This window comes from Pseudomonas sp. S8, assembly GCF_050473925.1.
Lineage (GTDB): Bacteria > Pseudomonadota > Gammaproteobacteria > Pseudomonadales > Pseudomonadaceae > Aquipseudomonas > Aquipseudomonas parakoreensis.
The window spans coordinates 1-115343 of record NZ_JBFDVZ010000016.1 but is presented as its reverse complement, the minus strand read 5'-3'; the positions used below and the strand labels follow the sequence as shown (position 1 = coordinate 115343).

Below are 115343 nucleotides of genomic sequence, written 5' to 3'. Positions count from 1 at the left end.
CATGCCGCCGACGTTGTACGCCGGGCTGTCCGGCTCCATCTGCCAGAGGAACCACATGCGCTGTTGCGAGTACGACAACGGCACCGCTTGGCTGCGATCGACTTTGGCAATCGGCGGCTGTTGGTTGGTCTGGCCGCTGGCCTGGATCAGGCGGATCTGCTCGGCAAAATCGCCGAGTTCGCTGTGTTCGAACAAGGCGCGCAACGGTAGCTCGACGTCACAGGCCTGACGGCTGCGCGAGATGATTTGTGTAGCCAGCAACGAGTGTCCGCCGAGGGCGAAGAAGTCGTCGCGCAGACCGATCCGTGGCAGACCCAGCACTTCACGCCAGATCGCGGCGATCTGTTGTTCCAGCTCGGTGGCCGGTTCGACGTGCTCACGCACTTGCCACTGTGGCTCCGGCAAGGCGCGACGGTCGAGCTTGCCGCTCGGGCTCAGGGGCATCGCGTCCAGGCGCATCAGTTGCGCCGGGACCATGTATTCCGGCAGTTCGCCGGCCAGTGCGGTTTTCAGGCGGGCGATCTGTGCGTCCTGATCTTCGCTGGCGTCGACAGCGGTGAAGTAGCCGATCAATTGCGCGCCGGCCGCGGTTTCGCGCACCAGCACCACGGCCTGGGCGACGCCGTTTTGCGCCAGCAGGCGCGCTTCGATTTCTTCCGGTTCAACGCGGAAACCACGCAGTTTGACCTGCTGATCGAGACGCCCGAGGTATTCGATCACGCCGTCCGAGGTCCAGCGTGCACGGTCACCGGTGCGGTACAGACGCGCGCCCTGCTCGCCCAACGGGTCGACCACAAAGCGCTCGGCCGTCAGTGCCGGACGACCAAGGTAACCCCGGGCCAGACCGATGCCACTGATGCACAGTTCACCCGGTACACCGGCCGGCACAGGATTGAGCTCGGCGTCGAGCACGCGGCAGATCACGTTGCCCAGCGGCCGGCCAATCGGCGAGCGCTCGCCATCGGCCGTGGTGCAGTGCCAGTGAGTGACGTTGATGGCGGTTTCGGTCGGGCCGTAACGGTTGTGCAGTTGCACCGCCGGCAGTTGCGCCAGTACGCGGTTGCGCAGTTCCGCCGGCAGCGCTTCGCCGCCGGAGAATAACCGGCGCAGGCTGGTGCATTCGGCGCTCAGCGGTTCATCGATGAACAGCGAAAGCAGCGGCGGTACGAAGTGCAGCGTGGTCACACCGTATTCCTGCACCAGTTGCGCGATGCGATGCGGATCGCGATGCTCGCCCGGCGCGGCAATCAGCAAACGCGCGCCAGTGATCAGCGGCCAGAAGCATTCCCACACCGACACGTCGAAACTGATCGGCGCCTTTTGCATCAGCACATCGCTGTCGTTCAGGCGATAGCTGTTCTGCATCCACTGCAGCCGTTCGGCCAATGCGGCGTGGGTGTTGCCGACGCCTTTCGGTTGCCCGGTGGAACCGGAGGTGTAAATCACATAGGCGAGGTTGTCGCCGTGCAGGTGCAGACCGGGCGCCTGGCTCGGCCAGTTTTCCAGGTGCAACGCGTCCATGGCGATGACGCTGACGCCGTCACTGGCAGGTAGACGCTCGAGCAAAGCAGTCTGGGTCAGCAGCAGTTCGACGCCGCTGTCGCTGAGCATGTAGGCCAGACGTTCGGCCGGGTAATCCGGATCCAGCGGCACGTAAGCGCCACCGGCCTTGATGATCGCCAGCAGGCCGATCAGCAGTTGCGGCGAACGCTCGGCAGCGATTGCCACGCACACATCCGGTCCCACACCTTTGTCGCGCAGATAGTGCGCGAGGCGGTTGGCCTGGGCGTGCAATTCGGCGAAGTCGAGGCTACCTCCGTCCCACACCAGCGCGGTGCGTTCCGGCGTCTGCCGCGCCTGTTCGTTGAGCAGTTCCGGCAGCCATTGCTGCGCCGGGGTGCACGGGGCGACGCTCCATGCCTTTTGCTGTTCGTGCTCACACGGAGTCAGCAGTTGCAGGTCGCCGATCGCCTGTTGCGGTTGTTCGCAGACAGCGCGCAGCAGATTGCTGAAGTGTTCGGCCAGACGCTCGATGGTCGCCGCGTCAAACAGTTCATCGGCGTAGTCGAAGGACAAGGTCAGGCGTCCGTTGCGATCTTCTTCGCTGTGCAGTTGCAGGTCGAACTTGGCCTCGCGGCTGTGCCACGGCAACTCTTCGGCGAGCAGGCCCGGCAGGCGTTTGAGCGCACTCAAGTCGCGTTGCTGGTGGTTGAACATGACCTGAAACAGTCCCTGTTCGCGAGCCTGCGGGAACGCTTCGAGCAGTTGTTCGAACGGCAGATCCTGATGGGCCTGAGCCCCCAGCGCAGCCTCGCGGGTCTGCGCCAGCAACTCGACAAACGACTGCCGCGAATCAACCTCGGCCCGCAGTACCTGGGTGTTGATGAAGAAGCCGATCAGGCCCTGGGTTTCCAGGCGCGGACGGTTGGCATTGGGGATGCCGATGCGGATATCGCGTTGACCGCTGTAGCGATGCAGCAGACTCTGGAACGCCGAGAGCAACAGCATGAATGGCGTCGATTGATGCGCCTGCGCAGTCTGCTTGATCGCGTCGCTGAGGCTGACGCCGAGGCGCACGCTGTGGCGCGCGGCGCTGTGCAATTGTCTGGCCGAGCGCGGGTGATCGGTGGCCAGTTCCAGCACCGGATGGTCGTCGCCCAGCCGGGCTTTCCAGTACGCCAGTTGCCGCTCGCCCTCGCCTTGCGCCAGCCATTGGCGCTGCCAGCTGCCGTAGTCGGCGTAGTGGGTGGGCAGCGGGGCGAGTTCGGCGCGCTGGCCTTGGGATGCCGCAGCGTACAGGCGCGAGAATTCATCGATCAGCACGTTCAGCGACCAGCCGTCGGCGATGATGTGGTGCAACGTCACCAGTAACTGGTGATCTTCGTCGTCGAGGCGCACCAGCGTCACCCACAGCAGCGGGCCTTTTTCCAAATCGAATTGTGTGCGTGCTTCGTCTTCGCGGATCTGTTGCGCGCGGGCTTCACGCTCGTGCACTGGCAAGTCGCTGAGGTCAATCAGTTGCAGATTGAATTCAGGCGCCGCCTCGACCTGTTGCAGCGCCACACCGTCACGCTCGAAAAAGCGCGTGCGCAGCGATTCGTGGCGTTCGATCAGTTGCTGGAAGCTGGCGCGCAGCGCATCTTCATCCAGCTCGCCACGCAGACGCAGGGCGCCGGGAATGTTGTAGGCGCCGCTGTGCGGATCGAGTTGCCAGGTGATCCACAGACGGTTTTGCGCCAGCGATTGCTGCAGTGCTTCAGTGCGCGACAACGGGGTGATTTCGCCTTGGGCGCTGCCGCCGTCCTGTTGCTGTTGCGCCACGGCAGCGGCGAATGCGGACAGGGTCGGCGCCTCGAACAGCAGACGCAGGTTCAGCTCCAGGCCCAGTTCTTCGCGCACCTTGGCGATCACTTGAGTTGCTGCAATCGAGTTGCCGCCGAGCAGGAAGAAGTGGTCGTCGGCGTTGACCTGTTTGAGATTGAGTTGCTCGGCCCAGAGCTTGCCAATCAAGGCTTCCAGCTCGGAAGCCGCCAGGGTCGATTCGGTATTTTGCACTTCGGCGGACGGGAACACCGCGTAGCTGTCGAGGCTGCCATCGGCCAGACGCGTGCGGCACGCCGAGCGTTGCAGCTTGCCGCTGGACGTCTTCGGCAGCGCGCCCGGGTTGAGCAGCACCACCACGCTTGGTGCTTCCTGACAAGCCTCGGCCACTGCCTGGCGAATGGCTTTGATCAGTGCTTCGGGCGGCAGGATTTTTTGCACGCTGCGGCTGATTTCCGCCGCGATGCCAATGCCTTCTTCACCGTCCTGATTGACCGCGAATGCCGCGACGCGACCTTTGCGTACCACTTCCACTTCACGCTCGACGGTTTGCTCGATGTCCTGCGGATAGAGGTTGTGACCGCGCACGATCAGCATGTCTTTCAGGCGCCCGGTGATGAACAGTTCACCGTCGCGGATGAAGCCCAGGTCACCCGTGCGCAGCCAGGTGCGACCGGCGTGCTGGACGAAGGTCTTGGCGCTGGCCTCGGGATTGCGCCAGTAGCCGTGGGCGATGCTCGGGCCGGCGGCCCAGACTTCACCGACGAGGTTGTCAGCTCGTTCTTTGAGCGTGACCGGGTCGGCAATCAGCACCGCGTGATCGGGCTGGCTGATGCCACAACTCATGATCGCACTGCCGTCGCCCGGCTCGGCACGATTTTGCGCCAGCGCTTGATCGTCCACGCGTAATGCAGGAATACCGGTGCCGCGCGGTGTGCCGGCAACGAACAGGGTCGCTTCGGCCAAACCATAGGATGCCATGAAGCTGTCTTCGCTGAAGCCGCACGCGGTGAACTTCTCGGCGAAGCGCTCGAGGGTATCGAGACGGATCGGTTCGGAACCGGAATAGGCCACGCGCCAGCGGCTCAGGTCGAGTCGCTCCAGCGCCGATTCGCTGACCCGCTCGCTGCACAAGCGATAGGCGAAATCCGGCCCGCCGCTGATGGTGCCGCCGTATTGGCTAATCGCTTCAAGCCAGCGCAACGGACGACCGAGGAAGTACGCCGGCGACATCAGGATGCACGGCACGCCGCTGAAAATCGGCTGCAGTAATCCGCCGATCAGGCCCATGTCGTGGTACAGCGGCAGCCAGCTGACGATCACGTCGTCGGGGTTCACGTCAATGCCGAAACCGTGGCGAATCAGCAGCTCGTTGGCCACCAGATTGCCGTGGCTGACCTGCACGCCTTTGGGCAGCGCGGTAGAACCGGAGGTGTATTGCAGAAAGGCGATGTGGTCCTGCGGCAGGGTCGGCTCAATCCAGGACTCGGCCAGCGTGTTGTCAAGCGTATCGACGCACAGCAACGGCGGCGCGCCTTCGATGTGTTGCAAGGCATCGCGCAGGTCGGCGCTGGTCAGCAGCAAACGCGGTTCGGCATCGGCAATGATCGACAGCAGGCGTTCCTGATGATGACGACGGGCGGACTCCGGCGGATAAGCCGGCACCGCGATCACCCCGGCGTACAGGCAACCGAAAAACGCCGCGACGTAATCCGCGCCGCTGGGGAACAGCAGCACCGCGCGATCACCGAACTCAGCCTGGGCCTGCAATGCGGCAGCAATGGTGCGCGCGCGTTGATCCAGTTCGCGGTAACTGAGCACCACGCCCTGCTCCTCGGTTTCGGCGAGAAAGCGCAGGGCCAGGCGCTCCGGCGTGTGTGCCGCACGGCGCTGGAGGGCTTGGACCAGAGTGCTGGGGAGTTCGAACGCGTCGGTCATGAGGTTTCCTGCCTGAATTCGGCTTGCTAGTGGAATCGAGGTGCTGCGTCACGCCGGTCGAGGGCGTGCAGGGCGTGGTCTGTGCCGACCGCGCAAGGCTTGCGGAATGCTGTCTGGCCGGGGCTGTGCGCCCGAAGCCATTCACCAATGAGAACGGATGACGTCTGCAAATAATTAGTCAGCGGGCAGGATCGCCAACGGGGGCCGGGGTGTGGCGGTGTGTCGCAGTTCTCGATTCGCACCTTTACGGAGCATTAGTTCTCTTTCTCAATTGACAATCATTATCATTCAACATAATTTGTCGCTCGATGTGTAGGACGGCCTCGTCCCCCGGCGTCCCACTAACCTATTGGCAGCAAGGTGATTTCCATGACGGAACAAGTATCCACAAGCAGGTGCGATTCACCGCTACTTCAGGCCTTCGTCGACAATCGACTGATTCTGGTCAAGATCGCAGCGCGCATTACCGGTTGCCGTTCGCGCGCCGAAGACGTGGTGCAGGATGCGTTCTTCCGCTTGCAATCGGCGCCGCCGATCACCTCGTCGATCAAGGCGCAATTGAGTTACCTGTTCCAGATCGTGCGCAACCTCGCCATCGATCACTACCGCAAACAGGCGCTGGAACAGAAATACTCGGGCCCCGAAGAGGAAGGGTTGAATGTGGTCATTCAGGGCGCTTCGCCGGAAACCTCGCACATCAATTTCTCGACGCTGGAGCACATCGCCGACGCGCTGACCGAACTGCCCAGCCGCACCCGTTACGCCTTCGAGATGTACCGCCTGCACGGCGTGCCGCAAAAGGACATCGCCAAGGAACTCGGCGTCTCGCCGACCTTGGTCAACTTCATGATCCGCGATGCACTGGTGCACTGCCGCAAGGTGTCGGGCAGCCGTGGGGATGCGGCCTCGATGGGTCGGCGCTAAGTCCGGTTCATCGCAGAAAAAAGATCGCAGCCTTCAGCAGTTCCTACAGAGGAATACCTTTCATGTAGGAGCTGCCGAAGGCTGCGATCTTTTGCTTTTACGCCAGCTTGCACCGATCAAAAAACCGCTCACGCCCCAGAATCATCAAAGCCGCGCGCTTGTGCGGAAAGTCGAACTCCTTCTCGCAGTGGAAGCACTGGTTGTGCATGTGGCCGATCATCTTCGCGTTATCGGCACGCGGTTCAGCGACCACACGCTGGGTCCGCGGATCATCCAGAAACAGGTAGTGCACCAGCGCCGACAACCAGCTCGCGACCTTGTGCGGGCCACGGTGGTTTTCCTCTCCCACCAGCATATGAATGCCACGGTCGTAATTGTCGGCGTCGTAGAACGGCGCGATACGGTCTTCCTTGGCCCAGTAGGCCTCGAAATAGGCAAACGGTTGATCATCAAAACAGCCGATCAGCGTCAGGGTGTGCGGATCGGCATCGAGCTTGCTCAGGTACTCGCGATGCTGATCGAGACTGCCCTCCTCCTGCCAGAAACTGGCGACTCGCGGGCTGTTCTGCCAGCGATTGAACCGCGCCAGATCCTGCTCGATCTCCACCGTACGCAGGGAAATCCACGCACCGAGACGCGCATCGAAACGCCGATAGACCTCGCCACGCGGCTTCGCCGAGCGCAGCGGATGGCGCTTGCCGTGACTGATCACCATTTGTTGCGGGTAGCTGCCGGTCAGCGACGTGCCCAGCCAGGGTTGCGGCAACTGCCAGAACAGGGTGCGTTCGCAGCGGTATTCGCCAGCCACTTCGGTGCTGACCAGCAAACCGCTGAGCAACGCTTCAGTGGGTGGTTGATCGAGTTGCCAGAGCAGTTGCTGACAGTCCGGATCGCGTGCGAACAACCAGTAACAGGCCGCCCACAGCGCCTGCCCCACAGGCAGTGCATAACGCTCGTCGAGCTGGATCGGGCCTTTGGCCAGGCGATCCAGGCGCAGGCGAATCAGCGGTTGCCCGTCCAGGCTCAGGCTCAGACGGCTTTCAGTGGCATCGGCTACCAGTTGGCTGCCCGAAGGCAGGGCCAGGGCAGTCAGGTCATTCAGATTGGACATGGGTCGGGCTCACGATAATCGTCGACAGTTCAACGATGGGACGTGAGCCGAGAGGAGAAATTTAGCCGCCTGGATGAAAATCGGTCAGGGATGAGCCACCGGCACCACGGCAATCTTGTAAGGATCGAAGATCTTCAGCATCTGGCCATTGTTGCGCAAACCCTGCAGCAACTTGCCGAACGCCTCGCCAGTGATCGGTGCCGTCGGACGCAGAATGGCGTAATGGTGGTAGACCTGATCGATGCGTTGCGACACCAGCAATTCGTCACGCACTTTTTCGTTGCGCAGCAGATAATCGAACAGGTACGAGCGCGTGACCAGAGCGATGTCGGCGCGCCCGCGCAGCACCATCAGCAGGTTGCTGTCGTGGGAATAGGTCAGCGTCGCGTTGAAGGTATCGGCGAGGTACTTGGGATCGGCGTTGAAGTTGGCGAACTCATAGTGATAACCGCTGTACAGCGCCAGGCGTTTGCCCTTGAGGTCGGCGAAATAGTTCTGCTGGCGACCGTCTTCACGTTGCGCGACGAAAATCTCGGCATCTTCCAGGCCCATATCGACGTCGGTATGAGGAATCTCCTTCCAGCCCCAATCGGGGTTCTCGAAGATCGCCATGTCGATCCGGCCCTGCTTGAAATCACCGAAACGCCGAGGAATCGAAGTCGGTACCAGTACGAACTGATAGTCCGCCTGCAGTGCATTGAGCGCCTCGACCAGTTGCGGCAGCAAGCCAGTGTCGGCACCACTTTCCGGACGCACGGTGTAAGGCGGAAAATGCGCCGCGCCCACCCGAACCAGTTGCGCTGCCTGTGCGGGTAGCACCCAAAATACCGCCAGCGCTACGAGCAAAAGCCCTGCGGTCGTCCGAATTGGCGAAGACTTCAAAACACCCCACTCCCCGAAAAAATGGCAATCAATGCATTCAAGCTAGGCGGTTTCGCCCAGTTAGCCAGTTTCCCGGCCTGTTAGAAAGTGGACTGGCGCTCTTCGAGCACCAGAATCAGCGCTTCATCGGCCAACTGATCAAGGCTCAGGCTGCCGCCGGCACGGAACCAGGTGGTGGTCCAGGACAGTGCGCCGGTGAGGAAACGACGGGTAATGAAAACATCGCCACGGATAAACCCGGCGTCCTTGGCTTCGCCCAGCACTTGCAACCAGATCTCTTCATAGACGTCACGCAGGGCCAGCACCCGGGCCTGCCCCTCCTCGGACAACGAACGCCACTCGTAGACCAGCACCGCCATCGCTTCGCCGCTGCCGCCCATGATCGACTGCAACTCGCAACGAATCAGCGCCAGCACCCGCTCCCGCACACTGGCGGCTTCGGCCAGCGCGGCGCGCATCAACGCGGTGTTGTAGACGATGGTCTCTTCCATCACCGCACGAAGGATTTCATCCTTGCTTTTGAAGTGATGAAAAATGCTCCCGGACTGAATCCCCACCGCCCCGGCCAGATCGCGCACGGTGGTGCGTTCATAGCCTTTGTTGCGGAACAGGTGGGCGGCCACTTGCAGCAGTTTGCCGCGAGCGCTGTCAGGGTCGGTCAGTTGGCCTTGGTCGACCAGTTCGCGCATGACCCTCAGGGCTTTTTGCTCGTCCACCCGTTCTCTCCTACAGTCGATCAGTCTGTTGCCCCCTGAACACGCAGGGTTGCGCGCAATTTAAGCCGCAGGCGGCAACCAAGCAAGCGCTTGGGCAGAAGATATTTCAGCTGTTTACAAACCAAGCGCTTGCTTGGTAGCCTCCAGACACTTCTGTCGCAGGTTCCTGAGTCGGAGATCACCATGCCCACGACCGTTCGCATCGGATGCGCCAGCGCATTCTGGGGTGACACCAGCACCGCCGCCGCCCAGCTCGTGGCAGGCGGGCGCCTGGATTATCTGGTGTTCGATTACCTGGCCGAGATCACGATGTCGATCATGGCCGGCGCCCGCATGAAGGACCCACAGGCCGGGTTCGCCGGGGATTTTGTCGAGGTGCTCGCGCCGCTGCTGCCGCAACTGGTCGAACAGAAGATTCGCGTGATCAGCAACGCTGGCGGGATCAATCCGAAAGCCTGTGCCGCCGCCCTGCAGGCCGCCTGCGACAAGGCCGGGGTCAGTCTGAAAATCGCCGTGCTGCTCGGCGACGACCTGCAACCGCAATTCAAGCAACTCGCCACTCAAGGCATCCACGAAATGTTCAACGGCGCACCGCTGCCGCCGATGTGCGTATCGACCAACGCCTACCTCGGCGCGCCGGGCATCGTCGAGGCTCTGCGCCTGGGCGCCGACATCGTCATCACCGGGCGCGTGGTCGACAGCGCGGTGGTCAGCGCGGCGCTGGTGCATGAGTTCGGCTGGGCGTGGCACGACTACGACAAACTCGCTCAGGCGGCGTTGGCCGGGCACATCATCGAGTGCGGCGCACAATGTACCGGGGGCAATTTCACCGACTGGCGCGATGTGCCGGATTACGAACACATCGGCTTTCCCATCGTCGACGTCAGCGCCGACGGCCAGTTCATCGTCAGCAAACCCGAGGGCTCCGGCGGGTTGGTGACGCCACTGACGGTTGGCGAGCAGATGCTCTATGAAATCGGTGATCCGCAGGCGTATCTGTTGCCGGATGTGGTCTGCGATTTCACTCAGGTGAAACTGCAGCAACAGGGCAAAAACGCCGTGCATGTGCACGGTGCCAAAGGCTTGCCACCCAGCGATAAATACAAGGTCAGCGCCACTTACCCGGACGGCTTTCGCTGCACCGCCAGTTGCCTGATCGCCGGCATCGATGCGGTGTCCAAGGCCCGGCGCGTGAGCCAGGCGATCATCGACAAAACCTCGGAAATGTTCAGCCAGCGCGGCTGGCCGCCCTACAGCGAAGTCGATATCGAACTGCTCGGCAGTGAAGCCACTTACGGCCCTCACGGTCAGCGCCGTGACAGCCGCGAGGTGGTGATCAAACTCGCGGTGCGCCATCCACTGAAACCGGCGCTGATCCTGTTCTCCCGGGAAATCGCCCAGGCCGCGACCGGCATGGCGCCCGGACTGACCGGCATCGTCGGCGGACGGCCGACGGTCTATCCGCTGATCCGGCTGTTCTCGTTCCTGATCGACAAAAACGCCTGCACCCTGCAAATCGACATGGCCGGTGAGCAATATCCCTGCGCCCTGCCCGCGCAGACACCACTCGACAGCCACGCTCTGCCAACCCCCGAACAGCCACCCAAACCCCAGGGCCGCGCCGACGCCAGCGTGGCGTTGGTAAAACTGGCGGTGGCGCGCTCCGGTGACAAGGGCAACCACAGCAACATCGGCGTCCTGCCGCGTCGACCGGAATACCTGCCTTGGATCGCCGAAGCGCTGACGCCAGCGGTGATCGTCGACTGGATGCGCCACGTGTTCGACCCGATTCACGGCCGGGTCGAACGCTGGTACCTGCCCGGCACCCACAGCCTGAATTTCCTGCTGGAAAACGCCCTCGGTGGCGGTGGTGTGGCAAGTCTGCGCATCGATCCCCAGGGCAAGGCCTTCGCCCAGCAACTGCTGGAAATCCAGATCCCGGTGCCGCAGAGCATCGCCGAACAACTCGACTAGAGGTTGGGCTTCATGGCTTACGCATCGATTTTCAAAGCCGATCTGTTCAGCGGCCAGACCCTCATCGTCACCGGTGGCGGCAGTGGCATCGGCCGTTGCACCGCCCATGAACTGGCAGCGCTCGGAGCCAGAGTGCTGCTGGTCGGGCGCAAGCCGGAAAAACTGCAGAAAGTCGCCGCCGAAATCGCCGAAGACGGTGGCCGCGCCCATTGGCACGCCTGCGACATCCGTGACGAAGACGCGGTAAAACAACTGGTCACTGAGCTGATCGCCGAACACGGGCCGATCCACGGTCTGGTCAACAATGCCGGCGGCCAATACCCGTCGCCACTGGCCGCGATCAATCAGAAAGGCTTCGAAACCGTGCTGCGCACCAATCTGGTCGGCGGCTTCCTGATGGCCCGGGAAGTGTTCAACCAGTCGATGAGCAAACACGGCGGCAGCATCGTCAACATGCTCGCCGACATGTGGGGCGGCATGCCCGGCATGGGCCATTCCGGCGCGGCACGCTCGGGGATGGACAACTTCACCAAGACCGCCGCATTCGAGTGGGGTTACGCCGGGGTGCGGGTCAATGCGGTGGCGCCGGGGTGGATCGCGTCCAGCGGCATGGACACGTATGAAGGCGCGTTCAAAGCGGTGATCCCGACCTTGCGCGAACACGTACCGCTCAAGCGCATCGGCACCGAATCGGAAGTCAGTGCGGCGATTGTTTTCCTGCTCAGTCCGGCGGCGGCGTTCATCAGTGGCAGCACCTTGAAAATCGATGGCGCAGCCAGCCTCGGCAGCCGTGCATGGCCGCTGCACAAGGCGAGCCACAGCGAGTCGTTCAACGGGTTCCATCGGGCGTACCTGCCGGACGTCCTCAAGGACAAGGAGTAAGCCATGCCGCAGATCCAGTCCCAACTCGATCCGCACAGTGATGCTTTCGCCCGCAACCGCGCGGCAATGCTCGCGGCCATCGAGCAAGTCCAGCAACTGGAACAGAACCTGCTGAACAAGGCTGCCGAAGCCAAGGGCAAATTCGACAAGCGCGGGCAATTGCTGCCCCGCGAACGCCTGAACCTGTTGCTCGACCCCGGCGCACCGTTCCTCGAACTGGCGAGCCTGGCCGGCTACAAGCTGCACGACGACAAGGACGGCAGCGCCGCCGGCGGTGGCCTGATTGCCGGCATCGGTTACGTGTCCGGCATACGGGCGATGGTGGTGGCCAATAACAGCGCGATCAAGGGCGGCACCATTTCCCCCACCGGCCTGAAGAAATCCCTGCGTCTGCAACAGATCGCCCAAGAGAACAAACTGCCGGTGATTACCCTCGCCGAAAGCGGCGGCGCCAACCTCAATTATGCGGCGGAGATATTCGTCGAGGGCGCACGCAGTTTTGCCAATCAGGCGCGGATGTCGGCCATGGGTCTGCCGCAGATCACCGTAGTGCATGGCTCGGCTACGGCCGGTGGCGCCTATCAACCGGGGCTGTCGGATTACGTGGTGGTGGTGCGCGGCAAGGCCAAGCTGTTTCTTGCCGGGCCGCCGCTGCTCAAGGCCGCGACCGGTGAAGTAGCCACCGATGAAGAACTGGGTGGCGCCGAAATGCACGCACAGGTTGCCGGCACCGCCGAATACCTGGCCGAGAACGATGCCGATGGCGTGCGCCTGGTGCGCGAGATCCTGCGCATGCTGCCGTGGAACGAACAACTGCCGTGGCTGCCGGAACCGCAATTCAAGGACCCGCTGTACCCGATCGACGAGTTGCTCGGGCTGATTCCCGACGACCCGAAGAAGCCCTACGACGTGCGCGAAATCATTGCGCGGATTGCCGATGAATCGGAGTTTCTCGAATTCAAAGGCGAGTTCGATCAGCAGACCATCTGCGGTCAGTTGAAAATCCAGGGCCGTGCCTGCGGCCTGATCGGCAACAACGGCCCGATCACCCCCGCCGGGGCGAGCAAGGCCGCGCAGTTCATTCAACTGTGCGATCAGAGCCAGACGCCGCTGCTGTTCTTCCACAACACCACCGGGTTCATGGTCGGCACCGAGTCCGAGCAGCAAGGCGTGATCAAACACGGTTCGAAACTGATTCAAGCGGTGGCCAATGCCCGAGTGCCTAAACTGACGATTGTCGTCGGTGGCTCCTACGGCGCCGGCAACTATGCGATGTGCGGGCGCGGTCTCGATCCACGCTTCATCTTCGCCTGGCCCAACAGCCGCACCGCGGTGATGGGCGGCGCGCAGGCCGGCAAGGTGCTGCGCATCGTCACCGAGGCCAAACAGCTCAAGGAAGGCCTGGTGCCGGATCCGAAAATGCTCGACATGCTCGAACAGGTCACCGCGCAGAAACTCGACAGCCAGTCCACCGCGCTTTACGGCAGCGCCAACCTGTGGGACGACGGCCTCATTGACCCGCGCGATACGCGCACCTTGCTCGGTTACCTGCTGGATATCTGCCACGAAGCCGACATCCGCACGTTGCAACCCAACAGCTTCGGCGTCAGCCGCTTCTGACTGCCACGGATCCCAAGGAGAACAATAAAAATGATCTTCACCCCGGAACACGAAGCACTGCGTCGCACCGTCCGCCAATTCGTCGAACACGAGATCAATCCACACGTCGATGAATGGGAAAAGGCCGGACGCTTTCCGATCCACGAGATTTTCCGCAAGGCCGGCGACCTTGGTCTGCTGGGGATTTCCAAACCGGAAAAATTCGGCGGCATGGGCCTCGACTACAGCTATTCGATTGTCGCCGCCGAAGAGTTCGGCACCATTCATTGCGGCGGCATTCCGATGTCGATCGGCGTGCAGACCGACATGTGCACCCCGGCGCTGGCCCGCTTCGGCTCCGATGAATTGCGCGACGAATTCCTCCGCCCCGCGATTACCGGCGAGCAGGTCGGTTGCATCGGCGTCTCGGAAGTCGGTGCCGGTTCCGATGTCGCGGGTCTAAAGACCAGCGCGCGCAAGGACGGCGACGATTACGTGATCAATGGCAGCAAAATGTGGATCACCAATTCACCGAGTGCCGATTTCATCTGCCTGCTGGCCAACACCTCGGACGACAAGCCGCACATCAACAAGTCGCTGATCATGGTGCCGATGAACAGCCCGGGCATCAGCCTCAGCTCGCACCTGGACAAGCTCGGCATGCGCAGTTCGGAGACCGCCCAGGTGTTTTTCGACAACGTGCGTGTGCCGCAGCGCAACCGCATCGGCCACGAAGGCGCCGGGTTCATGATGCAGATGCTGCAGTTTCAGGAAGAACGTCTGTTCGGCGCGGCCAACATGATCAAGGGTCTGGAATATTGCGTCGACAGCACCATCGAGTACTGCAAGGAGCGCAAGACCTTCGGCAACGCGCTGATCGACAATCAGGTGATCCACTTCCGCCTCGCCGAATTGCAGACCGAAATCGAATGCCTGCGGGCGCTGGTCTATCAGGCCACCGAGCAATATGTGAAGGGTCAGGACGTCACGCGTCTGGCCTCGATGGCCAAGCTCAAGGCCGGGCGCCTCGGTCGTGAAGTCAGCGACAGTTGCCTGCAATATTGGGGCGGCATGGGCTTCATGTGGGACAACCCGGTGGCCCGCGCCTATCGCGATGTGCGGCTGGTGTCGATCGGCGGCGGCGCCGACGAAATCATGCTGGGGATCATCTGCAAACTGATGGGCATTCTGCCGGGGAAAAAGAAATGAGCCCCCTGCCGGAATGCCAGACACTGCTGCTGGAGCGGCATGGCGGCGTATTGCACATCACCCTCAATCGACCGGACAGCCGTAATGCGATGAGCCTGCACATGGTCGCCGAACTGCGTGCGGTACTGGCGGCGGTGCGCGATGACGGCGGGGTTCGCGCTCTGGTCCTCAGCGGTGCCGGTGGGCATTTCTGTGCGGGGGGCGACATCAAGGACATGGCCAATGCCCGTGCCCAAGGGGCCGACGCTTACCGCGTGTTGAACCGCGCCTTTGGAGCTCTGCTGCAAGAAGCTCAGGACGCACCACAAGTGCTGATCACCGTTTTACAGGGCGCAGTGCTCGGTGGTGGTTTCGGGCTGGCATGTGTCAGCGATATCGCTATGGCCGATCATCAGGCGCAGTTCGGTCTGCCGGAAACCAGCCTCGGTCTGCTGCCGGCGCAGATCGCGCCGTTCGTGGTGCAACGCATCGGCCTGACCGAAACCCGTCGGCTGGCACTGACGGCCGCGCGTTTCGATGGCCAACAGGCGCGACGCCTTGGGCTGGTGCATTTTGTCGAGCAGGATCCGCAGGCATTGGCCGAACGCCTCGACGAAGTACTCGACCATGTTCTGTGCTGCGCACCGGACGCGAATGCGATGACCAAAAAGCTGTTGCTGGCCAGCGCCGGACAGCCATCGAATGAGCTGCTGGATGACGCAGCGCAATGGTTCAGTGAAGCGGTGACTGGTGTCGAAGGGATCGAGGGCACGATGGCTTTCGTGCAAAAGCGTAAACCGCGATGGGCCAACTGAAAGCTTCGCGAGCAGGCCCGCTCTCACAGGTTTTGTGAACGATGCAAATTCCTTGTGGGAGCGAGCCTGCTCGCGAAGAGGCCAGCCAACCCACCGCCAAATACTCAGGAAGATCACCATGCCCGCCCTCCACAAAATCCTGATCGCCAACCGCGGTGAAATCGCCTGCCGCATTCAGCGCACCGCCCAGGCCCTCGGCTATCGCACCGTCGCCGTATTCAGCGATGCCGACGCCGATGCCCTGCACGTGCAGATGGCCGATCAAGCGGTGAACATCGGCGCCGCACCTGTACACCAGTCCTACCTGAACATCCCGGCGATCCTCGATGCCGCGCGCCGCAGCGGCGCCGACGCGATCCACCCCGGCTACGGCTTTCTCTCGGAAAACCCAGGATTCGCCCGTGCCTGCGCAGAGGCCGGCCTGACCTTCATCGGCCCCAGCACCGACGCCATCGAGCTGATGGGCAGCAAGCGCCTGTCGAAAATCGCCATGCTCGACGCCGGCGTTCCCTGCATCGCCGGCTATCAAGGCGCCGCGCAGGACGACGCTACCTTGCTGCGCGAAGCCGAACGCATCGGCTACCCGCTGATGATCAAGGCCAGCGCCGGCGGCGGTGGACGCGGCATGCGCCTGGTGCACAGCAGCGACGAGTTGCCGGCGCAATTGCGCACCGCGCGCTCCGAGGCACTGAATGGTTTTGGCAGTGACGAACTGATCCTCGAGCAGGCACTGATCGAACCACGGCACGTCGAGGTGCAACTGTTCGGCGACTGCCACGGCAATCTGATCTACCTCGGTGAGCGCGATTGCTCGGTGCAGCGTCGCCATCAGAAAGTCATCGAGGAAGCACCCTGCCCGGTGATGACCGTTGAGTTGCGCCAGGCCATGGGCGAAGCAGCATTGAAGGCTGGCCGGGCGGTGAATTACGTCGGTGCCGGCACCGTCGAGTTTCTGCTCGATGCCCGTGGGCAATTCTACTTTCTGGAAATGAACACCCGTCTGCAGGTCGAGCATCCGGTGACCGAACTGATCACCGGACAGGATCTGGTCGCCTGGCAATTGGCCGTTGCCGAGGGGCAGCCGCTGCCGTTGACACAGGATCAGGTCGGACTGAACGGCCACGCCATGGAGGTGCGATTGTATGCCGAAGATCCGACGCAGAATTTCCTGCCGCAGACCGGTCGCGTGCAGGCATGGGAACCGGCCTTGAATCCCGGCGCGCGAATCGATCACGGCTTGCGCGAAGGTCAGTTGATCAGCCCGTTCTATGACCCGATGCTCGGCAAGCTGATCGCCCACGGCGCCACCCGCGAAGAGGCACGCCGCAAGCTGCTGCGCGCAGTGCAGGACAGCGTACTGCTCGGTGTACAGAGCAATCAGCGTTTGCTGGTCAGCCTGCTGCTGCATCCGCAGTTCATCAACGGCGAGTTCAGCACCGCGTTCATTGCCCAGCATTTCACTGACCACCCGTGCCTGCACACTTACGCCCCCTCCGCCGAGGAACTGGCCATCGCCGCCGTGCTGTTTTATCAGTCTGTCGCGCAGGCGCATCGCGCGCCGCTCAAGGGTTGGCGCAACAATGTCGGCGCGCCGCTCGATTACCGCCTCGGGCTGGAACAGCAGGACTGGAGCTTGCAACTGCTTGCGAACGGCGCTGGCCGCTTCACCGTGAACGTGATGCAGCGCGCACTGGCGCTGACCGTCATTGAGTGCAACGAACGCTCGGTGACGCTGGAAGTCGACGGCCTGCGCCAGCGTCATGCGTATCGGATCGCCGGCGAAGAACTCTGGCTGTTCACCCACCCCGGCAACCTGCGCCTGGAGGATCGAACTCATGCGCTGATCAGCAGTCAGAGCAGCGTCAGCTCCGGCACACTGAAAGCGCCGATGGACGGTGCCATCGTCGACGTGCTGGTCAGCGAAGGCAGTCGGGTCAGCAAGGGTCAGTTGCTGGTGGTGCTGGAGGCAATGAAAATGGAGCATCCGCTAAAGGCCGGCATCGACGGCGTGCTCAAGCGGGTGCAGGTCAAGGTCGGCGATCAGGTAAAAAATCGTCAGGTTCTGTTGCAGGTCGAGTGAGTCGCCAGGCGCAAACGCAAGGTTTGACTACGCTCTGATCTATCAGGACGCGTAAATCAGGAAACCTGCGATGCCCCATTGGCTGGTCATTGATCTGGAAGCCACCACAGATGAAGGTGGCTGGCCGGTTACGGAAATGGAAATCATCGAAATCGGCGCGACGCTGGTCGACCGTGCCGGTCGCGAGCAGGATCACTTTCAGCGGTTCGTCAAACCGACCCGGCGGCCGTTATTGACGGCATTTTGTCGTGAACTCACGCACATCACCCAGGCCAATATCGATGCCGCGCAGCCGTTGAGCGAGGTCTGGCCAGCCTTTGAGCGCTGGCTCGGGCAACACCAGACACGCCTCGAGGGCTGGGCCAGTTGGGGCGATTACGACCGCAAGCAGTTACTTCAGGAATGGCAGCGCCTGCAGCTCGACAGCGTGCTGGGCCGAGTGCCGCACATGAATCTCAAACAACGCTTTGCCAAAGCCCGCCGCCTGGAACGACCGTTGGGCCTGAACGGTGCGCTGCAACTGGCCGGCATGCAGTTCAGCGGTCAGCAGCATCGGGCCCTGGAAGATGCGCGCAATACCGCGCGGTTGCTGCCGTTGGTCTTGCCACTCTGAAGTCGGGGCGAGAACTCGTCGGACACGCCCCGGGCAGGTGACGGCGCCGGGAGCGTTGTGCATACTGGCCAGCCTTTTTTAACCCTTTTTTGCCCTTTTCGAGAGGAATCGCCCATGTTCAAAGTCAACGAGTACTTCGACGGCACCGTCAAGTCGATCGCTTTTGGCACCGCTGAAGGTCCGGCGACCATCGGCGTCATGGCCCCGGGCGAATACGAATTCGGCACCGCTCAGCGCGAGATCATGCACGTGGTTTCTGGTGCGCTGACCGTCAAACTGCCGGACAGCAGCGACTGGGAAACCTTCGCCGCCGGCAGCCAGTTCAACGTTCCGGCCAACAGCAAGTTCCAACTGAAAGTCGCCGTTGATACTGCTTACCTGTGCGAATACCGCGGCTAAGCCCACGGCTTTTCCCGGTGCAAAAAAATGCCCGTGTCCATGGACACGGGCATTTTTCATTTCCGGCCTCGGTTATTCGAGGATTTCTACCGACATACCGACTTCCAGCCGACCATTGCTGTCGTTGACCAGATTCTGCCCGAACATCGCGCCATCAGCCTGGGCACGGTACTTCTGCAAGGTCGCCAGCGGTTCGCGATCGGCACTGCGCTCGCCAGTCTGCGGATCGATCGTGGTCAGGATGCAACGCGAGCAAGGCTTGACCACGCGGAACTCGACATCGCCGATGCGGATGCGCTTCCAGCCATCTTCGGCAAATGCCGTACTGCCTTCGATCACCAGATTCGGCCGAAAACGCAGCATCTCCAGCGGCCGTCCGACCTTGTGCACCAGATCGTCAAGCGACGCCTGGCCAATCAACAACAGCGGGAAACCGTCGGCGAACGCGACCTGATCGTCGTCGCGGCCATACCCGGCCTGCGTCATACGCGCGCGATCAAGTGGCACCTGCACCAGACGGGTCGGTTTGCCGATGAAATCGCTGACCCAGCGGGCCGCTGCATCACCGGCATCCGGAACGCGCAGGGTGTCGCGCCAGATGGTCACACCGCGCAACTCGGCATCGTCCTGCGGTAACTCAATATCCAGCGCGGCATGATCGGGCGCACTGAGGGTCAGCCCGCCCTGCGCATTCCACAATGCCGACAGCTGGCTCATTTTCGCCTCGGCCCTTTGGGTCAGGAAGCGGCCGCTGGCCTCGTCCACCAGCATCCAGCGTCGGTCCCCTTCAAGGCCCAGTTTATCCAGGCCAATCGATTGCAGAATCTCGGGCTTGCCGGATTTCAACGGGTAACGATAAAGCGCACTCAGACGCAGCATGTCCAGCTTCCTGATGGGCAAAAAAGCCACCCTATACGAGCTTTATCTGTGAATCAAAGCCTGATGCACGCGCCTGCAAAGATAGTTTGTGGCGAGGGGATTAATCCCCGATGGGGCGCGAAGCAGCCCCACTTGAATCAAGAAAGCGGGACTGCTGTGCAGTCCATCGGGGATAAATCCCCTCGCTACAGGATTTCCTCAGACCGGCACTTCATCCAGCATCAGACGCTGACGCACGACATCGACCAGTTTGTCCGGCTGGAACTTGGAGAGGAAGTTGTCGCAGCCGACCTTCTTCACCATCGAATCGTTGAAGCTGCCGGACAGCGAGGTGTGCAGCACCACATACAGACCGCGCAGGCGCGGGTCGTTGCGGATCTCGGTGGTCAGGCGATAGCCGTCCATTTCCGGCATTTCCGCGTCGGTGAACACCATCAGCAGTTTGTCGGTCATGTTCACGCCGGTATCGGCCCAGGCCTTGAGCATGTTCAGCGCCTTCAGGCCATCACTGGCGATGTGCATTTTCACCCCGAGCTGGCCGAGGGTGTCACGCAATTGCGAAAGCGCCACGTTGGAGTCGTCCACCAGCAGCACTTCGCGGCCGCGGGCACGCTCCAGCACCGGATCGTCGAGTTTGTCGCGCGAAACCTTGGCGTTGTACGGAACGATTTCGGCGAGCACTTTCTCGACGTCGATGATTTCCACCAGTTGATCGTCGACCTTGCTGATCGCGGTCAGGTAATGCTGGCGTCCGGCGCTGGTTGGCGGCGGCAGGATGGCTTCCCAGTTCATGTTGACGATGCGATCCACGCCACCGACAAGGAACGCCTGCACCGAACGGTTGTACTCGGTGACGATGATGGTGCTGTTCGGGCCCGGCACCAGCGGGCGCATGCCGATCGCCTGGGACAAATCGATCACCGGCAGTGTCTGGCCACGCAGGTTGACCACACCGCAAACAAACGGGTGACGTTGTGGCATCAGGGTCAGCTTCGGCAATTGCAGAACTTCCTGAACCTTGAACACGTTGATCGCGAACAACTGGCGTCCGGCCAGTCGAAACATGAGAATTTCCAGGCGATTCTCACCCACCAGTTGCGTGCGTTGGTCTACCGTGTCGAGAATGCCGGCCATCAATGACTCCTGGGCTTGTTCTGATGAATTCACTACTAAGTGGGGTTATCGGCTGTTTATGGCGATTCTTGATCCCCACACAATCACCATCAAAATGCCACACGCAGGCATTGATGTCACATTAACATCATGGTTTACTGGCCCGGCGTTTTCATCTGCTACATTCTCTTCTGGCGCGACCACAGTTTGCGCCACAGGTTCCCGCGTGTAAGGGAATCCCCTAGTAACAATCAGGCCCAACCTGATGTTCGCAATATCCAATAGCCATTAATGTGACGCCATTCTCATTGCATGAACGGAGTCAGGCTATTGTGTGCGATCGCAGGTCAGTGGAAACCCACCCTCTGGAAAACCTCAGCCAGTGCACTTGCACGGCGGGGCGCGATCTCCCGACGGTTCATGATCGTCGACACACACGGCATTCCCTCATCAGACATGACGCTGTGGAGATAAGCATGCCAATCGACCGTAAAGACTGGGCACAACGCTTTCCCGAATTTCTCGTCGAAGCGGAAACACTCCTGGCCAAGTCGGAAGAATGCCTGAGCCACCTGCAATTGATCAGCAACGACAAGGATGCGATCGACTGCATGCGCAGCACCCTGCTCAAGCTGGCGAGCCGTGCAGAAGCGTTGGCACTGGAAGCGATTTCCGAGTTTTCCCTGCACATTCACAGCTTGCTCGATCATGCCCCGGACTCTATCGATCTGCACGCTCAGGCACTGAATGCGCTTCAGGACTGTTTCACCCTGATGGCCTGGCAGATTGAACTGGTCGATCACAATACCGGGCAACTGAGCCTGGATAGCAGCGAGCAAACCTCGCTGATCGAAGCCTTCGCGTTCCAGGTCGGTCAACACCAGTTTCAGCCTTCGCTTTCGCCCCGGCCAATCCCGCTCTTGTCTTATTCCGAGCGCCAGGCCTGATTCGCAGCGGTTAATGCGCACATCGCGGCTGTAGAGCCGAATCGCTGAATGTCGCAAATGAATAGTTCATGCCCGCCAGCGACAATTCGAATTAAATAATCACACCTGACACCCGCAGAAATTTTCCCGCGCCTCAGGGTTTGCCTGTGTCCGTGTAACGATCAACTTCAAGCGACACGGGATATCTATCCAGCATAATAAGGTGACTTTTTTCCATTATGGAACTCACGTCCAACATGGCGACTTTCCTGACCCTTTGGACATATATGGCAAACGCGACCAACGGTATCTTAAGTGGTATTATGCCGCCCGTTAGTTGCTATCAATTAATGGCAAAGTGATTCAGTGACAGTCCTCCCCAACGAAGTTGGCGGTCAAACATCGTTCACTGAACCTCGTTCAAATCAATAACATAATTGACAGCATTTTCAGACAGAGACCCGCCAGCCAACGGCCGGTCTGCCCGCAGCGAATATCCATTGGCTCCATCCGATATGTACGCCAGCCTCAAGTCAATCACCACATGGCCACCGTCCCGGGAAAATGCACGCCGGTTCACACTCATATTGTGTGTCACTGCCACCGCCGGCTGCCTGCTGACCTACGGTTTGTCTGCACCGCTTTCGCTGGGACTGCTGCTGTTGAACATGGCCGCCACTGCTTGTGTCTGGGTGCAATATCGGCTGTCGCGCAAATCGATCAAGTTCCAGCCCCAGGAACTCGCCGATCGCTTGCTGGAAGTCCAGGAAAACGAACGCCACCGCCTCAGCCGTGAACTGCATGACGACATCGGTCAGTTACTGACAGCAGCCAAACTGCAAAGTGAATGGCTGAAAAGACGTTTGCCAACCGACTTGCAAGAGCAATGCTCGACACTCTGCGACACCCTCGAAGAAACCCTCAACAAGGTGCGCGACGTCTCAGCCATTCTCAACCCGCGCCAGTTGACCAGCCTCGGACTGGAAGCCAGCCTGCGTGCGCACTTGCTCAAGACTCTGGCCAACACATCGGTGCACTGGAGCCTCGATTGCCAGCAGCGACTCAACGGCATTCCGGAAGAAATGGCGGTCGCCGCCTTTCGCATCACCCAGGAAGCGGTGACCAACATTCTGCGTCACGCGCAGGCCAGCAACCTGTTGATCCGTGTGCAGCGCCTGCCACAAGGGCTGACGTTGTTGATCAGCGACGATGGCCAAGGCTTTGCGCCTGCTGCGGATCCGGGTCGGGAAGGACAACGTGGAATGGCCGGGATGGCCGAGAGGATCGAACAATTGGGCGGCACGCTGAACGTCATCAGCGAGCCGGGCAAAGGCACTCAAATCGAAGCACTATTCCCCTGGGCGCCCCGTGCACTCGAGCGGGCCAGTACGAATAAGGTTATGCGTTGACTTGTAACTTACTTCTGGTGGATGACCACTCGCTGATCAGAGCCGGCGTGCGCGCTCTGGTGCTCGACATTCCCGGTTACGCCGTCGTTGGCGAAGCCAGCGATGGCTCGCAGTTGCTTGAAATGGTCGAGCAACTGGCCCCCGATATCGTCTTGCTGGATATCTCGATGAAGGAAACCGGTGGCCTTGAAGCCCTGCAACGGCTCAAGCGGGTGCGGCCCCAAAGCAAAGTATTGATTTTGTCGATGCACACCGATCCGGCGCTGATCATGCAGGCACTGGAATCCGGAGCGCATGGTTATTTGCTCAAGGACACCACGGCCACCGAACTTGAACATGCCCTCGAAGCCCTGCGTAACAACGAACGCTACCTGAGCCCGGCGATCGCCCACACCGTGATCAACCAGGCCCTGACCCGCACGCAGAAAAACCCGCCGGAAGTCGCCGATTCGCACAACCTGACAGCCCGTCAACTGGAAATCCTGCGGTTGATCGTGCGCGGCAAATCCACTCGGGAGATCGCCAACGGCTTGGGCCTGAGCATCAAGACCGTCGAAACCCACCGCTCGCAGATCATGAAACGCCTGCAGATCTACGACGTGGCGGGTCTGGTCCTGTTTGCCGTGCGCGAACAGATCATCAGTCTTGACGACTGATCGACCCGGCACCGCCCAATAGCGGCGAATGCTCGGGCAAATGCACCCGCAAGGCCGCAGGGCGCGCCTCGAAGCGCAGGCTGTCGCCTTCAAGCGGCTCACCGTCAAGATTGATGCTCAAGCCCTCGGCGACCTTGATTTCGACCCAGGGCAGGCGGGCTCTTACAAACATATTGTCGATGCCGAAGCCGTCACTGAGCAGGGTCTTCAGCGTACCGACCAACTCCTGCGGTGCCGGCAAAATGCTGATGTCCAACAGGCCATCATCCGCCAGTGCCTGTGGACACAATTCATGCCCGCCCCCCGCCTGACGGCCGTTGCCGATTCCCAGCGCCAGCAGTTCGCCACTCCAGTGAAAGTCCGGGCCCTGCAGTTCGCCGTAGGCCGCGTGCAACTCACTGAAGCGCGATAAACCGGTGAACAGATAGGCGGCCCCGCCGAGTACTTTTTTCAAATCCTCGGATGTATTGGCTGTAACCTGACTACCGAAACCACCGGTCGCCATGTTGAGGAAAATCTGCTCGCCGACTGCGCCCAGGTCAATGTCGCGCGGCGGTACATCGAGAAGCTCAAGCGCCTCGGCCGGCTCCAGCGGAATCCCCGCCGCACGGGAAAAGTCGTTGGCCGTGCCCAGCGGCAACAGCACCAGACTGGCCTTGTGCGGATGCCTGGCAAGGGCTTCAGCGATATCGCGCAATGTCCCATCCCCGCCTCCCGCAATGATCTGCGAGTAGCCGCCCGCCAAAGCTTCTTCCACCAGACGCTGAGCGTCACCGGCCTCCCAGGTCAGGCGTACTGCCAACTCCCAGCCCTGCTTGCGCTTTGCTTCGACAGCGGCGCGAACCGCCTCATTGAGTGCCTGCTTGCCATGCAGAATCAACAGCGCCCTGCGTTCACTCATAACGGTCACTCCCCATAATTGAATCGGTATGAAACATCTTGACCACCGGCACAGGCAAAAAAGCCATCGGAGCACCATTTAATTCAAGTGCCCGGCTTGTCACGTCCTACACAGCGGTATTTTTTCTTACAACAGGTAAGGAATCGGCTCAATTGACCGGACTCGATCCTTGATACACCTTGTGCAGGCAGTATCAATTTTCGTTTTTTTAACAACACAAGGATGTGCAGGGAATGAGTGGATACCCCCTCGGAGCTGGTGACAGTTCGAATGACGGAAAGGCCAGCGCGCTGACACTGAAAACAGCCGACGGATATTTCCATGTCCAGCCATGAAGCCAGAGTTTCAACCCGTCCGATTGCCCCTCTCAACGAAAGTCGCAGCAGTCACAAATCCGATTTCAAAAAGAGCGCCAGAACCGCTGGAGAAGCACAAATGGAACCGCGCGTGACCGAACTGGAAACCCACCTCAGATACATACGCCGGGATATGGATGAAGTGCGCGCAGATGTAAGAACAATCAAGCACCGACTCGCCTATTCGGCAGGTGCAACGGCAGTGATAATGGGACTGTTGGGTTGGGTTGCCAACAGTCGCTTCGATCAGTTGGTCACGCTGATGAGCAATTGACCCGGGAGAATGCAGGATCGACGCTTTCAGGCGTCGAGCCTGCACTTGCAAGGTCAGGCTCAGCGAGGATCAGAGTCAGTCGAGCAGGTCGCTCAGGGGAATGAACCCGACTTCATCACCTTCTACGAGCGTGTGGCCCTCCAGCACTTCTACCAGGCCATCCGCCCAGGCAGCGCTGCGCAACACACCAGAGCTTTGATTGCGATAAATGATGGCCCGTCCTTGCTCGAGTCGACCACGCAGATATTCACGCCGATGGCCGGCCACAGGCCAGACGAAACCTGCTGGCACCGTAAACTTCAGCGGCACAACGTCTCTTACACCTTGACGCCGCAGCAAGTAAGGTCGCGTCAGCAAGGCAAACGTCACCAGCGTCGAAGCGGGGTTTCCGGGCAGGCCAATGACTGGCACGTTGCGAAAATGGCCGAACGTCAGCGGCTTGCCTGGCTTGATTGCCAGTTTCCACAATGCCAGCTCGCCCTCTTCCCTCAATGCAACACCCAGAAAATCTGCTTCCCCGACCGAAACCCCGCCGGTTGAAAGAATCAGGTCGACATCCTGCAAGTCGCCCAGACGCGCTCGGGTGGTGTCCAGATCGTCCGGCAGAATGCCCGCATCGATCACCTCACAGCCCAATCGCTGCAACCAACTGCACAACACCACCCGATTACTGTTGTAAATCTGCCCCGGCCCCAGCGGCTGGCCCGGCTCAACCAGTTCATCGCCGGTGGACAGCACCGCCACTCGGACCTTGCGCACCACATTCAGCCCGTCACATCCCAGCGATGCCGCGAGACCTTGTTCGATCGGTCCCAGCCTTGTGCCTGCCGCCAGGATCAACTCACCCACGGTGGTTTCCTGGCCTTGTGGACGAATGTTCTGGCCGAGGCTCATGATTTCAACGAAGCGCACACTGCCGTCGGCTTGGACTTCGGCGTTCTCCTGCATTTCCACACAGTCGGCACCAGCAGGCACCGGCGCACCGGTGAAGATCCGCGCGCAGGTGCCGGGCTTCAAGGGGGCAGGCGCTTGCCCGGCGAAAACCTTCTGGCTGACCGGCAGCGGTGCGCCGGTCCAATCCGCCAGCCTCAAGGCATAACCATCCATGGCGCTGTTTGGCCAAGGCGGCAGGTCCAGCGTTGAAACCAGGTCTTCGGCAAGCACTCGCCCCTCGACCTGCGCCAATGGCAGAAACTCGCGCTCGACAATCGGCGTGGCCTCGGCCATTTGCAGCAGGCGAGCCAGCGCTTCCTCGACGGGCATCAGGCTGCCGGTCTTGCCCGGCTTACCCACGGGATTCACAAGGCGCCGCCTGTTTCAGGTGAGGAACGAAGTTGCATGGCCGATGCCGCGAATCCAGCTGTTCGGCGAGAATGCCGTCCCACCCGGTGCGCACCGCATTGGTCGAACCTGGCAGGCAACATACCAGCGTGCCATTGGCCAGACCGGCCAGTGCCCGCGATTGCACGGTTGACGTACCGATATCAGCCACCGAAATCTGTCGGAACAACTCACCAAACCCGTCAACCTGCTTGTCGAGCAGACAAGCCACGGCTTCAGGCGTGCTGTCACGCCCGGTAAAACCGGTGCCGCCGGTAATCAATACAACCTGTACCACGTCCTCGGCAATCCAGTGGGCAACTTGTGCGCGGATCTTGTACAGGTCATCTTTGAGCAGGACCCGTTCGGCCAGACGGTGGCCGGCAGCAGTCAGGCGGTCGACAAAGACTTGGCCTGAGGTGTCGGTTTCCAGGGTTCGGGTATCGCTGACAGTCAGCACCGCAATATTCAGCGGTGCGAAAGGTACATCGGCCTTGGCTTTCATTAGGCTCGTCCAGTTGTAGGAGAAACAGCCCGGTGTTATATCACAGCGCCTGAATTTTTCGCCGCCCTGCTGGAGAGCTGCCATGACCCCGAATACGCCATTGCCCCCCTGCTCCATTCTGCTCTTGGCAGGCGGACGCGGCCAGCGCATGGGCGGCCAGGACAAAGGGCTGGTCGAATGGCAGGGTGAAGCGCTGATTGCGCATTTGCAGCGCAAGGTGCGACCGCTGACTGACGATCTGATCATCTCCTGCAATCGCAATCGCGAGCGTTATGCTGCCTACGCCGACCAACTGGTGAGTGATGAAGAAGAGGACTTTCCAGGCCCCTTGGCCGGCATCCTCGCGGGGCTCAAGGCTGCGCGCTTGTCCCATCTGCTGGTCTTGCCCTGCGATGTGCCGCGCATCGACGCAGCGCTGCTGCACGACATGCGCGCAACTGCCGGCCAGTTTCCTGACAAACCTTTAATGTTGCGCCATGACGACCATTGGGAGCCCCTGCTGTGCGTGATTCCGGTAACCCTGTTGCCCGCGTTCGAAACCGCCTGGAACGCCGGAGAACGCAGCCCCGGCAGGGTCATGCGCAACCTCGGCGCAACGGCCCTGCAATGCCCGGACAACGACCCGCGACTGGCCAACCTGAATACCCCCGAACTGTTAAAAGCGCATAACACTGTGTCAGACTGACAGCATTCAAGGAACTCTCACGCCTTGTATACGTCTCAAGCTCAGTAACCAAAAGTATTCCCATTCGGAGACACACTCATGACTCAACGGACCCTCGCCACTTTCATGCTCGCACTGGGCCTGGCAACGCTCGCTGGTTGCTCGTCGCCAACAGTGATCACCTTGAATGACGGTCGCGAAATCCAGGCCGTCGACACCCCGAAATATGACGAAGATTCGGGCTTCTACGAGTTCAAGCAGCTGGACGGCAAAGAGACCCGCATCAACAAGGATCAGGTTCGTACCGTTAAAGAGCTGTAAGCTTTACGTCGACACCGGATACAGAAAAGCCCGCATTGATGCGGGCTTTTTCATGGGTACGTAAAAGTAAATGGTGTCACCACTGCAGGGTGATCTGGCTCTCGAACTCGCGCGTCTCACCGGTGACAGGGTCGACAAACCGCAGCCCTTGCGCCAGCAGTTTGAGCGGATTGGCGTAGTCATCCTCAACGTCTTTCAACACCTGCGGATAAAACGGATCGTTGCAGATACTTGCGCCCAGCGCAGTCATGTGCACCCGCAACTGATGCTTCTTGCCGGTCACCGGATACAGACCGTAGCGCCACAGATCACCGTTCTTTTCCCGGACCTCCACCGCCGTTTCAGTGTTCGCCAGACCCGGGCCTTCCTGCATGCGGAAGAACGGTTCGCCGTCGATCAAGCGACTTTTGTGCACCAGGGGAAACTCCAGCTCCGGCAGCGCACGGGCAATCGCCTCATAGCGTTTATCGATCTGCCGGGTCGGAAACAGCGACTGATAAGCCGAGCGGGTTTGTGGGTTGGCCGAGAAGATCACCAGCCCGGCGGTGTGCCGGTCGATGCGGTGCAGTGGCACCAGATGGGGGTTATCGAGGCGACGGATCAGGCGGCGCAGCAACGTCTGCTCGACATACTCACCGGCGGGCGTGACTGGCAGAAAATGCGGTTTGTCCGCCACTACCAGATGCTCGTCCGCATACAGGATCGACTCGACCACTGGAATTGGCTTTTCATCCGGCACTTCACGGAAGTAGTGAATGCGCAGCCCTTCCTTGTACGGCAGATCCAGCGCAATCGGCTGACCCTGACCGTCCAGCACCCGCCCCCGGACAATCCGGTCCAGCCATTGCTCGCGACTGATCGCGCTGAAATGCTCACACAGGCAATCAAGGACGGTCGCCCAGGACCCCGGAGGAAGGTAAAGGGTGCTGGCCTGATTCTGCGCAGCAGAAAACGTTGGTGTGGACATACGGAAATTCGAACCCTCAATGCAGGCTGGCATTATCCAACACTGAGCGAAACGAACCTAGTGCGGATTCCGCGGCCCGCTTCAGGCCGGAATCGACTTGAGTGCCGCCGCTTCAGTGAACTCCTTGAGCCAGCGCAACACATCGACCGCCTCCCAGCGTCCCGGGTCATACAAGGCGTACAACAATCCCTGATAACCGACCACATCCAGTTGCTTGTGATAACCGGCACGCTGGAACAGCGCTTCGATCTCGGCAAAGCAGGTGTTGAAATGCAGTTTGTTGAACGGCGTCTTGCCCTCCGTGACCAGCCCGTCCAGGCGCAACTCGAGGACCGCCTCGCGCACCACGTCAACCGACATCCGGTTCACGCTGTTCTTCAACTGTTCGACATTGACCACGGTTCGTCCCTCTGACTGCCGGATTCACCTGCTCAAGACTTCACAAGCAGCAGGCCAACCCAATTACTGTATGCGCATACAGTAAACGAATAATCCGCAGAGTGCCAACGGGAGGATGGTCGCTCGCGACCAGCGGATGACAAATCGCTCAGCGCAGGAACGCCACCACCTGATCGGCACTGAACGGCCAATTCAGTTCTGCGCCAGTATCCACTCGGCGCAATACAGGGATCCGCAGGCTGTAAGCCTCAAACCAGGATTCATCCTCTGCAATATCCACCAGCTCCACCAGCAGACCGTGCTCGACAAACGGCATCAACTCGGCTTCTGCCACCTCGCACAGATGGCATCCCAAGGTGCCGAACAACTGACATTCAGGAAGCATGATCGCTCAACCGAAAAAATGAGCGTTCATTCTAGGCCCGCCTCGAAAACCCGTCGAGCCGGCGCAGCCAGATGGCCGGAGCACCGCAGCAAACAAGCAAAACCCTGATGCAAATCAGTCCACGGAAAAGCCAATCAGGCGATGCTTCCGCGCTTTTTGCCTCTACGCTTGAGAAGCCTGAGCCTGACATCGGAGTGTCTTGTGTTTGCCAACCTGTTGATCATCCTCGCCTCCTCCCTGGTGATGATTGCCCTGTTCCGCCGCCTGCGCTTGCCGCCGGTGCTGGGTTATCTCTGCGTGGGCCTGATGGTGGGACCGACCGCTTTCAATTGGGTCAACGAGAGCGAACATCTCCCAGATGTCGCCGAACTGGGGGTGGTGTTTCTGCTGTTCTCGCTGGGCCTGGAGTTTTCCCTGTCGAAGATGATCGCGCTGCGCCAGGTGGTGTTCCGCCTGGGCAGCCAGCAGGTATTGCTCAGCACCGGATTGCTCGGGCTGGTGCTGCTCCTCTTGGGCATGCCGCTGGCCCCGGCCCTGCTGCTCGGCGCCGGGCTGTCGTTGTCGTCGACGGCGATTGTCACCAAGGAGTTGGGCAGCCTGGGCGAAGTCTTCAGCAGTCACGGACAGAACGCGGTCGGGGTCTTGCTGTTTCAGGACGTGGTGGCGGTGTTGCTACTGACCCTGGTGCCAGTGTTCGCCGGAAGCAGCGCGCAAGCCTGGTACTGGGCCTTGCCGCTGACATTGGTGAAGACCGTGGTGCTGTTTTTCGGTCTGTTGCTGGCCAGCCGCTGGTTGCTGCCACGGCTGTTTCATGAAGTGGCGGCCTCGCGTTCGGCGGAATTGTTCGTGCTGCTGGCGCTGGTGATTGTGCTGTTGACCGCATGGCTGACGCACCTGCTCGGCCTGTCCCCTGCCCTTGGCGCATTTCTGGCCGGGATGCTGCTCGGCGAAAGCCACTACCGTCATCAGATCGAAGCTGACATCCGGCCGTTTCGCGACATTCTGCTCGGGGTGTTTTTCGTCAGCATCGGCATGCTGATCGACCTGCAACTGTTCGTCAGTCACAGTGTGTTGATTCTCGGCCTGACCCTCGGCCTGATGCTGATCAAGGGCACGGTCGTCGCGCTCTTGGTGAAATGGCGCGGCAGTGATCACGAAACCGCCTGGCGCAGCGGCCTGGCCCTGGCGCAGGGTGGGGAATTCTGCTTCGCGTTAATGGCGCAAATGCAGCAAAACCAGATGCTGCCTGCCGAGCTGGGCGCCCTGCTGCTGGCGGCAACCTTCTGCTCGATGCTGCTGACGCCTCTGCTATTGCGCGCCGCGCCGCAAATGGCCGCGCGCCTGCACCGCAAGCCGAACCAGGAGGCGCAAATCGAGGAAATCAGCGCCCTCAATGCCGGGCTGGATCAACATGTGGTGATCTGCGGTTACGGCCGTGTCGGTCAATCCATCGGCCGCTTCATGCGCAATGCCAATCAGCCTTATATCGCGCTGGATAACGATCCGGTGCGTGTGCAGGAAGCCACAGCCGGCGAAAGCGAGGTGCATTACGGCGATTCTGCGCGCGGCGACCTGCTGACCGCCGTCGGACTGTTGCGCGCCCGGCTGCTGGTGATCGCCGTGGATCAGAGCGATGTCAGCCTGCAAATTCTCAAGGAAGCGCGCCGGCTCAATGCGCGGATACCGATTCTGGTGCGCACCCGCGACGACAGCCAATGGGCTGAACTCAAAGCCGCCGGCGCCAGCGAAGTGGTGCCGGAGCTATTGGAATCGAGCCTGATGCTCGCCTCCCACGCCTTGGTCATGCTTGGCCTGCCAGCGCATAAGGTGCAGGAGCAAATCGATCAGGTGCGCATTGATCGCTATCGTCTGCTGCACGGCTTCTATCCCGGCGCGGAAGACGAGGAAGCCTAGTCCTGGCTCACCGCGCCGATCTTGTGCAGCGACAGGTCGGCGCCGTAATACTCTTGTTCCTGACTCAGGCGCAGGCCGTGCAAGGCCTTGATCACGCCGTAGACGGCGAATCCGCCGATCAGGGCGACCAGCACACCCAGCGCGCTGCCGATCAACTGACTGATCAGGCTGACGCCGCCAAGCCCCCCCAGCGCAGTCTGGCCGAAGATGCCGCAGGCGATCCCGCCCCACACGCCGCACAGACCGTGCAACGGCCATACGCCGAGCACGTCGTCGATGCGCCATTTGACTTGTGCGGCGGTAAAGCACCAGACGAACAAGGCACCGGCCAGTGCGCCAGTTACCAGCGCGCCTACCGGATGCATCAGGTCGGAACCGGCGCAGACGGCTACCAGCCCGGCCAGCGGGCCGTTGTGCAGGAAGCCTGGGTCATTGCGCCCGGCGATCAGTGCCGCCACGGTGCCGCCGACCATGGCCATCAACGAGTTGACCGCCACCAGACCGCTGACGCCCTGCAAGGTCTGCGCGCTCATCACGTTGAAGCCGAACCAGCCGACGATGAGAATCCACGAACCCAGCGCCAGAAACGGAATGCTCGACGGCGCGAACGCCACCAGGCGCCCATCGCGATAACGCCCGTTGCGCGGACCGAGCAGCAAAACCGCTGCCAGTGCCAGCCAGCCGCCCATGGCGTGCACCACCACGGAACCGGCGAAGTCATGGAACGCCGCGCCAAAGCGTGCCGTCAGCAAAGCTTGCAGACCGTAGTTGCCGTTCCAGATCATGCCCTCGAAAAACGGGTAGATGAACGCCACGATCAGCGCTGTCGCACACAACTGCGGAACGAATCGCGCACGCTCGGCAATCCCGCCGGAGATGATCGCCGGAATCGCCGCGGCAAAGGTCAGCAGGAAGAAAAACTTCACCAGACCGTAACCGTGATCCGCGCTCAGCACCGCCGCCGGCTGCATGAAGGTCACCCCATAGGAGATCCAATAGCCTATAAAGAAATAGGCCAGCGTCGAAACGGCAAAGTCACTGAGGATCTTGGACAGTGCATTGACCTGATTTTTCTGGCGCACCGTGCCGACTTCAAGGAAGGCGAAACCGGCGTGCATCGCCAGCACCATCACCGCACCGATCAGAATGAACAACGTGTTGGAACTGTGGACCAGCGTGTCCACAGCGCTTTGCAGATTTTCCATAAAGAGGCAGACCTGAAGGCTAAAAAGGCACCAAAGCGGTTCGCGCGGACAATTCATGCACCAAGTTGCGCCCCGCCGGACACCGCAGTGGCGCTGCAGTGAACCGCTTTGGCGCACAAGGTCGATGTCCTGACACGGACCAGGATTATTTGAGTTAAGGTTTTGCTGCATGTACGCCCGCCAACAGCGCACGAGCGCGGCAGAACGCACCAGTACATAGCAAAAGCTGTACCAGTCATTTGTACTGAACCTTCGCGCAAGGCTCATACTCGAACGCTTCAGACGTCACTTACGGAGATCCACCCATGGCCAGCATCAAGGCAAAGACCGCTCAAGAAATCCTGATGAACGACTTCCAGACTCTGGTCGCCGACACCGAGCGGTTGCTCGAACACACCGCGACGCTGGCGGGCGATCAGGCCGATGAGCTGCGTGAGCAGATCCACGACAGCCTGTTGCGCGCCCGTGAAACCCTGAAGCTGACCGAAGACACTCTGCGCGATCGCGGTCAGGCTGCGGTCACCGCCACCGAAGACTATGTGTCGGCCAATCCTTGGCAGTCGGTGGGCATCGCTGCCGGCGTGGGCTTTCTGATTGGCCTGCTGGCCACTCGGCGCTGATCATGTCGATCGGCGAATCCGGCCTGGGGTCGGGCACTTCATCCTCCACGCGGCGTCTGGGCGCCGCTGTTCTCGGCTTGCTGCACAGCCATGTCGAACTGTTCGGCATCGAGTTGCAGGAGCAGAAAGCACGCACCGTCAGCCTGTTGCTGTTCGCAGGCCTGGCGCTGGTGTTTGCCCTGCTGTTGCTGGTCGGTCTGTCGACGCTGGTGCTGATCGTGTTCTGGGACACTTATCGCCTGGCGGCAATCATTGGCCTGTGCGTGTTCTATACCTTGGCCGCCGCTTTCTGTGGGCTACGCCTCAAAGCAGCCGTCTTCGATGAATCCTCGCCCTTCCACGGCACGCTGGAAGAGTTGGCCAACGATCGGGAGCGCCTGTTGCCATGAGCTTGCCTGAACTGCCACACAACAGCTCGCGCCGGGAAATGCGCAAGGCACTGATCCGCCTGCGTATGGAAATGCACCGGCAGGAAATCCGCCATGAAGCCGGGCAAGTGCTGCAACCCTTGCAGCGCATGCGCGGGATGACGCAAAACCTGCAAGCAGGTTTCGGCATCAAGCACGCGCCGCTATGGGGCGTGGCTGCTGTGACCCTGTTGGGTTTTATCACCGGCAAGGGCGCGAAAAGCGGTGGCGTCGGCGGCCTGACCCGGCTGATACGTCTGGGCACCAGCCTCGGGCCGCTGATCAGACTGGTGATGCAGAGTTCGGGCAAACGCTGAACCGACGCATCTGGCTGCATTCTTGCAATATCCGCGGGATGAACCTCTTTACCCGGAGGTTCAATCCCGCGCGCCTACCCGGTCGGCGGGGTTCACCCAGAACAAGAACGACTAAGGAGGCCCCGTGATCGACGGGCAACCGCTCGCCTGCTTTCAACCTTTCATCGATACCGCCACCGGGCGTATTGCAGGCGTCGAAGCATTGGGCCGCCTGCGCCAGTCCGATGGCCAACTGGCCTCGGTCGGGCCGTTGTTCGCCGACCCGCGCACACCCGCCATCGCTCTGCGCCGCCTCGACCGACAGATCCGCGACAACGCCCTGAGCCGACTGCATGAAGCCCCCCCGGAGTGGTTTCTCAGCCTGAACATGTCGCCACGCTGGATCAGTCGCCTGCGCGCCGATCAGCCGCTGCCCAGCCTCAAGCAAATGGTGCGACACGACGTCGACCCGCAACGCATCGTGTTCGAGATCACTGAGCTGGGCGGCAACAGTCAGCGTCTGGCCGAAGTGGTGGCGCGTTATCGCGACGCGGGAGCGCGGATTGCGATTGATGATTTCGGCGCCGGTTATTCGCAGCTCGATCGGGTGCTGGCCTTGCAGCCGGACATCCTCAAAATCGACATGCGCCTGTTCCAGGCTGCCGCACTCGGCGGGCCGAGCAGTGACGTGGTCAAAGCACTGGCGCAAATGGCCGAGAAGACCGGCTGCTGGATCATTGCCGAAGGTGTGGAAACCGAGGCCCAGCTCAATTTCGCCCTGGAATGCGGTTCGCGCTACGTTCAGGGCTTCCTGTTTGCCCGGGCGCAGGAGGCGTTCTATCCAACGGATGCCTTCGTGCAGCGCTTCGCTCAATTGCGCCAGCGTTACGTGCGGCAGAAACTGGCTGAACGCGGGCGCCTGATGCAAATGCGTCAACAGCTCAGCGAACTGATGGCGATTCTCCAGGCATGGGCTCAGGCCCACGCACCGCTGAGTGCGCTGCCGCAACTCGAAGCCTTTCCGTGGTTGCTGCGGTTCTACCAATGCGACCGGCATGGCACCCAACTCACGCCTAACCTTGAATGGCGGAACAACGGCTGGGTCGCCGATAACCGCTACCTGGGCCACAACTGGTCATGGCGTCCGTACTTCTATCATTTGCTGGCCGAAGGCTGGGAGGAACGTCGCCTGACGCTGTCCAGCACCTACCGCGATGCCACGAGCAACCAGTATTGCCTGACCGCCGGGCAGTTCTTCGATAACGGTGAGCGCCTGCTGCTGATCGATATTGATGCCGCGGGCCTGTAGTTCCGCTTGCAGGTGCGAGCCTGAACCGGGAAGCTAGGGCAACAGTCATCCCAGTCACCGACGGAGAGAACCAGCCTTGGATTGGCAGACCCTGCTCAACCGCGAACGCCTTGGAAAACCGCTGCACAGCCCGCAAGAGTTGGGCCGTAGCCCGTTCCACAAAGACCACGACCGCATCATCTTCTCCGGCGCCTTCCGCCGCCTGGGGCGCAAGACCCAGGTGCATCCGGTATCGAGTAACGACCATATCCACACCCGTCTGACCCACTCGCTGGAAGTCAGCTGCGTCGGCCGCTCGCTGGGCATGCGCGTCGGCGAAACCTTGCGCAGTGCCCTGCCCGACTGGTGCGATCCGAGCGATCTGGGCATGGTCGTGCAATCGGCCTGCCTGGCCCATGACATCGGCAACCCGCCGTTCGGCCACTCTGGTGAAGACGCCATTCGTCACTGGTTCCAGCAAGCCGCCGGGCGCGGCTGGCTCGACGGCATGAGCGAAGCCGAGCGCGGTGACTTCCTCAATTTCGAAGGCAACGCGCAGGGCTTTCGGGTGCTGACTCAGCTTGAGTATCACCAGTTCGACGGTGGCACCCGCCTCACTTACGCCACCCTCGGCACCTATCTGAAGTACCCGTGGACCGCACGTCACGCCGACTCGCTGGGCTACAAGAAGCACAAGTTCGGCTGTTATCAGAGCGAACTGCCACTGCTGGAGCAGATCGCCCACAAGCTCGGCCTGCCACAACTGGAAGACCAACGCTGGGCGCGGCACCCGCTGGTATACCTGATGGAAGCGGCTGACGACATTTGCTATGCGCTGATCGACCTCGAAGACGGCCTGGAAATGGAACTGCTGGAGTACACGGAGGTTGAATCGCTGCTGCTCGGCCTGGTGGGAGACGATCTGCCGGAAACCTATCGCCAGCTCGGCCCGCAGGATTCGCGTCGACGCAAACTGGCGATCCTGCGCGGCAAGGCCATCGAGCACTTGACCAACGCCGCCGCCAGGGCGTTCGTCGAACAACAGGACGCATTGCTGGCAGGCACTCTGCACGGCGACCTGGTGGAACACATGCACGGCCCGGCCAAACGCTGCGTGCTGAATGCCAAGGACATTGCGCGCAAGAAGATTTTTCAGGACAAGCGCAAGACGCTGCATGAAATCGGCGCCTACACCACCCTGGAAATTCTCCTCAACGCGTTCTGCGGCGCCGCGCTGGAGCAACATGGCGGCCGCACGCCGTCGTTCAAGAGCCGACGCATCCTCGATCTGCTGGGCAACAATGCGCCGGATCCCCATGGCCCGTTGCACACTTCGTTTCTGCGCATGATCGACTTCATCGCCGGGATGACCGACAGCTACGCCAGCGACATGGCGCTGGAGATGACCGGACGCTCCAGCCACTGACAGAACACCGCGCTCACCGGGTCGCCATGACTGCCCGGTTGAGTGCATGGTCTATTGAACCGGCGCAACAGTGCGCGATACTTGTGACTTCCACAGGTCATTTGTTTAACACTCAAAAAAGCCCGGACAAATCCTGCTTGTTCAATACTCTACAAGCAACTTACAACATTCAGATAAACAAATAACCTAAACACTTCCTTACGCGACACTGAGTTTGATCGTAGTCGCTTTCCCTTTAGTGTGTAGGACTTATCCTATATCGCTGCTAGAGCCGTGGGAGTTCATGCGGCCGCTCATTTATCTGAGCTAAGGTGCGCGCTTTATTCGCGCACGTATGGGATTTGATTATGAACTCCGTTTTTATTGTCGATGATCACCCCGTCATCCGGCTTGCCGTTCGGATGCTGCTCGAGCATGAAGGTTACAAGGTCGTCGGCGAAACCGATAACGGGGTCGATGCCATGCAGATGGTCCGCGAATGCATGCCCGACCTGATCATCCTTGATATCAGCATTCCCAAACTCGACGGCCTGGAAGTCCTCGCCCGTTTCAACGCCATGGGGACTCCGCTCAAGACCCTGGTGCTGACCGCACAATGCCCGACCCTGTTCGGCATTCGCTGCATGCAGTCCGGCGCATCCGGTTATGTGTGCAAGGAAGAAGACTTGAGCGAACTGGTCAGTGCGATCAAGGCGGTACTTTCCGGTTACAACTATTTCCCCAGCCAGGCGTTGAATCCGGTGCGCAGCGATGATGTGCGTTATGCCGAACTGGAGTTATTCAAGTCCGTCAATGACCGGGAACTCATGGTTCTGCAGTTATTTGCCCAAGGGCGCACCAACAAGGAAATTGCCAAAGGCATGTTTCTCAGTAACAAGACTGTCAGTACCTATAAAAAACGCCTGATGCAGAAACTGAAAGCCAGGTCGCTGGTGGAACTTATCGAGATGGCCAAACGCAACGCACTAGTGTGAGAGCCCGAATGCCCAGTCGTTTAAAGATCTATCTTGCCCTCTTGTGTGCGAGCCTGTGCCTGGCGACTCAGAGCCATGCCGACCTCGTTACGGCGCAAGAGTATGTGCTGCGCAGCCGTTCGGGTCATGAAGCACTGTCCGTGACACTGGAGCCTGCACAGCGACAATGGCTGCAGACGCGCAGCGAACTGATACTGGGCACTTCCGCACCGGATTATCCGCCGTTCGACATGACGGCCAGCGGTCGCGATTACGAAGGATTTACCGCCGATTACGCCGGCCTCCTCGAACAGGCCAGCGGACTGCCAGTGCGGGTCCAGCGCTTTGCCTCACGGGAAGCCGCCTTGCGCGCATTGAAAGCCGGTCAGGTCGACATGCTCGGTACCGCCAACGGTTTCGAAGCCAGTGACGCTGACATCCTGCTTTCAACGCCCTACGCCATCGATCAGCCGGTACTGGTCACCCGTGAAGACGAATCCCGCACGCTCACCCAGGGACTGGCCGGTCTGCGCCTGAGCATGGTCTATCACTATCTGCCCCAGGACGAGGTCCGGGCGCTGTATCCCAAGGCCATCCTGACTTCCTATCCGTCCTACCAAAACGCAATCAACGCGGTGGCGTTTGATCAGGCCGACGTGTTTCTGGGCGATACCATTTCCACCCACTACATGATCAACAAGGGCTATCTGAACAACATCCGCATGGCCAATTTCGGCAAACAGGAAGCCCACGGTTTCAGTTTTGCCGTACACGCCGAAAACCCGCAACTGCTGGCCATCATCAACGCCGTGCTACAGGCCATACCGACCAGTGAACGGGACAGCATCGCCAAGCGCTGGAGCGCCGGCAGCGACATTCTGCTGACCGACCAGAAGCTGCAACTGACCCATCACGAAGAGCAATGGCTCAAACAGCACCCGGTGCTGCGTGTGGTGGTGAACGAAGCGTTCGCCCCGCTGACGTTCTTCGACAGCGATGGCAATCTGCGCGGCATTACCGCAGACCTGCTTGAGCTGCTGCGCTTGCGCACCGGCATGCGCTTCGAACTGGTGCGCAGCCGCAGCGACGGCGACATGGTGGAGCAGATCAATCAGCATCGGGCCGATCTGATCGCGGCGCTGCTTCCCAGCCCGCAGCGGGAAAAGACCCTGCAATTCAGTCGCCCCTATCTGGAAAACTCCTTCGTCCTGCTGACCCGCAAATCCCCCGACAGCCCGACGCATCCGGCTCAGCTCAGGGGCAAATACCTGGCGATTGCCCAGGGCAGCCCCATGACCGATTACCTGCGCCGCGAGTTTCCCGATATCCGCCTGACCGAAACCTCGGACACCTTCGGCGCCGCGACATTGCTCGCTGAAGGCAGGGCCGATGGCGCGGTCACCTCACTGGTCATCGCCAATTACCTGATCTCGTCGCGGATCTTCGAACATCAGTTGCAGATCACCACGACCCTGGGCACTCGCCAGGCCGCCTTCTCGCTGGCCACGGCGCGTGACAACCGCGAGCTGAGCTCGATCCTCGACAAAGCGCTGCTGAGCATCAGCCCCGAAGAACTGGGCGTCATCAACAGCCGCTGGCGCGGTTTTTCCAATGCCGCGCAAAGCAACTGGCATCAATACCAGCGCCTGTTTTACCAACTGATCGGGGCGGCATGCCTGCTGCTGTTGCTGTCACTGCTCTGGAACGCCTACATGCGTCGCCAGATCAAGCAACGTCAGGCCGCCGAGCGCGCGCTCAACGATCAGTTCGAATTCATGCGCTCGCTGGTCAACGGCACCCCTCACCCGATCTACGTGCGTGACCGCCGGGGTCTGCTGCAAAGCTGCAACGACAGCTATCTGGAAGCCTTCAACGCCAAACGCGAAGATGTGATCGGCAAAAGTGTCATGCAGGGCACCCTGAGCAATGCCTTCGAAGCCCAGGCCTTCCAGGCGGATTACCAACGGGTGGTGGCCGAAGGGACGCCGCTGCTGCTCGACCGTGCGCTGCACATCGGTGGCCGGCGCCTGACGATCTATCACTGGATCCTGCCGTACCGCGACTCCAGCGGCGAAGTACAAGGGATCATCGGTGGCTGGATCGACATCAGTGAACGTCGCCAATTGTTCGATGAGCTGCGCACGGCCAAGGAGCAGGCGGACAACGCCAACCGCGCCAAAAGCACCTTTCTGGCGACCATGAGCCACGAAATCCGTACGCCGATGAATGCCATCATCGGCATGCTTGAACTGACGCTCGAGCGCATGAGCGATCAGGCACCGGATCGCTCATCCATCGAAACCGCTTACTGTTCGGCCAAGGATCTGCTGGGCCTGATCGGCGACATCCTCGATATCGCACGAATCGAGTCCGGGCACCTGAGTCTGAGCCCCGAGCGGGTCAATCTGGTCGAAACCGTGGCGTCAGTGGTCAGAATTTTCGACGGTCTGGCCCGCCAGAAAAACCTCGCCTTGCCCCTGACGGTCAATCCTCCCGGACTCGCCGTCGACGTGGAGCTGGATCCGTTGCGCTTCAAGCAAGTCCTGTCGAACCTGATCAGCAACGCCATCAAATTCACCGAACGCGGACAAGTGCGCATCGCGCTGGACGTACGACCCAACGACGCGGGCGTGTATTCCCTGATCCAACTGACCATTCACGACACCGGAGTCGGAATCAGCACCGAAGATCAACAACGCCTGTTCGAACCGTTTTCCCAGGCCAACAGTGGTCGGCAACAGGCTCGCAGCGGTGCGGGCCTGGGGCTGGTCATCAGCCGCAACCTCTGTGAAATGATGGGCGGTCAACTGCAGTTGAGCAGTCAGCCCGGGATCGGCACCCAGGTCTGCCTGTCGTTGCCGTTGCAGACGCTGCCGTGCAAGGCCACCGTAGCGAAAACCGCACAGCCGATCGCCCCGTCTGCGACACCGTTGAACATTCTGGTGGTTGATGACCATCCGGCCAACCGCCTGCTGCTGTGCCAGCAGCTGGAATTCCTCGGTCATCGTTTCAGTGTTGCCGAAGAGGGGCGAAGCGCATTTGCAGTCTGGCAGGCCGGCGAATTCGATCTGGTCATCGCCGACTGCAACATGCCAGTGATGAACGGCTATGAACTGACCGAGGCCATCCGCCAACAGGAACGGCGCACCGGCCGCGCACCTTGTACGGTGCTGGGCTTCACGGCCAATGCCCAGCCCGAAGAGGTCAAGCGCTGCAAACAGGCTGGCATGAATGACTGCCTGTTCAAACCCTTGAGCCTCAGCGCCCTGAACCATTGGGTCAACGGGTTACGACCGGCATCGCCGGGGCCGGCGTTCAATCTTCAGGGCCTGAATCAGTTGACCGGTGGCAATCCGCAGCAAGCCCGGCGCCTGCTCACGCAACTGCTAAAGAGTAGCCGTCTGGATCGCGAGGAGCTTCTGGCCCTGGCGCCGCACAATGACCGTGAAGCATTGGCGGTCGTGGCACACAAGATCAAGGGTGCCGCCCGGATCGCCCAGGCCTCGCGCCTGATTGCCTGTTGCGATGCGCTGGAACAAGCCTGCCTGCAGACAACCTCGCTGGCGACCATCGTGCGCTGCACCGAGGCCACCGACGCAGCGATTGTCGAACTGGAGCAGGCATTGCAGCGACAACTGGAACCTTTAGAAGAAGGCACACTGGGCGAGCCTTAACTATGCTTGGACGCTGAGCAGTGTGTTTACTTCAATGGAGAGTCAGCAATGCCCAGCCCACTGCGCCCGGATCAACGCCGATTCCCGTTGCACGTGCACATCAGCGTCATGTTCACCTTCCTGCTGTTGCTGACAGGCGTTGTGCTGGGGTTGTTCAATTATCGCCAGACCACCCGGATCATCCTGTCGAGCAGTGAAAACCTGTTCAACCGCATCGAACAGGACGTGCGCCTGGACCTGCATTCAACTTACGAACCGATCCGGCACCTGCTGAGCCTTCTGGCCAACGATCAGGCAGCCGACGCTTCGAACCTGCAGCAGCGTCTGGCGCTACTCAAGCCGTTCACTCAGTCACTCAAGGACAACAGCGATCTCGCGTCGCTGTATCTGGGGTACGGCAACGGCGACTTCTTCATGGTTCGCCCCTTGCGTACCAACGCCCTTAAAACCCTGCTCAAGGCGCCGCCGACCGCGGTCTATCAGGTCTGGAGCATCGAGCACGACGCCAGCGGTACCGTATCGTCGCAGTCACTGTTCTTCGATCAGACACTGGCGCCGGTGGGGCGCGACGTCAATTCCGACGACCGCTACGACCCGCGTACCCGCAACTGGTACATCAACGCCCTGCAACAGGGTGACCAGATCACCACTGAGCCCTATGTATTTTTCTCCACGCACAATGTGGGCACCACGCTCGCCCGTCGCAGCAGCGCAGACTCCGTCATCGGTGCCGACCTGACCCTTGAAGCACTTTCCGCCACCTTGCTCAAGCATGTCGTCACCCCCTCCACCGAAATCGTGTTGTTCGATGCCGATGGCAATGCGGTGGCCTATCCCGATAGCCGCCGGCTGATTGTCGACGACCGCAGCGCGCGCCTGGCCAAGGCCGCCGACCTGAGCCCGAACCTGCACGCGTTGCTGTCCGCGCCCCATCAGGGTAAACGGCTCGACGTCAATGGGCGCCACTGGATCGTCGCCCGCAGCAACCTGCAGGAAGGTGGGCCGAAAGGTTTGCAGATGGCCCTGCTGGTGCCGGAGGACGAACTGCTGGCCGACGCCTACCGCATGCGCTGGCAAGGCGCGCTGATCACCCTCGCGATCTTGCTGCTGTGCCTGCCGCTGGGCTGGCTGATCTCGCGGATTCTGGTCAAACCGTTGCACGCGCTGGTCAAGGAAGCCGACGCGATCCGCAGTTTCGATTTCAATTTTCCGGTCACCCGCCGCTCGCCGGTGCTGGAAGTCGACCAGTTGAGCCTGTCGATGGCGCGCATGAAAGACACACTCGCCAGCTTCTTCCGCATCACTGACAGCCTCAGCGCCGAAACCCGCTTCGCCCCGCTGCTGCAACGGGTGCTGTTCGAAACGGTGCAGATCGCCCAGGCCCAGGCAGGGTTGATCTATCTGCGCGAAAGCGACGGCAACCGGATGGAACCCTATGGGCTGGTGATCGACGGTGTTTCGCAGGAGCCGGGCAGGCTCAACGTACTCGGCCAGGACCTGCTGGCAGATCAGGGCCCGGCGTGGTTTCAGCAACTGATCCACGCCGACAACGTGGTCAGCAGCCTTGGCTTCGAGCAGGCCGCAGACTTGCAGAACGTCCTGTTGGCCATGCAGTCGCCGCGCATCCACCTGATCGGTATCCGACTGCGTAACCGTCACAACGAGACCATCGGCCTGTTGATTCTGCTGATCAACGACAGCGGCAACGCTCAGGATCTGGAAAAACTGCGCCCGGACCGCATCGCCTTCCTGCAAGCAGTGTCCGGTGCGGCGGCGGTGAGTATTGAAAGTCAGCGTCTGCAAGCGAAACAGAAGCAGTTGCTCGATGCGTTCATCCAGTTACTGGCCGGCGCCATCGACGCCAAGAGCCCCTACACCGGCGGCCACTGCCAACGTGTGCCGGAATTGACCCTGATGCTTGCGCAGGCAGCTGCCGCCAGCCAGGCACCGGCATTTCAGCGTTATCAGCCCAGCGAAGACGAGTGGGAAGCCCTGCACATCGCGGCCTGGCTGCACGATTGCGGCAAGGTCACCACACCCGAATATGTCGTCGACAAGGCGACCAAACTGGAAACCCTCAACGATCGCATCCACGAAATTCGCACCCGTTTCGAAGTGCTCAAGCGCGACGCCTGGGTCAGTTATTGGCAGGCGCTGGCGCTCGGCGGCAACGCGGCGCAACTGAGCGAACAGCGTGACGCCGCGCTGACGCAACTGGACGATGACTTTGCCTTTGTTGCCCGCTGCAATCTGGGCGGCGAGGCCATGGCACCCGCCGATCTGCAGCGCCTTGAGCGCATCGCCGAGCGGCGCTGGATGCGCACCCTCGATGATCGCCTGGGGGTGTCATGGGAGGAAAACCGCCGTCAGGCGCAAACGCCCGCGCCAACGCTGCCAGTCAGCGAGCCACTGCTGGCGGACAAGCCCGAACACCTGATCGAACGCGCCGAGAGTGAACTGATTCCGGAAGACAATCCGTGGGGGTTCAAACTGGATGTGCCGCGCTACAAATACAATCGCGGCGAACTGTACAACCTGAGCATTGCCCGGGGCACGCTGACTCGCGAAGAGCGCTACATCATCAATCACCACATGGTGCAGACGATCCTGATGCTCAGCCACCTGCCCTTCCCCGGGCACCTGGACAGCGTTGCGGAAATCGCCGGCGGGCATCACGAAAAAATGGACGGCAGCGGCTATCCAAAGCGCCTGAAACGCGAAGACATGAGCCTGCCGGCACGGATGATGGCGATTGCCGATATTTTCGAGGCGCTGACGGCCGCAGACCGGCCGTACAAGAAAGCCAAAACCCTGAGCGAGGCATTGGCGATCATGGCCACCATGTGCCGCGAGGCGCACATCGACGCCGAGCTGTTCGCGCTGTTCATCAATGACGGGGTTTACATGCAATACGCTGCGCGGTTTCTCGATCCGCGCCAGATCGATGCGGTGGATCCGGCCAGCCTGCTGCGCAAGGCTGGCCTGAGTGCCTGATCAGCAGTCGGTCAGACGCAGGAAGATCGCCGCCAATTGCTCGATACCCGCCTGATCGTCGATGCCAAAACGCGCCAGTTTCGGGCTGTCGAGATCAAGTACGCCGATCAACCGACCGTCCTTGACCAACGGCACTACCAACTCGCTGTTGGAAGCGCTGTCGCAAGCGATATGGCCGGGGAAAGCATGCACGTCTTCGACGCGCTGAGTCTGCAGACTGGCCGCCGCGGCGCCACACACGCCGCGCCCGAACGGAATGCGCACGCAAGCGATCTGGCCCTGGAACGGACCAAGCACCAGCTCTTCATTGCGATTGAGGTAGAAACCCGCCCAGTTCAAGTCATCGAGCTGGTTGAACAGAAACGCCGAAAACTGCGCGGCATTCGCGATGAAATCGCGCTCGTCCGCCAGCAGCGATTCCAGTTGTGCGGCCAACATGCCATAGCCTTCGAGGCCCTGGCCGCTTTGTTGCAAATCAATCATGCCTTGTGCTCCAGCAATTTCAGTCCCACCCAGTAACGGGCGAATTGGTACGCGCAACGGCCGTTGCGATTGCCGCGCCCGGTGGCCCAGCGCACGGCGAGGATGTCCAGTTGTTCGTCGCGCTGCCAGCTCAGGCCAGCCTTGGCGGCCAACTGGCCGATCCAGTGTTCGACGACATTGAGAAAATGTTCCTGAGTAAACGGATAAAACGACAGCCACAGACCGAAACGGTCCGACAAGGCGATCTTGTCTTCCACCGCCTCACTCGGGTGCAGCTCGCCGTCGACACGCTTCCAGTTTTCGTTGTCGCTTTCCTTCTCCGGCACCAGATGGCGGCGATTGGAAGTGGCGTATAGCAGAACGTTGTCCGGGGCCTGCTCGAGCGAGCCGTCGAGCACACTTTTCAGCACGCGGTAATCGCCTTCGCCGGATTCGAACGACAGGTCATCGCAAAACAGCACGAAGCGCTGTGGCAGTTTGCCGATCTGCTCGACCACGCGCGGCAGGTCGGCCAGATGATCGCGTTCGATCTCGATCAAACGCAGGCCGGCCTTGGCGTGCTCAGCCAGCAGCGCGCGCACCAGCGAGGATTTACCGGTACCGCGCGAACCCCAGAGCAGCGCATGGTTGGCCGGCATGCCGTCGAGAAACTGCTGGGTGTTGCGGCCCAGTTGCTCCAGTTGACGGTCGACACCGATCAGGTCGGACAGGCGCATGTCGAGGCTGACGTCCAGCGGCAGCAAGTACCCGCTACGCCCGTCTCGCTGCCAGCGCGCCGCGAGGCACGTGCCCCAGTCGATCAGCGGACGTGGCGCCGGCAGCAAGGGTTCGATCCGCGCCAGAACCGACTCGGCGCGTTCAAGAAAAGCATTCAATCGGGAATCCACGTCTTCTCCTCGGGCACGTTCACAGTGATGATGTCGATACAGCGACGACAGACAGATCTCAATCCCCGCTCAGGCCTTGTTACAAGGCGATTCGGGAACCTCGGTATCCAGACATGATCGACTATGCTTGAGCAGCGAAGGGAAACGGAAGTGGTTCAACACCCCATGGATATCAAATTCACCCACCGGCTGTCTTACAAGCAAGCCAGATTCACTGTGCTGGTCGGGTTCATTCTGGGCACGCTGCTCAGCCTGCTGCAAATCGGCATCGATTATGCCAGCGAAGACGCCTCCATCAACCGTGAAATCCTGTCTTTGCTGGAAATCAGCCACAATCCGGCATCGCGGATCGCCTACAACATCGACGCGGAACTGGCGCAGGAATTGACTCTGGGCCTGTTGCGTTCGCCGGCGATCATCTCGGCACAACTGACGGACAACAATGGCAACGTGCTGGCCAACGTCAAACGCCCGGAGCTGCAAAGCGGCTATCGAGTGATCAGCGACTTCCTGTTCGGCGCCAAACGCCAGTTCGAAGACCGTCTGTACCTCGACCACCTGCCTGACGAATCATTGGGCATCCTCAGCCTTGAAGTCGACACGTACGCGTTCGGCAGCCGTTTCCTGCGCCGCGCCGAAGTCACTCTGCTCAACGGGTTTGCCCGCAGCCTGATCCTCACCGGGATCCTGCTGGCGTTGTTCTACGTGATGCTGACCAAGCCACTGGTACGGCTGATTCGTGAACTCAGTGCGCGCGACGCACGCAGTGCAGAACCGACAACGCTGGAATGCCCGGCCGGCCACGCCAATGACGAGATCGGCGTGCTGGTCAAAGTCGCCAACCAGCAGTTCGAAAACATCGCCACGGAAATCCAGCAGCGCCGCAACGCCGAAAACCGCCTGACCGACTACCTCGGGCAGTTGGAGCACATCGTTTCGGCCCGCACCGCCGAGCTCAAGGCGATCAACACCCGGCTCAGCCAGTCCAACGAAGAACTGGAGATCGCCCGCAGCACCGCACTGGACATGGCCGAAGCACGCTCGGCGTTCCTTGCCAACATGAGTCACGAGATCCGCACCCCGCTCAACGGTCTGCTGGGCATGATCGCTCTGTCCCTTGACGGCCCGCTGAACGCCGAACAACAGCAACAGCTGTCAATTGCCCATGACTCGGGCAAGGTGCTGGTGGAGCTGCTCAACGATATTCTCGACCTGTCCAAGTTCGATGCCGGGCAACTGGAGCTCGAGCACATTCCGTTCGACCTCGGCTCGCTGATCGAGGATACCGCCAACCTGCTGTCGCAGAACGCCGCGCCGAGCGTCGAGCTGACCTGCCTGATCGATCCGCACTTCCCCGCTCTGGTGCTGGGAGATCCGACCCGGGTGCGGCAGATCGTCAGCAACCTGTTGTCCAATGCCCTGAAGTTCACCCGCTTCGGCCGGGTTGATGTACGTCTGTCGGCCCATGGCGACGGGGTGCGCATCGAGGTCTGCGACACCGGCATCGGCATCGCCCAGGAAGCCCAGGTGAAAATCTTCCAGCCGTTCACCCAGGCGGGCGCCGGTATCACCCGGCAGTATGGCGGCACCGGTCTCGGCCTGGCGCTGACCTACAATCTCTGTGAAGCCATGCAGGGTCGACTGACCATCAGTTCCGAGGCCGGTTTCGGCAGTCAGTTTTGTGCCGACCTGCCGCTGCCGTGCCATACCCGGGCGATCATGCCGCCACCGCTGCACGGCAAGGTACTGGCGATCACCGCGGCCAGCAGCGGCTTGGCGGAACTGCTCAAAACATTGCTGCCGGTGTGGGGCGTGACGTATGAACAGCGCACCATGGACGACCCGTTGCTGGGCCTGTCACCCGATCTGCTGATCACCGATTGCCCGGAATGCCTGTTCAGTCTGCGCCCGACCCTCAGCGCGCCGATCCTGGTGGTGACCGCTTATGGCAGCTTCATGCCCAGCGAAGAGGCCGCAGCGCTGGCGCCATTGCAGCAACAGGCCCGACCACTGGCACGCAACGCGCTGTATCAGATCCTGCGGCGCATTCTGCTGGCAGACATCACCACGAACAACGATGCGCAGCAGGAAAGCCAGCCGGTTCAACGCCGCGGACGCGTGCTGCTGGTGGAGGACAATCCGGTCAACCAGTTGGTGGCCAAAGGCATGCTTGGCAAGCTCGGGTGCGACGTGGTGGTCGCCGCCCACGGTGCCGAAGCGCTGGATCAACTGGAGCACGATGAGTTCGACCTGGTGCTGATGGACTGCAACATGCCGGTGATGGACGGCTACGAAGCGAGCCGGCAGATTCGCCAGAGCGGGCGCTGGCCGCACCTCCCGATCGTGGCACTGACCGCCAACGCCATGTCCGAGGAGCGCGAGCGCTGCCGTGCCGCCGGCATGAGCGATTATCTGGCCAAGCCGTTCCGCCGCGAAGAGCTGGCGGCCCTGCTCGACCAGTGGATTCCGACTACGTCAGCGCCTTGATCTGCCCCAGCAGGTGATCGAGACCGTTACGCAAATCGTTGAGCCGATCAAGATCCACGCCGCTGTCGCACAACAATCGGGCCTTGAGCGGCCCGACCTGCTCGCGCAACGCCTGGCCCTGGGTGGTCAGGCTTAGATGCACTTCACGCTCGTCACGCGTCGAGCGCTGGCGCTGCACCCACTGCAATTGCTCAAGCCGCTTGAGCAACGGCGTCAGAGTGCCGGAGTCCAGCGCCAGACGCTCGCCCAAGGCCTTGACCGTCGGTTGCTCCGGCGCTCTGTCCTGCCACTCCCACAGCACCAGCATCACCAGGTACTGCGGGTACGTCAGGCCGAGCTGATCGAGCATCGGCTTGTAAGCGCGAATCACCGCCCGGGACGCGGCATACAACTTGAAGCACAACTGACTGTCGAGCTTCAGCGAATCGTCGGGCAGGCTGTTCATTTGAGCAGGGCTTCGATCTCGCCGCTGATGTCCTGCGGCTTGGTGGTCGGAGCAAAACGCTTGACCAGTTGCCCATCCTTGCCGATCAGGAACTTGGTGAAATTCCACTTGATGCCCTCGGAGCCGAGCAGACCCGGAGCGCGTTTTTTCAACTGTACGAACAGTGGATGCGCATCAGAACCGTTGACATCGATCTTCTTGAACAACGGGAAACTCACGCCGTAATTCAGCTCACAGAATTCGCTGATCGCACCCTCGTTGCCTGGCTCCTGCTTGCCGAACTGATTACATGGAAACCCCAGCACCACCAGGCCCTGATCCTTGTAGGTCTGCCACAGCTCTTCCAGGCCTTTGTATTGCGGGGTGAAGCCGCATTTGCTGGCGGTGTTGACCACCAGAACGGCCTTGCCGGCGAAATCGGCCAGGGTCTTTTGTTCACCCTTGATGGTGGTGACAGGAATATTAAGCAGGTTGTCGCTCATGAGACGGCTCCACGGGTTATCGGCAAAGGCCAAACATAGCGAGCAATTAAATTGTGTGCAATTTAATTAATTGAGTTGCCATCATGTAGGAGCTGCCGAAGGCTGCGATCTTTTGATCTTTAAAAATCAAGAGATCGCAGCCTTCGGCAGCTCCTACAGGGTGGATCAAACCAGCCGGTCGAGCGAGCAGTTCAATCGCGCGGCTCGAGGTTCAGGCACACCGAGTTAATGCAATAACGCAGACCGGTCGGTGGCGGACCATCGGGAAACACGTGGCCCAGATGCGCGTCACAGCGAGCGCATTTGACCTCGGTGCGGATCATGCCGTGACTGGTATCGCGGATTTCGGCCATGGCGCTTTCGCCGATCGGCGCGTAAAAGCTCGGCCAGCCGCAGCCGGAATCGAATTTGGTTTGGGAGTCGAACAGCGGCTCATTGCAGCAGACGCAATGATAAATGCCGTCGGTTTTGGTGGCGTTGTATTTGCCGGAGAACGGCCGTTCGGTCGCACTGAGCCGGCACACGTTGTACTGCTCGGGATCGAGCATCGCACGCCATTCTTCCAGGGTTTTTTCCAACTTTTCCATCATCACACCTCAACGGCTGAAAAAGCCCGATCTGTACCTTTTCCACGGATCGGGTGGCACGTATGATTGCGCCTCGTCACACGCCAGTCTGGCAGCCAGACCGGGCGCATTCAAACGGATTATTGGCGCCACCGCGCAAGACTCCGCCTGTGCGAAGACGCAGGAATCCCAGTACGGTTGGCCATCCGCCGTCTGGATCGTTCATTTTCGGGATCACATCGCCATGCAGTTCAGCAAATCGAACAAGCTCGCCAACGTCTGCTACGACATTCGCGGACCGGTGCTCAAGCACGCCAAACGTCTGGAGGAGGAAGGCCAGCGCATCCTCAAGCTGAACATCGGCAACCCGGCACCGTTTGGTTTCGAAGCGCCGGACGAAATTCTCCAGGACGTGATCCGCAATCTGCCGACCGCCCAAGGCTACAGCGATTCCAAAGGCCTGTTCAGCGCCCGTAAAGCGGTGATGCAGTACTACCAGCAAAAGAATGTCGAAGGTGTCGGCATTGAGGACATCTACCTGGGCAACGGCGTGTCCGAGCTGATCGTGATGTCGCTGCAGGCGCTGCTCAACAACGGTGACGAAGTGCTGGTACCGGCCCCGGACTACCCGCTCTGGACCGCCGCCGTGAGCCTGGCCGGCGGTAACGCCGTTCACTACCTGTGCGACGAGGGTGCCGACTGGTTCCCGGATCTGGCCGACATCAAGGCCAAGATCACGCCGAACACCAAGGCCATGGTGATCATCAACCCGAACAACCCGACCGGTGCGGTGTACTCGAAGGAAGTACTGCTGGGCATGCTGGAAATCGCCCGCGCGCACAATCTGGTGGTGTTCTCCGACGAGATCTACGACAAGATCCTCTATGACGATGCCGTGCACATCTGCACCGCCTCGCTGGCGCCGGACCTGCTGTGCCTGACCTTCAACGGTCTGTCGAAATCCTACCGCGTGGCGGGTTTCCGCTCCGGCTGGATCGCCATCTCCGGGCCGAAACACAATGCCCAGAGCTACATCGAAGGTATCGACATGCTGGCCAACATGCGCCTGTGCGCCAACGTGCCGAGCCAGCACGCGATCCAGACTGCCCTCGGCGGTTATCAGAGCATCAATGATCTGGTGCTGCCGCAAGGTCGCCTGCTGGAGCAGCGCAACCGTACCTGGGAGTTGCTCAACGACATTCCGGGCGTCAGCTGCGTCAAGCCGATGGGCGCGCTGTATGCATTCCCGCGGATCGACCCGAAGGTCTGCCCGATCCACAACGACGAAAAATTCGTCCTCGACCTGCTGCTCTCCGAGAAGCTGCTGGTGGTGCAAGGCACGGCATTCAACTGGCCGTGGCCGGATCACTTCCGCGTGGTAACCCTGCCCCGCGTCGACGACCTCGAGATGGCCATCGGACGTATCGGCAACTTCCTCAAATCCTACCGCCAGTAACCGGTCGACAGTGCGCAACGGTCCGAACGTTGCGCACTGTCTGATTCAGCAACACTTCTGCCCTCCTCGCCTCGCAGGGCCTTCTACACTTGCGATTCGTATAGTCCACACGCCTCTGGCGCAGTGGTGGCGGGTGGCGGCTGGCTGTCATCCCTTTCGGTTTCGGTCGTGGGCAATGGCCTGCAGCCCCGGAATCCGCTGTAGGACACAGTTTGAAATAGTCACTCAGTTGAATCACCCCGTGCCGCACCTTATATACCCCGCAGTACGCTACATCTTTAGCTTGAGGAGATTTCTACAACCATGATGCGCATCCTGCTGTTTTTGGCCACTAACCTGGCGGTCGTGCTGATAGCCAGCATCACCCTGAGCCTGTTCGGCTTCAACGGGTTCATGGCGGCCAACGGGGTTGATCTCAACCTCAGTCAGCTGCTGGTTTTCTGTGCGGTCTTTGGTTTCGCCGGTTCGCTGTTCTCGCTGTTCATCTCAAAGTGGATGGCAAAGATGAGCACCGGCACCCAGATCATCAGCCAGCCACGTACCCGGCATGAACAATGGCTGCTGCAAACCGTCGAGCAACTGTCCCGCGAAGCCGGGATCAAGATGCCCGAAGTCGGTATTTTTCCGGCCTACGAGGCCAATGCCTTTGCGACCGGCTGGAACAAGAACGACGCTTTGGTCGCAGTCAGCCAGGGCCTGCTCGAGCGCTTTTCGCCGGATGAAGTGAAAGCCGTTCTGGCCCACGAAATCGGTCACGTGGCCAACGGTGACATGGTCACCCTGGCGCTGATCCAGGGCGTGGTGAACACCTTCGTGATGTTTTTTGCGCGGATCATCGGCAACTTCGTCGACAAGGTGATTTTCAAGAACGAAGAAGGCCAGGGCATTGCCTACTACGTGGCGACCATCTTCGCCGAACTGGTCCTGGGCATCCTCGCCAGCGCTATCGTCATGTGGTTCTCGCGCAAGCGCGAATTCCGTGCCGACGAAGCCGGCGCACGTCTGGCGGGCACCAACGCGATGATCGGCGCGCTGCAACGCCTGCGCGCCGAACAGGGCCTGCCGGTACACATGCCGGACACTCTGAACGCCTTCGGCATCAACGGTGGCATCAAACAGGGCTTTGCCCGCATGTTCATGAGCCACCCGCCGCTGGAAGAGCGTATCGACGCGCTGCGTCGTCGCGGTTGATCCGACCGGCGTAACAATAAAAAGGCCCGCAGTGATGCGGGCCTTTTTTGTGCTCGGGATTGTGTGTTGGCTGATCTGGACCCATCGCTGGCAAGCGAGCTCCCACAGGGTTTTGTGGTGTTTTCTGGATTCGAGGACGCAGCAGATCACTGTGGGAGCTGGCTTGCCAGCGATGGGGCCCGCACAGCCAATACAAACCTATCGACCAGAAACCCGGTAAACCCGCTCCTCCAACCGCGTCACCCCCGCCTGCAGAAACTTCCAGCTCTCCCCCAGCACATCCTGCTCTTCCAGCATTCGCACCTGCCAGGCACCCGCCAGCAAGCGCTGCACCTCATCATCGCTCACCGCAAACGGTGGCCCGGACATCTGCGCCTGATCGTAATCCAGTGTGATCAACAGCCCTTGCACAACCGGCGGCAGGATTTGCTGCAGATGCGCCGCATAGCGTTCACGCATCGCAGGCGGCAAGGCGATCAACGCTGCGCGGTCGTACAATGCCGCGCAGTCCGCTACATCGTCTGCAGTCAGCGCGAAGAAATCACCGCACCACAACTCGATGGAATCGCCGCGATAGACCTTGAACGGTCCCTCGTCGCTGACCTGCGGCGTTACCTGATGCTCACTGAAGAAGTCCTCGATGGCCTTCTGCGACAACTCGACCCCGAGCACCTGATGTCCGCGCCCGGCCAGCCACAACAGATCCAGGCTTTTGCCGCATAACGGCACCAGCACCCGCGCCTGCATCGGGATCGCCAACTGCGGCCAGTGACGCTGCAAATACGGGTTGACCTCAGGCAGATGAAAGCCGATCTGATTGGATTCCCACTTCTTGTGCCAAAACTCAGGCTGCATGCTTCACCCCAAAAATTCGATCAAAAGGCGTTAAAACTTATATTAGATTTAGATCAATGATCTGACTGAAGATGGCACCATCTTACCGCTCAGGAACCTTTCTATGTTTCCCAGCCTGTTTATCTCCCACGGCTCGCCGATGCTGGCGCTGGAGCCCGGCGCCAGCGGCCCGGCTCTCGCGCGCCTGGCGGCCGAACTGCCTAAACCGAAAGCCATCGTGATTGTCTCTGCTCACTGGGAAAGCCAGGAATTACTGGTCAGCAGCCATTCGCAGCCCGAAACCTGGCATGACTTCGGCGGTTTTCCCCGCGCTCTGTTTGAAGTGCAATATCCCGCACCGGGCAATCCGCAACTGGCCGCCGAAGTGGCCGAATTGCTCAACGCTGCCCATCTGCCGGCTCGCCTCGATGTGCAACGACCGTTCGACCACGGCGTCTGGGTGCCGCTGTCACTGATGTACCCGCAGGCGGATATTCCAGTGGTGCAGGTGTCGCTGCCGAGTCGCGGTGGCCCGGCGCTGCAAACCCGTGTCGGGCACGCACTGGCGAGTCTGCGCGAGCAGGGTATTTTGCTGATCGGCTCCGGCAGCATCACCCACAACCTGCGCGAACTGGACTGGCATGCCGGCCCGGAAAGCGTCGAGCCGTGGGCGCGGGACTTCCGCGACTGGATGATCGACAAGTTGGCGGCCAATGACGAAGCGGCGTTGCACGACTATCGTCAGCAGGCACCGAATGCGGTGCGCAGCCATCCGAGTGATGAGCATTTGTTGCCGCTGTATTTCGCCCGTGGCGCGGGAGGTGAGTTCCGCGTAGCGCATAAAGGCTTCACGATGGGTGCACTGGGTATGGATATCTATCGCTTCGGCTGACGTCATCGCTGGCAAGCCAGCTCCCACAGGGTTGTGGGGCGAGGCAAAAAGCAGGCATAAAAAATCCCCGAACCAGTCGGGGATTTTTCATGTTCGATCAATCAGCCCGAGGGCGGATCAATCTTCGCGGTAGCGACGCAGTTTCAGCTGCTTGCCAGCGACGCGAGTGTCCTTCAGCTTGGTCAGGAGTTTGTCCAGACCATCTTCCGGCAGTTCGACGAGGCTGAAGCTGTCACGCACCTGAATGCGACCGATCGCTTCGCGGGCCAGACCACCTTCGTTGAGGATCGCGCCCAGCAGGTTCTTGGCGGCGATACCGTCACGCGCACCCAGCGCGGTACGGCAACGGGCACGGCCTTCGCCCAGAGGCATTGGCGCGCGACGCTCGCGGTCGCCACGATCAGGACGATCACCGGAACGCTCAGGACGGTCGCCACGCGGTGCGTTGTTCGGCACCAGTGGACGTTCCTTCTCGATCGCTGCCAGGTTCAGCGCTTGACCGTTGGTTGCCTTGCGCAGCAGGGCTGCAGCCAGTGCACGCGGGGTGCAACCGATGTCTGCGGTCAGACGATCGAGCAGCTCGCCGTGAGTCGATTCGGCATCGGCGACCAGCGGCGACAGGCTGTTGGTCAGTTTCTTGATGCGTGCATCGAGCACAGCTTGAGCGTCCGGCAGACGCACTTCGGCCACCTTCTGGCCGGTGACACGCTCGATCACTTGCAGCATGCGGCGCTCACGTGGAGTCACCAGCAGCAGCGCACGACCTTCGCGACCGGCACGGCCGGTACGGCCGATACGGTGCACGTAAGACTCCGGATCGTACGGCATGTCCACGTTGAACACGTGGGTGATGCGCGGAACGTCCAGACCACGGGCAGCCACGTCGGTCGCGACAACGATGTCCAGACGGCCATCCTTGAGCGAGTCGATGACGCGCTCACGCTGGTTCTGGGCGATGTCACCGTTCAGCGCAGCGGCTTTGTAGCCTTTGGCGTCCAGGGCACTGGCCAGATCCAGGGTCGCTTGCTTGGTGCGCACGAACATGATCAGCGCGTCGAAGTCTTCCACTTCCAGCAAGCTGAGAACGGCAGAAGTCTTCTGGTCAGCGTGAACCAACAGGTGAGCCTGTTCGATCGCGGTAACGGTCTGAGTCTTGCTCTGGATCTTCACGTGCTTCGGATCGCGCAGGTGGCGCTCGGCGATGGCACGGATCGACTGCGGCAAGGTTGCCGAGAACAATACGGTCTGACGGGTTTCCGGCATGGCCTTGAAGATCACTTCCAGGTCGTCCATGAAGCCCAGTTTGAGCATTTCGTCCGCCTCGTCCAGAACCAGGTGGTTCACGGTAGCGAGGACTTTTTCGTCGCGACGCAGGTGGTCGCACAGACGGCCCGGCGTGGCGACAACGATCTGTGCGCCATTACGGATTGCTTTCAATTGTGGGCCCATCGGCGCGCCGCCGTAGACAGCCACAACAGTTACGCCCGGCATTTGCTTGGCGTAGGTTTCGAAAGCGGTTGCAACTTGTAGCGCCAACTCACGAGTTGGGGCCAGGATCAGAGCTTGCGGCTCGCGCTTGGACGGATCAATGCGGTGCAGGATAGGCAGGGCAAAGGCAGCGGTTTTACCGGTACCGGTTTGCGCCTGACCAATCATATCGTGACCGGCGAGGATGATCGGGATCGACTGCTGCTGAATGGCCGAAGGCTCTTCATAGCCGGTAGCGACTACTGCAGCGACAATATTGGGATGAAGTTCAAGAGCGGCGAAGCCGCCGATTTCCTGGGTCATGGGTCTGCCTCTAAGTGCATCCGCAAAGACCCATGCTCCAAAGCTGCGCATGCCGTGTTGAGACTCAAGAGTCGCCCTGGCAGCTTTGTCGGCGGGGATTTGCGAAAACGTATGAATGAAAAAGAATCGTCAAGGAAGAGCCCGCAGTGCGGACGTGCAGCCGAAGCTGACTTCGGGGAATTGCGCTACCTAAACGCGGCCCGGTTAAAGGCCGGCGCGCACTATACCGGAATTTGCCCAAAAAGGGAGCTTTTTTTATCAGCTGAATCGCTGTGTCACCGCTGTGTAACGGGGTTTTGCGGATAATCGTGCGAAGGTCTATTTTGCAAAGGCCCGGCCTTGCGGGTGATGACGCTTAAACGATTCATCGATGTGCGGCATACCGTCGCTGCACCCGCCCTTCCCGCCCGAGGATCTACCCATGAATCAGCCCTGCCCCGGCCGCGTCAGCCGCGAACATCGTGGTCATGTCCACTTGATTGGCCTCGACCGGGCCGCCAAACGCAATGCCTTCGACCTCGATCTGCTCAATGACCTGAGCCTGGCCTACGGTGAGTTCGAGGCCGACAGTGACGCGCGAGTGGCCGTGGTGTTCGGGCATGGCGAGCACTTTACCGCCGGTCTGGATCTGCTCAACACCAGCGCCGCCCTCGCCGAAGGCTGGCAGGTTCCGACCGGCGGTTGCGACCCGTGGGGTGTTTCCGTCGGGCCGCGCGTGAGCAAGCCGGTGATTGTGGCCGCACAAGGCTACTGCCTGACCATCGGCATCGAGTTGATGCTGGCCGCTGACATCAACCTGTGCGCGAGCAATACCCGCTTCGCGCAAATGGAAGTGCAGCGGGGGATTTTTCCTTTCGGTGGCGCGACCTTGCGTTTTCATCAGGTGGCCGGCTGGGGCAATGCCATGCGCTGGCTGCTGACCGGCGATGAGTTCGATGCGCATGATGCATTGCGCCTGGGTTTGGTACAGGAAGTAATGGCCAGTGAGGACCTGCTGCCCCGAGCGATCGAACTGGCCGAGCGGATTGCCCGGCAGGCACCGTTGGGGGTGCAGGCGACGCTGATGTCGGCGCGGCAGGCACGGTATGAAGGTGAGACGGCGGCGGCACAGGGATTGCCGGCGCTGGTGAAGAAGTTGCTGGGGAGTGAGGATGCCAAGGAAGGCATCAGCTCGCTGGTTGAGCGGCGGCCAGGCATCTTCAAAGGGATCTGATGAACTCCTCCCTGTAGGAGCTGCCGAAGGCTGCGATCTTTTGATCTTGTTTCTAAAATCAAAGTCAAAAGATCGCAGCCTTCGGCAGCTCCTACAGTTGACCGAGTCGCCGCTCAGGTGGCTGGGCGAATACTGTTGATCAACGACTGCAACGAATACCCCAACCGCGGCGCCAGCGCTTCAGCGCGGGCGGTCAACGCCTGCATGTCCAGCTCCTGATCGAGATCCGCCGGCACAATCAGAATCACATTGCCCTCCTTCACCGGCAGTTCCCAGTAATGCCGGTGGTAGAGCCCACGCAGCAACGCGGCGCCCAACGGTTTGCCATCATCGGTGGCCCACTGGTTGATCACCAGCCAGCCGCCCGGATTCAAACGCTTCTGACAGTCACCGAGAAAACTCCAGGCCAGATGCCCGACACCCGGGCCGACATCGGTGTACAGGTCGACAAAGATCAGATCCGCAGGCTCGGCCGTCGGCAGCAACTCCAGCGCATCGCCGACCCGAATGTACAAACGCGGATCGTCATCCAGCCCCAGGTATTCGATGGCCAGGCGCGGCACATCCGGGCGCAGTTCGATGGCTTCGACATCTTCCAGCGGCAGGAACTTGAGGCAGGCCTGGGTCAGCGTACCGGCACCGAGGCCAAGAAACAGCGCGCTCTCCGGTTGTTCGTGGCACAACGCGCCAATCAGCATCGCCCGGGTGTAGTCGTATTCGAGCCAGCTCGGATCGGCGGTGAACACGCAGCTCTGCTCGATGGCATCGCCGAATTCCAGAAAGCGGTAATCGGCCACTTCCAGCACGCGAATCACGCCGAACTCATCCTGTACCTCGGCGAGCAACAGCTCGACGCGCTCCTCAGTCATTTCGTCTCCTGATGGTCACCGGGCGCGGTGACGCGATGGCACCGCTGCGGCGCCGTGGCAAAGCGGCGATTGTCGGTGATGGGGCGGGAGCAGGTCACGCACTAATTGCTGCTACCATGGCCTTCCCGTGCGTAGAACCCATTAGAGACCGTGATGAGCCAACCCTGGAGTCCTGACAGCTGGCGCGCCCTGCCGATCCAGCAACAACCCCAATACCCCGACGCCGCGCATCTGCGCCAGGTCGAGCAGACCCTGGCCAGCTATCCGCCGCTGGTGTTTGCCGGTGAAGCGCGCGAGCTGCGCCGCCAGTTTGCCGAAGTGACTCAGGGCCGGGCGTTCCTGTTGCAGGGCGGCGATTGCGCGGAAAGCTTTGCCGAGTTCTCGGCGGCGAAGATTCGCGACACTTTTAAAGTGCTGCTGCAAATGGCGATCGTCATGACCTTCGCCGCCGGTTGTCCGGTGGTCAAGGTCGGGCGCATGGCCGGTCAGTTCGCCAAGCCGCGCTCGGCCAACGACGAAACCCTCGACGGCGTGACCCTGCCCGCCTACCGTGGCGACATCGTCAACGGCATTGGTTTTGACGAAAAGAGCCGCGTGCCGGATCCGGAGCGCCTGCTGCAGTCCTATCACCAGTCCACCGCCACCTTGAACCTGTTGCGCGCCTTCGCCCAGGGCGGCTTCGCCGACCTGCATCAGGTGCACAAGTGGAACCTGGATTTCATCGCCAACTCGGCACTGGCCGAGAAATACAGCCACCTCGCCGACCGCATCGATGAGACCCTCGCATTCATGCGCGCCTGCGGCATGGACAGCTCGCCGCAACTGCGCGAAACCAGTTTTTTCACCGCCCACGAGGCGCTGCTGCTGAACTACGAAGAAGCGTTCGTGCGTCGCGACAGCCTGACCAACGATTACTACGATTGCTCGGCGCACATGCTGTGGATCGGTGACCGTACCCGTCAGCTCGACGGTGCTCACGTCGAATTCCTGCGCGGGGTGAACAACCCGATTGGCGTCAAAGTCGGCCCGAGCATGAACCCGGACGACCTGATCCGCCTGATCGACGTGCTCAACCCGGACAACGATCCGGGCCGCCTGAACCTGATTGCGCGGATGGGCGCGAACAAGGTAGGCGATCACCTGCCGGCGCTGATCCGCGCGGTACAGCGTGAAGGCAAGCAGGTGCTGTGGAGCTCCGACCCGATGCACGGCAACACGATCAAGGCCAGCAGCGGCTACAAGACCCGCGACTTCGCGCAGATCCTGGGTGAGGTGAAGCAGTTCTTCCAGGTGCATGAAGCCGAAGGTACTTATGCTGGCGGGATTCATATCGAGATGACCGGGCAGAATGTCACCGAGTGCATCGGTGGCGCGCGGCCGATCACGGAAGACGGGTTGTCGGATCGTTATCACACCCACTGCGATCCGCGGATGAATGCCGATCAGTCGCTGGAACTGGCGTTTTTGATTGCGGAAACTCTGAAACAGGTCCGCCGCTAGACCGAGTCGCCCCATCGCCAGCAGGCATGGATTGACCTCTATCCCTGTAGGAGCTGCCGAAGGCTGCGATCTTTTGATCTTGAAAAACAAAATCAAAAGATCGCAGCCTTCGGCAGCTCCTACAGGGGTCAAAATCACTCAAAGATCTCTGTGGGAGCCAGCCTGCTGGCGATGAGGTCGTTCAGGCACCCTCAATTTGCGCCAACGCCACCCGCAACCGCGCCGCACTCTCACGCTGACAATTAAGCTGCACCCGCGCAAGCCCCAGCCAAACGGCCATCTGCCGCAGATTCAACGCCAGCGCCAGCATCCCCTCTTCATCCAGCCCCGGCACTTCCTCGTGCACCGCGTGCACCGCCAGGCGCCCCGACGCTCGCTCGGCCCGCAGGTCGACCCGCGCGGCAATCCGTTCGTTGTGCAGGAAAGGCAGCACGTAATAGCCATAGACCCGCTTGTCTTGCGGCGTATAAATCTCCAACCGATAGCGGAAATCAAACAGCCGCTCGGTGCGACTGCGTTCCCAGATCAACGAATCGAACGGCGACAACAGTGCACTGGCAACCACTTTGCGCGGCACCTTCGGTTCCGGCAGGCAGTAGGCGATCTGTCGCCAACCGGCGACTTCACAGGTCTGCAACTGCCCGTCCTCGACCAGCTCCGCCAGACGCGGGCGCGCATCCGCAGGATTCAAACGGAAATAATCCCGCAGATCCTTTTCCGTACCGACGCCGAGCGCCTGCGCCGCGTGCAGCAACAAGCCACGTTGCGCCTCAGCCTCGTCAGGTAACGCTTGTTGCAGAATCAAGGAGGGAATGACCCGCTCCGGCAAATCATACAAACGCTCAAAACCGCGGCGACCGGCCACGGTCACTTCACCTGCAGCGAACAACCATTCCAGCGCATGCTTTTCCGCACTCCAGTCCCACCACTGCCCGGCCTTGTCCTCGCGGGTCGACAGACTGCCGGCACCCAATGCACCACGCTCCTCGACCGCACTCAAGACCCGGCGCACAACGCTCTGCTGCTCCAGACCAAACTTTGCCAGTTGCTGATAAATGTCCCTGCCATTCCTTGCCCGCTGCATGCGCCACCCCATCAACGGATACATGCTCAATGGCAGCAACGACGCTTCATGACCCCAGTACTCGAACAACGTGCGACGTCGCCCCGTACTCCAGGCGGCCTGGTCAAGCAAATCAGCGGAATAGGAACCCAAACGGGAAAACAGCGGCAGGTAGTGCGAGCGCACCACGGCGTTGACGGAGTCGATCTGCAGCAGACCCAGCCGTTCGATCAGCCGGTTGAGTTGCGGCGCCTTGACGGTCGGCGGCTGGCGCCCGTTGAATCCTTGGGCGGCCAGCGCCAGACGTCGCGCTTGTTTGAGAGAAAAGGCCAGAGTCGCGGGCATGAGCATCTCCTTGTCTGCTCGCAACCTACCTCACCTGAAAGTGGTTTGTGTAGTAAGGCGCCGATCATTTATGCATCGGATCGTCCCAGAACGGCCGGATGGCCTCGTGCTCGACGTCGGCACGGCTGACCCCGATGTCCTTCAGCGCTTCGTCGCTCAGGCTGGCAAGCAACTCGCGTTCTCGGTGCAGTTCGTACCAGCGGCTAAACTTGTGCAGCAGGTCGGAAACGATATGACCGTGGCCGGAAAATTTTGTGTCGTCTACATACTCTCTTTGACCTTTCATCGTGTTGCCCTCCTTGTGGATGGCTCAAGTCTCGCGCTGGCGCTAAGATCAATCCAACGAATGTTTCTGATGGCACTCATCACGGAGATTCATCAATTGTCGGCCTACCCCAGTATCGATACCGATGTCCTGCGCACCTTCGTCGCGATTGCCGATCAAGGCGGGTTTACCCGCGCCGGCGAAATGGTCAACCGCACGCAATCGGCGGTGAGCATGCAGATGAAGCGTCTGGAAGAAGACGTGTTGCAGCGTCAGCTGTTCGAGCGCGACGGCCGCCAGGTACGCCTGACCGCCGAAGGCCAAGTGTTGCTGGGTTATGCGCGACGCATCCTGAAATTGCACAGCGAAGTGTTCAACACCCTGCGCGAGCCGCACATGGTCGGCACCGTGCGCATCGGTACGCCGGACGATTACGTGATGCGGTTTCTGCCGGGGATCCTCTCGCGGTTCGCTCAGTTCTACCCGCTGATCCAGATCGAAGTGCATTGCGAGTCCAGCAAACAGCTGTTGCAGCGCACCGATCTGGACTTGTCGATCGTCACCCGCGAGCCGGGCAACGAGATCGGCCAGTTGCTGCGCAAAGAGCGTTTCGTCTGGGCCGAGGCGCAGAATTTCAGCGCGCACGAGCAGACGCCGCTGCCGCTGGCGATGTTCAACAGTGATTGTTTCTGCCGCTTGTGGGCTTGCAATGCGCTCGACGCGATGGGCCGCGATTACCGCATCGCCTACAACAGCACCAGCCTGTCGGCACTGATGGCGGTGGTGAGCGCGGGTCTGGCGATCACCGCGCAACTGGAGAGTTTGATCACCCCGGACATGCGTATTCTCGGAGCCAACGAAGACCTGCCGCTGCTGCCCGAGGCCAGCATCATGCTGATCCGCAACCTGAACAACCCGTCGCCGATCACCGAATGCCTGGCCGAGCACATCGTCGAAGGCTTCAAACTTTAAACGCGAGCATCACCGCACACAGCACCAGGAAACCGCAGAACAGCCCGCGCAGCAGTTTTTCCGGCATGGCGTGGGCGACTTTGACGCCCCAACTGATGCTCGCCAGACCGCCGATGGCCAGGGGCAGGCCGATCATCCAGTCGACCTCGTGATGCACCGCGTACGTCACCAGGGTCACGCCGGTGCTGGGCAGCGCCAGTGCCAGCGACAGGCCTTGAGCAACCACCTGGCTTGTGCCGAACAGACTGGTGAGGACCGGCGTCGCCACCACGGCCCCGCCAACACCGAACAGACCGCCCATGGTTCCGGACGCCGCGCCAAGCACACCCAGCCATGGCCATGAGTAACGCATCTCGGAGGTCACGGCGGTTTTCTTGCCGAACATCTTCAGCAGGTTGTACGCCGAGAGCACCACGAGGAAAGCGACAAAACCGATCCGCATGGTTTGCGCATCAATGCCCACCGCCCAGATCGAACCGATCCACGCAAAGCAAAAACCCATGATCGCCAGCGGCAGCGCGTGGCGCAGCTCGATGCGATTGCGCTGATGATAGCGCCACAGCGCCAGCATCACGTTCGGCACGACCATCACCAGCGCCGTGCCTTGGGCGATCTGTTGATCGAGTCCGAACCATACGCCCAGCAGCGGAATGGCGATCAGCCCGCCACCAATGCCGAAGATCCCGCCCAATGTGCCGAGGGCGGCGCCAAACAGCAGGTACAACAAAAACTCGATCACAGCGATGTCCTCATCCGTCAAGCGACCCATCCTACGCAGTCGAGGCTGGCGGGGAAACGCACAGCAACGCACAATGGCTGTGCCAAAACCGCATAGGCATTGAACTGATTGATGAATCCCAATCAATTGACCGAACAACTTGGGCTGTTTCTCGATGTGCTGGAGAGCGGGAGCTTTTCTGCGGCTTCGCGTCGACATCCGCTGACGCCATCCGCCGTCGCCCGACGCATCGACAGCCTGGAAAGCGCGGTCGGCAGCCAGTTGTTTATCCGCAGCACTCATGCGGTGCGCGCCACGCCGGCCGGGCTGGCGTTTGCCGAGCGGGCGCGGCGCATCGTCAGCGAGCTGCAACTGGCCCGCGCCGAGGCGGTGTCGTTGAGCAGTGCGCCGGAAGGCTTGATCCGCATCGATGCCCCGGCCGCTTTTGGTCGCCGCCATCTCGCGCCGGTCATCGCTGACTTTCTGGTGCTGTACCCGGGCCTCGACGTGCAGTTGCACCTGATCGACAGCTTCATCGACATGCACGGCTCGAATCTGGGCAAAGTCGATCTGGTGCTGCGCGCCGGGCAAATGGCCGATACGCGGCTGGTCGCCACGCCGCTGGCGAGCATGGTGCGCATTGCCTGCGCCAGCCCCGACTACCTGAAACGCCGTGGCGCACCGCGCCATCCCGCGCAGTTGAGTGAACATGACGGGCTGGATTGGGAAGGTCTCGCCCCGCCCTTCGCCTGGCGCTTCGAACTGGACGGGCAAATGCAACTGCATCGCCCCGCGCGCATCCGCATGAGCGCCAACAATGCCGAAGCGCTGGTGTGCGGTGCTCTGGCCGGGCTGGGCATCGCGCATTTGCCGACCTGGCTGGCCAGCGAATACCTGCTGCGCGGCGAACTGCTGCCGCTGTTCTGCGAGAACGGCCTGCCGCAACCGGAAAGCACCGGCATCTATGCGCTGCGCATGGAACAGCAGACCCACTCGCGCAGCCGTCTGCTTTTGGAATACCTCAAGACCCGCTTCAGCCCGGTGCCACCGTGGGATCTGGCGCTGCAACGCGAGCTGGGCCGACACTAGATCCTGGATAATTATCTGGCGCATTAAACATTCGGGCGCTAGATTCAAGCCCATCACCGAACAAGGCTTTGCCATGACCACCGAACGCGACACCTGCGACGACCTGCTGCTCGACAATCAGGCGTGCTTCGCCCTGCATTCCACTTCACTGATGATGACCAAGGTCTACAAGCCGCTGCTGCAAGCGCTGGGCCTGACCTATCCGCAGTATCTGGCGATGATGGTGCTGTGGGAAAAGGACGGTTTGACCGTGGGCGAAATCAGCACGCGGTTGCTGACCGATCCAGGCTCGCTGACACCGTTGCTCAAGCGGCTGGAAGGTGAAGGCTTGCTCAGCCGAACCCGCAGCCGTGAGGATGAACGCGTGGTGATCGTTGAACTGACTGCCCAGGGACGCGCCTTGAAGAACAAGGCCCGAACCGTGCCTCAATGCATCCTGGGGGCCAGTGGCTTCACGCTGGAGCGCCTGCAAAACCTGCAAGCTGAATTGCAGGCATTGCGTGGTCATTTGCAAGACAGCCTCGCTTAAGACTCCCCTTCCCTGTGGGCGCAGCCTTGCGCCTGCAGGCGAATCGCACATTCCCCGCTTACCCCCCGAAAATTTTTCCTCTCGTTTCAGGTTCAAAAAAACCTTCTATATCAAAAGCTTGAGATCACGACCCAGCCCGATCCAAGCGCCCATTCCCACTTTCTTCAAAAAATTATCTTGCGCACAAAACATTAGCGAGCTACATTCACTTCGCACTTACTTAGCGCGCAAATAATTAGCGCAAACAAACACACTCGACGAGGCTCACACCATGCAAAAGCTCTACACCGCAATCGCAACCTCCACTGGCGGCCGTGATGGTCGTGCGATCTCCAGCGACAACATCCTCGACGTCAAGCTGGCTACTCCGAAAGAACTCGGCGGTGCCGGCGGCGCGGCCACCAACCCTGAGCAACTGTTCGCTGCCGGCTACTCGGCCTGCTTCATCGGCGCGCTGAAATTCGTTGCCAGTCAGACCAAACGCAAAATCCCCGACGATGCCTCGATCACTGCTCATGTCGGTATCGGTCAGATTCCTGGTGGTTTCGGGCTGGACATCGACCTGCACATCAGCCTGCCGGGCCTGGAACAGGCGGATGCACAGAGCCTGGTTGAAGCGGCGCATCAGGTCTGCCCGTACTCCAACGCGACCCGTGGCAACGTTGACGTACGTCTGCACACCACCGTTTGAGAACAACGCCAAACCACTATGGGAGCGGGCTTGCTCGCGAACAGGCCCGGTCAGACAACCTGTTTGTTGAATGACACACCGCATTCGCGAGCAAGCTCGCTCCCACAGGGTTCAGGGGTAGACGTGGAATCGCAGGCACAAAAAAGCCCGACTCAATGGTCGGGCTTTTTCTTTCCGTAAAAAGCAGTGCTTATTTGGCACGGCCTTTGTAGGAACCGCCTTCGCGGGTATCGATCTCGATCATGTCGCCGATTTCGATGAAGTCAGCCACCGACAGCTCGGTACCGTTCTTCAGTTTGGCAGGCTTCATCACCTTGCCGGAAGTGTCACCGCGAGCGGAACCTTCGGTGTAGTCAACCTGACGCACGATGGTGGTCGGCAGTTCTACGGACACCAGACGCTCTTCGAAGAACACGGCTTCGCAAACGTCGGTCATGCCTTCTTCAACGAAAGGCAGAACGCTTTCGATGTCTTCGGCGTTCAGTTCGTACATGGTGTAGTCAGTGGTGTCCATGAACGTGTAGGTGTCACCGCTGATGAAAGACAGGGTGGCTTCTTTACGATCCAGGATCACGTCGTCCAGCTTGTCGTCCGCACCGTAAACGGTTTCGGTCTTGTAACCGGTCAGCAGGTTCTTCAGCTTGGTCTTCATGATCGCGCTGTTACGGCCCGACTTGGTGAATTCAGCTTTCTGAACCAGCCAAGGATCGTTGTCGATACGGATCACGGTACCGGGTTTGAGTTCTTTACCAGTTTTCATTGCGAATATCCGAATTTGGATGGGATTTACAAAAATCTAGGCCGCGTATCATATCCAATTTAGGTAAAACTGTACCAGCGCCGTGGCAAGATCCGCCTGCAAGCCTTGTTCCAGACACCATTGCTCGGCGTTTTCCTGCAGTTCTGACCCGTGTTTACGGGCCTTGAGCCAGTGCTCGCCGATCGGTTGCCCGGCACTCCAGGCCCGCCACAGACCGTTCATCGCCTCGGCAGCGGCCGGCGAAAGCCCTTTCGTATACAACGCAAGAAAGGCGTCGAGCTTGTCCAGATGGATGTCTTCATCCTGCTGATAAATGTGCCAGAGCATCGGTCGCCCGGCCCACTGTGCACGGACGAACGAGTCTTCTCCGCGCACTGCGTTGAAGTCGCAGCACCACAGCAACTGATCGTATTGATCCTGACGAACGAACGGCAGCACCTGCACCGTCAGCGCCTGACGCACGTTCAGGTCACCAACGGCCAGAGAGTCGACCCCGAGCCAGCGCGCAACGTCACCGAGAATCCGCCCTTCCGGCACCAGTAGATGGGTCGGCGTGCTATCGGCAGCCAGCACGTCCAGCCAACTGGCCAGCCCGGCATTCTCGTAGGCAAACAATGAAATCAGTTGTGCGTCTGCTACGCGATCTACACCCAAGCCTTGCAGAAACTGGCGCTGCGCAGCCGCGTCCTGCTGAAATTGCCGACGCCGCTCAAGCAGACCGCTTTCACGCAGTAAGCCGCCGGTCCCAGGTCGAAATCCGGGAAAGAAAAAGAATTTCTGCACCGACTTGTACTTCACCGACGGTAAACCGTGACAACCGGTGACCCAGTCTTCAGCGCTGAGGTAATCGAGGTTCATCCACAGCGGCGGCTGTTGCCGCTCGGCCATGGCGTCCATATAAGCAGCTGGCAACTGACAAGCAAACGCGGCGATCACCACGTCCGCCGCTTCCGTCTGCGGCCAGTCGCTCGGCCAGTGCCACACCTCGACGCCCTGCTGCGATTGCTGCGCAAGGTGGATGTCGATCTCGGGGCAGATGCGTTCGAAGGCGCGCAGGTCATCAACCCACAAGCGCACTGCCAGTCCATGTTCGGCCACCAGTTGCCGGGCCAGACGCCAGGTCACGCCGATGTCGCCATAGTTGTCGACCACGGTGCAAAAAATATCCCAGCGGGTTTTCGGTACCGACATGCAAGACTCCCGTTGGCAAAAGCGCTGATTGTCCGCATAAATGACCTCGCGCAGAAGAGCCGACGGCGATTAATCTTCGTGCGACAATCGCCACTTGCCCGCAATCATCCGCCAGGAGGCAGCCATGCCCTATCGTCCCAACCCGCGTCGTCCCTTGCCCGTTCAGCTCAGCGCGTTGCAACTGACCGGCAGTATTGCCCTGGGCATGTGGCTGGGCTTTCTGGCCATCGCCCTGACCTGCTGGCTGATCTCGCGTTTTGTGTTGACCGAGCAACTGGCGCCGGTTGCCCAGGCCGTGCAGCAACTGGCCAAGCCGCCAGCGGCCGTCCAGGTACAACCGGACATTCCGCCACAGAGTCCGCTGTTCGAGCAATACGAAGAGAACCTGCGCAAGAACGAGCAGCAGGCACGCCTGGATCAGGCTCGCGGCAGCAGTCGCAACCAGTCGAATCCGAAATGCCAGTTCTGGCTGCAACAGGACCAGACTGCGCCGAGCGAAAAGAGCCGCGCCAACGTTTTGCAATTCTGCGATTGATCATGAACAAACACACCGTCCACCAACTGATCCTCGACAAACTGCGCGCCGACCTCGACATCGCCGAGCGCGCCGCGCAGACCGCTTATGAAACCGCGACCCACGAAGAGAACATCGCCGAGAACAAGTACGACACCCTCGGACTTGAGGCTTCCTATCTGGCGGCGGGTCAGGCGAAACGGGTCGAGGAAATCCGCCAGTCACTGGCACTGTGCCAGAACCTGACGCTGCGCGCCTACGACGAAAATCGCGGCATCGAGATCGGTGCCCTGCTCGGTCTGGAGGACGAAAAGGGTCGCGAACAATGGCTGTTTCTGGCCCCGGATGCAGCGGGCCTGAAAGTCGATGTGGTGGGTCAGCCGATTACCGTCATCAGCCCACGCTCGCCGCTGGGCAAAAGCCTGCTGGGCAAGCTCGAGGGCGATGAGGTGGAGATTCTGGTGGCAGGCACCCGGCAACAGTTCGCTGTCACCGAGGTGCTTTGAGGCGGGGACTTAGTGGACCGGCAATTCGACGCCGTCGAACAGCTCTTCCAGTTCCTGTTTGTTGTGGCACTGGATGGCTTTGGCCATCACTTCGCGGGTCAGGTGCGGGGCGAACTTCTCGATGAAGTCGCACATGAAACCACGCAGGAACGTACCGCGACGGAAACCGATCTTGGTGATGCTCGACTCGAACAGTTCGCTGGCATCCAGCACCACCAGGTCGTTATCGAGCTTGGTGTCGACCGCCATTTTGGCGACGATGCCCACACCCAGACCCAGACGCACGTAGGTTTTGATCACGTCGGCGTCGGCGGCGGTAAACACCACTTTCGGCGTCAGGCCACGATGACTGAAGGCTTCGTCGAGTTTCGAACGGCCGGTGAAACCGAACACGTATGTCACGATCGGGTATTCGGCCAGCGCTTCGAGGGTCAGCTTCGGCAACTTGGTCAGCGGGTGGCCCTGAGGCACGACCACGCAACGGTTCCAGCGATAGCAAGGCATCATCACCAGATCACCGAACAGCTCCAGCGCTTCGGTAGCGATGGCGAAATCGACCGTGCCGTCAGCGGCCATCTCGGCGATCTGCATCGGCGACCCTTGGTGCATGTGCAGCGCCACGTCCGGGTATTGCTTGATGAAATTGCTGATCACCGGCGGCAATGCGTAACGTGCCTGGGTGTGGGTGGTGGCGATCGACAGGGTACCTTTCTTCTCGTTGGAGAATTCCTGAGCGATCTGCTTGATGCTTTCGACCTTGCGCAGGATTTCGCCAGCGGTGGTGATGATGCGCTCGCCGGCCGGGGTGACGCGGGTCAGGTGTTTGCCGCTGCGAGCGAACACTTCAACGCCAAGTTCGTCTTCCAGCAGACGGATCTGTTTACTGATACCCGGTTGCGAGGTGTAAAGGCTTTGGGCGGTAGCGGAAACGTTGAGGTCGTGGTGCGCCACTTCCCAGATGTAGCGCAATTGTTGAAGCTTCATATGTATCCCTCAAAGCAGGTAGACGCCACGGGCATCAGCGACGGTATATAACTATATTAATGGTTTGATGAATAAATCTAGAACTTTTTTATCAAAACGCCATTATTCCCGCTTCAGCGATCCCCCCGGCGCCGACGCTCCACCAACGGCACCAGATAGACCGGCACCTTGGCCAATTGCAGGACCCGGGTCGCCGTGCGCCCCAAAGGCGTTTCAGCCCCTACGCCGTGACTGTGAGTGCCTACGATCAACAAATCCACAGAGAGTTTCTGCACCTGGTCGAGAATCACCTGCGCCGGATCGCCCTGCACCACCCGAACCGCGCAAATCCGCTGCAGATCCTGCTCGCCCTCGTCGCCCAGCTCTTCGCGAAAACTGTCCAGCACCCGTTGCTCGATACTGGCGATGACAGTTTTCAGACCTTGACTGTGAAATTCGTTCAATGCCTGTTCGTCGAGATAACTCTGCAATACCGACTCGGCAAACAGCCCCATGGGCTCCACTGCATGCACCACGTACAAGTCGGCATTGAATGTCCGCGCCAGTGCCAGGGCATGCTGCATCACTAACGGTGCGTACAGACCGAGGTCAGTGGCATACAGCATCGAACGAATCATATGACCTCCTCGCGTGCCAACATGGCGGAGATTTGATTCAGCTTAGCAGTGCCTTGGCGACTACGACGTGCGACGCAACGTCTTGAAGCACAGGGGCTTTAGATCGACGTTTCGTTGCTGATGCCATGCGGCACATGGCCGGTGGCGACCACTTCACGGGCGAGCTCGCAGTGCCCGGACTGATCGTCGAAAAACACGTCGGCGGCAAAGGCTTCGAGGAATGCCGATTTGGTCAGACCGCCGAGGAACAGCGACTCGTCGAGGCGGATATCCCACTCGCGCAAGGTGCGGATCACCCGCTCATGGGCCGGTGCCGAACGCGCGGTGACCAGCGCCGTGCGGATCGGGCAGTCGTCCTCCGGGAACTCGCGTTGCAGCGCATTGAGCGCCGCCAGAAAACCTTTGAACGGCCCACCGCGCAATGGCTCGCGTGCCGACTCGCGTTCCTTCGCCTGGAACGCCTCCAGCCCGCCGGACTGATAAATGCGCTCGGATTCGTCGGAGAACAACACCGCGTCACCGTCGAAGGCGATGCGCAATTCATCACTCGCGGCACGGCTGGCGCCACCAGACAGGATTGTCGCTGCAGCAAATCCGGCATCCAGTGCGGCGCGCACGTCCTCGGCGTGCGTGGACAGAAACAGGTCACAGCCAAAGGCCTTGAGATACGGATACGGGCTGCGTCCGCCGACGAAGGCCGCCCGGGAAATGTCCAGCCCGTAGTGATGAATCGAGTTGAACGCGCGCAGGCCGGTATCGGCACTGTTGCGCGAAACCAGAATCACCTCGACCCGGGCGCGGTCGAGGCGACTGTTGAGGCTCAGGAGTTTTTCCACCAGCGGGAACGCATCGCCGGGGGCGAGAATTTCGTCTTCGTGTTCGATCTGGTATTGCCGATAGGCTTCGACGCCGCTCGACAGGTAGACCTTGTGACTCTCGCTCAGATCGAACAAGGCGCGAGACGAAATCGCCAGCACCAGTTTGTCATCGATGTTCTTGGCCATGCCTTCCCCCCACTCCCGCAAAAAACCGACTCAGGTGTTGCGTCGGTCGATGAAACCCAACGTGCGATGCAGCGCATCGATTCGTGGCAATTCACATCCTGCCGCCTTGGCGGCGGCCAATGGCCGGGCGTAAATCGCTTCCAGCTCCAGCGGCCGTTTGTGCAGAAAATCGTGGTACATGCTCGGCCAGTAATCGGGCATTTTCTCGGTCATTGTGAACAAGTACTCGGCGTAACCGGGCGGCATATCGTGACCGCAGGCCTTGGCGCCCTTCACGACTTCAGCCATCAATGCCTGAATCAACGCGCGACTGTCAGCGTCGGCCATCAGCGGCGTGGTACCGGCACCGAGCAACACCGAGAGACCGTTGTAGGGAATATTCCACACCAGTTTCTGCCAGCGCGCCTGTTGCAGATTGGCCATCGCCTGCGAATCGATGCCCGCGGCGCGGAACAGACTGGCGCCCTCTTCAACGAGCGCCATGCGCGCCGCATCGTCCGTCGCCGGGCCGCTGTGATAGCCGACGTTCACCGCCCCCAAGGCCTGATGGGTGATGTGCCCCGGACCTTCGCGATGCACGCAGATCAAGCACAGACCACCGAGCAGATGCAGGGAGTCGGGCAGCAGCTCACGCAAGCTGTCTTCGACGTCCAGACCGTTCTGCAGCACCAGCACTTTCGCGCCGGGCCTGGCCGCGGCAATGATCGCCGGGGCCAGACCCGCGCTGCTGGTGGTCTTGGCGCCGACCAGCAACCAGTCGCAGGCCGGCATGTCCTCGGCCTTGGCATACGCTTGCACCGGGTTCAATGTCAGCGTGCCATGCACGGCACTGTCCACTTGCAACCCCCGCTCGGCCACCGCTGAAAACTCACTGCGCAGTAAAAAGTGCACATCGAAACCGGCCCGCGCCAGCATCAAACCGTAAAACCCGCCAATTGCACCGGTGCCGATAATCCCGATCACCGGTTTGCTGTCTGCTCCCACCATCTATGGCAACTCCTCTGCAATTCGACCCAGCGCCTGCGCCACTGCCGCGTTCAGCGCAGCGGCGCTCAGACGCGTGTGCAATGCCCCAAAGAACTCGCCGTCGCGTACCACAAACAGCGCCGGCAAATGAAAGACCTGATAGCGCTCCACCAGCCCGCCGTTGTTGCCGGCATCGATCCAGCACAGGCGATCCACCGCCAGCGCGAACCCGGGCAACACCTCTCTGGCATAGCGGCAACTGGAACAGCCGACACTGGTGAAAATCACCAGCGAAACACCGCTCATCGCCAGCAGCCGCTGGTCGGCGTCGAAATCGGTCAGCTCGGATTCGACCACTATACTGGGGGAAACAATGTCAAATGGCCGACACAGGGAGTCTGTGCTCATGGGACGTTTCATTCCTCATCCGGACGATGTGCCGGTTGAATTAACCTTGCTCAAGCCCGAGTGTATTTCCAGGCAACAGCTGCACACTATCAGCCTCGGCGGGATCGCTTGCAATTATCACCGCGCGTGGCGCCACGGCACGGCGCTGCAGGTGCGCATGCCGACACTCAACGCCGAGATCTGTTATCCGGGCTATGTCGCGTGGTGTCTGCGGCGCAAAAAGGGCTATCTGGTGGGGATCGCGTTCACCGATGAGCAGACGCTGTTCAGTGCCCGGATGGGCGAACAGGTGTGCCAGATCGAACGTTATTGCCGCATGAACGAGGCCCACGACGATCTGCAGGATATTCAGGCGCTGGCCCTGCAATGGGTCGAACAACACGCCGACGAGTTCTCCCACGACAGCGTGCGCGAGGCTTTTGCCCAGCCAGTGCTGGATTAAAGCGGCGCTTGCCCATTGTCGAGCCGCGTCTGACGCGCTAAGGTTCGGCTCCCCGACGCGCTTAAATCTGCTGTGCTCCGCCGCGCGGGGATCGCTGGCGGCCGGCACCCGTGACCTGACGAGTAAACGATGGCTGATTTACCGATCAACGACCTAAACGTCGCCTCTAACGAGACCCTGATCACTCCCGATCAGCTCAAGCGTGATATCCCTCTGAGCGACGCTGCCCTGCGCACCGTCACCAGGGGCCGCGAAGTCATTCGCAACATTCTTGATGGCACCGACCACCGTCTGTTCGTAGTGATCGGCCCGTGCTCGATCCACGATATCAAGGCTGCCCACGAATACGCCGACCGCCTCAAGGTGCTGGCGGAGGAAGTCTCCGACACCCTGTATCTGGTCATGCGTGTGTATTTCGAGAAGCCACGGACCACCGTCGGCTGGAAAGGCCTGATCAACGATCCGTACCTGGATGACTCGTTCAAGATTCAGGACGGCCTGCACATCGGTCGCCAGTTGCTGCTGGACCTGGCCGAGAAAGGCCTGCCGACCGCCACCGAAGCCCTCGACCCGATCTCCCCGCAGTACCTGCAGGACCTGATCAGTTGGTCGGCCATCGGCGCGCGTACCACCGAATCCCAGACCCACCGTGAAATGGCTTCCGGCCTGTCTTCGGCTGTCGGCTTCAAGAACGGCACCGATGGCGGCCTGACCGTGGCGATCAACGCCCTGCAGTCGGTTTCCAGCCCGCACCGTTTCCTCGGTATCAACCAGGAAGGTGGCGTGTCGATCGTCACCACCAAGGGCAACGCCTACGGTCACGTGGTGCTGCGTGGCGGCAATGGCAAGCCGAACTACGATTCGGTCAGCGTCGCCCTGTGCGAGCAGGCGCTGAACAAGGCGAAGATCAAGCCGAACATCATGGTCGATTGCAGCCACGCCAACTCCAACAAGGATCCGGCCCTGCAACCGCTGGTGATGGAGAACGTCGCCAACCAGATCCTCGAAGGCAACCAGTCGATCATTGGCCTGATGGTCGAGAGCCATCTGAACTGGGGCTGCCAGGCCATCCCGAAAGACCTCGCCGACCTGCAATACGGCGTGTCGATCACCGATGCCTGCATCGACTGGTCCGCCACCGAGAACACCCTGCGCAGCATGCACGCCAAGCTCAAGGATGTGCTGCCTAAGCGTCAGCGCAGCTGATTAGCGTTTCGCAGGCATAAAAAACGCCGGGCATTGCCCGGCGTTTTTGTGTGTAGGGGTGATCAGATTTTCGCAGCGCGCTTCTGATGGCGCTCCATATAGCGCTCGACGTAGGAGCACGACGGAATCACCGTATAACCCATTTCCTCGGCGTACTGCAGCGCGCTTTCGGTCAGCGCTGCCGCGATGCCTCGACCGCGCAGGGCGTTGGGCACGAACGTGCGGTAGATATCCAGGGTCTGTTTCCCCAGATCCATATAGGTCAGGTAGGCACGATGACCGTCCACATTGGTCTCGAACTGATGACCAGCCTGGTCATGGTGGATGGACAACGCCTCGCTCATCACTACTCCTCGCGGGTCTTGAATTCTGACCCCTACCTTACCGATGTTTTTCCGGCGAAGGAACATCTACGCCACCCCGTGCCTGATGGACACCGAGAAAAGCCACACCGATCTCGCGCAACCGAGCACGTGATAAATAGTAGGCACCATTGGCAAAAATGCTCAAGGTGCGCTCGTCATCGTGCAGGTTGTACGGATAACTCCGATGGGCGTAGTGGCAGGCGCGGGGAACATATCCCGAGGCGCTCACCTGAACATTGCCGGATGTCGAGACTTAAGACGCAGGCTCTTCTTTAAAGTCACCTCAAGAGCGACAAAGATATGTGAGGCGTCATGCAAAATCGGAACAAAAGTGTAGACGAATTCATCTAGGCAGACTTGGTGCAAGACGCCGAAAACAGCACATGACAGCGGGAACTTTTTCTCATTAACTCGCTCAGGCAGGGGCTTGCAGCTGGATATTTTTTAATCAGCCCGGTTGAAAGTTGCTCGAAAAAGAATCAACGCCTACAATTTTTTTTGCTTCTTGCGCTACGTCAGTTTACTTACTACAAGTAATGGGTAGTATGTACGCCGGCTATTTCCTCAATCGGAGGAGAAAGCCACTTAATTGAAAGTCCTTGAAGGGGAACACGATGAACAACGTTCTGAAATTCTCTGCTCTGGCTCTGGCCGCAGTTCTGGCTACCGGTTGCAGCAGCGCATCGAAAGAAACCGAAGCACGTCTGACCGCTACTGAAGACGCAGCTGCTCGCGCCCAGGCTCGTGCAGACGAAGCATACCGTAAAGCTGATGAAGCTCTGGCTGCTGCTCAAAAAGCACAACAGACTGCTGACGAAGCTAACGAGCGTGCTCTGCGTATGCTGGACAAAGCTAGCCGCAAGTAATAATCCCTCGGGATTGTTATCAAGCCGACCCAGTTTCTGGGTCGGCTTTTTTGTGCCTGCAGCTTTTGTCCGGACAATAAAAAACCCGCCGACGCGTCTTGCATCGGCGGGTCTGGGTCGGCCTTATTGCTGCAGGTCGATCGGCGCACTCGAGACAATCGGAGCCGAGGTATTCGGCGTGCCGATTTCGGTTGGCAAACCGTCTTCGGCCGCCACCACATCACGCACCACATCCCAGTTCACGCGCAGATTGTTGGTCACGTCTTCGCGCTTGAGCATCGCGTTGATCACCGCCGTGTGCTTGTCGACCACCGACGGATTGCCCTTGTCGTCGATTGGCGTGTGCGCTTCCAGATAGACCTTGCCGCCACTGCTGCCGAACTTGTACGCGTCATTGAGGATGCGCACCGAAGTCCCGACCGGCACCATGGCCGCCATTTCCAGGACGTTGTTGTTGAACATCCGGAAGCAGCCGTGGCTGGTGCGCATGCCGATGCCGAACTTCTTGTTCGAGCCGTGGATCAGGTAGCCCGGGGTGCCCAGGGTGAACTTGAACGGGCCCAGCGGATTGTCAGGACCGGCCGGCACCACGTTCGGCAGCGGATCACCATCAGCGGCGTGCTCGGCCTTGATCGACGCAGGAGGGGTCCAGGTCGGGTTCGGCGTCTTGGCGGTGATCGAGGTATGCGCGATTGGCGAACCCCAACCTTCACGGCCGATACCCAGCGGGAAGGTGTACACCACGTTCCGGCCTTTCGGGTAGTAGTAGAGACGGTATTCGGCGAGGTTGATCACGATGCCCTCGCGCGGCCCCGGCGGCAGAATGAACCGCGTCGGCAGAACGATTTCAGTACCCGCGCCCGGCAGCCAGGCATCGACACCCGGGTTGGCCGCGACCATTTCCGAATAGCCCAGGTCGTACTTGGTCCCCAGGTCAGCGAAGGTGTCTTCGTACTTGGCCTTGATCACCTGCACCTGACCGATGATGTCCTCACCAGGCGGTGGCAGGGGAAACTCCAATGCAGCAACGGGACCGGCCACACACAGGGCGGCAAGTGACAGGCAGCGGGTGACGGCAGGAAAGCGCGGCAACATCCGGAAAATCCTTCGCATGATCAACAAGGGGTATAAGAGCGCGATTGTACACCGCACCTCGGGAATTCGGGGAGATGCGCCGATGGGCAGCCAGAAGTCTTCATGCAGGCGCTGCCGCAGGCTGCGATCTATTGGTCCTAAAGCTCGAAACGCAACTCAGGCCAGATCGGCGAGGTGCCACGTTTTTGCGACTCGAGAATCGCCCGGCACAACGAACACAGACGCTGATCCTGGAACACCCGGCGATCGACGCTGGACCAGCGCGGCTGCGCCGGCAACAGACTGCCGCACAACGTACGGTCGGCCGAGCCTCCGAGTTCGAGCTGACGGGTCACCAGATGCACCCGCACTTCCTGGCAGGCGAACAGATCCAGCTGTTCGTCAGGCTCGATCAGTTGGTAGGCAAACAGGGACCAGGCAGGACGCGGCATCGGGGGCTCCAAATAAGGGGGCGCCACATTAGCCGAAAGCCTGCCACTAGAAAAGCCTCATAACAGCGGTTTTAGCGTCGGCCAGACATTTTCCAGCAACTTGCCCTGAGCCCCGACTGCCGGGTGCAGACCATCGGCCTGCATCAGCTCGGGATGCCCGCCCACGCCTTCGAGGAAAAACGGTACCAGCGGGATGTTTTTCTCGTCCGCAAGTTTGCCGTAGACCTCGGCAAAGGCATCGGTGTAACGCTTGCCGTAGTTCGGCGGCAATTGCATGCCGAGCAGGAGCACCTTGGCACCGGTCTGGCGCGAGCTGTCGATCATTGCCGCAAGGTTTTGTTGCAATTGCGTTGGCGGCATTCCGCGCAGGCCGTCATTGCCGCCCAATTCGAGGATCACCAGTTCCGGCTTATGCTCTGCAAGCAGCGCCGGCAGGCGCGCCTGGCCTCCGGCACTGGTGTCACCGCTGATGGAGGCATTGACCACTTTGTCGTCAAAACCTTCAGCCTTGAGCCGTTGCTCGAGCAGCGATACCCACCCCAGGCGGGTATCCAGTCCGAAACCGGCGCTGATACTATCGCCAACGATCAGGACAGTACCCGCCGCTGCGTTCTGGGCCATGCACATCAAGGCCAGGCCAGCACTCAAAAACCACACACGCATCGGATTCTCCATGGGCGCAAGCATTCTCACCGCGAAGAACCTCAGCAAAGTGGTTCCCAGCGCGGAAGGTGAACTGACTATCCTGCACGAACTCAGCCTGGAACTGAACCAGGGTGACAGCCTGGCCATCGTCGGCGCGTCCGGTTCCGGCAAATCCACCCTGCTCGGCCTGCTCGCCGGTCTCGATTTGCCGAGCAGCGGCGAAGTCATTCTCGCCGGACAAGGCCTGAGCAGTCTCGACGAGGACCAGCGCGCGCGCATCCGTGCCGAGCACGTAGGCTTCGTCTTTCAGTCGTTCCAGTTGCTCGACAGCCTCAACGCCCTGGAAAACGTCATGCTGCCGCTGGAACTCGATGGCCGCAAGGACGCCCGTGAGCGCGCCACTGAATTGTTGCAGCGCGTCGGCCTCGGCCAGCGCCTGACGCACTCGCCGCGCCAGCTCTCCGGTGGTGAACAGCAGCGCGTGGCGATTGCCCGGGCTTTCGCTGCCGAGCCGGACGTGCTGTTCGCCGACGAACCCACCGGCAACCTCGACAGCCACACCGGCGAGCGCATCAGCGACTTGCTGTTCGAACTGAACAAGGAACGCGGCACCACGCTGGTACTGGTGACCCACGACGAACGCCTGGCCCATCGCTGCCGGCGCCTGATCCGACTTGAAGCCGGGCTGCTGGTCGCCCCTCTGGAGCCTTGATGGCACGTCTGCCGCTCTTGCGCCTGTTCAGTCTCGCCCTTCGCCAATTGCTGCGCGATGCTCGCGCCGGCGAACTTCGCGTGTTGTTCTTCGCCCTGCTGGTGGCGGTGGCCGCGAGTACCGCAATCGGTTACTTCGGCGCCCGTCTCAACGGCGCAATGATGCTGCGCGCCACCGAGTTCCTTGGCGCCGACCTGGTCCTCGAAGGCAGTTCGCCGGCCCGCGACGAACAGATTCGCAGCGGCACCGAGCTGCGTTTGAATCATGCACAGGTGGTGGAGTTTTCCAGCGTCGTCGCCACTGACAACGGCATTCAGTTATCGAGCATCAAAGCCGTCGACCGCGCTTATCCACTGCGCGGCGAACTGAAAAGTGCCCCGGCGCCGCTTGCCGCCGAGACAACCGGCGGCGAACCGCAACCCGGTGAAGCGTGGGTCGAGGCACGCTTGCTGACCGCCCTGGACCTGAAAATCGGCGACAGCATCGACGTCGGCATGAAAACGCTGAAACTGACCCGCGTGCTGACCTACGAACCGGATCGCGCCGGCAACTTCTACAGCTTAACGCCTCGGGTGATGATCAACCTCGATGACCTCGCCGCCACCGGCGTAGTGCAACCCGGCAGCCGCGTGAGTTATCGCGAACTGTGGCGCGGCGAACCGCAGGCGCTGGAAACCTATCGGCAATTGCTCAAACCGGGCCTGGCCGCCAATCAGCGCATTCAGGATGCGCGTGACGGCAACCGGCAGATTGGCGGCGCATTGGGCAAGGCCGAGCGCTACCTGAACATGGCCAGTCTGGTCGCGGTACTGCTGGCCGGCGTGGCCGTGGCACTGTCTGCAAACCGCTTTGCCAGTCGCCGCTTCGATGCCAGTGCCTTGCTGCGCTGCCTCGGTTTGTCGCGTCGAGAAACCATGCTGTTGTTCAGTATTCAACTGAGCGTACTGGGTTTGTTCGCCGCCCTCAGTGGCGCGGTGCTTGGCTGGCTCGCACAACTGGGGCTGTTTGCCCTGCTGCACGATCTGCTGCCGGCAGATGTCCCGCCAGGCGGCCTGTTTCCGGCGATGGCCGGCATCGGTACGGGACTGGTCGCACTCGCCGGTTTCGCCCTGCCACCGCTTGCCGCGCTGGGTCGGGTACCTCCACTGCGCGTGCTGCGCCGTGACATGCTGCCGATTCCGTCGAGTACCTGGATGGTCTATGGCGCGGCACTGGGCGCACTGGGTCTGATCATGTGGCGCCTGAGTCTGGATCTGTTGCTGACTTTCGCCCTGCTGGGCGGCGGTGTAATCGCGGCGCTGGTATTGGGTGGTTTGCTGTTGTTGCTGCTCAACAGCCTGCGACGGATGCTCGCCCGTGCGCCGCTACCGTGGCGCCTCGGTCTGGGTCAGTTGTTGCGTCATCCGCTGGCGGCGGCCGGGCAGGCGCTGGCGTTCGGTCTGATCCTGTTGTCGATGGCATTGATCGCTCTGCTGCGCGGCGAGCTGCTCGACACCTGGCAAAACCAGTTGCCGAAAAACGCACCGAATTACTTTGCCCTGAACATCCTGCCAGCGGACAAACAAGCCTTCACCGACCACCTGATCAAAGTCTCGGCTCAAGCGGCACCGCTATACCCAGTGGTGCCCGGACGGCTGATCAGCATCAACGGCGAACCGGTGCAGCAGATCGTCAGCAAGGATTCGGCCGGCGACCGCGCAGTGCAACGCGACTTGAGCCTGACCTGGGCCGCAGACTTGCCGGCCGGCAACACGCTCACCGCCGGTGTGTGGTGGACCGGGCAACCCTCGGAAGACATACCGGGCGTGTCGGTGGAAGGCAAAGTCGCCGAAAGCCTCAAGCTCAAACTCGGCGATCGCATGGTGTTCAGCGTGGGCGGGGTCAATCGTGAAGCCAGGGTCACCAGTCTGCGCGAAATCAATTGGGACAACTTTCAGCCGAACTTCTTCATGATCTTCCAGCCCGGCACCCTGAGGGATCTGCCGGCGACTTACCTGACCAGTTTCTATCTGGCACCCGGTCACGATCAGCAGATTGTCGAACTGTCACGGGCATTCCCGGCGGTGACCATCCTTCAGGTCGAAGCTCTGCTCGAACAGCTGCGCAGCATCCTCGCCCAGGTCACCCTGGCGGTGGAATACGTGTTGTTATTTGTGCTGGCGGCGGGGATGGCGGTGCTGTTCTCTGGCTTGCAAGCCACGCTGGACGAGCGCATTCGCCAAGGCGCGTTGTTACGCGCACTGGGCGCGCAACGGCAGTTGCTGGTCAAGGCGCGGCGTATCGAGTTCGGTCTGCTCGGCGCGGTCAGCGGTTTGCTGGCGGCCATCGGTTCGGAAGTCGTGAGTCTGGTGTTGTATCGCTTTGCCTTCGATCTGCCATGGCATCCGCATCCATGGCTGCTGGTGCTGCCATTGATTGGCGCCGCACTGATTGGCGGTGCCGGCGTGTTCGGCACTCGTCGAGCACTGAATGCGAGTCCGCTGACAGTCTTGCGCGAGGGTTGATAGACTCCAGCCTTCGTCACCACAAGAAGTTGCCATGAGCCGTTATCGCCCTCCCCGCACCGCCGGCACCGCGCTGATCACCCCTGAAGGTGAAGCGCGGATGCGCGCCGAATTCCATGAACTGTGGCATGTGCGCCGCCCGCAAGTGACGCAGGCAGTCAGCGAGGCAGCGGCGCAGGGTGATCGTTCGGAAAACGCCGAGTACACCTACGGCAAGAAAATGCTGCGCGAGATCGACAGCCGCGTGCGTTTTCTCACCAAGCGACTCGAAGCACTGAAGGTCGTCAGCGAAAAACCCAGCGATCCGAACAAGGTATACTTCGGTGCCTGGGTGACCATCGAGGACGAAGACGGCAAGCAGTCGCGCTACCGTATCGTCGGCCCGGATGAACTGGATCTGAAACTGGGTCTGATCAGCATTGACTCACCGCTGGCTCGTGCCTTGATCGGCAAGGCGCTGGACGCCGAGGTTCGGGTGCAGACGCCAACCGGTGAGCAGTTTGTCTATATCGTGGCGATCGACTATCCCTGAGCGTTTCAGCGGCGGGTGATCAAACCCTGCCGTGCAACGCGGGTCAGTTGCTTGATCATTTCTGGCGCGTCTTCAGCGCTTGGTGCCTGAATCACGGCGAGGTCAAAACTGTCACTGGCAAAGCGCGCCAGCGACTCGCCGTCTTCAACGAACTGGATCAGGAACGCGGCAGGACCGCCGCTGCGACGTGGCCAGCCATCGAGATAACGCAACAGCGTCGGCTGGTGTTTGCCGCCAAGCAGGATTTTTGGATTGCGTTGGGTGATATGTGCCGTGATCGGCGCGGGACGTGCTGGAGGGCGTAGTGCATTCATCGTGTCGTGTCTCTGCCTCAAAAGTCTGCATGGCAGGTGAGAGGCAACACCGAACCAGCGCTTTAGCGGTATTTCGAAGCCCTGTTCCGGCTTCTGACGGCAACTGTCTGAGTCACCTGGCGCCCCGCAAGTAGCTGTTTAAATCGGCGCATGAGCAACATCCTAGAGAACGTGACCGATGAGTGTCAAGAATCAGCCACAACAAAAAAAGGCCCGCACAATGCGGGCCTTTTGCTTGATCCAGAGCGCTCAACCGGCGATGGCGCGATCCACCGACAGCTTGCCGGCGCCTTCGATCATCACCGCGAGGCTGCCACCGAGCAACGCCAGGGCGAACTCGTAACCGTTGTTGGCCATGAACAGACCGTTGCTGATGTGCACGGTGAAGATCGCCACCAGCGACAGGAAGGTCAGACCCAGCGCCGCCGGGCGCGCCAGCAGGCCGATAATCAACGCCAGACCGGCAAAAAACTCAGTACCGCCGGCCAGCGTGGCCATCAGGTAACCCGGGTGCAGACCGATGCTGTCCATGTACTGCGCGGTGCCCGCCAGACCGTAACCACCAAACAGACCAAAGAGTTTTTGCGAACCGTGGGCGGCGAAGATCACGCCGACCGCGATGCGCAGAATGGTCAGGCCGTAACCGGCGCGGGTGAACAGAACCTTGTTGATCAGTGAGCTCATGGGGCATTCCTTGTTTTGCGAGAAGTGTGTTGGGATTGGCCCGCTATATTAATCAGTTAAATTCATGTTAAAAGCGCAATTATTTCGCCATAACAATCAAATTATTAGATCATTTCCGTGAGGCGACTTTCTGTTCCCGGGGCTCCAGTGACTCCCGCTCCCGGTCGAACGCCAGGTAGTACTTGTTCACGCTATTAACATAGCTGACGGGGCCCATGCCCACCTGCTCCATGGCGATGCGTTCGACCTGAAAAAACCACTGGTTGGGATTCAGCCCGCGCCGCCGTGCCTCGGCGCGCATGCCTTGCACCCGTTCCGGGCCGATGTTGTAGGCCGCCAGTGTGAACGCCATGCGCTCGCGCTCATTGAGTTTCGGACTGTTGAAAAACTTGCGACGGATCATCGCCAGATACTTGGCCCCGGCCTGCACATTCGCATCGAGATTCTGGATGTTGTTCACACCGACCCGCTGCGCCGCGGACGGGGTGATCTGCATCAACCCGGTCGGGCCGCTGCCGCTGCGGGCGCCGGGTTGCAGGGCCGACTCCTTGAAGGCCAGCGCCGCCAGGTTCAGCCAGTCCATGTTTTGTGCATCGGCGTGTTTTTGCAGAGTCGGGCGCAGTTTTTCCAGACGCTGACGGTCAGCCTTGGCCAACGGATAGTGCACTTGGTAGAGGCGCCGATAGATCCGCAGGAATTCGGCATCCTCGTTCGCCGGCTTCCTGTAGCCGACCAGAAAGCGATCGATGCTCGCCCGCAGCATCGAGGCATCACGGCGCACGAACCAGTACTCCTCACCCGGTTCACTGATCATCAATTGCCGGTCAAAACGCAGCTTGGGCAGGATCTTGCCCCAGCGCTCGGCGATCGGTTGCTCAACGATAGTCAGGTGAAAAATTCCGCCCTGCACCATCTCCAGCACGTCCTCGACCGCCAGCGTCGGATCGACCCATTCGATCTTGATCGGCGCCAGTTTGTGCAGCGCCAGTTTCTGATTGAGCTGGCTCACCGCGTCCCCTGCCGCACTGCCGGTTGGCAAGGCCAGGGTCTTGCCGGAAAGCTGCTCGACCTTGGTGTAACGACGCTCGCCCTTGATACCGACCAGCACCAGCGGCACATTGCTGGCGATCGGCTCGCTGCTGGCCACCGCGTGGCCGGGTTGCAGATCAAGCAGCTCGCCGGGCGCCACCAGATCACCTTCGCCGCGTTGCAACGCGCCGAGCAGTTGATCCTTGGCTTTGGGAATGATCTTGAGAGTGACTTCCTGGCCGTCGCGGGCGTGGCCATTGAGGTACTGCTCGAAGGCGCGCAGGCGATGGTATTCGACACCGATGGCCTGGCCCTGGACTTCTCCAGAGCTGTTGCGACTCTGGTTGACCAGCACTCGCAGTACGCGGCTGCTGCGTATCTCCGACAGGTCACGGACCTTGGCGGCCGGTACGGCTTGCTGTGGCCCGGGCAAGCGCGCAACCGCCGTTATCGGCAGTAGCAGCGACGCACACAACAGGAGCAAAACCGAGGGACGATGCATCCACTCTCCGGAAAGAATACGGGGCGTTTTTTAACCGCTGAACGGTCAAAATCGCCGACGAAAACAGAGCGCCTGGAGCGCTGGCAAAGTGCGAGAGACTGGCACAGTGATGGCTTTTGCGCCAACCCGGGCTCTGTCACGGCATCAAAAGACAGCTATAACTCTTTGTAGTTCTTGGCTTTTCTTATAAATCTACAGCTCTGGTATGCTTTCCGGCCTTCGGCCCGAGGTAGAACCATGCAACTCATCGATATCGGCGTCAACCTGACCAACCCCAGTTTTGCTGAAAAACATCAGGCCGTGCTCGACCGCGCCTACGCTGCCGGGGTCTGCCAACTGGTGCTGACCGGCACCAGCGTCGAAGGTAGCGAACAGGCGCTGGAGCTGTGCCGGCAACTGGATGACGGCGGCCAACAGCTGTTCGCCACCGCTGGCATTCACCCGCATTCGGCCAGTGACTGGAATGCTGACAGCGCGCGCCGGTTGCGCAGTCTGCTGCACGAGCCAAACGTGGTCGCCGTGGGTGAATGCGGGCTGGATTTCAACCGTGATTTCTCGCCGCGCCCGCAACAGGAAAAAGTCCTCGAAGAACATCTGGCGCTGGCAGTAGAACTGCAATTGCCGGTGTTCCTCCACGAACGCGATGCCAGTCAGCGCTTGCTGGAGATCCTCCGGGACTTCCGTGATCAATTGCCCGCCGCTGTGGTGCACTGCTTTACGGGCGAGCAAAAAGCCTTGTTCAGTTACCTGGATCTGGACCTGCACATCGGCATCACCGGCTGGATCTGCGACGAGCGCCGCGGCACGCACCTGCACTCGCTGGTCAAGGAGATCAAACGCGGACGACTGATGCTCGAAAGCGACGCGCCGTATCTGCTGCCGCGCACCTTGCGCCCAAAACCGAAGAACGGCCGCAATGAGCCGGCGTATCTGACCGAAGTATTGCGCGAAGTGGCGTTGCACCGAGGCGAGAGCGAGGAAGACCTGGCAGCGCACACCACCGCGTGTGCCCGCGCGTTCTTCAACCTTCCTGCCCTTCCCTGACACACCAGAATCCCCCTGTGGGAGCGAGCCTGCTCGCGAAAGCGGTGGTTCAGATGTCAATGATGTTGGCCGACACGCCCTCTTCGCGAGCAGGCTCGCTCCCACAGGGGGGATGAGTTCTTTTGATGTGTATCAAGATCCGCAGATCTGCATAGCGGCACAATGCTGGCACCTTGCCAAAACTGTTTCCGCTATCAGAGAAGACCTCCATGGGTGCCTGGCTTAGCAATATCTCGCTGAAATACAAATTCTGGGCGGTCAACGCAGTCGCTTTCGTCACCACCCTGTTGCTGGTGCTGTACGCCGTGCAACTGGAACAGCAGGCGCGCAGCCACGCGGCGCAGGCCTCCGCCCAGGCCCAGGCACAATTGCTCAAGGCCTGGCCGGCCGGGCAGGCATTGCCCAAGGCTGATCAGATTCTGACCTTCAAACGCGGGGAAGCGCCGCGCCTCAACGATCAGCCGGTGCTGGAGATCAGCGACAACAACGGCTGGAACGAAATCAATCACCTGCCATTGTTCGGCAGTAACCCGTTAATGGGCGCCGAAGTGTTCAGCCGCGCCGACGGACAGCAGGTGGCAGTCATTGCCTATGGTCCAAGCCTGGCGCAAGTGTTCAGCGAACGTTTTGCCAACTACGCGGTGGCAGTGTTCATCCTGATGCTGGCCATGCTCGGCGCTTCGCAACTGCTGATCCGCTTCCTGCTCAGCCAACTCAACACATTGAAAGACGTGATGCTGCACGTCGAGAAAAGCGGTGACCTCTCGGCCCGCGTGCCGCTGGCGTGCAAGGACGAAGTCGGGCAGATGGCCAACGCGTTCAACGCGATGCAGGCCGGATACCAACGGGTGGTCACCACCGTCGCCAACACTGCGCGACAACTCGACGTCGGTGCCGCGCGTCTGGCGGCGAGCATGAACGAAGTGCGCCACGGCATGCTCGGTCAGCAAAGTGAAACCGATCAGGCCGCCACCGCAATCAACGAAATGACCGCCACGGTTTATCACATCGCCCAGCACGCCGGCGCCACCCGCGATCTGTCGCAGACCGCCGATGGTCTGGCCGGCAGCGGTCAACAAGTGGTCAGTCGCGTACAGCAGTCGATTGCCGGACTCTCCAGCGGCGTGCAGCAGACAGCCGAAATGATCCAGCGCCTGGCCGAAGACAGCCAGAAGATCAACGGCGTGGTCAGCGTGATTCACAGCATCGCCGAGCAAACCAATCTGCTGGCACTGAACGCCGCCATCGAAGCAGCCCGTGCCGGCGAGATGGGCCGCGGTTTTGCGGTAGTCGCCGATGAGGTGCGCAACCTGGCGAAACGCGTGCAGACCTCCACCGATGAAATCACCACCATGGTCTCGGCGCTGCAGGCCGGCACCCGCGATGCGGTGGACTTCATGCAGGAGAGTTCGTACAAGGCCGACGACTGCGTGCAGCAGGCACAGGAGGCTGGCGAGGCGCTGGCGGAAATCACTGGCGCCGTGGCGCAGATGCGCGAGAGCAACACGCAGATTGCGGTGGCGGCCGAGCAGCAGAGCCAAGTGGCGGAAGAGATGAATCGGGCAGTGGTGAGCATTCGTGATGTGACTGAAAACACCGTGCAGCAGACCGTGGATTCGGCGACCACCAGTAATGAGTTGGCAACGTTGGCCGGGGAGCTCAACAAGGCAATCGGGCAGTTGAAACTCTGAAGATCAAAAGATCGCAGCCTTCGGCAGCTCCTACAGGTATACGCATTTCAATGTAGGAGCTGCCGAAGGCTGCGATCTTTTTTTGTTCACCATTACTATGATGCCAATAGCCAACCTTGATTCGCCGCCCCACCCGCCCCGGCCTATTCTTCAAGCATGTGTTCAACATGGATCGAGGAGTAGTCAACATGGGCAAACGTCACCCCAACCTTCCCGCGTGGCAATGGCGCGCGTACCCGAACAATCACCAGCACCCGACCAATCTGGTGTTGCACCTGATTGCCGTGCCGCTGTTCATCGTCGCGTTTCTGTTGATTGTGTCCGGAGTGTTCAGCCTGAGCCTGGCCAGTGTCGCCATCGGCGTAATCGGGATTGTCGCGGCGCTGGGTCTGCAGCGCCACGGCCACAGCCTGGAGGCGCAAGCCTCCGAGCCGTTCAGCGATCACAAAGATGCCGTGTCACGCTTGCTGGTCGAGCAGTTCCTGACCTTTCCGCGGTTTTTCCTCAGTGGCGGCTGGTGGCGCGCCTGGCGGGAGCGCCACCGTCGGCATTGAGTGACTCAGGCAAAAATCGTCACGGTCTGCCGACTCATGGCAATCAACTCCCCCTCCGCGCTCCACAGCTTGGCGGCCACATGGCCGTAACCATCAGCGGCGTACTCGATATCCGCCAGGTATTTGCACCAGTCCAGCGTGCTCAAGTCGCGTAGCGGCTGCACGAATTCAATGGTCCAGGTCAACGTGCTGCCCGGTGCCGGTTTCTTCAGATACGGCAACAGTGCCGGAGGCCAGGCATCCACCAGCGCCAGCAGATGCGCCTCATTGGCCGGTTCTTCCTTGACGTCCCCACGCAAGCGCACCCAGCCGCCCATCTGCCGAGACTTATTGCCAGTGAACGGCATGCCGCCAACACTCCAGCGCATCGCCAGGTGCCGCATGAACTCCGGGGTCACGCCTTTGATATAGGGCAACTCCTGGCATTCCTCCCAGTGTTTCATTTCGACTGCCGGATATGCGGCAACGGCCACTTCCGAAGGCCGCGAAGCACCGAAGCTGCCCTGCACGATAGTCACCACCTGACCGTTCTGCATCGCACGCCCCAGCACCTGACTAACCGCTTTGCCTTCGCGCAACACATCAACTTCGAAACGCACCGGGACGTCCGGCTCGACCGGGCCGACAAAGGTGATCGCCAACGAACGCACCGGGCGCTCGGCCGGCACTTCCGCGCGCATGGTTTCGTATTGCAGCGCCGCGACCAGGCCGCCAAAACTGGCCCGGCCCTGACCCCACTCGGCGGGAATGGTCACTTCTGGCTGGCGACGAACCGCCTCGAGCAGATCGGAAAAGCGCATGACAACCTCGGCAAGCGAAAAAGGAATGCAGCGATCTTAACCAGCATGGCAGAGCGCCGCAGCGTCTATTCCGGTCAAATGGACTGACAGAAAGGCCTTACCCCGATTTCCCACTCAAAGAAAAACCCCTGTAGGCGCTGCCGAAGGCTGCGATCTTTGTTTTTTAAAATCAAAAGATCGCAGCCTTCGGCAGCTCCTACAGGGGCCGGGTGATATCGAGGTTATTTGAAGCAGGCTGAACTGAGTTTTTCCAGCACCCGATCCGCCTTGGCTTCAGCCTTGATCAGGCCCGCCTGCCAGGTCGCGACGCAGGGTTGCAGATCGCTTTCCTGCTCGGCCCGCGCCAGCCACTGCCAGCAATCGTGCCAGTCGCCCAGCGCGCCCTGCGCCGACTTCAGCCGCTCCAGCGCCGGCTCAGGCAGGCGATCGAGTTCCGGATAGGCTTCGATGCCATACCGCACGCGCTTGATCAGCAAGCGCAGACGATGCCGGTCATGGGCCGGATCGTGCAGGGCCTCGTCGAGTTTTTTCCATTGTTTGTGCAGGCGTTTTTCGATGCGTTTGCCCAGCCCCTTGAGCAGCCCCTGACGCTCGGAGGCACGCAAAAATCGCGGGAAAGCGTCGAGGATGATCAGCAGCGAAGCCACTTCGGCGCTGGCTGCCAAGGCTGGATAGGCTTCGTCCATTTGCGCCATGCGCCGCTGCGCCGCTTGCGGTTGATCATGCTTGAGCAGGTACGCCGCCAGCACCTCGCGGTCGCGCCACGGCGTGGTCAACTGCCCCACCGCGGATGCCGCCACTTCCAGTTGCTCGACACCGGGCAAGCCACGCAAGGGTCGCAACAGGCTGCGCAAGCGCCGTACCGTAGTGCGCAGGTCATGCAGCGCCTCGGGGTCGGTACGCGCGGTCAGGCGCGCCTGACAGGCCAGCAAACGCACTTCCAGACTCAGGACATGAGCCACCAACCGATCCACCAACGCAGACATCACTTGCTCCTGATTCACATGGCTTGAAGGATGAGTCTGCCGTCAGAAGGCACGCGCATCCTTGCGTCAAGTCAGCAGCTTAGCGTCCGGCGCGGGATTCGCGAATATAGAAACGGGCTTTCTCGGCCTTTTTGCTGCAGCCTTCGAAGCCTTCGAATTGCTGTTGAGTCTTGGCCGCCGTCAGCAATGACAGCGCCTTGGAGTAACTGACCGTGCCGGCAAAACCTTCGGCCTTGGCCAGGTCCAGTTCATGCCACGCCGCATCGAGCTGACTGCCACAGCTGTCACGATAAGCAGTCTTGCCAGCGCAACCGGCCAATGCCAGCGCAATCAACGGCACACAGATCCAGGCTTTCATCACTCACACCTCAAAATAGGTCAACAGTCGTGCAGGTAAGACGTTACGGCGCGGGAAAAGTGCCTTGGCGCCCCATGAATCTGCGGTGACCAAAGCATAGCGCCGAGTGGTCACGCCGTAGCGAAAAAACGACGCGCCTGCGGCCCCGAACGACCCTGACGATTGTCGCCCGCCCCCGGATGGGTGCATTGTGAAGCCTTGTCGGGGAGGAAGCTTGATGAAAAAGCGTGTCGCACTGGTGCTGGGCTCCGGTGGCGCCCGGGGTTACGCCCATATCGGAGTCATCGAAGAGATCGAAAGACGCGGTTACGACATTGCCTGCATTGCCGGTTGTTCGATGGGGGCGGTGGTCGGAGGAATCTATGCGGCCGGCAAACTCGATCAGTATCGCAACTGGATCGAAACCCTCGACTATCTGGACGTGCTGCGGCTGGTGGACGTGAGTTTTCGTCTCGGGGCCATTCGCGGCGAAAAGGTCTTCGGGCAGATCCGCAAGATCGTCGGCGAAATCAACATCGAAGACCTGCGCATCCCCTACACCGCGGTCGCCGCCGACCTGACCAACCAGCAGGAAATCTGGTTCCAGGAAGGCTGCCTGCATCAGGCGATGCGCGCCTCGGCGGCGATCCCCAGCCTGTTCACGCCGGTGATGCAGGGCAATCGGATGCTGGTGGACGGCGGCATTCTCAACCCGTTGCCGATTGTGCCGGTGGTGTCCAGCCACTGCGACCTGATCATCGCGGTCAACCTCAACGCCACCAACCAGCGTCACTACAAATTGCCGGTGATCCAGCGCCCGCCAGCCTTTCGTTCGCGCTTCGACAGCCTGCTCAGTTCGCTGGGTTCGAAGATGCCGTTCCGTCGCAAACAGGCCGAGCAATTGCTGCTGCTTGAACAGGAAGCCCTGCGTGCGGAGGCGGCGGACATCAACCCGTGGCTGGAAGGCAGCGAACCGGAAAGTCAGCAACCGGCAGCGGCACCCGAGCGCGAAGGTGCGCCGAAATCCGCCACCGGTTCGTTCATCATCGACAACGTCGGGCCGGCGTCACTGCTGGACTTGATCAACCAGAGTTTCGAGGTGATGCAGACCTCGTTGGCGCAGTACAAGATCGCCGGCTATCCGCCGGACATCCTGATCAACGTGCCGAAGCGCGTGTGCCGGTTTTTCGAGTTCTACAAAGCGCCGGAACTGATCGCGCTGGGGCGGGAGATTGCGCGGGATACGCTGGATCGGTATGAGAGTGAGCAGGGTTGAAATCCCGGCTGGCTGTCAGGGCCTCATCGCAGGCAAGCCAGCTCCCACAGGGTTCTGCGCAGTTATTGAAATTTGTATTTCACACCGTCCACTGTGGGAGCGGGCTTGCCCGCGAAGGCGTCAGCTCAGCCAACCCGAAACCTACAGACTGTTATCACTGATCAGCCGATACCCGACGCCAGCTTCAGTGACAATAAACCGCGGCCGAGTCGGATCATCCGCCAGCTTCTGGCGCAAATGCCCAACGACAATCCGCAGGTAATGACTGTCCTCGGTATGCGTCGGCCCCCAGATGTCCTTGAGCAATTGCTGTTGGGTGATCACCCTGCCCGGATGCCGTGCCAGTTGCGCCAGCACCGCGTATTCCTTGCGGGTCAGCGCCACTTCGGCGCCATCGAGCAACACCCGCCGATAGGCCAGATCCACGGTCAACGGGCCGAACGACAGCGCCGCCTGTTGCGCCTCGCCAGCCGGCGCCTGACGCAACAACGCGCGGACCCGGGCGAGAAACTCCTGAATGCCGAACGGTTTGGTCACGTAGTCGTTGGCGCCGCCATCCAGCGCCTGGACTTTCTGCCCTTCGCTGGCCCGCACCGAGAGCACCAGCACCGGCGCAGTGGCCCACTCGCGAAACTCGCGCAGCACCTGCTGGCCATCCATGTCCGGCAGGCCGAGGTCGAGCACCAGCAAGTCCGGCTTGTTCAGCGCCGCCTGCGCCAGGCCCTCGGCACCCGTGCCGGCCTCGAGCACTTTGTAGCCTTGTGAGGCGAGGCTGATGCGCAGGAATTTACGGATCTGCGGTTCGTCATCGATGACCAAAATGGTCGCGGTCTGGCTCATGAATTCACATCAACACAAAAGATTGGCAAGAGAGTAACGCAGTCGCGATCAGGCTTCATTGTCCATCCCCGGTTGCGTCTGCAACGGCAGGTGCAGGGTGATGCAAGTGCCGCGGCCGTCGATGCCGTCGGCGACGCTGATTCGCCCGCCATGCGCACCGACCATGCCCTGGCAGATCGCCAGCCCCAGACCGGTGCCCTGCCCGCCGCGATCACCACGGGCGGCGGTGTAGAACATGTCGAAAATCTTCGCCCGCTCGTCCTCGGGAATTCCCGGGCCTTCGTCGCTGACCGAGAAGAAAATCTCTTCGTCATTGGCGCCGGCACTCAGTTGCAAACGACCGTGTGGCGGCGAGAAGCGCGCAGCGTTTTCCAGCACATTGACCAGCGCCTGCTCGATCAGCGCGGCGTGCACGAACAGCAGCGGCAACTCGGCCGGCACATCGGTGCTTACCTGCAACGGCGCGAGCACTGCACGCAGGCGATTGAGCGAGCTGCCGACGATGTCCGCCGGCGCTACCCAGTCGCGCGCGAGCTTCAATGCACCGTGGCCGAGGCGGGTCATGTCCAGCAGGTTCTGGATGTAGCGGTCGAGGCGTTCGGCTTCATCGCGCGTGCCTTCGAGCAACTCGCGGCGATCCTCCAGTGGAATGGCTTCGCCGAGGGCCAGCAAGCTGTCGATGCTGCCGCGCATGGCGGTCAGCGGTGTGCGCAGATCATGCGATACCGAGGCCAGCAGCGCACTGCGCAATTGCTCGGTTTCGCCGTGCAGGCGCGCGGCTTCCAGATCGTCCGCCAGTTGCGCCCGGGCCAGCGCCTGCGCCAGCGGCTGACTCAACGCGGTGAGCAGGCGTCGACGCTGGCCGCTCAAAGTCTGGCCTTCTTTGGCGCAGACCCCGAGCAGCGCCAGCGGCCCGTCTTCCACCGACAGCGGCCACCACCACCAGCGACCGAATGGCAGCGTGCCGGTGCCCATGCCCGCCGGTTGATCGTGCTGCCAGGCCCAGTCGGCGGCAGCACGTTCGGATTCGCTGAATTCCAGCGGTCCGCCGGTCTCGACTTTCCAGCCGCCCTGGCCGTCGCGGTTGAGCAGGCACAATTGCAGATCACTCCAGCCATTGAGGTGCTGCGCGGCAGCGCTGATCACGGCCTGACGATCCGTCGCCGCCGTGAGTTTGCGCGACAGGTCGAGCAGCTCGGTGGTCTCTTCCTGCGTGTCGCGCAGCGCTTGCAACTGCCGTCGCTGACGCGCAGCGAGATTACCGGTGAGCGCCGCCATCAGCAGGAAGAACAGCAAGGTCAAAACGTCTTCTTCGCGCTGGATGGCGAAGGAAAAATTCGGCGGAATGAACAGAAAATCGTAGGTCAGAAACGACAGCGCCGCGCACGCCAGCGCCGGCCCCAGACTGCTGCGCACCGCCACCAGCAACACCGCCGCGAGAAACACCAGCGAGATGTTCGGCAGCGGCAAAATACTCGAGACCGCCCACGCCAGGGCACTGGCCAACACCGTGGCAACCAGCGCCAACAGATAGTCGAACCAGACCAGCGTCGGCGTCGCCCGCAGACGCGGCTGCGGGTGTTCATGGTCGTTATCGAGGACGTTGATTTCCAGGCCGTGGGCCTGGCGCAACAGACGCGCGGCGAGTCCACCACCGAACAGACGACGGCGCAGACTCGCCCGCGACTGGCCGACCAGCAGCAGACTCGCCCGGCGTTCGGCAGCATGCTGAATCAGGGTTTTCGCCACTTCGCCGGCGCGCAACAACACCACTTCGCCGCCGAGGCGTTCGGCCAGTTGCTGGGCATTTTGCAGGCGCAGGCGCGATTGCTCGTCGCGCACCGTGCCGTTGTCGACATGCACCAGACTCCACGGTAAATGCCGGCGCTGGGCCACGCGGCTGGCGTGACGCACCAGGCGTTCGGCATGCGCGTCGCCATCGACGCCGACCAGCAACCGCCCGCGCACCGCCGGAGCCGCCTGACCGAGTTGGCGATAGCCTTGCGCAAGATCGTTATCAACCTGCGCGGCCGCCGTTTGCATCGCCAGTTCACGCAACGCGGTGAGGTTGGTCTGGGTGAAAAACGCATCGATCGCCGCTCGCGCCTGTTCCGGCACGTAGACCTTGCCTTCACGCAGACGCTCCAGCAGCTCGCGCGGTGGCAGGTCGATCAGCAGCAGTTCGTAGGCTTCCTGCAGCACCCAGTCCGGCAGGGTTTCGCGCACCTGCACACCGGTGATGCCGCGCACCTGATCGTTGAGACTTTCCAGGTGCTGGACGTTGACCGTGGTGTAGACGTCGATGCCGGCGGCGAGCAGTTCCTGAATATCCTGCCAGCGCTTGGCGTGACGACTGCCCGGGGCGTTGGTGTGCGCCAGTTCGTCCACCAGTACCAGTTTCGGTTTAGCCGCAAGCAGACCGTCGAGGTCCATTTCTTCGAGCATCACGCCACGGTATTCCGAGCGCACCAACGGCTGCTGCGGCAAACCGCCGAGCAGCGCTTCAGTCTCCGCGCGGCCGTGGGTTTCGACGACGCCAGCGATGACTTTCACGCCCTGGCGCAATTGCGTGTGTGCGGCCTGGAGCATGGCGTAGGTTTTGCCGACGCCGGGAGCGGCGCCGAGGAAAATCTTCAGCCGACCACGGCCGTCGCGGGGCAGGTCTGCTAACAGCGCGTCGGCGCGGCCGGAGTCGCTCATGCTTGATCTCTTCAGTCAGATGTTTATGCGTTGCCAGTTATGGCCTCTTCGCGAGCAAGCTCGCTCCCACAGGTTCAGTGTTGCTCTTGTGGGAGCGAGCCTGCTCGCGAATGGCCGCGCCGCCGAATTACAGCTTTTCCAGCGCCATGTTCAATTCCAGCACATTCACCACCGGCGGCCCCACCAGTGGCTGTTCGATGTGCGCATCGAGCAGTTGCTGCAAGGTCGACACCGGCAGGTTGCGCGCTTGCGCGACACGCGCCAGTTGATAGGCAATTGCCGCCGGTGGCAAGTGCGGATCGAGGCCACTGCCGGAGGTGGTCAGCAGCGCCAAGGGCACTGGCCCCTGGCCGGGCACCTGCAACTTGTTGGCGTCATCGATCACCCGCGTGGCCAGCGCTGGATTGCTCGGCGCCAGGTTGCTGGCGCTGCTGGACACGGTCGCAAACGCGCCCGCCGAAGGACGTGGATGGAACCACGCATCACCGACGAAATCCTGGGCGATCAGCGACGAGCCGCGCACCTTGCCGTCGGCATCGTGCACCAGGCTGCCATTGGCCTGATCAGGGAAGGCGACCTGGGCGACGCCGGTCACCACCAGTGGATAGGCCACGCCAGTGACCAGGGTCATCAGCACCAGCAGGCTCAGGGCCGGACGTATCATTGTGGACATTGCAAAATCCTCGAATTCAGAAAGCGGATACCGCGTTAATTCAGGTGGACCGAGTCGATTTCATCGCCAGCAGGCTGACTACCACAGGGGACCGCATTGCAACTGTGGGAGCGAGCCTGCGCGCGAATGGATCACACCAGATGCAGCGCCGTCAGCAACATGTCGATCGCCTTGATCCCCACGAACGGCACCAGAATCCCGCCCAGTCCGTAGATCAGCAGATTGCGTCGCAGCAATGCCGCGGCGCTCGCCGCCTGCACGCGCACGCCGCGCAATGCCAGTGGAATCAGCACGACGATGATCAGGGCGTTGAACACGATGGCCGAGAGGATCGCGCTCTGCGGACTGGTCAGGTGCATGATGTTCAGCACGCCCAGTTGCGGATAAATCGCGGCGAACAGCGCCGGCAGAATCGCGAAGTATTTGGCCACGTCGTTGGCGATGGAAAACGTCGTCAGCGCGCCACGGGTCACCAGCAACTCCTTGCCGATCTGCACCACGTCCAGCAGCTTGGTCGGGTCGCTGTCGAGGTCGACCATGTTCGCCGCTTCGCGCGCGGCTTGTGTGCCGTCGTTCATCGCCATGCCGACGTCAGCCTGGGCCAGCGCCGGGGCGTCGTTGGCGCCGTCGCCGCACATGGCGACCAGACGGCCGTCGTTCTGCTCATGGCGGATACGCGCCAGTTTTTTCTCCGGGGTGGCTTCGGCGAGCACGTCATCGACGCCCGCTTCAGCCGCGATGGCCGCAGCGGTCAACGGGTTGTCACCGGTGACCATCACCGTGCGAATCCCCAGTTTGCGCAGCTCGGCAAAACGCTCGCGAATGCCTGGCTTGACCACGTCCTTGAGGTGGATCGCACCCAGCAGCTTGCCGTCGGCGCAGACCAGCAACGGCGTGCCGCCACTCTGGGCGATCTTGTCGATTTCTCGCGACAGCGCCGGGGCCAGATCGGAGCGTTGTTGACCAAGGAACGCCAGCAGCGAATCCACGGCGCCCTTGCGGTATACGCGGCCCTGATAGTCGACACCGGACAGGCGGGTTTCCGCGCTGAACGGCACGGCAATCAAGGTATCCAGCGCTGGTTCGGATTGCGGGTGCAGACCGCGCAGGTACTCGACGATGGATTTGCCTTCGGCGGTTTCGTCCGCCAGCGAGGCGAACAACGCACCTTCGGCCAACTCGCGACCACTCACGCCCGGCGCGGCATACACCGCGCTGCAACGACGGTTGCCGAAGGTGATGGTACCGGTCTTGTCCAGCAGCAGCACGTGCACGTCACCGGCCGCTTCCACGGCGCGACCGGACTTGGCGATCACGTTCAGGCGTACCAGACGATCCATCCCGGCAATACCGATGGCCGACAACAGGCCTCCGATGGTGGTCGGAATCAGCGTGACCAGCAGCGCCACCAGGAACACCAGCGGCAGGCTGCCATTGGCGAAGTGGGCGAACGGTTGCAGGGTCACTACCACCAGCAGGAAGATCAGAGTCAGGCCGATCAGCAGGATATCCAGCGCGACTTCGTTCGGGGTCTTCTGGCGCTTGGCGCCTTCGACCAACGCAATCATGCGGTCGAGGGTCGACTCACCGGGGTTGGCGGTGATCTTCACCAGCAACCAGTCGGACACCAGGCGCGTGTTGCCGGTGACCGCCGAGCGATCGCCGCCGGACTCGCGAATCACTGGCGCCGACTCACCGGTAATCGCCGCTTCATTGACCGCCGCGATCCCTTCGATGACTTCGCCGTCACCGGGGATCATCTCCCCCGCTTCGACGCGCACCACATCACCTTTGCGCAGGTTGGCGGCAGGCACGACCTGGAAGCTGCCATTGGCCAGTTTGCGCCGCGCGCTGAGGCCTTCGCTGCCGGCCTTGAGGCTGTCGGCGCGGGCCTTGCCGCGCCCCTCGGCCAAGGCTTCGGCGAAGTTGGCGAACAGCACCGTGAACCACAGCCACAGGGCAATCTGCGCGGCGACGAACGTCGGCACGACGTTGTCCGGGATGAAGCACAGCACGGTGGTGAAAATCGCCGTCAGTTCGACCACCAGCATCACTGGCGAACGCACCAGTTGGCGCGGGTCGAGCTTGACGAAAGCTTGCACCAGCGCCGGACGCCACAGGGCCGAGATCGCGGTTTTCGCTTGTTCCGGCGCCTTCACGGCGGCGGGTTTGATTGCGGGCATATTCATCATTGACTCCTTAGAAGCCCATGCTCAGATGTTCGGCGATTGGGCCCAATGCGAGGGTCGGCAAGAACGTCAGGCCGCCCACCAGCAAAATGGTCACGGTCAGCAGCGTCACAAACAGCGGGCCGTGGGTCGGGAAGCTGTTCTGGCCGATCGGTGCGGTTTTCTTCATCGCCAGGCTGCCGGCCAGGGCCAGTACCGGCAGGATGTAACCGAAGCGACCGATCAACATGCCCAGACCGAGCATCAGGTTGTGGAACGGTGTGTTGGCGCTCAAGCCACCAAACGCCGAACCATTGTTCGCGCTGGCCGAGGTATAGGCGTACAGCAACTGGCTGAAACCGTGCGGGCCGGGGTTGCTGATGGTCGCAGCGGGGCCAGGCAGAGCAGCGGCGATCGCGCCGAGTACCAGCACGCCCACCGGCATGACCAGCAAGGTCACCACCAGCAATTGCACTTCCCGCGCCTGCAGTTTCTTACCGAGGTATTCCGGGGTGCGGCCAATCATCAGGCCAGCGAGGAACACCGCGATCAGCACGTTGAGCAACATGCCGTAGAGCCCGGCACCGACGCCGCCGAAGATCACTTCGCCGACCATCATGTTGACCAGCGCGACCATGCCGCTGAGCGGGTTGAGGCTGTCGTGCATGCCGTTCACCGAACCGTTCGACGCCGCAGTCGTAGTCACCGACCACAGCACGGTGGCGGTGGTACCGAAGCGTGCTTCCTTGCCTTCCAGCGGCGCGGTCTGTTCGACCGCGACATTGTTCAGCGCCGGGTTAGGCTGATATTCGGCCCACAGCGACGTCGCGCCGCCGATCAGGAACAGTGCGAGCATGCAGGCGATGATCGCGCGGCTCTGACGCTGGTCTTTCACGTAATGACCGAAGGTGAACACCAACGCCACCGGGATCAGGATGATTGAAGCGACTTCGAACAGGTTGCTCCACGCGGTCGGGTTCTCGAACGGATGCGCCGAGTTGACACCGAAGAAGCCACCGCCGTTGGTGCCCAGTTGCTTGATCGCAATCTGGCTGGCCGCCGGGCCGAGCGGGATCACTTGATCGACGCCCTGCATCGTCACCGCGTTCACATATTGCGCGAAGGTCTGCGGTACGCCCTGCCATACCAAATACAGCGCCAGCAGCAGGCACAGCGGCAGCAGGCCGTAGAGCGTGGCGCGGGTCATGTCGACCCAGAAGTTGCCCAGAGTCTTGGCCGACTTGCGCCCGATGCCACGGCACAACGCAACCAGCACCGCCAGACCGGTGGCAGCGCTGACGAAGTTCTGCACGGTAAGGCCGACCATCTGACTCAGGTAGCTGAGGGTCACTTCACCGCTGTAGGACTGCCAGTTGGTGTTGGTCATGAAACTGACCGCGGTGTTGAACGCCTGGGTCCATTCCTGGCCTGGCAGGTTTTGCGGGTTCAGCGGCAAATGATCCTGAAACAACAGAATCGCGAACAGCAGCAGGAAACCCGCGAGGTTGAACGCCAGCAAAGCCAGCGTGTACTTCTGCCAGCTCTGTTCAGCTTGCGGATCCACCCCGGCAATCCGATAGCAACCGCGCTCGACCGGGCCGAGGATCGGTGTCAGCCAAGTGCGCTGACCTTCCATCACCTTGTAGTAAAAGCGCCCGAGGAACGGCGCCGGCAGCAAGACCACCGCAAAAAACGCGAGGATCAGCCAATAGTCATAACTGTGCATAGCCGCTCCTAGTTCCGATCCGCGCGCAACAGCGCAACCAACAGATAAATGAACAGCCCGGCTGCCAACAGCAGGGACACCCCGTCCAGAACGCTCATGGAAGATCTCCGTGTTACGGCGTATTGCCGCGTGTGGAGGCATTGTCGGAAAGGAGGCTGTAAAGGAACGAGACCGAGGGGTGCAGCGAGGCATAAAGAAAGCGTAAAGAGTGGGTTTATGCTGGCGTTACAGCGGGGTTTTGCAGCGTCAGGTCGGGCCTCATCGCGGGCAAGCCCGGCTCCCACAGTTTTTTGCGTGGTCCGCAGAGTTTGATTCCAACGCCAAACCTGTGGGAGCGGGCTTGCCCGCGAAGACGGCAGCACTAACGACGTCGCACCCAACTGGCGCACGAAAATGTGCCCATCCGGTAATGAACATCTTGGATAACGACAGCTTTCAGCCTATTGCGACCTGATTCACAGGACTGGCACGCCCACTGCAAACGCCCTCCCCCGAGCTTTCCAAACCGTTCCGGGAGCATGCGCATGAACACACAACTCAAACCCACGCTGGGCACCTTGCACCTGTGGGGCATCGCCGTCGGGCTGGTGATTTCCGGCGAGTACTTCGGCTGGAGTTACGGCTGGGGCGTCGCCGGCACGCTGGGTTTTCTGGTGACCTCGTTCATGGTCGCCACGATGTACACCTGCTTCATCTTCAGCTTCACCGAACTGACCACCGCGATTCCTCATGCGGGCGGGCCGTTCGCCTATAGCCGCCGAGCCTTCGGTGAAAAAGGCGGACTGATTGCCGGGCTGGCTACGCTGATCGAATTCGTCTTCGCCCCTCCGGCCATCGCCCTGGCGATTGGCGCTTATCTGAATGTGCAGTTTCCGGCGCTCGACCCGAAACACGCAGCGGTCGGTGCCTACATCGTGTTCATGACCCTGAACATCCTCGGGGTGAAACTGGCGGCAACGTTCGAACTGATCGTCTGCGTGCTGGCGGTGATTGAATTGCTGGTGTTCATGGGTGTGGTCGCACCGGCCTTCAGCTTCAGCAGCTTTGCCCTGAATGGCTGGGCCGGTTCCGATGTGTTCGGTGCGCCGGCGATTGCCGGGATGTTCGCTGCTATTCCGTTTGCGATCTGGTTTTTCCTCGCCATTGAAGGTGCGGCGATGGCTGCCGAAGAAGCCAAGGATCCCAAACGCACGATCCCCAAGGCCTACATCAGCGGGATCCTGACCCTGGTGTTGCTGGCGATGGGCGTGATGTTCTTCGCCGGCGGTGTCGGTGACTGGCGCACCCTGGCGAACATCAATGACCCGCTGCCACAGGCGATGAAAACCGTGGTCGGCGACAATTCCGGCTGGTTGCACATGCTGGTGTGGATCGGCCTGTTCGGTCTGGTGGCGAGTTTCCACGGGATCATCCTCGGCTACTCGCGGCAGTTCTTCGCCCTCGCCCGCGCCGGTTACCTGCCGGCGTCGCTGGCGAAACTCTCGCGTTTCCATACCCCGCACCGCGCAATCATCGCCGGCGGCATCATCGGCATCGCTGCGATCTACAGCGACGGACTGATCAACCTCGGTGGCATGACCCTCACCGCCGCGATGATCACCATGGCCGTGTTCGGCGCGATCGTGATGTACATCATGAGCATGCTCAGCCTGTTCAAACTGCGCAAATCCGAACCCAATCTCGAGCGGACTTTTCGCGCGCCGTGCTATCCGCTGATTCCGCTGATTGCCTTGGTGCTGGCGGTGGTTTGTCTGGTGGCGATGGCGTGGTTCAACGCGCTGATCGGCTTGATCTTCCTCGGCTTCATGGCGGTCGGTTTCGGCTACTTCATGCTTACCGGTCAGTTGCGCGCTGACGCTCCGGCCGATGCCATGCTAACGGGGCGATAACGCATCATGTAGGAACTGCCAAAGGCTGCGATCTTTTGATCTTGTTTTTGAAAAGGCAAAGTCAAAAGATCGCAGCCTTCGGCAGCTCCTACAGGGATTTCGGGTACACCGGACATAACCGACCTAGAATGGAACCACTGCGAAGTCATTTCGCTCATAAGTGGTATGCAGCGTCGCTGGCGAAGCCTTCGCCCGCCAAGCTGCCATTAAGGAGAGCCGTTATGCCCTGGTATGCCTGGTTGATTCTGGTCGTTGCAATCGGCTCGATCGTTGGCGGATTGATGATGTTGCGCGACACCGCCAACAAGGTTGAACTGACCGATGAGGAACGCAAGCGCGTTGCGCAGCGCAACGCCGAAGCGGACATCAAGGACGCGCAGGATCGCTGAACGAAAAACCCCGCCGGATCAGGCGGGGTTTGTTTTTTGTGGAGCGTATCCCTTAAGGATCATGTTGGACTCAGCCGCACGCTTTTAAGAAGTAGAAGTACAGTCACCATTTCATTTACCTTGGTTAAGATGGTGGTCTTGTTGCGGAGAGTTCCACATGCGTTACTCGCAAGATCATAAAGCTCAAACCCATCAGCGGATCATCAAGGAAGCCTCGGCGCGATTTCGCAAAGACGGCATCGGTGCTACCGGCCTGCAACCTTTGATGAAAGCACTGGGGCTGACCCACGGCGGCTTTTATTCGCACTTCAAATCCAAGGACGAACTGGTCGAAAAAGCCTTGCAGGAGGCGAGCGCTCAAGTCGATGGACTGTGCGCCGAGATCTTTGCTCAGGAACAGCCGCTGCAGGCATTTATCGACACTTATCTTTCCGAATGGCATCAGACCTCCCCGCACGAAGGCTGCCCGCTGCTGACCATTTCTTCAGAGCTGGGTCTGCGCGGCCAGCCAAGCCCGACCAGTGATGCGGTACTCAATGCCCGACTGAGTCAAATCGAAGGCACCCTTGAGGGCAATAACAGCGCCGACCGGGCCATCGTCATCATGTCGACACTGGTCGGCGCGCTCTTGCTGTCACGCAGTGTCGCTGACGCCGAGCTTGCCCAGCGTATCCTCGACGTCACGCGTGACCACCTCAAGCAATCGCAGGACTAATCCTGCCAACGCTTGAACAGCACACTGGCGTTTACCCCGCCGAAACCGAAACCGTTGGACAGCGCATACTCGATCGGCATCGACCGTGCCTGACCATGAACGATGTCTACACCCGCACTCGCCGGATCCGGATTTTCGAAGTTGAGCGTCGGCGGGACGACCTGATCGCGGATGGCCAACAAGGTGAAGATCGCTTCCAGTCCGCCGGCAGCGCCGAGCAAATGCCCGGTGGCGGATTTGGTCGAAGTCACGGCGATTTTATTCTCGGTGCCGAACAACGCCTTGATGGCGGCCAACTCGCCGAGATCGCCCACCGGGGTGGACGTCGCATGCGCATTGAGATGCTGCACCTGATCCGGCGCGACACCTGCCTGAGCCAGCGCCAACTGCATCGCCCGTCGCGCACCGCTGCCATCTTCCGGCCCGGCAGTCAGGTGATAGGCGTCGGCAGTGGTGCCATAACCGACCAGCTCAGCCAAAGGCTGCGCGCCACGTGCCAGTGCATGCTCCAGCGATTCGATCACCAGCAGACCGGCGCCCTCACCCATCACGAAACCATCGCGACCACTATCAAAGGGTCGTGAGGCACGTTCGGGGGTGTCGTTGTAACCGCTGGACAACGCGCGCGCCGCGGCAAAACCGGCCAGGCTGACCCGATCAATACAGGCTTCCGCTCCGCCACAAACCGCGATGTCCGCTTCACCGGCACGAATCATCCGCGCAGCATCGCCAATCGCCTGGACCCCGGCCGCACAAGCAGTCACCGGTGCGCCGAGCGGGCCTTTCAAAGCGTGCTGGATCGACACATGTCCGGCCGCCAGATTGACCAGAAACGATGGGATGGTGAACGGCGACAGACGACGCGGACCACGACTGTCCGTAGTGCGTACAGCGTCAGCTATTGCACCGAACCCGCCAACACCGGAGCCGATGATCGTCGCGGTACGCTCCTGCTCCTTGGCCTCGGACGGCTGCCATCCTGCCTGAAGCAGGGCCTGGCGTGCCGCTTCCATGGCGAACAGGATGAAGCGATCCATCTTCTTCTGTTCCTTGGGTGGCGTGGCAAGGTCCGGATCGAAACCGGCCTCGACGTCTTCCGCCGCCATGGGCACCATCCCGGCGACCCGGGTCGGCAAGTCTGCGCTCACCGCGTCCGGCAAATTGCGCAAGCCCGAGCGCCCGGCGAGCAAGCGCTGCCAGACCCTCTCGACGTTACTGCCCAAAGGCGAAACCAGGCCCATACCGGTGACAACAATTCGACCTTCATTCATACCACAGTTACCTCTGATCAATGCTTGTAGCGTTGGGCCGCAGAGCTGCGCGACAGATTCGGTGCCATGACATGCCGCGCGCGCACGAAGGCCTGCCATTCACCCTCATCCGGCAGCGACGGGATGGTAATCAACTCGCCCTGATCCAGACCGGCCAGCGCCGCATCGACCATCTCGCCAGCTTCCATCACCATCTCCGCCGGAATACCGCTGGCGTCGATGCCCGAGCGTTCCCAGATTTCAGTGCGGGTAACCCCGGGCAGCACCGCTTGCACCTTCACGCCAGTGCCTTCGAGCTCGGCGTTGAGCGATTGAGTCAGGCTCAACACGTAAGCTTTACTCGCGCTGTAGGTGGCATTGAAGCGCTCCGGAAACAGCGCCACCACCGAGGCGATGTTGATGATCGTGCCACGTCCGGCCTTGGCGAAACTGGCGGCGGCTGCCGAGGCCAGCAACGTTACGGCAGTGACGTTCAACTGGATCAGACGCTCCAGTTGCTCGGCATCGGAGTTGGCCAGCAGGCCATCGGCCGCCACCCCGGCGTTGTTCACCAACAGCGTGATGCCTGAATCACTGCGCAGGCGTTGCTGGAGTTTGAGGACATCGTCCTTTTGCGTCAGGTCGGCTTTGAGCACTTCGACCTTTACACCGTGCGCTTCGCGCAACTCGCCCGCAGCGCTGTCAAGACGCTGTTGATCGCGTGCCACCAACAGCAAATCAAAACCACGCGCTGCCAGCCGCTGCGCGTAGATGGCACCGATACCGGACGATGCGCCAGTGACGACGGCCGTACCTTGAGACTGGACTGAACTCATGAGAGCGCTCCTGAAACATATTGGGAGATAGGCCTCCAACGCTCACTTGCCTGGAGGTGACGGAAATTATTATAGGCATAATCTCAAGACAATATGATACCCATAATTTTCAGCTCGCCGACGGACGCGACGGCGCTCCCTCTGTCGCATCTCTGCCACCAGAAAGCAGAAAGGCCGGTCAATGACCGGCCCCTTGGCGTTGAATAATCAGCTTAGTTCACTTCCAGCTTGTCGCGGTTGCGAACGAGGATCGCCTTGCCGATGCCCTTCACTTCCAGCAACTCATCCACCGAGGTGAATGGCCCATTAGCATCACGATACGCAACAATCGCTTTGGCCTTTGTCTCGCCAACTCCGGCCAATTGTTTTTGCAGAGTGGCTGCGTCGGCACCGTTGAGATCGACCTTTTCACTCGACGGCAATGTCACGTTATCGCTCACCATCGTTGCATTATCCGTGTTCGGGACGACGGCAGGTGCCGCGACTACAGCGATTGAAGCACTGGTGAGCAAAGCAAAAACCAGGGAGTAGAAAAAACCGTTACGCATAAATGACGCTCCATCATCGATTGAGAAAGCAGCTTTTCCGAAGCTGCTCTCCAAACTTAGGCGATGGTTGGCGGGTGTCAAAAATGCGTCTATTACAGGATGTGAAACAATCAGGGTTCAAGACGGCGTTGTTGATAGATCCAGTCGACGATTTCGCCGTCCGGGGTGTAGCCGCTGACAGTTTCGCGCAGCAACTGGCGCACTCGTGAGTAATCATCCTTTTCGACTGCGACGAGTAACTCGTGCAGGCGCACCTTGAGTACATCCCAGGGAAGGTGATCCTCGTTGGCGGTCATGATCATCGGATGGGGTGTGGCTGCTACGTTGTCGCCGATCAACAGCTCCTCGTAGAGCTTTTCACCTGGCCGCAAGCCAGTGAATTCGATGGAAATATCCCCCTGCGGGTTGCGCTCGGAGCGAATGCTCAAGCCCGACAGGTGGATCATTTTTTCTGCCAACTCGACAATTTTGACCGGTTCCCCCATGTCCAGCACGAAGACATCACCGCCCTGCCCCATGGACCCGGCTTGAATGACCAGCTGCGCGGCTTCCGGAATCGTCATGAAGTAGCGGGTGATCTTGGGATGGGTGACCGTCAGCGGGCCGCCTGATTTGATCTGACTGTGGAACAGCGGGATCACCGAACCCGACGATCCCAGCACATTGCCGAAACGGACCATGGTGAAGCGGGTTTTGTTGACTCGGGAAACGTTTGATTTGTCACCAAACAATACCGGCGCTATCTCACGGCTCAAGGCCTGCAACGTCAACTCGGCCAAACGTTTGGTGCTGCCCATGACATTTGTAGGCCGCACTGCTTTGTCGGTGGAGATCAGGACGAAATTCGAAACGCCCGACTGTAAGGCGGCCTGAGCAGTATTGAGTGTACCCATTACATTGTTGAGTACACCTTCAGCTATGTTGTGCTCAACCATAGGTACATGCTTATAGGCTGCGGCATGATAAACGGTGTCGACTTTCCAGTACTTCATGACATCGAGGAGTTTAGCCGGGTCACGGATTGACCCGAGAATCGGCAGCAACCGCAAGGAAATCGATTCACAGGCAGCACGCTGCTCTAGCTCTGACAAAATGCTGTAGAGGTTGAATTCGCCGTGGTCGAACAAAATGAGAGTGATCGGGCCCAAGGCAAATATTTGCCGGCACAGCTCCGAACCTATCGACCCCCCTGCGCCCGTGACCATGACCGTCTTGCCTTTGATACAACGCTCGAGCAGATCAGGTTGGGCAGGCACGGAGTCGCGCCCCAACAAATCCGCGATATCCACTTCCTGAATATCTTCAACTTTGACCCTGCCACTGGCTAGATCAGTAAAGTTCGGGACGCTGCGAATATGGAGCGGAAAACCTTCAAGCAAGTTAAGGATTTCCCGACGTCTCGCCCGGGTCGAAGAGGGTAAGGCAAGTAGAATTTCCTTCGCGCCCGTCACATCGATCATTTGCTGAATATGCTTGGGCTTGTACACCTGCAAGCCTGAGATGGAGCGATCGGAAATACCCGGATCGTCATCGATGAACGCTACCGGACGCATTACCCGCCCCATGCGAAGCGCCGCTACCAGTTGGTTACCGGCAACCCCCGCGCCATATACAGCAACTTTGATCAGGCCATCGTCGCGGTTGGCAAAGGGCACATGCTGAACCGCATTGAACCAGTCACCCATGAAGTACTGGCGCATCAGTAGACGCAGTCCACCGATGATCACCATGCTCAACCACCAGTAGTTGAAGATGATGGAGCGCGGAACCACAGTTTCGTGATTGCTGTACCAGTAAACAATCAGCGCGAGAATCAACGATGAAAGACTGACCGCCTTGATGATCGCAACCAATGCGTCGTTGCCGAAGTAACGCATGACCGCCCGGTACATGCCGAAACGGATAAACAGGGGGATAGCCACAAGCGGGGCTGACGCGAACAACCATAAATGGACGCGCAACGGGTTATACATATCGTCGATGCCAAGCCGAACGATAAAAGCCAACCAAAGCGCCAGCCACACCAACACAATATCGGTGGCAACCTGAATCAACCTTTTGCGGCGCCGAGGCAATCCCAGCAGATACGCTCGAATTTTATCCATCATCCCGTCACTTCCTCAGCACGATCCTTTCAACTGAATTTTTGCGCCGAATCCTGTGATACAGACGACTTTTACAGCAGCGCTAAACAGTAACACTGTTTTTCAATTATTTGATGTTCGACCTTCCAGTCGTCCCGCCTCGTACCTGACCGCCAGCCATACCAGAGGCAGGTAAGCCAGGATCAGGGCGAAGGCTCCATCCCATTTGTAGAGCACTACTCCAATCGCAATAGGCATTAGCCAGAGCAAGTTGATCAGGCAGACGGCAAGCGCGACAGGCATATGACCGCCATGCGACCGGGAAGCAAACTGATAGGCATGGCTCCGGTGCGCCTCGTAAACCTTGTCGCCGCGAAGCAGACGCCTTAACAGCGTGAAGGTGGCATCGACAATAAACACCCCTAGCAGAATGAGCCAACCCCACAGTAAATCAGGCGCGATCCAAGCCGCCTGTAGAGACAAAAGTCCCAACACGACACCCAGAAAACCACTGCCTGCATCCCCCATGAAAATCTTCGCCGGCGGAAAATTCCAACACAAAAAACCCGCTACGCAAGCAGCAAGAAGGACTGCGGGCCATGCAAGATCAGCGTTACCGCTGAACCAATAGATAAGCACGCCGCCGAAACACACGGTGATCGCCTCAAGACTGGCAATACCGTCGATACCGTCCATGAAATTATAGAGATTCAGCATCCACACCAGATAAACCACAGCCAGAAAATGCCCGATCCAGCCTGGATCAATCGAGAATCCAAACAAGGCAAAGGGCGCGAGCCCCCCCAGCCAGTAAACTCCCCAACCCGCACTCAGGAAATGCGCCAGCAATCTCCATCGCGCGGCAATATGGCCATGGTCATCCAGAAACCCGATCACAGCAGTGACCGAACCCGCCCCTAGAAAAGCAATAAAGGTATCAGATGACATCAATCCACAGCCATATAGCATACAGAGCGCTACAACATAGCTCAGCACTATTGCCACTCCTCCGCCGCGCGGAGTCGGGACTGAATGAGAGCTGCGGTCATTCGGCACATCCATGAGGCTTCGCGCCAGCGCATAACGCCTTAAGCCTGCGGTCAGGGCGAACGAAACTCCCACCAACAATGGAACAATCCAGTAGAAGTTCATTACTTTTGAGATTCCAGATAGGCTTGCACGGTCGCGTTCAGTCCTTGATCGAGGCTCATTGGAGGCACCCACCCCAAGAGTCGTAAGTTTTTGCTTATATCAACCTGAAGAGAACCGAAAAGTCGCTGGGCAATGGCCTCCCTGCCCAGGAGCTTTGCCCCCAGACACATAAAAGCCACCGGAAATGGCAACAGCCTCGCGGGCTTATTCAATGCTCGACCGATTTTCATCAACAGCTCTGTTGTGGATACATCCTCACCATCGCTGGCAAGAAAAGTCTGATTGGCCGCTGCTGGATGAGAGAAGCACGTCAGTATCAGATCGATCAGGTTATCCAGGCTCACCAGACTACGCTTGTTGACGATCGCACCAAATGGCAACGGAACTCCCCGGTCCAGCCAGCGGATCATACTTAAAAAGTTCGCTTTCACGCCCGGCCCGTAAACCAGTACGGGCCTGATAATAACAAGTTCCATTGACGTCGAAGATACCAACTGGCGAAGAGCTTCTTCAGCTTCACACTTGGAAATGCCATAGGGATCGACGGGGGAAAAGGGATCGTCTGCCGTAAAGGCTCTGCCAGGAACAGTAGACTCCCCGTTCACTTTGATTGAGCTGATGTAAATGAATCGACGGACCTTCGCTTTCACGGCCTGTCGAGCCAGGTTCAGAGTGCCCTCGACATTTACCAAGCGAAACTCGGTCAAGGGATCGCCCGACTGCTCGTCCATCACGTGAACCCGTGCTGCGGCGTGCACTACAACGTCGACGTCAACCAGAGCAGCCTGCCAATCAACGGTTGGAGTCAGGCCAGGAACATTGAACGCGCGCACTGACGCAGGCAGGCTTTTGCAGTCACGTCTTAATGCCGTGCGCAAGGAGTATTCTTTTTGACTTGCCAATGTCCTTAACAGGGCGCCGCCCAGAAAACCCGAACCACCTGTAACCAATACGGTGCTAGCGTTCATCTATCTCATTCTTAAATAGCAAAATCATCGTGATAGCAACCCTGGTCCCACACCTTCGACATATCGCGCAGTCTGCTGTGATCGCGAAGCATCGTCCTGGGCAGCAAGCCAATGCACTGAACACGCGAAACCGAATGGATTTGTTGTAGGGCAACGCCTGAGATCTGTCGTCTATGGCGGCCATGATACCTGTAAACCCGGACCATGCTTTTCAGCCATAAAAATGACGGATGCACATGCTACCTGATTGCCCCCTGTCCGCCGGTCAATATCCCTGCGCAGATGCGGCTAAGCACTACTAGGGCAAAGTAATTTTCGCTACAATGCCCGTTTTGACTTTGGTCATCCAATGTTATTCCGAGGCTGACTCGCGGTTAGTGCCCTCGCCACGGATTTTTCTGACCAACGAGTCATTTATTCGCAACGGAGTGCTAGGTGCATAGCCCCTCAACATCAGATTCTAGCGTGGACACTCACCCGGCAAACCAACTCGTGAAGTCAAATTGCTTCCACCGCTCATTGTCCAAGCGTGTCGCAATACTTATGTGCACGTACAACGGTCAACGTTTTCTGGCTGACCAACTGGCCTCCATCGCAACCCAGACTCACGAAAACTGGATAATTGCCGTATCCGACGACGGATCAACCGATCAGACCCTGGACATTCTCGCGGCGTTTTCCGAAGGATTGAAGACAGCAGACAGTGTCCGCGTGTTCCAGGGTCCCAAACGGGGGTTTGCCGCCAATTTCCTGACTCTCACCTGCAACGAGGCTGTTCAAGCGGATTTTTATGCATGGTCTGATCAGGACGATATCTGGCTGGACACCAAACTCGAGACAGCTCTGGACTGGCTGCAAACGATTCCCACGGATGTTCCGGCACTTTACTGCGGGAGGACCCGCGGCATGAACTCGCACGGAAAGCCCATGGAATGCTCACCACTTTTTTCACGTCCTCCGGCGTTTGCCAATGCATTGGTACAGAGCATCGCGGGAGGCAATACGATGGTGTTCAACCATGCAGCACGCGAATTGATGCGCATCGCAGGCGATCATCTGGAGATCGTCGCGCACGACTGGTGGGCCTATCTTCTGGTGACCGGCGCTGGCGGCAAGGTTGCCTACGACGCACAACCTTTCGTTCTGTATCGTCAGCATGAAGACAACCTGATCGGGGCCAACTCCGGATTGAAAGCCCGGTTTTCACGGTTTCGCCAGATGCTCAAAGGACGCTTTTCGAACTGGAATGAACAGAACATCCATTGCCTGACTTCGGCGCACGCACTGCTGACTAATGAAAACCGGAAAAAACTTGAATGCTTTCGCCTTGCGCGAAAAGGCAACTTGCCGCGCCGCCTTCTTGGACTGCTGCGTGCCGGTGTCTACCGCCAGACACTGCCAGGTAACATCGGACTTCTCCTCGCAGCCATCGTGAAGGGTATTTGACCGATGACAACCAATCGAAAGCTTCACCGTGATGGCAACGGTGTATTCGTCAAATCGGGTTTCAGTCATTGCGCTGCACCCATCGGCTACTTCCAGTCGCCACCTTCAAGCGAACTAAATAACGTCGCTCGTACAATCTATCAACTTACCGAACGGCCTCCATTGGAGCTTTTGCCTTGAACATGCATGATTCATTTCCAACGTCGCCTTTGCGAATGCTGATCAGCGCAATTAAAAATCGCCAACTGATCATGCAACTGACGAAACGAGAGATTTCATCTCGTTATCGCGGTTCAGTGGGGGGCGTAGCATGGTCATTTATCAACCCGCTGCTATTGCTCGCTATTTATACATTTGTCTTTTCAACCGTATTCAATGCGCGCTGGGGCGGCAGCGGTGCGGCCACCGGGTCCAAAGTCGACTTCGCGCTGATTCTGTTTACCGGCCTGATCATTCATGCGTTCTGCGCAGAATGCATCAACTCGGCACCCAAACTGATCACTGGCAACGTCAACTTTGTAAAAAAAGTCGTTTTTCCGATTGAAACCCTCGCTCCGACCTCGGTGTTGAACGCCCTGTTTCACCTGTGCGTCAGCCTGTCGGTGCTGCTGGCAGCACAACTGGTGTTCAATCACTCGATTCCGCTTACTGCGCTGTTTTTCCCGATTGTTCTGATACCGCTAATCCTGATGGTGATAGGCCTATCCTGGATCTTGTCCGCACTCGGCGCATACATACGCGATATTGGCCAGGTCACGGGCATGGCCGCCACGGCACTGCTGTTTCTGTCGCCGGTTTTCTACCCGATCAGCGCCTTGCCTGAAGAGTACCGCGGCTGGCTATATATCAACCCATTGACCGCTGTCATCGAAAATGGCCGCGCAACCCTGTTGTTCGGCCAGATCCCTGATATGCACACACTTGGCACGAGCTATATCGTCGGCATTGTTATCTGCTGCCTCGGCTTTGCATTCTTCCAAAAAACTCGCGCAGGCTTTGCTGATGTCCTCTAAAGATGTTGCCATTCGCGTCAATGACCTCTCCAAGCGTTTCAACATGTATGAGAAAGCGCACGATCGCTTGCTTCAGATGATCTTGCCATCAAAGAAACTTCACCATGAGTTCTGGGCTCTCAAGGACATCAACTTTGAAGTTGCACGCGGCGAGTCTGTCGGCATCATCGGCAAAAACGGTTCGGGCAAATCCACACTGCTGCAGATTATCTGCGGCACACTGACGCCGACCTCGGGCACGGTAAATGTCGATGGGCGCATTGCCGCGCTGCTTGAGCTGGGCTCAGGTTTCAATCCGGAATTCAGCGGGCGGGAAAACGTTTATCTCAACTGTGCGATTCACGGCCTGAGTCGCAGCAAGACTGACGAACTGATGGATGACATCCTGTCGTTTGCAGACATCGGGGAATTCGTCGACCAACCCGTAAAGACTTACTCCAGCGGTATGTTCGTGAGGCTGGCATTTTCTGTCCAGGCTAATCTGAAACCTGAAATCCTGATTGTCGACGAAGCCTTGGCGGTCGGCGATGCACTGTTTCAGAAACGCTGCTACGAACGAATCGAAAAGCTCACCAGCAATGGCACAACCCTGCTGTTCGTCTCCCACGATGAAGAATCGGTGCGGACCCTCACGCAGCGGGCGATCTTTCTTTCCAATGGGAAAATTGAAAGCATCGGGTCTTCGGCCGACGTCATCCTCGATTACCGCAGGAACCTGCACGAACAGGAAAGTCTTTACCTGCAACAGTTGACGAAAAACCTTTCCGACAAGGCTGCGCAACATCAGAAGGACGATAACAAGACTGCCAAGACCGAATCGAAAACTGCAGACCGGTTCTCCTTCGGTAATCAGGATGCCGAGGTTCTGGATGTGCGCGTGTTGAACGCCGAGGGCGAAGAAACCCAGGTTTTCTATGCCACACAGACGTCTGTCATTCGCGTGTCCTTCCGCTGCAACGTCGATCTTGACCACCTGAATGTGAGCCTACGTCTTCGCAACAAGGAAGGCGTCAAGATTTACTCCTGGGGCACGCTAAACCAGGACATGGCCATTGCCGCCAATCTGGCGACGGGCGAGACCTTCTGGACCAAGACATTCACTGCCGGCACCGAGTCCTCTGTTGATTTTCAGTTTGAATGCAGTCTGGGCGCCAACCTTTACGAAATTCAGGCTGCCATCTCCCAGGAAGGCAAACCTTACTACGCCGAACAACGCATTCTTCACTGGCGTGACGAGGCGGCATTTTTTACGGTGGCTACCAAGCCCCGCGAATACCATTTTGGCGGTGTCCTCGACCTCCGCATGAAAGCAATCGAACTCAAGGGCTGAGCCAATGACTATTTCCACCACAAACATTTGCTCGGCATCACTGACGGCAGGGGAACGCCAACAACTGGTCTCGCAGGTACTTTCAGCCTGTGGTAACGGCAAAGTGCTACATATCGGCCTGCCTGATACAGAGTTGCTGCGGGCCTTCCTGCTGGCGGGTGTGCAGGCGTACAACGTCTTCCCGGGTGCTGAAACCGAGTGCGGCAATGCACAGCTTCCAGGACGGTTCATTGCATGGGACGGTGCTGACCTGCTATTGGACGACGAGAGTTTTTCGACGGTATTGATCACTCATGCCGACGACGCTGCTCTCTCCCTCGAGCGTTTGGCTGTCGAAGCGCCAAGAGTCTCGAAACGCAACATCTTCCTGTTTCTGGACACCAGCTGCGAACCCGACACAAAAGAAGCCCGCAAAGCTTGGGAAATGCTGTTCTTCGAAAACGGCGTACGCAAACACCCTGCCTACTATCGCGTCAACGATTACCAGTCTCTGCAATATGAACAAGGCAAAATTGCCATACCGCTTGAGAAGCTTCCCAAGGAAGCCGCCACCGTTTATCCATTGGAAGCGCTGAAAGACGAGCGCGACCTGCACATGGACATGACGCGCGAGCCTGGCAGTCGCTCCGATGGCCATATCATTCGCTATCTCCTGGCCAGTCGCTATGTGCGCAACGGCGACCGCATCCTCGACGCGGCCTGCGGACTAGGTTACGGCGCCTATACTTTGTTCAACTGCTCGGACGCCAGTTCGATCCTCGGCGTTGATGGCAGCAACTATGCAGTCAAATACGCTGAAAAAAACTTCTCTGCGGTCAATTCGCAACTCACCTTCAAAGAAGGCTGGCTGCCGGAAGCGCTGAACGATATTCCGGATAACTCGATCGACCTCATTACCTCGTTTGAAACCTTGGAGCACGTACCGGATCCGGTTGGATTGCTGGCAGAGTTCTACCGGGTCCTAAGCCCGTCCGGGCGAATCGTACTTTCCGTTCCAAATGACTGGTCAGACGAAACCGGAGAAGATCCGAACGAATTCCACTTTCACGTCTACACGTGGGAGCGCATCGTTAAAGAACTGGAAAAAGACTTCATCGTCGAAGCGGCTTACGCCCAGACAGCGGATCAATACAAACCGAAAATCAACAATGCTTACGAGTGGGCAGTCGGCATTCGCGAGCTGTATGAAGTAGACCCCAAGACATTGATCGAAAAAGATCCGTCTTGTGAATGGTGCCTTCTGGTCGGCATGAAATCGCCGACACTTGGCGCAACCGTGCCTTACCGCGAAACCACCTACGATCTCTATCCTGAAAACCCGGGATGGAAGGTCACGCGTTTTGACGACTATGCCAACCCCTGGCTGGTGAAAGGCCTGGTCACGATCGGTCATCGCATCGAAGACACTCAGAAGCTGCTCGAGCTTGCCCGCGAAGTCGCCGCTCAAGCCCCGGAAACCTCACCTGACCTGGGAGCGGCACTGTGCATTCAGGCTTACCAACTGCTGCAGGCATCCACACTGACGGTGAGTCAGCTGGAAGTGTTTGCAAAAGATTCTGACGCTTACATGAATCAGGCGGATCATTCACCGCAGCAGTTGCGCTGGAAAGTATCGATATCGTTCGTTATGGCCCAACTCTGGCAGGCCGCAGGCGACACTGATCGCGCCATTGATCTTTATAAAACTTGTGTGGCCTATGACTGCACTCAATACAGCCCGACTCTGATTACCAAGCAAATCAGGTCCTACCTGAATCTGGGTTTGATCGAGTCCGGCAAAAGAAATAATCAACAAGCAGCGTTGTATTGGCGTACAGGTGTCACCAGTGCAGAAAAGGCCCTCGCCATCGATTGGTGCGCCTCATTGGGCTCGCTCGAAAAACCGACCGATTTTGGTATGTCCGAACTGGGCGCCATTGTCGAACTCGCTTCTTCGTGCGCTTATGCCTTGCGATACGTTTCCAACATTGAGAATCGCACCCCGCAATGGTGGCATCAGCATCTTCGTGACCGCGACTCTCAACTGTCGAGAATGCCAGGTATCGTGGCGGAAACCGCGCGACTGAATCGGGTGGTCATCGACAAAGATGCGACCATTCAGTCTGTGATCACGCAGACCGAGGTCGCCGTACAGGCCGCCATCACCAAGACTGAGGCAGCGTTTCACTCTGCGATCACACAGACGGAAGAAGCGTTCGTGTCCGCCATCTCGCAAACCGAGGCAGCGTTCCAATATCTCATCAACAAAACAGAGGCGGTTGCTGAGTCCGCCATCAATCAGAGTCAGAATCTGAACTCCACGCTGAATGAAATTAATGACGCCCTGCAAGAAGCACTGGCTGCCTCTGAAGCAAGACAGCAGGAGATCAGCGCCCTGAACCAGCACCTGGAACAAAAGAACGCCATCGTGCAACAGCTCAACGTTGAAGTCGCACATCGCGAGCAACGGCTACAAGCCATCGGCCGGAGCCGACTGTTTCGTTTGAGTCAGGCATTTGCAGCGCAACCCAACGATCTCAAGAAATACTTGCGCATCGCCTACATGCTCGCCTCCCTCGTGACCCCTGCCCCCGCACGTCGCTTGCTGAGTCCGACCGTCTCGGCCTTGAAGAAAAGCCTGAGAGGCCAGCCACCAGCTATTGTGTCGAACACTGATGCGCCCACCGACATCAGTGAAGATACTTACATCGTCAAGCAGCCAACCAGTGTGAATGCTGTCCGGCCGCGGGTGCTGCATGTCATCGCCAACTTCATGACCGGCGGCTCCTCACGCCTGGTGGTGGACATCTACGAATACCTGGGCGTCCGGTTCGAGCAAAGTATTCTGACCAGCCATGCGCCGATCCCCGCCGCGTATTCGGGCATCACCATCAAGGAAATCAAACTGTCTGCAGACGAGATGCCTTTTGTCGAGTACCTGCAAGCACTACAACCAAATGTCATTCACATGCACTACTGGGGCGACTGTGATGAACCCTGGTATGACCAGACCATGCGTGCCGCGCAACAATTAGGCATTCCCGTCATCCAGAACATCAACACACCGGTTGCGCCTTACTTGTCGCCCTCCATCAAGCGTTACGTATACGTCAGTGATTACGTTCGCAACGTTTTGGACAAGCAGAAGCACCGAATGCAACGGTTTATCCCGGCTCCGACTTCTCGATGTTCAAAGCCGATGCGCCCAATCAGACTGCTACCGACACGATCGGCATGGTTTACCGACTGGAAACGGACAAGCTTAATGCTGACTCCATTACTCCATTCATCAAAGCCGTACAGAAACGCCCGCAGACCCGCGTATTGATTGTCGGTGGCGGAAGTCTGATGGAGACCTTCAAGGAAGCGGTGAACTCGGCAGGCGTATCAGACAACTTTGAGTTCACCGGTTATGTCGCCTACTCGCAACTGCCGGACTTGTACCGCCGCATGAAGCTGTTTGTTGCGCCGGTCTGGAAAGAAAGCTTCGGCCAGGTGAGTCCTTTTGCGATGCGCATGCATGTTCCGGTTGTCGGGTATGACATCGGTGCAATTGGCGAGATTGTCGATGACAGCAGCCTGCTCGCCCCTTACGGCGATGCGGACAAGC

At 60.1% G+C, this 115343-nt stretch carries 107 protein-coding genes (1 of these 107 running past the window's edge); 54 read left to right on the top strand and 53 right to left on the bottom strand.

Going from position 1 to position 115343, the window contains the following annotated elements; genetic code table 11:
- Window positions 1-5259: the 5' end (the start) of a non-ribosomal peptide synthetase gene (locus tag AB1J88_RS01775; RefSeq protein WP_430290044.1), read on the bottom strand. Its footprint begins 7740 nt before the window's first position; the window shows 5259 of its 12999 coding nt (coding positions 1-5259); the start codon lies at window positions 5257-5259; the stop codon falls past the left edge of the window.
- A 369-nt stretch (window positions 5260-5628) separates the two neighbouring features.
- On the opposite strand from AB1J88_RS01775, the gene AB1J88_RS01770 reads away from it, so the two are divergent.
- Window positions 5629-6183, top strand: a complete 555-nt coding sequence (locus tag AB1J88_RS01770; protein ID WP_027613402.1) for an RNA polymerase factor sigma-70 — start codon at window positions 5629-5631, stop codon at window positions 6181-6183.
- 97 nt (window positions 6184-6280) lie between these two features.
- Here the strand turns inward: AB1J88_RS01770 and AB1J88_RS01765 are convergent, their stop codons facing one another.
- The 3 genes from AB1J88_RS01765 to AB1J88_RS01755 all read right to left on the bottom strand — a co-directional run bounded on the left by AB1J88_RS01765 (window position 6281) and on the right by AB1J88_RS01755 (window position 8892).
- Window positions 6281-7294: a GNAT family N-acetyltransferase gene (locus AB1J88_RS01765; protein ID WP_430290043.1), complete on the bottom strand. Its 1014-nt coding sequence runs from the start codon at window positions 7292-7294 to the stop codon at window positions 6281-6283.
- A gap of 84 nt (window positions 7295-7378) precedes the next feature.
- Window positions 7379-8176, bottom strand: a complete 798-nt coding sequence (locus AB1J88_RS01760) for a substrate-binding periplasmic protein (protein WP_041069688.1) — start codon at window positions 8174-8176, stop codon at window positions 7379-7381.
- An 80-nt stretch (window positions 8177-8256) separates the two neighbouring features.
- Window positions 8257-8892 (bottom strand): TetR/AcrR family transcriptional regulator, encoded by a 636-nt coding sequence (locus AB1J88_RS01755; protein ID WP_041069685.1) that lies wholly within the window; start codon window positions 8890-8892, stop codon window positions 8257-8259.
- Window positions 8893-9075: 183 nt separating this feature from the next.
- Here AB1J88_RS01755 and AB1J88_RS01750 point away from each other — a divergent pair, with 183 nt between their 5' ends.
- From AB1J88_RS01750 to AB1J88_RS01715, 8 genes are all read left to right on the top strand, one after another.
- Window positions 9076-10866, top strand: coding sequence for an acyclic terpene utilization AtuA family protein (locus AB1J88_RS01750; RefSeq protein ID WP_430290042.1), 1791 nt, complete (start codon window positions 9076-9078; stop codon window positions 10864-10866).
- Between the two features lie 12 nt (window positions 10867-10878).
- A complete protein-coding gene (locus AB1J88_RS01745; protein WP_131671630.1) occupies window positions 10879-11748 on the top strand; it encodes an SDR family oxidoreductase in 870 nt (289 codons plus the stop codon).
- A 3-nt stretch (window positions 11749-11751) separates the two neighbouring features.
- Complete coding sequence (gene atuC / locus AB1J88_RS01740) at window positions 11752-13368, top strand: geranyl-CoA carboxylase subunit beta (protein ID WP_430290041.1); 1617 nt, start codon at window positions 11752-11754, stop codon at window positions 13366-13368.
- Window positions 13369-13398: 30 nt separating this feature from the next.
- Window positions 13399-14556: a citronellyl-CoA dehydrogenase gene (atuD, locus tag AB1J88_RS01735; RefSeq protein ID WP_041069673.1), complete on the top strand. Its 1158-nt coding sequence runs from the start codon at window positions 13399-13401 to the stop codon at window positions 14554-14556.
- Window positions 14553-15350 carry an enoyl-CoA hydratase/isomerase family protein gene (locus AB1J88_RS01730; protein WP_430290040.1) on the top strand — a complete coding sequence of 266 codons (798 nt, stop codon included), beginning with the start codon at window positions 14553-14555 and terminating at the stop codon, window positions 15348-15350. The genes atuD and AB1J88_RS01730 overlap by 4 nt, the downstream gene beginning before the upstream one ends.
- A gap of 118 nt (window positions 15351-15468) precedes the next feature.
- Complete coding sequence (locus tag AB1J88_RS01725) at window positions 15469-17430, top strand: acetyl/propionyl/methylcrotonyl-CoA carboxylase subunit alpha (protein WP_430290039.1); 1962 nt, start codon at window positions 15469-15471, stop codon at window positions 17428-17430.
- Between the two features lie 70 nt (window positions 17431-17500).
- Window positions 17501-18043 carry an exonuclease domain-containing protein gene (locus AB1J88_RS01720; RefSeq protein ID WP_430290038.1) on the top strand — a complete coding sequence of 181 codons (543 nt, stop codon included), beginning with the start codon at window positions 17501-17503 and terminating at the stop codon, window positions 18041-18043.
- Window positions 18044-18157: 114 nt separating this feature from the next.
- On the top strand, window positions 18158-18442 hold the full coding sequence (locus AB1J88_RS01715) for a pyrimidine/purine nucleoside phosphorylase (RefSeq protein WP_003226701.1): 285 nt from the start codon (window positions 18158-18160) through the stop codon (window positions 18440-18442).
- A 72-nt stretch (window positions 18443-18514) separates the two neighbouring features.
- On the opposite strand, the gene AB1J88_RS01710 is transcribed toward AB1J88_RS01715, so the two are convergent.
- Window positions 18515-19321, bottom strand: coding sequence for an MOSC domain-containing protein (locus tag AB1J88_RS01710; protein ID WP_430290037.1), 807 nt, complete (start codon window positions 19319-19321; stop codon window positions 18515-18517).
- Window positions 19322-19519: 198 nt separating this feature from the next.
- Window positions 19520-20455, bottom strand: a complete 936-nt coding sequence (locus tag AB1J88_RS01705) for a chemotaxis protein CheV (RefSeq protein WP_041069659.1) — start codon at window positions 20453-20455, stop codon at window positions 19520-19522.
- A 455-nt stretch (window positions 20456-20910) separates the two neighbouring features.
- Between AB1J88_RS01705 and AB1J88_RS01700 the strand changes: the two genes are divergently transcribed.
- The 3 genes from AB1J88_RS01700 (at window position 20911) to AB1J88_RS01690 (ending at window position 23425) form a co-directional block, all read left to right on the top strand.
- Complete coding sequence (locus tag AB1J88_RS01700; protein ID WP_041069656.1) at window positions 20911-21381, top strand: hypothetical protein; 471 nt, start codon at window positions 20911-20913, stop codon at window positions 21379-21381.
- A gap of 494 nt (window positions 21382-21875) precedes the next feature.
- Complete coding sequence (locus tag AB1J88_RS01695) at window positions 21876-22769, top strand: sensor histidine kinase (protein ID WP_041069652.1); 894 nt, start codon at window positions 21876-21878, stop codon at window positions 22767-22769.
- A complete protein-coding gene (locus AB1J88_RS01690; RefSeq protein WP_041069648.1) occupies window positions 22766-23425 on the top strand; it encodes a response regulator in 660 nt (219 codons plus the stop codon). The genes AB1J88_RS01695 and AB1J88_RS01690 overlap by 4 nt, the downstream gene beginning before the upstream one ends.
- Here AB1J88_RS01690 and yegS read toward each other — a convergent pair.
- Window positions 23409-24326 carry a lipid kinase YegS gene (gene yegS / locus AB1J88_RS01685; protein WP_041069646.1) on the bottom strand — a complete coding sequence of 306 codons (918 nt, stop codon included), beginning with the start codon at window positions 24324-24326 and terminating at the stop codon, window positions 23409-23411. The genes AB1J88_RS01690 and yegS overlap by 17 nt on opposite strands.
- Window positions 24327-24647: 321 nt before the next feature.
- Between yegS and AB1J88_RS01680 the strand changes: the two genes are divergently transcribed.
- Window positions 24648-24956: a hypothetical protein gene (locus AB1J88_RS01680; protein WP_222018773.1), complete on the top strand. Its 309-nt coding sequence runs from the start codon at window positions 24648-24650 to the stop codon at window positions 24954-24956.
- A 75-nt stretch (window positions 24957-25031) separates the two neighbouring features.
- On the opposite strand, the gene AB1J88_RS01675 is transcribed toward AB1J88_RS01680, so the two are convergent.
- Entirely contained in the window at window positions 25032-26258 is a 1227-nt protein-coding gene (locus AB1J88_RS01675) for a molybdopterin molybdotransferase MoeA (protein WP_041069640.1), read from the bottom strand.
- Window positions 26242-26781: a molybdenum cofactor biosynthesis protein B gene (gene moaB, locus AB1J88_RS01670; protein ID WP_003226719.1), complete on the bottom strand. Its 540-nt coding sequence runs from the start codon at window positions 26779-26781 to the stop codon at window positions 26242-26244. The genes AB1J88_RS01675 and moaB overlap by 17 nt, the downstream gene beginning before the upstream one ends.
- An 82-nt stretch (window positions 26782-26863) precedes the next feature.
- On the opposite strand from moaB, the gene mobA reads away from it, so the two are divergent.
- Window positions 26864-27466, top strand: coding sequence for a molybdenum cofactor guanylyltransferase MobA (gene mobA, locus AB1J88_RS01665; RefSeq protein ID WP_430290036.1), 603 nt, complete (start codon window positions 26864-26866; stop codon window positions 27464-27466).
- 78 nt (window positions 27467-27544) lie between these two features.
- Window positions 27545-27766, top strand: a complete 222-nt coding sequence (locus AB1J88_RS01660) for a YgdI/YgdR family lipoprotein (protein WP_003226722.1) — start codon at window positions 27545-27547, stop codon at window positions 27764-27766.
- Window positions 27767-27842: 76 nt separating this feature from the next.
- On the opposite strand, the gene AB1J88_RS01655 is transcribed toward AB1J88_RS01660, so the two are convergent.
- From AB1J88_RS01655 to AB1J88_RS01645, 3 genes are all read right to left on the bottom strand, one after another.
- Window positions 27843-28733 carry a pseudouridine synthase gene (locus AB1J88_RS01655; RefSeq protein ID WP_222018770.1) on the bottom strand — a complete coding sequence of 297 codons (891 nt, stop codon included), beginning with the start codon at window positions 28731-28733 and terminating at the stop codon, window positions 27843-27845.
- 81 nt (window positions 28734-28814) lie between these two features.
- A complete protein-coding gene (locus AB1J88_RS01650; protein WP_003226726.1) occupies window positions 28815-29132 on the bottom strand; it encodes a transcriptional regulator in 318 nt (105 codons plus the stop codon).
- 148 nt (window positions 29133-29280) lie between these two features.
- Window positions 29281-29517: a glutaredoxin family protein gene (locus tag AB1J88_RS01645; RefSeq protein ID WP_041069630.1), complete on the bottom strand. Its 237-nt coding sequence runs from the start codon at window positions 29515-29517 to the stop codon at window positions 29281-29283.
- Window positions 29518-29718: 201 nt separating this feature from the next.
- Between AB1J88_RS01645 and AB1J88_RS01640 the strand changes: the two genes are divergently transcribed.
- Window positions 29719-31431: a cation:proton antiporter gene (locus AB1J88_RS01640; RefSeq protein WP_430290035.1), complete on the top strand. Its 1713-nt coding sequence runs from the start codon at window positions 29719-29721 to the stop codon at window positions 31429-31431.
- On the opposite strand, the gene AB1J88_RS01635 is transcribed toward AB1J88_RS01640, so the two are convergent.
- Window positions 31428-32636 carry an ammonium transporter gene (locus AB1J88_RS01635; RefSeq protein WP_430290034.1) on the bottom strand — a complete coding sequence of 403 codons (1209 nt, stop codon included), beginning with the start codon at window positions 32634-32636 and terminating at the stop codon, window positions 31428-31430. The two genes, AB1J88_RS01640 and AB1J88_RS01635, sit on opposite strands and share 4 nt — an antisense overlap.
- A gap of 305 nt (window positions 32637-32941) precedes the next feature.
- Here AB1J88_RS01635 and AB1J88_RS01630 point away from each other — a divergent pair, with 305 nt between their 5' ends.
- From AB1J88_RS01630 to AB1J88_RS01595, 8 genes are all read left to right on the top strand, one after another.
- On the top strand, window positions 32942-33256 hold the full coding sequence (locus AB1J88_RS01630; RefSeq protein ID WP_025113166.1) for a DUF883 family protein: 315 nt from the start codon (window positions 32942-32944) through the stop codon (window positions 33254-33256).
- Window positions 33257-33258: 2 nt separating this feature from the next.
- Window positions 33259-33645 carry a phage holin family protein gene (locus AB1J88_RS01625; RefSeq protein ID WP_041069617.1) on the top strand — a complete coding sequence of 129 codons (387 nt, stop codon included), beginning with the start codon at window positions 33259-33261 and terminating at the stop codon, window positions 33643-33645.
- The gene (locus tag AB1J88_RS01620) at window positions 33642-33980 is read left to right on the top strand and encodes a hypothetical protein (protein WP_041069615.1); all 339 of its coding nucleotides are present in this window, start codon (window positions 33642-33644) and stop codon (window positions 33978-33980) included. Before AB1J88_RS01625 ends, AB1J88_RS01620 begins: the two co-directional genes overlap by 4 nt.
- Before the next feature lie 124 nt (window positions 33981-34104).
- Window positions 34105-35268: an EAL domain-containing protein gene (locus tag AB1J88_RS01615; protein ID WP_430290033.1), complete on the top strand. Its 1164-nt coding sequence runs from the start codon at window positions 34105-34107 to the stop codon at window positions 35266-35268.
- Window positions 35269-35344: 76 nt separating this feature from the next.
- On the top strand, window positions 35345-36673 hold the full coding sequence (locus AB1J88_RS01610) for a deoxyguanosinetriphosphate triphosphohydrolase (protein WP_086794306.1): 1329 nt from the start codon (window positions 35345-35347) through the stop codon (window positions 36671-36673).
- Between the two features lie 347 nt (window positions 36674-37020).
- On the top strand, window positions 37021-37647 hold the full coding sequence (locus AB1J88_RS01605; protein WP_041069609.1) for a response regulator transcription factor: 627 nt from the start codon (window positions 37021-37023) through the stop codon (window positions 37645-37647).
- Window positions 37648-37655: 8 nt separating this feature from the next.
- Window positions 37656-41300, top strand: a complete 3645-nt coding sequence (locus tag AB1J88_RS01600) for a transporter substrate-binding domain-containing protein (protein ID WP_430290032.1) — start codon at window positions 37656-37658, stop codon at window positions 41298-41300.
- Between the two features lie 48 nt (window positions 41301-41348).
- A complete protein-coding gene (locus AB1J88_RS01595) occupies window positions 41349-44294 on the top strand; it encodes an HD domain-containing phosphohydrolase (RefSeq protein ID WP_430290031.1) in 2946 nt (981 codons plus the stop codon).
- On the opposite strand, the gene AB1J88_RS01590 is transcribed toward AB1J88_RS01595, so the two are convergent.
- Both AB1J88_RS01590 and AB1J88_RS01585 read right to left on the bottom strand, forming a co-directional pair.
- Window positions 44295-44777 (bottom strand): GAF domain-containing protein, encoded by a 483-nt coding sequence (locus AB1J88_RS01590; RefSeq protein ID WP_430290030.1) that lies wholly within the window; start codon window positions 44775-44777, stop codon window positions 44295-44297.
- Window positions 44774-45664, bottom strand: coding sequence for an ATP-binding protein (locus AB1J88_RS01585; RefSeq protein WP_430290029.1), 891 nt, complete (start codon window positions 45662-45664; stop codon window positions 44774-44776). The genes AB1J88_RS01590 and AB1J88_RS01585 overlap by 4 nt, the downstream gene beginning before the upstream one ends.
- Before the next feature lie 165 nt (window positions 45665-45829).
- Between AB1J88_RS01585 and AB1J88_RS01580 the strand changes: the two genes are divergently transcribed.
- Complete coding sequence (locus AB1J88_RS01580; protein WP_198758824.1) at window positions 45830-48151, top strand: hybrid sensor histidine kinase/response regulator; 2322 nt, start codon at window positions 45830-45832, stop codon at window positions 48149-48151.
- On the opposite strand, the gene AB1J88_RS01575 is transcribed toward AB1J88_RS01580, so the two are convergent.
- The 3 genes from AB1J88_RS01575 to msrB form a co-directional block, all read right to left on the bottom strand.
- A complete protein-coding gene (locus AB1J88_RS01575) occupies window positions 48135-48596 on the bottom strand; it encodes a MarR family winged helix-turn-helix transcriptional regulator (RefSeq protein ID WP_108183396.1) in 462 nt (153 codons plus the stop codon). The two genes, AB1J88_RS01580 and AB1J88_RS01575, sit on opposite strands and share 17 nt — an antisense overlap.
- Complete coding sequence (locus AB1J88_RS01570) at window positions 48593-49078, bottom strand: glutathione peroxidase (protein ID WP_027613435.1); 486 nt, start codon at window positions 49076-49078, stop codon at window positions 48593-48595. The genes AB1J88_RS01575 and AB1J88_RS01570 overlap by 4 nt, the downstream gene beginning before the upstream one ends.
- Window positions 49079-49269: 191 nt before the next feature.
- Window positions 49270-49665: a peptide-methionine (R)-S-oxide reductase MsrB gene (gene msrB / locus AB1J88_RS01565; protein ID WP_108183397.1), complete on the bottom strand. Its 396-nt coding sequence runs from the start codon at window positions 49663-49665 to the stop codon at window positions 49270-49272.
- Window positions 49666-49888: 223 nt separating this feature from the next.
- Here msrB and AB1J88_RS01560 point away from each other — a divergent pair, with 223 nt between their 5' ends.
- Window positions 49889-51100 carry a pyridoxal phosphate-dependent aminotransferase gene (locus AB1J88_RS01560; protein ID WP_003226761.1) on the top strand — a complete coding sequence of 404 codons (1212 nt, stop codon included), beginning with the start codon at window positions 49889-49891 and terminating at the stop codon, window positions 51098-51100.
- 303 nt (window positions 51101-51403) lie between these two features.
- Complete coding sequence (gene htpX, locus AB1J88_RS01555) at window positions 51404-52291, top strand: protease HtpX (protein WP_041069582.1); 888 nt, start codon at window positions 51404-51406, stop codon at window positions 52289-52291.
- A 198-nt stretch (window positions 52292-52489) separates the two neighbouring features.
- On the opposite strand, the gene AB1J88_RS01550 is transcribed toward htpX, so the two are convergent.
- On the bottom strand, window positions 52490-53146 hold the full coding sequence (locus AB1J88_RS01550; protein WP_086794295.1) for a thiopurine S-methyltransferase: 657 nt from the start codon (window positions 53144-53146) through the stop codon (window positions 52490-52492).
- A 103-nt stretch (window positions 53147-53249) separates the two neighbouring features.
- Here AB1J88_RS01550 and AB1J88_RS01545 point away from each other — a divergent pair, with 103 nt between their 5' ends.
- Complete coding sequence (locus tag AB1J88_RS01545; RefSeq protein WP_430290028.1) at window positions 53250-54017, top strand: DODA-type extradiol aromatic ring-opening family dioxygenase; 768 nt, start codon at window positions 53250-53252, stop codon at window positions 54015-54017.
- 117 nt (window positions 54018-54134) lie between these two features.
- Here AB1J88_RS01545 and AB1J88_RS01540 read toward each other — a convergent pair whose 3' ends face one another.
- Window positions 54135-55808: a DEAD/DEAH box helicase gene (locus tag AB1J88_RS01540; protein ID WP_007964821.1), complete on the bottom strand. Its 1674-nt coding sequence runs from the start codon at window positions 55806-55808 to the stop codon at window positions 54135-54137.
- Between the two features lie 421 nt (window positions 55809-56229).
- Between AB1J88_RS01540 and AB1J88_RS01535 the strand changes: the two genes are divergently transcribed.
- A complete protein-coding gene (locus AB1J88_RS01535; RefSeq protein WP_430290027.1) occupies window positions 56230-57021 on the top strand; it encodes a crotonase/enoyl-CoA hydratase family protein in 792 nt (263 codons plus the stop codon).
- Window positions 57022-57134: 113 nt separating this feature from the next.
- Here AB1J88_RS01535 and AB1J88_RS01530 read toward each other — a convergent pair whose 3' ends face one another.
- Window positions 57135-57890: a spermidine synthase gene (locus AB1J88_RS01530; protein ID WP_041069570.1), complete on the bottom strand. Its 756-nt coding sequence runs from the start codon at window positions 57888-57890 to the stop codon at window positions 57135-57137.
- A gap of 153 nt (window positions 57891-58043) precedes the next feature.
- Between AB1J88_RS01530 and AB1J88_RS01525 the strand changes: the two genes are divergently transcribed.
- Window positions 58044-59390 carry a class II 3-deoxy-7-phosphoheptulonate synthase gene (locus AB1J88_RS01525; protein ID WP_041069567.1) on the top strand — a complete coding sequence of 449 codons (1347 nt, stop codon included), beginning with the start codon at window positions 58044-58046 and terminating at the stop codon, window positions 59388-59390.
- Between the two features lie 181 nt (window positions 59391-59571).
- Here AB1J88_RS01525 and AB1J88_RS01520 read toward each other — a convergent pair whose 3' ends face one another.
- Complete coding sequence (locus tag AB1J88_RS01520) at window positions 59572-60798, bottom strand: winged helix-turn-helix domain-containing protein (protein ID WP_430290026.1); 1227 nt, start codon at window positions 60796-60798, stop codon at window positions 59572-59574.
- A gap of 64 nt (window positions 60799-60862) precedes the next feature.
- Entirely contained in the window at window positions 60863-61084 is a 222-nt protein-coding gene (locus AB1J88_RS01515; protein ID WP_007964812.1) for a DUF1127 domain-containing protein, read from the bottom strand.
- 96 nt (window positions 61085-61180) lie between these two features.
- Between AB1J88_RS01515 and AB1J88_RS01510 the strand changes: the two genes are divergently transcribed.
- Window positions 61181-62035 (top strand): LysR substrate-binding domain-containing protein, encoded by an 855-nt coding sequence (locus AB1J88_RS01510; protein ID WP_047295460.1) that lies wholly within the window; start codon window positions 61181-61183, stop codon window positions 62033-62035.
- Here AB1J88_RS01510 and AB1J88_RS01505 read toward each other — a convergent pair.
- Window positions 62025-62774 (bottom strand): sulfite exporter TauE/SafE family protein, encoded by a 750-nt coding sequence (locus tag AB1J88_RS01505; RefSeq protein ID WP_222019376.1) that lies wholly within the window; start codon window positions 62772-62774, stop codon window positions 62025-62027. The two genes, AB1J88_RS01510 and AB1J88_RS01505, sit on opposite strands and share 11 nt — an antisense overlap.
- Window positions 62775-62885: 111 nt before the next feature.
- Here AB1J88_RS01505 and AB1J88_RS01500 point away from each other — a divergent pair, with 111 nt between their 5' ends.
- The 3 genes from AB1J88_RS01500 (at window position 62886) to AB1J88_RS01490 (ending at window position 65062) form a co-directional block, all read left to right on the top strand.
- Entirely contained in the window at window positions 62886-63842 is a 957-nt protein-coding gene (locus AB1J88_RS01500) for a LysR family transcriptional regulator (protein WP_096794959.1), read from the top strand.
- A 73-nt stretch (window positions 63843-63915) separates the two neighbouring features.
- Window positions 63916-64371 (top strand): MarR family winged helix-turn-helix transcriptional regulator, encoded by a 456-nt coding sequence (locus AB1J88_RS01495; protein WP_041069550.1) that lies wholly within the window; start codon window positions 63916-63918, stop codon window positions 64369-64371.
- 271 nt (window positions 64372-64642) lie between these two features.
- Window positions 64643-65062 (top strand): organic hydroperoxide resistance protein, encoded by a 420-nt coding sequence (locus AB1J88_RS01490; protein ID WP_430290024.1) that lies wholly within the window; start codon window positions 64643-64645, stop codon window positions 65060-65062.
- Between the two features lie 190 nt (window positions 65063-65252).
- Here AB1J88_RS01490 and AB1J88_RS01485 read toward each other — a convergent pair whose 3' ends face one another.
- On the bottom strand, window positions 65253-65822 hold the full coding sequence (locus AB1J88_RS01485; RefSeq protein ID WP_003226785.1) for an elongation factor P: 570 nt from the start codon (window positions 65820-65822) through the stop codon (window positions 65253-65255).
- Window positions 65823-65870: 48 nt separating this feature from the next.
- Window positions 65871-67013: an elongation factor P maturation arginine rhamnosyltransferase EarP gene (earP, locus tag AB1J88_RS01480; RefSeq protein WP_430290023.1), complete on the bottom strand. Its 1143-nt coding sequence runs from the start codon at window positions 67011-67013 to the stop codon at window positions 65871-65873.
- A gap of 124 nt (window positions 67014-67137) precedes the next feature.
- Here earP and AB1J88_RS01475 point away from each other — a divergent pair, with 124 nt between their 5' ends.
- Window positions 67138-67548 carry a hypothetical protein gene (locus AB1J88_RS01475; protein WP_041069540.1) on the top strand — a complete coding sequence of 137 codons (411 nt, stop codon included), beginning with the start codon at window positions 67138-67140 and terminating at the stop codon, window positions 67546-67548.
- Window positions 67549-67550: 2 nt separating this feature from the next.
- Window positions 67551-68033, top strand: a complete 483-nt coding sequence (locus tag AB1J88_RS01470; protein ID WP_041069537.1) for a GreA/GreB family elongation factor — start codon at window positions 67551-67553, stop codon at window positions 68031-68033.
- 9 nt (window positions 68034-68042) lie between these two features.
- Here AB1J88_RS01470 and cysB read toward each other — a convergent pair whose 3' ends face one another.
- The 5 genes from cysB to AB1J88_RS01445 form a co-directional block, all read right to left on the bottom strand.
- Entirely contained in the window at window positions 68043-69017 is a 975-nt protein-coding gene (gene cysB, locus AB1J88_RS01465) for an HTH-type transcriptional regulator CysB (protein WP_007908591.1), read from the bottom strand.
- A 113-nt stretch (window positions 69018-69130) separates the two neighbouring features.
- Window positions 69131-69634, bottom strand: a complete 504-nt coding sequence (locus tag AB1J88_RS01460; protein WP_041069532.1) for a universal stress protein — start codon at window positions 69632-69634, stop codon at window positions 69131-69133.
- 98 nt (window positions 69635-69732) lie between these two features.
- Window positions 69733-70638 (bottom strand): 5'-nucleotidase, encoded by a 906-nt coding sequence (locus AB1J88_RS01455; RefSeq protein WP_430290022.1) that lies wholly within the window; start codon window positions 70636-70638, stop codon window positions 69733-69735.
- A gap of 30 nt (window positions 70639-70668) precedes the next feature.
- A complete protein-coding gene (locus AB1J88_RS01450) occupies window positions 70669-71625 on the bottom strand; it encodes a putative 2-dehydropantoate 2-reductase (protein WP_222018754.1) in 957 nt (318 codons plus the stop codon).
- Window positions 71626-72012, bottom strand: coding sequence for a thioredoxin family protein (locus AB1J88_RS01445; protein WP_222018753.1), 387 nt, complete (start codon window positions 72010-72012; stop codon window positions 71626-71628).
- Between AB1J88_RS01445 and AB1J88_RS01440 the strand changes: the two genes are divergently transcribed.
- Window positions 72011-72454 carry a PilZ domain-containing protein gene (locus tag AB1J88_RS01440; RefSeq protein ID WP_430290021.1) on the top strand — a complete coding sequence of 148 codons (444 nt, stop codon included), beginning with the start codon at window positions 72011-72013 and terminating at the stop codon, window positions 72452-72454. The genes AB1J88_RS01445 and AB1J88_RS01440 overlap by 2 nt on opposite strands.
- 129 nt (window positions 72455-72583) lie before the next feature.
- Window positions 72584-73660 (top strand): 3-deoxy-7-phosphoheptulonate synthase, encoded by a 1077-nt coding sequence (locus AB1J88_RS01435; protein ID WP_430290020.1) that lies wholly within the window; start codon window positions 72584-72586, stop codon window positions 73658-73660.
- 62 nt (window positions 73661-73722) lie between these two features.
- Here the strand turns inward: AB1J88_RS01435 and AB1J88_RS01430 are convergent, their stop codons facing one another.
- Window positions 73723-74004, bottom strand: coding sequence for a GNAT family N-acetyltransferase (locus AB1J88_RS01430; RefSeq protein WP_025113131.1), 282 nt, complete (start codon window positions 74002-74004; stop codon window positions 73723-73725).
- A 635-nt stretch (window positions 74005-74639) separates the two neighbouring features.
- Between AB1J88_RS01430 and oprI the strand changes: the two genes are divergently transcribed.
- Complete coding sequence (gene oprI / locus AB1J88_RS01425) at window positions 74640-74891, top strand: outer membrane lipoprotei OprI (protein WP_025113130.1); 252 nt, start codon at window positions 74640-74642, stop codon at window positions 74889-74891.
- A 123-nt stretch (window positions 74892-75014) separates the two neighbouring features.
- Here oprI and AB1J88_RS01420 read toward each other — a convergent pair whose 3' ends face one another.
- The 3 genes from AB1J88_RS01420 to AB1J88_RS01410 all read right to left on the bottom strand — a co-directional run bounded on the left by AB1J88_RS01420 (window position 75015) and on the right by AB1J88_RS01410 (window position 77080).
- The gene (locus AB1J88_RS01420; RefSeq protein WP_041069516.1) at window positions 75015-75986 is read right to left on the bottom strand and encodes a L,D-transpeptidase family protein; all 972 of its coding nucleotides are present in this window, start codon (window positions 75984-75986) and stop codon (window positions 75015-75017) included.
- Window positions 75987-76123: 137 nt separating this feature from the next.
- Window positions 76124-76417, bottom strand: a complete 294-nt coding sequence (locus AB1J88_RS01415; protein WP_003226812.1) for a hypothetical protein — start codon at window positions 76415-76417, stop codon at window positions 76124-76126.
- Between the two features lie 57 nt (window positions 76418-76474).
- Window positions 76475-77080 (bottom strand): arylesterase, encoded by a 606-nt coding sequence (locus tag AB1J88_RS01410; protein WP_041069506.1) that lies wholly within the window; start codon window positions 77078-77080, stop codon window positions 76475-76477.
- Window positions 77081-77090: 10 nt separating this feature from the next.
- Here AB1J88_RS01410 and AB1J88_RS01405 point away from each other — a divergent pair, with 10 nt between their 5' ends.
- From AB1J88_RS01405 to greB, 3 genes are read left to right on the top strand one after another with little or no spacing between them, the layout of a single operon-like run.
- A complete protein-coding gene (locus tag AB1J88_RS01405; RefSeq protein WP_041069503.1) occupies window positions 77091-77774 on the top strand; it encodes an ABC transporter ATP-binding protein in 684 nt (227 codons plus the stop codon).
- Complete coding sequence (locus AB1J88_RS01400; protein WP_430290019.1) at window positions 77774-80278, top strand: ABC transporter permease; 2505 nt, start codon at window positions 77774-77776, stop codon at window positions 80276-80278. The genes AB1J88_RS01405 and AB1J88_RS01400 overlap by 1 nt, the downstream gene beginning before the upstream one ends.
- Window positions 80279-80312: 34 nt before the next feature.
- On the top strand, window positions 80313-80810 hold the full coding sequence (gene greB, locus AB1J88_RS01395; protein ID WP_007964774.1) for a transcription elongation factor GreB: 498 nt from the start codon (window positions 80313-80315) through the stop codon (window positions 80808-80810).
- Between the two features lie 5 nt (window positions 80811-80815).
- Here the strand turns inward: greB and AB1J88_RS01390 are convergent, their stop codons facing one another.
- The 3 genes from AB1J88_RS01390 to AB1J88_RS01380 all read right to left on the bottom strand — a co-directional run bounded on the left by AB1J88_RS01390 (window position 80816) and on the right by AB1J88_RS01380 (window position 83339).
- Window positions 80816-81124, bottom strand: a complete 309-nt coding sequence (locus AB1J88_RS01390) for a hypothetical protein (RefSeq protein WP_003226820.1) — start codon at window positions 81122-81124, stop codon at window positions 80816-80818.
- A gap of 249 nt (window positions 81125-81373) precedes the next feature.
- Entirely contained in the window at window positions 81374-81808 is a 435-nt protein-coding gene (locus AB1J88_RS01385; protein WP_041069491.1) for a DoxX family protein, read from the bottom strand.
- Window positions 81809-81917: 109 nt separating this feature from the next.
- Window positions 81918-83339: a transglycosylase SLT domain-containing protein gene (locus AB1J88_RS01380; protein WP_108183413.1), complete on the bottom strand. Its 1422-nt coding sequence runs from the start codon at window positions 83337-83339 to the stop codon at window positions 81918-81920.
- A 237-nt stretch (window positions 83340-83576) separates the two neighbouring features.
- Here AB1J88_RS01380 and AB1J88_RS01375 point away from each other — a divergent pair, with 237 nt between their 5' ends.
- From AB1J88_RS01375 to AB1J88_RS01365, 3 genes are all read left to right on the top strand, one after another.
- Window positions 83577-84383, top strand: a complete 807-nt coding sequence (locus AB1J88_RS01375) for a TatD family hydrolase (RefSeq protein ID WP_222018749.1) — start codon at window positions 83577-83579, stop codon at window positions 84381-84383.
- Window positions 84384-84592: 209 nt separating this feature from the next.
- Window positions 84593-86074, top strand: coding sequence for a methyl-accepting chemotaxis protein (locus AB1J88_RS01370; RefSeq protein ID WP_198759840.1), 1482 nt, complete (start codon window positions 84593-84595; stop codon window positions 86072-86074).
- Between the two features lie 188 nt (window positions 86075-86262).
- Window positions 86263-86628 carry an Mpo1-like protein gene (locus AB1J88_RS01365; protein ID WP_430290018.1) on the top strand — a complete coding sequence of 122 codons (366 nt, stop codon included), beginning with the start codon at window positions 86263-86265 and terminating at the stop codon, window positions 86626-86628.
- Between the two features lie 5 nt (window positions 86629-86633).
- Here the strand turns inward: AB1J88_RS01365 and AB1J88_RS01360 are convergent, their stop codons facing one another.
- From AB1J88_RS01360 to AB1J88_RS01350, 3 genes are all read right to left on the bottom strand, one after another.
- A complete protein-coding gene (locus AB1J88_RS01360; RefSeq protein ID WP_430290017.1) occupies window positions 86634-87428 on the bottom strand; it encodes an acyl-CoA thioesterase in 795 nt (264 codons plus the stop codon).
- Window positions 87429-87649: 221 nt separating this feature from the next.
- On the bottom strand, window positions 87650-88414 hold the full coding sequence (locus AB1J88_RS01355) for a CHAD domain-containing protein (protein ID WP_047295498.1): 765 nt from the start codon (window positions 88412-88414) through the stop codon (window positions 87650-87652).
- Between the two features lie 79 nt (window positions 88415-88493).
- Window positions 88494-88772, bottom strand: coding sequence for a hypothetical protein (locus AB1J88_RS01350; RefSeq protein WP_041069470.1), 279 nt, complete (start codon window positions 88770-88772; stop codon window positions 88494-88496).
- A gap of 217 nt (window positions 88773-88989) precedes the next feature.
- Between AB1J88_RS01350 and AB1J88_RS01345 the strand changes: the two genes are divergently transcribed.
- Entirely contained in the window at window positions 88990-90027 is a 1038-nt protein-coding gene (locus AB1J88_RS01345; protein WP_047295500.1) for a patatin-like phospholipase family protein, read from the top strand.
- Window positions 90028-90168: 141 nt separating this feature from the next.
- Here AB1J88_RS01345 and AB1J88_RS01340 read toward each other — a convergent pair whose 3' ends face one another.
- The 6 genes from AB1J88_RS01340 to kdpF form a co-directional block, all read right to left on the bottom strand.
- On the bottom strand, window positions 90169-90867 hold the full coding sequence (locus tag AB1J88_RS01340) for a response regulator (RefSeq protein ID WP_041069463.1): 699 nt from the start codon (window positions 90865-90867) through the stop codon (window positions 90169-90171).
- Window positions 90868-90915: 48 nt separating this feature from the next.
- Complete coding sequence (locus tag AB1J88_RS01335) at window positions 90916-93567, bottom strand: DUF4118 domain-containing protein (RefSeq protein ID WP_430290016.1); 2652 nt, start codon at window positions 93565-93567, stop codon at window positions 90916-90918.
- 127 nt (window positions 93568-93694) lie between these two features.
- Entirely contained in the window at window positions 93695-94240 is a 546-nt protein-coding gene (gene kdpC / locus AB1J88_RS01330) for a potassium-transporting ATPase subunit KdpC (RefSeq protein WP_430290015.1), read from the bottom strand.
- A 131-nt stretch (window positions 94241-94371) separates the two neighbouring features.
- Entirely contained in the window at window positions 94372-96429 is a 2058-nt protein-coding gene (gene kdpB / locus AB1J88_RS01325) for a potassium-transporting ATPase subunit KdpB (RefSeq protein ID WP_174377164.1), read from the bottom strand.
- Window positions 96430-96439: 10 nt separating this feature from the next.
- The gene (gene kdpA / locus AB1J88_RS01320; protein ID WP_430290013.1) at window positions 96440-98134 is read right to left on the bottom strand and encodes a potassium-transporting ATPase subunit KdpA; all 1695 of its coding nucleotides are present in this window, start codon (window positions 98132-98134) and stop codon (window positions 96440-96442) included.
- An 8-nt stretch (window positions 98135-98142) separates the two neighbouring features.
- Complete coding sequence (gene kdpF / locus AB1J88_RS01315; protein WP_007963673.1) at window positions 98143-98232, bottom strand: K(+)-transporting ATPase subunit F; 90 nt, start codon at window positions 98230-98232, stop codon at window positions 98143-98145.
- 426 nt (window positions 98233-98658) lie between these two features.
- Here kdpF and eat point away from each other — a divergent pair, with 426 nt between their 5' ends.
- The 3 genes from eat (at window position 98659) to AB1J88_RS01300 (ending at window position 101127) form a co-directional block, all read left to right on the top strand.
- Window positions 98659-100023, top strand: coding sequence for an ethanolamine permease (gene eat, locus AB1J88_RS01310; RefSeq protein ID WP_430290012.1), 1365 nt, complete (start codon window positions 98659-98661; stop codon window positions 100021-100023).
- A 221-nt stretch (window positions 100024-100244) separates the two neighbouring features.
- A complete protein-coding gene (locus AB1J88_RS01305) occupies window positions 100245-100412 on the top strand; it encodes a DUF2897 family protein (protein ID WP_003226857.1) in 168 nt (55 codons plus the stop codon).
- A 157-nt stretch (window positions 100413-100569) separates the two neighbouring features.
- Window positions 100570-101127, top strand: a complete 558-nt coding sequence (locus AB1J88_RS01300; RefSeq protein WP_108183421.1) for a TetR/AcrR family transcriptional regulator — start codon at window positions 100570-100572, stop codon at window positions 101125-101127.
- On the opposite strand, the gene fabF is transcribed toward AB1J88_RS01300, so the two are convergent.
- The 6 genes from fabF to AB1J88_RS01270 form a co-directional block, all read right to left on the bottom strand.
- Window positions 101124-102398 (bottom strand): beta-ketoacyl-ACP synthase II, encoded by a 1275-nt coding sequence (gene fabF / locus AB1J88_RS01295; RefSeq protein WP_430290011.1) that lies wholly within the window; start codon window positions 102396-102398, stop codon window positions 101124-101126. The two genes, AB1J88_RS01300 and fabF, sit on opposite strands and share 4 nt — an antisense overlap.
- Window positions 102399-102415: 17 nt before the next feature.
- Complete coding sequence (locus AB1J88_RS01290; protein WP_041069437.1) at window positions 102416-103213, bottom strand: SDR family NAD(P)-dependent oxidoreductase; 798 nt, start codon at window positions 103211-103213, stop codon at window positions 102416-102418.
- A 212-nt stretch (window positions 103214-103425) separates the two neighbouring features.
- Window positions 103426-103761, bottom strand: coding sequence for a ComEA family DNA-binding protein (locus AB1J88_RS01285; protein ID WP_430290010.1), 336 nt, complete (start codon window positions 103759-103761; stop codon window positions 103426-103428).
- Between the two features lie 110 nt (window positions 103762-103871).
- Window positions 103872-105866 carry a polysaccharide biosynthesis protein gene (locus AB1J88_RS01280; RefSeq protein ID WP_430292650.1) on the bottom strand — a complete coding sequence of 665 codons (1995 nt, stop codon included), beginning with the start codon at window positions 105864-105866 and terminating at the stop codon, window positions 103872-103874.
- Window positions 105867-105968: 102 nt separating this feature from the next.
- A complete protein-coding gene (locus AB1J88_RS01275; RefSeq protein ID WP_430290009.1) occupies window positions 105969-106997 on the bottom strand; it encodes an MraY family glycosyltransferase in 1029 nt (342 codons plus the stop codon).
- Complete coding sequence (locus AB1J88_RS01270) at window positions 106997-107965, bottom strand: NAD-dependent epimerase/dehydratase family protein (RefSeq protein WP_430290008.1); 969 nt, start codon at window positions 107963-107965, stop codon at window positions 106997-106999. The genes AB1J88_RS01275 and AB1J88_RS01270 overlap by 1 nt, the downstream gene beginning before the upstream one ends.
- Before the next feature lie 543 nt (window positions 107966-108508).
- On the opposite strand from AB1J88_RS01270, the gene AB1J88_RS01265 reads away from it, so the two are divergent.
- The 5 genes from AB1J88_RS01265 to AB1J88_RS01245 form a co-directional block, all read left to right on the top strand.
- A complete protein-coding gene (locus AB1J88_RS01265) occupies window positions 108509-109411 on the top strand; it encodes a glycosyltransferase family 2 protein (RefSeq protein WP_222018736.1) in 903 nt (300 codons plus the stop codon).
- Window positions 109412-109587: 176 nt separating this feature from the next.
- The gene (locus tag AB1J88_RS01260; protein WP_430290007.1) at window positions 109588-110424 is read left to right on the top strand and encodes an ABC transporter permease; all 837 of its coding nucleotides are present in this window, start codon (window positions 109588-109590) and stop codon (window positions 110422-110424) included.
- Window positions 110414-111754: an ABC transporter ATP-binding protein gene (locus tag AB1J88_RS01255; RefSeq protein ID WP_430290006.1), complete on the top strand. Its 1341-nt coding sequence runs from the start codon at window positions 110414-110416 to the stop codon at window positions 111752-111754. The genes AB1J88_RS01260 and AB1J88_RS01255 overlap by 11 nt, the downstream gene beginning before the upstream one ends.
- Window positions 111755-111758: 4 nt before the next feature.
- Window positions 111759-115061, top strand: a complete 3303-nt coding sequence (locus tag AB1J88_RS01250) for a methyltransferase domain-containing protein (RefSeq protein ID WP_430290005.1) — start codon at window positions 111759-111761, stop codon at window positions 115059-115061.
- A partial coding sequence (locus AB1J88_RS01245; protein WP_430290004.1) for a glycosyltransferase occupies window positions 114968-115343 on the top strand: 376 nt, incomplete at its 3' end. The genes AB1J88_RS01250 and AB1J88_RS01245, both read left to right, overlap by 94 nt.

Coding starts and splice junctions, on each gene's coding strand:
- AB1J88_RS01770 (WP_027613402.1), top strand. CDS start 5,629: ATGACGGAACAAGTATCCACAAGCAGGTGCGATTCACCGCTACTTCAG.
- AB1J88_RS01765 (WP_430290043.1), bottom strand. CDS start 7,294: ATGTCCAATCTGAATGACCTGACTGCCCTGGCCCTGCCTTCGGGCAGC.
- AB1J88_RS01750 (WP_430290042.1), top strand. CDS start 9,076: ATGCCCACGACCGTTCGCATCGGATGCGCCAGCGCATTCTGGGGTGAC.
- AB1J88_RS01745 (WP_131671630.1), top strand. CDS start 10,879: ATGGCTTACGCATCGATTTTCAAAGCCGATCTGTTCAGCGGCCAGACC.
- atuC (WP_430290041.1), top strand. CDS start 11,752: ATGCCGCAGATCCAGTCCCAACTCGATCCGCACAGTGATGCTTTCGCC.
- atuD (WP_041069673.1), top strand. CDS start 13,399: ATGATCTTCACCCCGGAACACGAAGCACTGCGTCGCACCGTCCGCCAA.
- AB1J88_RS01730 (WP_430290040.1), top strand. CDS start 14,553: ATGAGCCCCCTGCCGGAATGCCAGACACTGCTGCTGGAGCGGCATGGC.
- AB1J88_RS01725 (WP_430290039.1), top strand. CDS start 15,469: ATGCCCGCCCTCCACAAAATCCTGATCGCCAACCGCGGTGAAATCGCC.
- AB1J88_RS01720 (WP_430290038.1), top strand. CDS start 17,501: ATGCCCCATTGGCTGGTCATTGATCTGGAAGCCACCACAGATGAAGGT.
- AB1J88_RS01715 (WP_003226701.1), top strand. CDS start 18,158: ATGTTCAAAGTCAACGAGTACTTCGACGGCACCGTCAAGTCGATCGCT.
- AB1J88_RS01710 (WP_430290037.1), bottom strand. CDS start 19,321: ATGCTGCGTCTGAGTGCGCTTTATCGTTACCCGTTGAAATCCGGCAAG.
- AB1J88_RS01705 (WP_041069659.1), bottom strand. CDS start 20,455: ATGGCCGGCATTCTCGACACGGTAGACCAACGCACGCAACTGGTGGGT.
- AB1J88_RS01700 (WP_041069656.1), top strand. CDS start 20,911: ATGCCAATCGACCGTAAAGACTGGGCACAACGCTTTCCCGAATTTCTC.
- AB1J88_RS01695 (WP_041069652.1), top strand. CDS start 21,876: ATGTACGCCAGCCTCAAGTCAATCACCACATGGCCACCGTCCCGGGAA.
- yegS (WP_041069646.1), bottom strand. CDS start 24,326: ATGAGTGAACGCAGGGCGCTGTTGATTCTGCATGGCAAGCAGGCACTC.
- AB1J88_RS01680 (WP_222018773.1), top strand. CDS start 24,648: ATGTCCAGCCATGAAGCCAGAGTTTCAACCCGTCCGATTGCCCCTCTC.
- moaB (WP_003226719.1), bottom strand. CDS start 26,781: ATGAAAGCCAAGGCCGATGTACCTTTCGCACCGCTGAATATTGCGGTG.
- mobA (WP_430290036.1), top strand. CDS start 26,864: ATGACCCCGAATACGCCATTGCCCCCCTGCTCCATTCTGCTCTTGGCA.
- AB1J88_RS01660 (WP_003226722.1), top strand. CDS start 27,545: ATGACTCAACGGACCCTCGCCACTTTCATGCTCGCACTGGGCCTGGCA.
- AB1J88_RS01655 (WP_222018770.1), bottom strand. CDS start 28,733: ATGTCCACACCAACGTTTTCTGCTGCGCAGAATCAGGCCAGCACCCTT.
- AB1J88_RS01645 (WP_041069630.1), bottom strand. CDS start 29,517: ATGCTTCCTGAATGTCAGTTGTTCGGCACCTTGGGATGCCATCTGTGC.
- AB1J88_RS01635 (WP_430290034.1), bottom strand. CDS start 32,636: ATGGAAAATCTGCAAAGCGCTGTGGACACGCTGGTCCACAGTTCCAAC.
- AB1J88_RS01630 (WP_025113166.1), top strand. CDS start 32,942: ATGGCCAGCATCAAGGCAAAGACCGCTCAAGAAATCCTGATGAACGAC.
- AB1J88_RS01625 (WP_041069617.1), top strand. CDS start 33,259: ATGTCGATCGGCGAATCCGGCCTGGGGTCGGGCACTTCATCCTCCACG.
- AB1J88_RS01620 (WP_041069615.1), top strand. CDS start 33,642: ATGAGCTTGCCTGAACTGCCACACAACAGCTCGCGCCGGGAAATGCGC.
- AB1J88_RS01605 (WP_041069609.1), top strand. CDS start 37,021: ATGAACTCCGTTTTTATTGTCGATGATCACCCCGTCATCCGGCTTGCC.
- AB1J88_RS01600 (WP_430290032.1), top strand. CDS start 37,656: ATGCCCAGTCGTTTAAAGATCTATCTTGCCCTCTTGTGTGCGAGCCTG.
- AB1J88_RS01595 (WP_430290031.1), top strand. CDS start 41,349: ATGCCCAGCCCACTGCGCCCGGATCAACGCCGATTCCCGTTGCACGTG.
- AB1J88_RS01590 (WP_430290030.1), bottom strand. CDS start 44,777: ATGATTGATTTGCAACAAAGCGGCCAGGGCCTCGAAGGCTATGGCATG.
- AB1J88_RS01580 (WP_198758824.1), top strand. CDS start 45,830: ATGGATATCAAATTCACCCACCGGCTGTCTTACAAGCAAGCCAGATTC.
- AB1J88_RS01575 (WP_108183396.1), bottom strand. CDS start 48,596: ATGAACAGCCTGCCCGACGATTCGCTGAAGCTCGACAGTCAGTTGTGC.
- AB1J88_RS01570 (WP_027613435.1), bottom strand. CDS start 49,078: ATGAGCGACAACCTGCTTAATATTCCTGTCACCACCATCAAGGGTGAA.
- msrB (WP_108183397.1), bottom strand. CDS start 49,665: ATGGAAAAGTTGGAAAAAACCCTGGAAGAATGGCGTGCGATGCTCGAT.
- AB1J88_RS01560 (WP_003226761.1), top strand. CDS start 49,889: ATGCAGTTCAGCAAATCGAACAAGCTCGCCAACGTCTGCTACGACATT.
- htpX (WP_041069582.1), top strand. CDS start 51,404: ATGATGCGCATCCTGCTGTTTTTGGCCACTAACCTGGCGGTCGTGCTG.
- AB1J88_RS01550 (WP_086794295.1), bottom strand. CDS start 53,146: ATGCAGCCTGAGTTTTGGCACAAGAAGTGGGAATCCAATCAGATCGGC.
- AB1J88_RS01545 (WP_430290028.1), top strand. CDS start 53,250: ATGTTTCCCAGCCTGTTTATCTCCCACGGCTCGCCGATGCTGGCGCTG.
- AB1J88_RS01540 (WP_007964821.1), bottom strand. CDS start 55,808: ATGACCCAGGAAATCGGCGGCTTCGCCGCTCTTGAACTTCATCCCAAT.
- AB1J88_RS01535 (WP_430290027.1), top strand. CDS start 56,230: ATGAATCAGCCCTGCCCCGGCCGCGTCAGCCGCGAACATCGTGGTCAT.
- AB1J88_RS01530 (WP_041069570.1), bottom strand. CDS start 57,890: ATGACTGAGGAGCGCGTCGAGCTGTTGCTCGCCGAGGTACAGGATGAG.
- AB1J88_RS01525 (WP_041069567.1), top strand. CDS start 58,044: ATGAGCCAACCCTGGAGTCCTGACAGCTGGCGCGCCCTGCCGATCCAG.
- AB1J88_RS01520 (WP_430290026.1), bottom strand. CDS start 60,798: ATGCCCGCGACTCTGGCCTTTTCTCTCAAACAAGCGCGACGTCTGGCG.
- AB1J88_RS01515 (WP_007964812.1), bottom strand. CDS start 61,084: ATGAAAGGTCAAAGAGAGTATGTAGACGACACAAAATTTTCCGGCCAC.
- AB1J88_RS01500 (WP_096794959.1), top strand. CDS start 62,886: ATGAATCCCAATCAATTGACCGAACAACTTGGGCTGTTTCTCGATGTG.
- AB1J88_RS01495 (WP_041069550.1), top strand. CDS start 63,916: ATGACCACCGAACGCGACACCTGCGACGACCTGCTGCTCGACAATCAG.
- AB1J88_RS01490 (WP_430290024.1), top strand. CDS start 64,643: ATGCAAAAGCTCTACACCGCAATCGCAACCTCCACTGGCGGCCGTGAT.
- AB1J88_RS01485 (WP_003226785.1), bottom strand. CDS start 65,822: ATGAAAACTGGTAAAGAACTCAAACCCGGTACCGTGATCCGTATCGAC.
- earP (WP_430290023.1), bottom strand. CDS start 67,013: ATGTCGGTACCGAAAACCCGCTGGGATATTTTTTGCACCGTGGTCGAC.
- AB1J88_RS01475 (WP_041069540.1), top strand. CDS start 67,138: ATGCCCTATCGTCCCAACCCGCGTCGTCCCTTGCCCGTTCAGCTCAGC.
- AB1J88_RS01470 (WP_041069537.1), top strand. CDS start 67,551: ATGAACAAACACACCGTCCACCAACTGATCCTCGACAAACTGCGCGCC.
- cysB (WP_007908591.1), bottom strand. CDS start 69,017: ATGAAGCTTCAACAATTGCGCTACATCTGGGAAGTGGCGCACCACGAC.
- AB1J88_RS01460 (WP_041069532.1), bottom strand. CDS start 69,634: ATGATTCGTTCGATGCTGTATGCCACTGACCTCGGTCTGTACGCACCG.
- AB1J88_RS01455 (WP_430290022.1), bottom strand. CDS start 70,638: ATGGCCAAGAACATCGATGACAAACTGGTGCTGGCGATTTCGTCTCGC.
- AB1J88_RS01450 (WP_222018754.1), bottom strand. CDS start 71,625: ATGGTGGGAGCAGACAGCAAACCGGTGATCGGGATTATCGGCACCGGT.
- AB1J88_RS01440 (WP_430290021.1), top strand. CDS start 72,011: ATGGGACGTTTCATTCCTCATCCGGACGATGTGCCGGTTGAATTAACC.
- AB1J88_RS01445 (WP_222018753.1), bottom strand. CDS start 72,012: ATGAGCACAGACTCCCTGTGTCGGCCATTTGACATTGTTTCCCCCAGT.
- AB1J88_RS01435 (WP_430290020.1), top strand. CDS start 72,584: ATGGCTGATTTACCGATCAACGACCTAAACGTCGCCTCTAACGAGACC.
- AB1J88_RS01430 (WP_025113131.1), bottom strand. CDS start 74,004: ATGAGCGAGGCGTTGTCCATCCACCATGACCAGGCTGGTCATCAGTTC.
- oprI (WP_025113130.1), top strand. CDS start 74,640: ATGAACAACGTTCTGAAATTCTCTGCTCTGGCTCTGGCCGCAGTTCTG.
- AB1J88_RS01420 (WP_041069516.1), bottom strand. CDS start 75,986: ATGTTGCCGCGCTTTCCTGCCGTCACCCGCTGCCTGTCACTTGCCGCC.
- AB1J88_RS01415 (WP_003226812.1), bottom strand. CDS start 76,417: ATGCCGCGTCCTGCCTGGTCCCTGTTTGCCTACCAACTGATCGAGCCT.
- AB1J88_RS01410 (WP_041069506.1), bottom strand. CDS start 77,080: ATGCGTGTGTGGTTTTTGAGTGCTGGCCTGGCCTTGATGTGCATGGCC.
- AB1J88_RS01405 (WP_041069503.1), top strand. CDS start 77,091: ATGGGCGCAAGCATTCTCACCGCGAAGAACCTCAGCAAAGTGGTTCCC.
- AB1J88_RS01400 (WP_430290019.1), top strand. CDS start 77,774: ATGGCACGTCTGCCGCTCTTGCGCCTGTTCAGTCTCGCCCTTCGCCAA.
- greB (WP_007964774.1), top strand. CDS start 80,313: ATGAGCCGTTATCGCCCTCCCCGCACCGCCGGCACCGCGCTGATCACC.
- AB1J88_RS01390 (WP_003226820.1), bottom strand. CDS start 81,124: ATGAATGCACTACGCCCTCCAGCACGTCCCGCGCCGATCACGGCACAT.
- AB1J88_RS01385 (WP_041069491.1), bottom strand. CDS start 81,808: ATGAGCTCACTGATCAACAAGGTTCTGTTCACCCGCGCCGGTTACGGC.
- AB1J88_RS01380 (WP_108183413.1), bottom strand. CDS start 83,339: ATGCATCGTCCCTCGGTTTTGCTCCTGTTGTGTGCGTCGCTGCTACTG.
- AB1J88_RS01375 (WP_222018749.1), top strand. CDS start 83,577: ATGCAACTCATCGATATCGGCGTCAACCTGACCAACCCCAGTTTTGCT.
- AB1J88_RS01370 (WP_198759840.1), top strand. CDS start 84,593: ATGGGTGCCTGGCTTAGCAATATCTCGCTGAAATACAAATTCTGGGCG.
- AB1J88_RS01365 (WP_430290018.1), top strand. CDS start 86,263: ATGGGCAAACGTCACCCCAACCTTCCCGCGTGGCAATGGCGCGCGTAC.
- AB1J88_RS01360 (WP_430290017.1), bottom strand. CDS start 87,428: ATGCGCTTTTCCGATCTGCTCGAGGCGGTTCGTCGCCAGCCAGAAGTG.
- AB1J88_RS01355 (WP_047295498.1), bottom strand. CDS start 88,414: ATGTCTGCGTTGGTGGATCGGTTGGTGGCTCATGTCCTGAGTCTGGAA.
- AB1J88_RS01350 (WP_041069470.1), bottom strand. CDS start 88,772: ATGAAAGCCTGGATCTGTGTGCCGTTGATTGCGCTGGCATTGGCCGGT.
- AB1J88_RS01345 (WP_047295500.1), top strand. CDS start 88,990: ATGAAAAAGCGTGTCGCACTGGTGCTGGGCTCCGGTGGCGCCCGGGGT.
- AB1J88_RS01340 (WP_041069463.1), bottom strand. CDS start 90,867: ATGAGCCAGACCGCGACCATTTTGGTCATCGATGACGAACCGCAGATC.
- AB1J88_RS01335 (WP_430290016.1), bottom strand. CDS start 93,567: ATGAGCGACTCCGGCCGCGCCGACGCGCTGTTAGCAGACCTGCCCCGC.
- kdpC (WP_430290015.1), bottom strand. CDS start 94,240: ATGTCCACAATGATACGTCCGGCCCTGAGCCTGCTGGTGCTGATGACC.
- kdpB (WP_174377164.1), bottom strand. CDS start 96,429: ATGAATATGCCCGCAATCAAACCCGCCGCCGTGAAGGCGCCGGAACAA.
- kdpA (WP_430290013.1), bottom strand. CDS start 98,134: ATGCACAGTTATGACTATTGGCTGATCCTCGCGTTTTTTGCGGTGGTC.
- kdpF (WP_007963673.1), bottom strand. CDS start 98,232: ATGAGCGTTCTGGACGGGGTGTCCCTGCTGTTGGCAGCCGGGCTGTTC.
- eat (WP_430290012.1), top strand. CDS start 98,659: ATGAACACACAACTCAAACCCACGCTGGGCACCTTGCACCTGTGGGGC.
- AB1J88_RS01305 (WP_003226857.1), top strand. CDS start 100,245: ATGCCCTGGTATGCCTGGTTGATTCTGGTCGTTGCAATCGGCTCGATC.
- AB1J88_RS01300 (WP_108183421.1), top strand. CDS start 100,570: ATGCGTTACTCGCAAGATCATAAAGCTCAAACCCATCAGCGGATCATC.
- fabF (WP_430290011.1), bottom strand. CDS start 102,398: ATGAATGAAGGTCGAATTGTTGTCACCGGTATGGGCCTGGTTTCGCCT.
- AB1J88_RS01290 (WP_041069437.1), bottom strand. CDS start 103,213: ATGAGTTCAGTCCAGTCTCAAGGTACGGCCGTCGTCACTGGCGCATCG.
- AB1J88_RS01285 (WP_430290010.1), bottom strand. CDS start 103,761: ATGCGTAACGGTTTTTTCTACTCCCTGGTTTTTGCTTTGCTCACCAGT.
- AB1J88_RS01280 (WP_430292650.1), bottom strand. CDS start 105,866: ATGGATAAAATTCGAGCGTATCTGCTGGGATTGCCTCGGCGCCGCAAA.
- AB1J88_RS01275 (WP_430290009.1), bottom strand. CDS start 106,997: ATGAACTTCTACTGGATTGTTCCATTGTTGGTGGGAGTTTCGTTCGCC.
- AB1J88_RS01270 (WP_430290008.1), bottom strand. CDS start 107,965: ATGAACGCTAGCACCGTATTGGTTACAGGTGGTTCGGGTTTTCTGGGC.
- AB1J88_RS01265 (WP_222018736.1), top strand. CDS start 108,509: ATGTGCACGTACAACGGTCAACGTTTTCTGGCTGACCAACTGGCCTCC.
- AB1J88_RS01255 (WP_430290006.1), top strand. CDS start 110,414: ATGTCCTCTAAAGATGTTGCCATTCGCGTCAATGACCTCTCCAAGCGT.
- AB1J88_RS01250 (WP_430290005.1), top strand. CDS start 111,759: ATGACTATTTCCACCACAAACATTTGCTCGGCATCACTGACGGCAGGG.